The 115,343-nt window shown below is 39.5% G+C and carries 100 protein-coding genes and 7 tRNA genes (2 of these 107 cut by a window edge); 93 read left to right on the top strand and 14 right to left on the bottom strand.

What is annotated here, in order from left to right; translation table 11 throughout:
• Nucleotides 1–121: the 5' end (the start) of a late competence protein ComER gene (gene comER / locus NON16_RS00840; protein WP_257346107.1), read on the bottom strand. Its footprint begins 707 nt before the window's first position; the window shows 121 of its 828 coding nt (coding positions 1–121); the start codon lies at nucleotides 119–121; the stop codon falls past the left edge of the window.
• A gap of 294 nt (nucleotides 122–415) precedes the next feature.
• Here comER and NON16_RS00835 point away from each other — a divergent pair, with 294 nt between their 5' ends.
• From NON16_RS00835 to NON16_RS00825, 3 genes are read left to right on the top strand one after another with little or no spacing between them, the layout of a single operon-like run.
• Nucleotides 416–1,057, top strand: a complete 642-nt coding sequence (locus tag NON16_RS00835) for a helix-hairpin-helix domain-containing protein (RefSeq protein WP_257346104.1) — start codon at nucleotides 416–418, stop codon at nucleotides 1,055–1,057.
• A 59-nt stretch (nucleotides 1,058–1,116) separates the two neighbouring features.
• Nucleotides 1,117–1,587: a ComE operon protein 2 gene (locus NON16_RS00830; protein WP_257346102.1), complete on the top strand. Its 471-nt coding sequence runs from the start codon at nucleotides 1,117–1,119 to the stop codon at nucleotides 1,585–1,587.
• A complete protein-coding gene (locus tag NON16_RS00825; protein ID WP_257346099.1) occupies nucleotides 1,584–3,890 on the top strand; it encodes a DNA internalization-related competence protein ComEC/Rec2 in 2,307 nt (768 codons plus the stop codon). The genes NON16_RS00830 and NON16_RS00825 overlap by 4 nt, the downstream gene beginning before the upstream one ends.
• A gap of 384 nt (nucleotides 3,891–4,274) precedes the next feature.
• Here NON16_RS00825 and NON16_RS00820 read toward each other — a convergent pair whose 3' ends face one another.
• A complete protein-coding gene (locus tag NON16_RS00820; RefSeq protein ID WP_257346096.1) occupies nucleotides 4,275–4,409 on the bottom strand; it encodes a YqzM family protein in 135 nt (44 codons plus the stop codon).
• Nucleotides 4,410–4,789: 380 nt separating this feature from the next.
• Between NON16_RS00820 and holA the strand changes: the two genes are divergently transcribed.
• Nucleotides 4,790–5,824: a DNA polymerase III subunit delta gene (gene holA / locus NON16_RS00815; protein WP_257346093.1), complete on the top strand. Its 1,035-nt coding sequence runs from the start codon at nucleotides 4,790–4,792 to the stop codon at nucleotides 5,822–5,824.
• 443 nt (nucleotides 5,825–6,267) lie between these two features.
• Here holA and rpsT read toward each other — a convergent pair whose 3' ends face one another.
• A complete protein-coding gene (rpsT, locus tag NON16_RS00810; RefSeq protein WP_257346090.1) occupies nucleotides 6,268–6,534 on the bottom strand; it encodes a 30S ribosomal protein S20 in 267 nt (88 codons plus the stop codon).
• Nucleotides 6,535–6,705: 171 nt separating this feature from the next.
• On the opposite strand from rpsT, the gene gpr reads away from it, so the two are divergent.
• The 12 genes from gpr to deoC all read left to right on the top strand — a co-directional run bounded on the left by gpr (nucleotide 6,706) and on the right by deoC (nucleotide 20,508).
• On the top strand, nucleotides 6,706–7,815 hold the full coding sequence (gpr, locus tag NON16_RS00805) for a GPR endopeptidase (RefSeq protein ID WP_257346629.1): 1,110 nt from the start codon (nucleotides 6,706–6,708) through the stop codon (nucleotides 7,813–7,815).
• A gap of 96 nt (nucleotides 7,816–7,911) precedes the next feature.
• On the top strand, nucleotides 7,912–8,265 hold the full coding sequence (locus tag NON16_RS00800) for a DUF3679 domain-containing protein (protein ID WP_257346087.1): 354 nt from the start codon (nucleotides 7,912–7,914) through the stop codon (nucleotides 8,263–8,265).
• Between the two features lie 300 nt (nucleotides 8,266–8,565).
• A complete protein-coding gene (lepA, locus tag NON16_RS00795) occupies nucleotides 8,566–10,392 on the top strand; it encodes a translation elongation factor 4 (protein WP_257346084.1) in 1,827 nt (608 codons plus the stop codon).
• Between the two features lie 97 nt (nucleotides 10,393–10,489).
• Nucleotides 10,490–11,632: a radical SAM family heme chaperone HemW gene (hemW, locus tag NON16_RS00790; protein ID WP_257346081.1), complete on the top strand. Its 1,143-nt coding sequence runs from the start codon at nucleotides 10,490–10,492 to the stop codon at nucleotides 11,630–11,632.
• Nucleotides 11,633–11,721: 89 nt separating this feature from the next.
• Complete coding sequence (hrcA, locus tag NON16_RS00785) at nucleotides 11,722–12,756, top strand: heat-inducible transcriptional repressor HrcA (RefSeq protein ID WP_257346078.1); 1,035 nt, start codon at nucleotides 11,722–11,724, stop codon at nucleotides 12,754–12,756.
• A gap of 79 nt (nucleotides 12,757–12,835) precedes the next feature.
• Nucleotides 12,836–13,411 (top strand): nucleotide exchange factor GrpE, encoded by a 576-nt coding sequence (gene grpE, locus NON16_RS00780; protein ID WP_257346075.1) that lies wholly within the window; start codon nucleotides 12,836–12,838, stop codon nucleotides 13,409–13,411.
• A gap of 31 nt (nucleotides 13,412–13,442) precedes the next feature.
• Entirely contained in the window at nucleotides 13,443–15,281 is a 1,839-nt protein-coding gene (dnaK, locus tag NON16_RS00775) for a molecular chaperone DnaK (RefSeq protein WP_257346072.1), read from the top strand.
• A gap of 283 nt (nucleotides 15,282–15,564) precedes the next feature.
• The gene (gene dnaJ, locus NON16_RS00770) at nucleotides 15,565–16,677 is read left to right on the top strand and encodes a molecular chaperone DnaJ (protein ID WP_257346069.1); all 1,113 of its coding nucleotides are present in this window, start codon (nucleotides 15,565–15,567) and stop codon (nucleotides 16,675–16,677) included.
• A 22-nt stretch (nucleotides 16,678–16,699) separates the two neighbouring features.
• A complete protein-coding gene (prmA, locus tag NON16_RS00765; RefSeq protein ID WP_257346066.1) occupies nucleotides 16,700–17,665 on the top strand; it encodes a 50S ribosomal protein L11 methyltransferase in 966 nt (321 codons plus the stop codon).
• Between the two features lie 3 nt (nucleotides 17,666–17,668).
• Complete coding sequence (locus NON16_RS00760) at nucleotides 17,669–18,424, top strand: 16S rRNA (uracil(1498)-N(3))-methyltransferase (protein ID WP_257346063.1); 756 nt, start codon at nucleotides 17,669–17,671, stop codon at nucleotides 18,422–18,424.
• An 8-nt stretch (nucleotides 18,425–18,432) separates the two neighbouring features.
• Entirely contained in the window at nucleotides 18,433–19,779 is a 1,347-nt protein-coding gene (mtaB, locus tag NON16_RS00755) for a tRNA (N(6)-L-threonylcarbamoyladenosine(37)-C(2))-methylthiotransferase MtaB (protein ID WP_257346060.1), read from the top strand.
• 60 nt (nucleotides 19,780–19,839) lie between these two features.
• Nucleotides 19,840–20,508 (top strand): deoxyribose-phosphate aldolase, encoded by a 669-nt coding sequence (gene deoC / locus NON16_RS00750; protein WP_257346056.1) that lies wholly within the window; start codon nucleotides 19,840–19,842, stop codon nucleotides 20,506–20,508.
• A 30-nt stretch (nucleotides 20,509–20,538) separates the two neighbouring features.
• On the opposite strand, the gene NON16_RS00745 is transcribed toward deoC, so the two are convergent.
• Nucleotides 20,539–21,468 (bottom strand): Na/Pi symporter, encoded by a 930-nt coding sequence (locus NON16_RS00745; protein WP_257346053.1) that lies wholly within the window; start codon nucleotides 21,466–21,468, stop codon nucleotides 20,539–20,541.
• Between the two features lie 176 nt (nucleotides 21,469–21,644).
• Here NON16_RS00745 and rpsU point away from each other — a divergent pair, with 176 nt between their 5' ends.
• From rpsU to NON16_RS00610, 27 genes are all read left to right on the top strand, one after another.
• On the top strand, nucleotides 21,645–21,821 hold the full coding sequence (gene rpsU / locus NON16_RS00740) for a 30S ribosomal protein S21 (protein WP_257346050.1): 177 nt from the start codon (nucleotides 21,645–21,647) through the stop codon (nucleotides 21,819–21,821).
• 16 nt (nucleotides 21,822–21,837) lie between these two features.
• Nucleotides 21,838–22,281 (top strand): GatB/YqeY domain-containing protein, encoded by a 444-nt coding sequence (locus NON16_RS00735; protein WP_257346049.1) that lies wholly within the window; start codon nucleotides 21,838–21,840, stop codon nucleotides 22,279–22,281.
• Between the two features lie 154 nt (nucleotides 22,282–22,435).
• Entirely contained in the window at nucleotides 22,436–23,767 is a 1,332-nt protein-coding gene (locus NON16_RS00730) for an NfeD family protein (RefSeq protein WP_372508719.1), read from the top strand.
• A 21-nt stretch (nucleotides 23,768–23,788) separates the two neighbouring features.
• Entirely contained in the window at nucleotides 23,789–24,799 is a 1,011-nt protein-coding gene (gene floA, locus NON16_RS00725) for a flotillin-like protein FloA (protein ID WP_257346044.1), read from the top strand.
• Nucleotides 24,799–25,236, top strand: coding sequence for a hypothetical protein (locus tag NON16_RS00720; protein WP_257346043.1), 438 nt, complete (start codon nucleotides 24,799–24,801; stop codon nucleotides 25,234–25,236). The genes floA and NON16_RS00720 overlap by 1 nt, the downstream gene beginning before the upstream one ends.
• A gap of 118 nt (nucleotides 25,237–25,354) precedes the next feature.
• Nucleotides 25,355–25,639, top strand: a complete 285-nt coding sequence (gene yqfC, locus NON16_RS00715) for a sporulation protein YqfC (RefSeq protein WP_257346041.1) — start codon at nucleotides 25,355–25,357, stop codon at nucleotides 25,637–25,639.
• Between the two features lie 41 nt (nucleotides 25,640–25,680).
• Nucleotides 25,681–26,868 (top strand): sporulation protein YqfD, encoded by a 1,188-nt coding sequence (gene yqfD, locus NON16_RS00710; RefSeq protein WP_257346039.1) that lies wholly within the window; start codon nucleotides 25,681–25,683, stop codon nucleotides 26,866–26,868.
• Nucleotides 26,869–26,874: 6 nt separating this feature from the next.
• Nucleotides 26,875–27,840: a PhoH family protein gene (locus NON16_RS00705; RefSeq protein ID WP_372508712.1), complete on the top strand. Its 966-nt coding sequence runs from the start codon at nucleotides 26,875–26,877 to the stop codon at nucleotides 27,838–27,840.
• Nucleotides 27,841–28,001: 161 nt separating this feature from the next.
• Nucleotides 28,002–30,167, top strand: coding sequence for an HD family phosphohydrolase (locus tag NON16_RS00700; RefSeq protein ID WP_257346037.1), 2,166 nt, complete (start codon nucleotides 28,002–28,004; stop codon nucleotides 30,165–30,167).
• A complete protein-coding gene (ybeY, locus tag NON16_RS00695) occupies nucleotides 30,164–30,637 on the top strand; it encodes an rRNA maturation RNase YbeY (protein WP_257346625.1) in 474 nt (157 codons plus the stop codon). The genes NON16_RS00700 and ybeY overlap by 4 nt, the downstream gene beginning before the upstream one ends.
• The gene (locus NON16_RS00690) at nucleotides 30,634–31,005 is read left to right on the top strand and encodes a diacylglycerol kinase family protein (RefSeq protein WP_257346035.1); all 372 of its coding nucleotides are present in this window, start codon (nucleotides 30,634–30,636) and stop codon (nucleotides 31,003–31,005) included. The genes ybeY and NON16_RS00690 overlap by 4 nt, the downstream gene beginning before the upstream one ends.
• A gap of 1 nt (nucleotide 31,006) precedes the next feature.
• The gene (locus NON16_RS00685; RefSeq protein WP_257346034.1) at nucleotides 31,007–31,405 is read left to right on the top strand and encodes a cytidine deaminase; all 399 of its coding nucleotides are present in this window, start codon (nucleotides 31,007–31,009) and stop codon (nucleotides 31,403–31,405) included.
• Nucleotides 31,398–32,306, top strand: a complete 909-nt coding sequence (gene era / locus NON16_RS00680; protein WP_257346032.1) for a GTPase Era — start codon at nucleotides 31,398–31,400, stop codon at nucleotides 32,304–32,306. The genes NON16_RS00685 and era overlap by 8 nt, the downstream gene beginning before the upstream one ends.
• Nucleotides 32,307–32,443: 137 nt before the next feature.
• On the top strand, nucleotides 32,444–32,593 hold the full coding sequence (locus NON16_RS00675) for a YqzL family protein (RefSeq protein ID WP_257346030.1): 150 nt from the start codon (nucleotides 32,444–32,446) through the stop codon (nucleotides 32,591–32,593).
• 33 nt (nucleotides 32,594–32,626) lie between these two features.
• Nucleotides 32,627–33,370, top strand: coding sequence for a DNA repair protein RecO (gene recO / locus NON16_RS00670; RefSeq protein WP_257346028.1), 744 nt, complete (start codon nucleotides 32,627–32,629; stop codon nucleotides 33,368–33,370).
• A 331-nt stretch (nucleotides 33,371–33,701) separates the two neighbouring features.
• Complete coding sequence (gene glyQ / locus NON16_RS00665; RefSeq protein ID WP_257346026.1) at nucleotides 33,702–34,592, top strand: glycine--tRNA ligase subunit alpha; 891 nt, start codon at nucleotides 33,702–33,704, stop codon at nucleotides 34,590–34,592.
• Nucleotides 34,585–36,666 (top strand): glycine--tRNA ligase subunit beta, encoded by a 2,082-nt coding sequence (glyS, locus tag NON16_RS00660; protein ID WP_257346024.1) that lies wholly within the window; start codon nucleotides 34,585–34,587, stop codon nucleotides 36,664–36,666. The genes glyQ and glyS overlap by 8 nt, the downstream gene beginning before the upstream one ends.
• A 314-nt stretch (nucleotides 36,667–36,980) precedes the next feature.
• Nucleotides 36,981–37,628 carry a transcriptional regulator CcpN gene (gene ccpN / locus NON16_RS00655; protein ID WP_308216562.1) on the top strand — a complete coding sequence of 216 codons (648 nt, stop codon included), beginning with the start codon at nucleotides 36,981–36,983 and terminating at the stop codon, nucleotides 37,626–37,628.
• A gap of 71 nt (nucleotides 37,629–37,699) precedes the next feature.
• Complete coding sequence (locus tag NON16_RS00650) at nucleotides 37,700–38,521, top strand: pyruvate, water dikinase regulatory protein (protein ID WP_257346020.1); 822 nt, start codon at nucleotides 37,700–37,702, stop codon at nucleotides 38,519–38,521.
• Nucleotides 38,522–38,941: 420 nt separating this feature from the next.
• On the top strand, nucleotides 38,942–39,403 hold the full coding sequence (locus tag NON16_RS00645; protein ID WP_257346018.1) for a YaiI/YqxD family protein: 462 nt from the start codon (nucleotides 38,942–38,944) through the stop codon (nucleotides 39,401–39,403).
• 57 nt (nucleotides 39,404–39,460) lie between these two features.
• Nucleotides 39,461–41,272 (top strand): DNA primase, encoded by a 1,812-nt coding sequence (gene dnaG, locus NON16_RS00640; protein ID WP_257346016.1) that lies wholly within the window; start codon nucleotides 39,461–39,463, stop codon nucleotides 41,270–41,272.
• Nucleotides 41,273–41,307: 35 nt separating this feature from the next.
• Nucleotides 41,308–42,426 (top strand): RNA polymerase sigma factor RpoD, encoded by a 1,119-nt coding sequence (gene rpoD, locus NON16_RS00635; protein ID WP_257346014.1) that lies wholly within the window; start codon nucleotides 41,308–41,310, stop codon nucleotides 42,424–42,426.
• A 521-nt stretch (nucleotides 42,427–42,947) separates the two neighbouring features.
• A complete protein-coding gene (locus NON16_RS00630) occupies nucleotides 42,948–44,087 on the top strand; it encodes an acyl-CoA dehydrogenase (RefSeq protein ID WP_257346012.1) in 1,140 nt (379 codons plus the stop codon).
• Nucleotides 44,088–44,290: 203 nt separating this feature from the next.
• Complete coding sequence (locus NON16_RS00625) at nucleotides 44,291–45,925, top strand: AMP-binding protein (protein WP_257346010.1); 1,635 nt, start codon at nucleotides 44,291–44,293, stop codon at nucleotides 45,923–45,925.
• 193 nt (nucleotides 45,926–46,118) lie between these two features.
• The gene (gene cccA / locus NON16_RS00620) at nucleotides 46,119–46,493 is read left to right on the top strand and encodes a cytochrome c550 (protein ID WP_257346008.1); all 375 of its coding nucleotides are present in this window, start codon (nucleotides 46,119–46,121) and stop codon (nucleotides 46,491–46,493) included.
• A 79-nt stretch (nucleotides 46,494–46,572) separates the two neighbouring features.
• On the top strand, nucleotides 46,573–47,280 hold the full coding sequence (locus NON16_RS00615) for a tRNA (adenine(22)-N(1))-methyltransferase (protein WP_257346007.1): 708 nt from the start codon (nucleotides 46,573–46,575) through the stop codon (nucleotides 47,278–47,280).
• 13 nt (nucleotides 47,281–47,293) lie between these two features.
• A complete protein-coding gene (locus NON16_RS00610; protein WP_257346005.1) occupies nucleotides 47,294–48,418 on the top strand; it encodes a Nif3-like dinuclear metal center hexameric protein in 1,125 nt (374 codons plus the stop codon).
• A 332-nt stretch (nucleotides 48,419–48,750) separates the two neighbouring features.
• Here NON16_RS00610 and NON16_RS00605 read toward each other — a convergent pair whose 3' ends face one another.
• The gene (locus tag NON16_RS00605; protein WP_257346004.1) at nucleotides 48,751–49,698 is read right to left on the bottom strand and encodes a 4-hydroxy-3-methylbut-2-enyl diphosphate reductase; all 948 of its coding nucleotides are present in this window, start codon (nucleotides 49,696–49,698) and stop codon (nucleotides 48,751–48,753) included.
• Between the two features lie 81 nt (nucleotides 49,699–49,779).
• A complete protein-coding gene (gene vrrA / locus NON16_RS00600; RefSeq protein WP_257346003.1) occupies nucleotides 49,780–50,265 on the bottom strand; it encodes a VrrA/YqfQ family protein in 486 nt (161 codons plus the stop codon).
• A 270-nt stretch (nucleotides 50,266–50,535) separates the two neighbouring features.
• On the opposite strand from vrrA, the gene NON16_RS00595 reads away from it, so the two are divergent.
• Both NON16_RS00595 and NON16_RS00590 read left to right on the top strand, forming a co-directional pair.
• Nucleotides 50,536–51,822 (top strand): DEAD/DEAH box helicase, encoded by a 1,287-nt coding sequence (locus NON16_RS00595; RefSeq protein ID WP_257346001.1) that lies wholly within the window; start codon nucleotides 50,536–50,538, stop codon nucleotides 51,820–51,822.
• Nucleotides 51,823–51,841: 19 nt separating this feature from the next.
• Entirely contained in the window at nucleotides 51,842–52,735 is an 894-nt protein-coding gene (locus tag NON16_RS00590) for a deoxyribonuclease IV (RefSeq protein ID WP_257346000.1), read from the top strand.
• Nucleotides 52,736–52,832: 97 nt separating this feature from the next.
• Here the strand turns inward: NON16_RS00590 and NON16_RS00585 are convergent, their stop codons facing one another.
• Entirely contained in the window at nucleotides 52,833–53,093 is a 261-nt protein-coding gene (locus NON16_RS00585; protein ID WP_257345998.1) for a DUF2624 family protein, read from the bottom strand.
• 365 nt (nucleotides 53,094–53,458) lie between these two features.
• On the opposite strand from NON16_RS00585, the gene NON16_RS00580 reads away from it, so the two are divergent.
• Nucleotides 53,459–54,874: a two-component system sensor histidine kinase NtrB gene (locus tag NON16_RS00580; RefSeq protein ID WP_257345996.1), complete on the top strand. Its 1,416-nt coding sequence runs from the start codon at nucleotides 53,459–53,461 to the stop codon at nucleotides 54,872–54,874.
• Nucleotides 54,875–55,204: 330 nt separating this feature from the next.
• Here NON16_RS00580 and NON16_RS00575 read toward each other — a convergent pair whose 3' ends face one another.
• Nucleotides 55,205–56,479: an NCS2 family permease gene (locus NON16_RS00575; RefSeq protein ID WP_257345993.1), complete on the bottom strand. Its 1,275-nt coding sequence runs from the start codon at nucleotides 56,477–56,479 to the stop codon at nucleotides 55,205–55,207.
• A gap of 201 nt (nucleotides 56,480–56,680) precedes the next feature.
• On the opposite strand from NON16_RS00575, the gene NON16_RS00570 reads away from it, so the two are divergent.
• The 5 genes from NON16_RS00570 (at nucleotide 56,681) to NON16_RS00550 (ending at nucleotide 59,595) form a co-directional block, all read left to right on the top strand.
• The gene (locus NON16_RS00570) at nucleotides 56,681–57,436 is read left to right on the top strand and encodes a metal ABC transporter ATP-binding protein (protein ID WP_257345990.1); all 756 of its coding nucleotides are present in this window, start codon (nucleotides 56,681–56,683) and stop codon (nucleotides 57,434–57,436) included.
• A gap of 18 nt (nucleotides 57,437–57,454) precedes the next feature.
• Entirely contained in the window at nucleotides 57,455–58,321 is an 867-nt protein-coding gene (locus NON16_RS00565) for a metal ABC transporter permease (protein ID WP_257345987.1), read from the top strand.
• On the top strand, nucleotides 58,318–58,722 hold the full coding sequence (locus tag NON16_RS00560) for a Fur family transcriptional regulator (RefSeq protein WP_257345985.1): 405 nt from the start codon (nucleotides 58,318–58,320) through the stop codon (nucleotides 58,720–58,722). Before NON16_RS00565 ends, NON16_RS00560 begins: the two co-directional genes overlap by 4 nt.
• 92 nt (nucleotides 58,723–58,814) lie before the next feature.
• Nucleotides 58,815–59,027, top strand: coding sequence for a DUF1540 domain-containing protein (locus NON16_RS00555; RefSeq protein ID WP_257345983.1), 213 nt, complete (start codon nucleotides 58,815–58,817; stop codon nucleotides 59,025–59,027).
• 265 nt (nucleotides 59,028–59,292) lie between these two features.
• Nucleotides 59,293–59,595, top strand: coding sequence for a DUF4190 domain-containing protein (locus NON16_RS00550; protein ID WP_372508718.1), 303 nt, complete (start codon nucleotides 59,293–59,295; stop codon nucleotides 59,593–59,595).
• Between the two features lie 44 nt (nucleotides 59,596–59,639).
• Here the strand turns inward: NON16_RS00550 and ispG are convergent, their stop codons facing one another.
• Together ispG and NON16_RS00540 are read right to left on the bottom strand one after the other, a co-directional pair.
• Nucleotides 59,640–60,752, bottom strand: a complete 1,113-nt coding sequence (gene ispG / locus NON16_RS00545; RefSeq protein ID WP_257345976.1) for a flavodoxin-dependent (E)-4-hydroxy-3-methylbut-2-enyl-diphosphate synthase — start codon at nucleotides 60,750–60,752, stop codon at nucleotides 59,640–59,642.
• Nucleotides 60,753–60,844: 92 nt separating this feature from the next.
• On the bottom strand, nucleotides 60,845–61,171 hold the full coding sequence (locus NON16_RS00540) for a hypothetical protein (RefSeq protein WP_257345973.1): 327 nt from the start codon (nucleotides 61,169–61,171) through the stop codon (nucleotides 60,845–60,847).
• Nucleotides 61,172–61,370: 199 nt separating this feature from the next.
• On the opposite strand from NON16_RS00540, the gene NON16_RS00535 reads away from it, so the two are divergent.
• Nucleotides 61,371–62,237, top strand: a complete 867-nt coding sequence (locus tag NON16_RS00535; RefSeq protein ID WP_257345970.1) for a DUF1002 domain-containing protein — start codon at nucleotides 61,371–61,373, stop codon at nucleotides 62,235–62,237.
• 426 nt (nucleotides 62,238–62,663) lie between these two features.
• On the opposite strand, the gene NON16_RS00530 is transcribed toward NON16_RS00535, so the two are convergent.
• Entirely contained in the window at nucleotides 62,664–63,443 is a 780-nt protein-coding gene (locus tag NON16_RS00530) for a DUF1189 domain-containing protein (RefSeq protein WP_257345967.1), read from the bottom strand.
• Nucleotides 63,444–63,641: 198 nt separating this feature from the next.
• Between NON16_RS00530 and NON16_RS00525 the strand changes: the two genes are divergently transcribed.
• The 10 genes from NON16_RS00525 to NON16_RS00480 all read left to right on the top strand — a co-directional run bounded on the left by NON16_RS00525 (nucleotide 63,642) and on the right by NON16_RS00480 (nucleotide 68,273).
• Nucleotides 63,642–65,273, top strand: coding sequence for a Na/Pi cotransporter family protein (locus tag NON16_RS00525; protein ID WP_257345964.1), 1,632 nt, complete (start codon nucleotides 63,642–63,644; stop codon nucleotides 65,271–65,273).
• Nucleotides 65,274–65,756 carry a DUF456 domain-containing protein gene (locus NON16_RS00520; protein WP_257345961.1) on the top strand — a complete coding sequence of 161 codons (483 nt, stop codon included), beginning with the start codon at nucleotides 65,274–65,276 and terminating at the stop codon, nucleotides 65,754–65,756. It begins immediately after the preceding gene.
• A 178-nt stretch (nucleotides 65,757–65,934) separates the two neighbouring features.
• Nucleotides 65,935–66,009: transfer RNA gene (locus NON16_RS00515), tRNA-Asn, on the top strand.
• 6 nt (nucleotides 66,010–66,015) lie between these two features.
• Nucleotides 66,016–66,092: transfer RNA gene (locus NON16_RS00510), tRNA-Met, on the top strand.
• 16 nt (nucleotides 66,093–66,108) lie between these two features.
• Nucleotides 66,109–66,184: transfer RNA gene (locus tag NON16_RS00505), tRNA-His, on the top strand.
• Nucleotides 66,185–66,209: 25 nt separating this feature from the next.
• Nucleotides 66,210–66,286: transfer RNA gene (locus tag NON16_RS00500), tRNA-Ile, on the top strand.
• Nucleotides 66,287–66,293: 7 nt separating this feature from the next.
• A tRNA-Ser gene (locus NON16_RS00495) sits at nucleotides 66,294–66,386 on the top strand.
• Between the two features lie 369 nt (nucleotides 66,387–66,755).
• A tRNA-Met gene (locus NON16_RS00490) sits at nucleotides 66,756–66,832 on the top strand.
• 276 nt (nucleotides 66,833–67,108) lie between these two features.
• Nucleotides 67,109–67,184, top strand: a tRNA-Phe gene (locus NON16_RS00485).
• Between the two features lie 477 nt (nucleotides 67,185–67,661).
• Nucleotides 67,662–68,273, top strand: a complete 612-nt coding sequence (locus tag NON16_RS00480; protein WP_257345958.1) for a superoxide dismutase — start codon at nucleotides 67,662–67,664, stop codon at nucleotides 68,271–68,273.
• Here the strand turns inward: NON16_RS00480 and NON16_RS00475 are convergent.
• Nucleotides 68,255–68,641 (bottom strand): hypothetical protein, encoded by a 387-nt coding sequence (locus NON16_RS00475; protein ID WP_257345955.1) that lies wholly within the window; start codon nucleotides 68,639–68,641, stop codon nucleotides 68,255–68,257. The genes NON16_RS00480 and NON16_RS00475 overlap by 19 nt on opposite strands.
• Nucleotides 68,642–68,774: 133 nt before the next feature.
• Here NON16_RS00475 and NON16_RS00470 point away from each other — a divergent pair, with 133 nt between their 5' ends.
• The 28 genes from NON16_RS00470 (at nucleotide 68,775) to phoU (ending at nucleotide 109,596) form a co-directional block, all read left to right on the top strand.
• Complete coding sequence (locus NON16_RS00470) at nucleotides 68,775–70,040, top strand: MFS transporter (RefSeq protein WP_257345952.1); 1,266 nt, start codon at nucleotides 68,775–68,777, stop codon at nucleotides 70,038–70,040.
• A gap of 105 nt (nucleotides 70,041–70,145) precedes the next feature.
• Complete coding sequence (locus NON16_RS00465) at nucleotides 70,146–72,185, top strand: peptidoglycan D,D-transpeptidase FtsI family protein (protein WP_257345950.1); 2,040 nt, start codon at nucleotides 70,146–70,148, stop codon at nucleotides 72,183–72,185.
• 299 nt (nucleotides 72,186–72,484) lie between these two features.
• Entirely contained in the window at nucleotides 72,485–73,315 is an 831-nt protein-coding gene (kduI, locus tag NON16_RS00460) for a 5-dehydro-4-deoxy-D-glucuronate isomerase (RefSeq protein WP_257345947.1), read from the top strand.
• 13 nt (nucleotides 73,316–73,328) lie between these two features.
• Nucleotides 73,329–74,090 (top strand): 2-dehydro-3-deoxy-D-gluconate 5-dehydrogenase KduD, encoded by a 762-nt coding sequence (gene kduD / locus NON16_RS00455; RefSeq protein WP_257345943.1) that lies wholly within the window; start codon nucleotides 73,329–73,331, stop codon nucleotides 74,088–74,090.
• Between the two features lie 343 nt (nucleotides 74,091–74,433).
• Nucleotides 74,434–77,547 (top strand): glycosyl hydrolase family 95 catalytic domain-containing protein, encoded by a 3,114-nt coding sequence (locus tag NON16_RS00450; RefSeq protein WP_257345940.1) that lies wholly within the window; start codon nucleotides 74,434–74,436, stop codon nucleotides 77,545–77,547.
• 315 nt (nucleotides 77,548–77,862) lie between these two features.
• Entirely contained in the window at nucleotides 77,863–80,205 is a 2,343-nt protein-coding gene (locus NON16_RS00445) for a helix-turn-helix domain-containing protein (RefSeq protein ID WP_257345937.1), read from the top strand.
• A gap of 277 nt (nucleotides 80,206–80,482) precedes the next feature.
• A complete protein-coding gene (locus tag NON16_RS00440) occupies nucleotides 80,483–82,069 on the top strand; it encodes an extracellular solute-binding protein (RefSeq protein ID WP_257345933.1) in 1,587 nt (528 codons plus the stop codon).
• 101 nt (nucleotides 82,070–82,170) lie between these two features.
• A complete protein-coding gene (locus NON16_RS00435) occupies nucleotides 82,171–83,142 on the top strand; it encodes an ABC transporter permease (RefSeq protein ID WP_257345930.1) in 972 nt (323 codons plus the stop codon).
• 13 nt (nucleotides 83,143–83,155) lie between these two features.
• Nucleotides 83,156–84,037: a carbohydrate ABC transporter permease gene (locus NON16_RS00430; RefSeq protein WP_257345928.1), complete on the top strand. Its 882-nt coding sequence runs from the start codon at nucleotides 83,156–83,158 to the stop codon at nucleotides 84,035–84,037.
• A gap of 40 nt (nucleotides 84,038–84,077) precedes the next feature.
• Nucleotides 84,078–85,304, top strand: coding sequence for a glycoside hydrolase family 88 protein (locus NON16_RS00425; protein ID WP_257345926.1), 1,227 nt, complete (start codon nucleotides 84,078–84,080; stop codon nucleotides 85,302–85,304).
• A gap of 158 nt (nucleotides 85,305–85,462) precedes the next feature.
• Complete coding sequence (locus tag NON16_RS00420; protein ID WP_257345923.1) at nucleotides 85,463–88,636, top strand: polysaccharide lyase family 8 super-sandwich domain-containing protein; 3,174 nt, start codon at nucleotides 85,463–85,465, stop codon at nucleotides 88,634–88,636.
• A gap of 227 nt (nucleotides 88,637–88,863) precedes the next feature.
• On the top strand, nucleotides 88,864–93,654 hold the full coding sequence (locus NON16_RS00415; RefSeq protein ID WP_257345921.1) for a M60 family metallopeptidase: 4,791 nt from the start codon (nucleotides 88,864–88,866) through the stop codon (nucleotides 93,652–93,654).
• A 70-nt stretch (nucleotides 93,655–93,724) separates the two neighbouring features.
• Complete coding sequence (locus NON16_RS00410) at nucleotides 93,725–96,145, top strand: polysaccharide lyase 8 family protein (protein ID WP_257345918.1); 2,421 nt, start codon at nucleotides 93,725–93,727, stop codon at nucleotides 96,143–96,145.
• A 114-nt stretch (nucleotides 96,146–96,259) separates the two neighbouring features.
• Nucleotides 96,260–97,411 (top strand): DUF2264 domain-containing protein, encoded by a 1,152-nt coding sequence (locus tag NON16_RS00405; RefSeq protein ID WP_257345916.1) that lies wholly within the window; start codon nucleotides 96,260–96,262, stop codon nucleotides 97,409–97,411.
• Between the two features lie 174 nt (nucleotides 97,412–97,585).
• Nucleotides 97,586–98,677 carry a Gfo/Idh/MocA family protein gene (locus NON16_RS00400; RefSeq protein ID WP_257345914.1) on the top strand — a complete coding sequence of 364 codons (1,092 nt, stop codon included), beginning with the start codon at nucleotides 97,586–97,588 and terminating at the stop codon, nucleotides 98,675–98,677.
• A 188-nt stretch (nucleotides 98,678–98,865) separates the two neighbouring features.
• Nucleotides 98,866–99,795, top strand: a complete 930-nt coding sequence (locus NON16_RS00395) for an AraC family transcriptional regulator (RefSeq protein WP_257345911.1) — start codon at nucleotides 98,866–98,868, stop codon at nucleotides 99,793–99,795.
• Nucleotides 99,796–99,927: 132 nt separating this feature from the next.
• Entirely contained in the window at nucleotides 99,928–100,686 is a 759-nt protein-coding gene (locus NON16_RS00390; RefSeq protein WP_257345909.1) for a sugar phosphate isomerase/epimerase family protein, read from the top strand.
• A 62-nt stretch (nucleotides 100,687–100,748) separates the two neighbouring features.
• Nucleotides 100,749–101,249 carry a hypothetical protein gene (locus NON16_RS00385; protein WP_257345904.1) on the top strand — a complete coding sequence of 167 codons (501 nt, stop codon included), beginning with the start codon at nucleotides 100,749–100,751 and terminating at the stop codon, nucleotides 101,247–101,249.
• Nucleotides 101,207–101,995 carry a hypothetical protein gene (locus NON16_RS00380; RefSeq protein WP_257345902.1) on the top strand — a complete coding sequence of 263 codons (789 nt, stop codon included), beginning with the start codon at nucleotides 101,207–101,209 and terminating at the stop codon, nucleotides 101,993–101,995. The genes NON16_RS00385 and NON16_RS00380 overlap by 43 nt, the downstream gene beginning before the upstream one ends.
• Before the next feature lie 3 nt (nucleotides 101,996–101,998).
• Entirely contained in the window at nucleotides 101,999–102,091 is a 93-nt protein-coding gene (locus NON16_RS00375) for a mannonate dehydratase (RefSeq protein ID WP_372508717.1), read from the top strand.
• Nucleotides 102,092–102,154: 63 nt separating this feature from the next.
• Nucleotides 102,155–102,985, top strand: a complete 831-nt coding sequence (locus NON16_RS00370) for a sugar phosphate isomerase/epimerase family protein (protein WP_257345900.1) — start codon at nucleotides 102,155–102,157, stop codon at nucleotides 102,983–102,985.
• A gap of 179 nt (nucleotides 102,986–103,164) precedes the next feature.
• Entirely contained in the window at nucleotides 103,165–103,794 is a 630-nt protein-coding gene (locus NON16_RS00365) for a type 2 periplasmic-binding domain-containing protein (RefSeq protein ID WP_257345898.1), read from the top strand.
• A gap of 148 nt (nucleotides 103,795–103,942) precedes the next feature.
• Entirely contained in the window at nucleotides 103,943–104,698 is a 756-nt protein-coding gene (locus NON16_RS00360) for a DeoR/GlpR family DNA-binding transcription regulator (RefSeq protein ID WP_257345894.1), read from the top strand.
• Nucleotides 104,699–105,164: 466 nt separating this feature from the next.
• Complete coding sequence (locus tag NON16_RS00355; protein WP_257345891.1) at nucleotides 105,165–106,130, top strand: PstS family phosphate ABC transporter substrate-binding protein; 966 nt, start codon at nucleotides 105,165–105,167, stop codon at nucleotides 106,128–106,130.
• Between the two features lie 107 nt (nucleotides 106,131–106,237).
• Nucleotides 106,238–107,185 (top strand): phosphate ABC transporter permease subunit PstC, encoded by a 948-nt coding sequence (gene pstC, locus NON16_RS00350; RefSeq protein WP_257345888.1) that lies wholly within the window; start codon nucleotides 106,238–106,240, stop codon nucleotides 107,183–107,185.
• A 1-nt stretch (nucleotide 107,186) separates the two neighbouring features.
• Nucleotides 107,187–108,065 (top strand): phosphate ABC transporter permease PstA, encoded by an 879-nt coding sequence (gene pstA, locus NON16_RS00345; protein ID WP_257345886.1) that lies wholly within the window; start codon nucleotides 107,187–107,189, stop codon nucleotides 108,063–108,065.
• Nucleotides 108,066–108,092: 27 nt separating this feature from the next.
• On the top strand, nucleotides 108,093–108,917 hold the full coding sequence (gene pstB / locus NON16_RS00340) for a phosphate ABC transporter ATP-binding protein PstB (RefSeq protein ID WP_257345883.1): 825 nt from the start codon (nucleotides 108,093–108,095) through the stop codon (nucleotides 108,915–108,917).
• A gap of 19 nt (nucleotides 108,918–108,936) precedes the next feature.
• Entirely contained in the window at nucleotides 108,937–109,596 is a 660-nt protein-coding gene (phoU, locus tag NON16_RS00335; protein ID WP_257345880.1) for a phosphate signaling complex protein PhoU, read from the top strand.
• Between the two features lie 380 nt (nucleotides 109,597–109,976).
• Here the strand turns inward: phoU and NON16_RS00330 are convergent, their stop codons facing one another.
• Both NON16_RS00330 and NON16_RS00325 read right to left on the bottom strand, forming a co-directional pair.
• Nucleotides 109,977–110,480 carry a hypothetical protein gene (locus NON16_RS00330; protein ID WP_257345877.1) on the bottom strand — a complete coding sequence of 168 codons (504 nt, stop codon included), beginning with the start codon at nucleotides 110,478–110,480 and terminating at the stop codon, nucleotides 109,977–109,979.
• A gap of 12 nt (nucleotides 110,481–110,492) precedes the next feature.
• Complete coding sequence (locus NON16_RS00325) at nucleotides 110,493–110,696, bottom strand: hypothetical protein (RefSeq protein ID WP_257345874.1); 204 nt, start codon at nucleotides 110,694–110,696, stop codon at nucleotides 110,493–110,495.
• Nucleotides 110,697–111,026: 330 nt separating this feature from the next.
• Between NON16_RS00325 and NON16_RS00320 the strand changes: the two genes are divergently transcribed.
• The 3 genes in view from NON16_RS00320 to NON16_RS00310 are tightly spaced (at most 11 nt apart) and all read left to right on the top strand, a layout consistent with a single transcriptional unit that may run on beyond the window.
• The gene (locus tag NON16_RS00320) at nucleotides 111,027–111,668 is read left to right on the top strand and encodes a DUF4912 domain-containing protein (protein ID WP_257345872.1); all 642 of its coding nucleotides are present in this window, start codon (nucleotides 111,027–111,029) and stop codon (nucleotides 111,666–111,668) included.
• A gap of 11 nt (nucleotides 111,669–111,679) precedes the next feature.
• Nucleotides 111,680–114,478, top strand: coding sequence for a 1,4-alpha-glucan branching protein domain-containing protein (locus NON16_RS00315; RefSeq protein WP_257345870.1), 2,799 nt, complete (start codon nucleotides 111,680–111,682; stop codon nucleotides 114,476–114,478).
• On the top strand, nucleotides 114,479–115,343 hold the beginning of the coding sequence (locus NON16_RS00310) for a sugar phosphate nucleotidyltransferase (protein ID WP_257345868.1). It continues 1,544 nt past the right edge of the window; the window shows 865 of its 2,409 coding nt (coding positions 1–865); it begins with the start codon at nucleotides 114,479–114,481; the stop codon falls past the right edge of the window.

Below are 115,343 nucleotides of genomic sequence, written 5' to 3'. Positions count from 1 at the left end.
TAGCTTTTTGAGATGTACGATTGATGATCATCATATCGGACGGTCTAACAGCTAATGATTCTATAAAAGCGGAGATTAAAATTGAACCCATATTTCCTGTTCCGATTATACCAATCTTCAATTGTGCTCCCTCCCTTTGACCGTCTTCTATCTTCAAATGTATGAGGTGGTTGTGACAATTATGTATAAAAAGATGTGGGGCAAACATTATAAGTGCGTGTTCAAAAAGGAGGACAAAAAGAGCCGAGAAGTTCGAGGCGTGAAAATCTCGAGGACCAGAACGTATGCTATTAATACGTGAGGACCGGAGAGATCGAACAACGAAGAAATTCGACAGCTATTTTTACCGGACTTTTTGAACAACCTCTATAATGCACTATTCGTTCAGAAAACATCGAACAACCTATAAAAGGAGGTGATTCAAATTTATTGGGAGTCATTAACGAAAAAGGAACGTGTAATGGCTGTGATCATCATTGTATTTTTAATTCTAACGTTGTTTTTCGGTTATACGTATTTTTCAGAAAAGAGTCGTTCTGACATTGCTTTCCCTGAAAGTGAAGTAGGTAATGAACCTGTTATGCAATCAAATAAACCGAAAACGAATGCAAAAGATACCAATAAAACTCAGGAAAAAAAGGTATTAATGATTGATGTCAAAGGAGCGGTTAAGTCTCCTGGTGTGTATCAGATTTCAGGTGGAAAGCGTGTAAACGACATCATTCTGATGGCTGGTGGACTAACAAGTGATGCAGATTCAAACGGTCTTAACCTCGCTCAATTACTCGAGGATGAGATGGTCGTTTATGTTCCAAAAATCGGGGAACAGGCAGTGAAACTAGGAGAGGAATCAGAAGAAGGGAAAGTGAATGTAAATAAGGCAGAAGCGAGTGAGCTTGAAACAATTACCGGTATCGGTCCATCCAAGGCGGAAGCCATCATTCGTTATCGAGAGGAAAATGGTCCGTTTCAGGCCATAGAGGACTTAACAAATGTACCTGGAATAGGGGAAAAGTCGATTGAGCAAATGAAAGAGCAGATTACAATCTCGAATTAGCATTGACGGGTTGAAGATAGAATCGATAAACTAGGAGGAAGAGGGAAGGAGCTAGTGTTATGGAACGGATATCATGGAACCAATATTTTATGGCACAAAGCACACTGCTAGCTATGCGTAGTACGTGCGAACGGTTGAAGGTAGGAGCTACAATAGTAAGAGAAAAACGAATCATTGCTGGAGGTTATAATGGATCTATATCCGGTGGTGTTCATTGCCATGATGAAGGTTGTTACGTAATCGATGGTCATTGTGTACGGACCGTACATGCGGAGATGAATGCATTGTTGCAGTGTTCGAAATTTGGTGTTGCTACTAAGGATTCAGAAATGTACGTTACCCATTTCCCGTGTTTACAGTGCTGTAAGGCTATCATTCAAAGCGGAATAAAGAAAGTGTACTATGCTCAGGATTATAAGAATCACCCGTATGCATTGGAGTTGTTTGACCAGGCTGGGGTTCAGACTGAGTTAGTATTGCTCGAGGATCGCTATGATTTAACCTCAAAGCACACGAATGATACGAGATGAATCAGATACATATCTTTGTAATTACTGCCATCATTGCGATTACCATGACGAGTGATCGCTGGTGGCTTTTTTTATTCCTCCTCGTATTTCTCCTTTTTTGTAGAAAACAAATGACTATTCCTCTCATGGTGTGTATAGGTTTAACGTATATATTCTTTACGTTTTATTACCCTTATTATAAAGAATTGCATTCGACGTCTCTTTCCCCGCAATCAACCAAGCAAATCGGTTCGATTTCGTCCCTTCCAGTTATTGATGGTGATCGTTTGTCGTTTCGATTCACTTTATCATCAGATGAACAAATCCAATTCAACTATAAAATTCCAAATCAACGTGACCAAGAAGCGTTTAAGAAATTATCCTTAGGGATGGTTTGTAACGTTTCTGGTGTTCTAGAGCAACCGATTCCTGCAAGAAATTTTTACAGCTTCGATTATCAATCGTATCTCCGTTCGTATTATGGTATTCACTGGGTAATACGCCCTAGCAAGTTTACCATTGATCAATGCCAATACCGAGCCAACTTCTTAAACGAGATGCATCGATATCGAAAAAAACAAATGGAGCGGATAAAGAGAGACTTCCCTGAAGAAATTTCTGGAATGATGAACGCCTTGCTTTTCGGTGACCGTGGCGGGATTGAGGAGGAATTGATCGATCAGTATCAGTCGTTAGGCCTCATCCACCTTTTAGCTGTATCAGGTCTCCATGTTGGTACAATCCTCGGTTTGCTTTTTTTTCTTTTAATTCGAATAGGGGTAACCAGAGATCTTGCTTTATGGATATTGCTCAGTATTATTCCATTCTTTATCATTATGACAGGAGCTACTCCATCAGTTCTGCGCTCAGGGTTTATGGCAGCGCTCGTTTGTTTGGTTTCTCTCTCCCGTTACAAAATCTCTCCAATCAACCAGTTGAGTCTTGTTTGCCTCATTCTACTATTGATAAAACCGACTTATATCTTTCATCTCGGATTCCAACTCTCTTTTTTAATTACTGCATCGTTACTTTTATCAAGTAAGATTATAACCAATTATAAAGGTATGGGTGGGCAGTTATGTGCAGCATCTATTATTTCACAGATTATCTCCATTCCCATTATCATTTGGCATTTTCATGAGTTTTCATTATGGTCGCTTCCACTTAACATGGTGATGATCCCCCTTGTCACAATCATCGTTCTTCCAATGGTTTTCCTTACATTTATCCTGTACATTTCCATTCCAGGCCCTGTTTGGGTGATTTTTAGTAATATATTGGAGATATGTTTTTCCATCATTCATTTTGTGATGAATATCGCGGACTCCTTACCCTTTGGACTGTTGACGTTCGGTCGTCCAACCACAACAATGCTTTTTCTCCTTATTATAAGTTTACTTTTTTTCTTAATTCGTTGGGAAAGGTCACGGACTAGCCATTATATGGTTACTCCTTCCCTAATCATATTGATTATTTTGTTGTTAATTTGGGTGCAACCGTACTTAAATAAGAATGCTTATATTACCATGCTTGACGTTGGTCAGGGAGATGCTATTATTATTGAGCTTCCCTATCGAAAAGCGGTTTATGTAATTGATACAGGCGGTATTTTGGAGTTCAAAAAGGAGGAGTGGAGAAAACGTAAAAACTCTTATAACACAGGGAAGGATGTTGTTATCCCTTATTTAAAAGCAAGAGGAATACGTAAAATTAATGCATTGATTTTAACGCATGGGGATAAGGACCATGTTGGAGGTACTTTAAATGTCATCGATGGAATTCCTGTGGAATCTGTATATTACGGAAAGTCTAATAATTATGATGATGAAGAAATAGAGCTCCTTCATCAAATACAGAAAAGGAGGGTGCCGATACACTATGTGCACCAAGGAATGGAATGGAAATTAGATCACCACTCCTTCCATATTCTTGGACCAGCTAATAATAGCACTTCGAAAAACAATCGCTCCATCATACTTTATTTTAAATTGTATGAGAAAAGCTTTCTGTTCATGGGAGATATTGAAAGAGAAGGTGAAGACGCGATGGTTAAACAGTTTGGGAATTTAAATGTAGATGTTTTGAAAGTAGGTCACCATGGCAGTGAAACTTCCAGCTCGCAGGCTTTCTTGGATCATGTTCAACCTGAAATCGGATTGATATCTGTTGGTGTTAACAACCGGTATCAACATCCCTCAACTAAGGTCATTGATCGTCTAAAGCAAAATGGGGTAACCATCTACCGGACGGATATAAGTGGGTCAATAAGAATGGAACTGACCCCCTCAACAACAGTTGTTGAATCAATGCTTGAATCTAAATGATTATGGTAATATTACATACAGAAAAAAGCTAGCTCCAATATGAGCCAGCTTCTACTAAACCTGTATGTACCAGCTGATTGTCCATCAGGGTGTTGTTTGCTTTATAGAGGTTGTTCAAAAAGTCTGGGAAAAATAGCTGTCGAATTTCTTCGTTGCTCGATCTCTCCGGACTTGCACACGGATGTGCTGACTTCGACGTTTTCACAGGACGTGAAGTAGTTAGTCGAAGTTCCATATGTACCTGCGTCTACAAGTTTATCTTCGTAGAAAGCTTCCTCGGTACAACTCGTAGTATTTATGCAAGTATTGCTCGTCGTTCTGGTCCTCGAGATTTTCGCGCCTCGAACTTCTCGGCTCTTTTTGTCCTCCTATTTGAACATGCACTTATAGTGCAACAAACTTGATGATTACACCGGTAAAGAAAATAACAGTAAAGAACAAAAACGAATAAAGAAAACCAAGTCCTGAGTCTACAACGTCATTGGTTTTTGTTTGGACATCTTTTTCAAAATCATTCATTGCCGCAACCCTCCTGTTTCATATCAAGTATAAGGGAAACCATTCGAAAAATCCACAGTTGTATTTTTAACAATATCGTGAAACTTATTCTTAAGAAAATAAGCAAAATATTGGTGGAATTCCCTTATTAATTGCCCATATTACTAAGAGTTGACACCTATAGTTTTGTACTGCATAGGATAACATAACAATAAGCTTACGGGGAAGAGTATATCGTTAACAAATAAGTATCCCGGGCCTTAGTTGTTAACGTTTATATAAATGGGGATGTCTCACAGAGAGTTATACACTCTTTGTTTATGAGGCATCCTCTTTATTTTCGTTTTAATGCTTGGCAATTTTGTCAGGAATGATTAGGATGATAAGAGAGGTGATCAAAATTGTCGATTAAAGAATTAGCTCAACATTTAAAAAATCAATCGTATTCATCCCTTTATTTATTATATGGAAAAGAAAAATACATATTGAACTATACTCGAAATATGATATTAAATTCTGCTCTAGAAGAGGGGACAGCTGATTTCAATCGCTCAACTTATGATATGGAGGAACTTCCAATTGAAACGGCTATTGAAGATGCTGAAACATTACCTTTTATGGGAGAATATCGAATTGTAGTCATCGAAAATCCTTATTTTCTAACTGGTGCAAAATCAAAATCCAAAGTGGAACATAGTCTTAGCCGTTTAGAATCCTATCTGAAAAACCCTTCAACTCAATCCATTATCATATTTGATGCACCATATGAAAAATTAGATGAACGGAAAAAAGTTGTGAAACTTCTTAAAAAGCAAGCTTATGTAGTACATGCAGAGAAAATTAATGAAAAAATGCTGAAGGATTGGATTCAACATGCTGCTCAGCAAGAAAATGTTCAAATCTCCAACGACGCAATCGAACGATTAATCCAGTTACAAGGTGAAGAATTGGGTCTGTTAATTAATGAAGTCAAAAAAATGGCTGTATATGTCGGAGAAGGCGGACAGATTGAAACATTAACTGTTGATGAACTGATTTCCCGATCTCTTGAAAGTAATGTTTTTACGTTGGTGGAACATGTGGTTCATCGAAGAATAGATCAAGCAATACGGATTGTATATGATCTGTTGAAACAAAATGAGGAACCAATTAAATTGATGGCCCTATTAGCAAGACAATTTCGAATCATTTTACAAACGAAACAGCTAACTGCTCAAGGATTTACAGAGAAAAAAATGGCATCTGCTTTATCCTTACATCCCTATGCAGTTAAGGTTGCGTCAAGACAGTCGAAGGCATTTTCTGAGTCTGAACTCAAAAACCTTTTGATCCAGTCCGCAGATGCTGATTTTAAAATGAAGACAGGACAGATCGATAAAAAGTTAGCACTGGAGCTTTTTATAACGGATCTTGGAAACGAAAAACAGAGTATGTAAAACAACGAAATATAAAGAAAACTTGGCTAGCGCCAAGCGTTAGCGCTGGCGATCGCCTTAGTTGCACTTATACTATAGAAAGTATTTTTATACTTTCTTAACGTATAAAGAAAACTTGGCTAGCGCCAAGCGTTAGCGCTGGCGATCGCCTTAGTTGCACTTATACTATAGAAAGTATTTTTATACTTTCTTTACGTATAAAGAAAACTTGGCTAGCGCCAAGCGTTAGCGCTGGCGATCGCCTTAGTTGCACTTATACTATAGAAAGTATTTTTATACTTTCTTAACGTATAAAGAAAACTTGGCTAGCGCCAAGCGTTAGCGGTGGCGATCGCCTTAGTTGCGCTTATACTATAGAAAGTATTTTTATACTTTCTCAACGTAGAACAATAAAAAACGACCTCATTGAAGGTCGTTTGTTCGTGTTTAAAATAAGTAAGTTATTATGCACTTACGCTGTTTAATTGTTTTGCAAGACGAGATTTTTGTCTTGAAGCGGCATTTTTGTGAAGGATTCCTTTACCTGCTGCTTTATCAAGCTTTTTGGTTGCAACCAAGAATGCTTCTTTTGCACCTTCAGTGTCATTGTTCGCCACCTTTGTTTCAAAGTTCTTGATGGCTGTACGCATTGAAGATTTAATTGAAACATTGTGAGTGCGACGCTTATCATTTGTTTTCACACGTTTAATAGCAGATTTAATGTTTGCCATTCCGTTCACCTCCCTTGAATGCAACCGAAATTGCGAAAAAATACAACACAAAGTATTCTATCAAACCCCCCGTATAAATGCAATCTCTTTGTTAAAGAATGAAAGAAAAGAATGAAATAAATGAAACAAGGCCAATCTAGGGAAAAAGGCAAAAATCAATTAGGGTGGTGCGTGAAATTGGAAAAAGACTTAGAGATGTTTAATGTGAGAACGGACCTAGCCATTGAAGCCCATGAAATGATCACAAAGGAGCAAGAGGAAAAGTCAAAGCAAACGATTGATGGTGTGATCATAAAAGAGCGAGAGTTAGATGGAATAAAATTAAGTCGAGTTGAGATAGAAGAAGAAGGTGCGAAAACGACAGGAAAAAAGCCTGGAATCTATTTGACAATGGAAATGCAAGGAATCCGTCAAAAGGATTCTGCTTTGCAGGAGCGTGTTCAGGAGGTTTTTGCAAGGGAATTTCATGGTTTTTTAGAAGAACTAAACATTTCAAAAGACGCTAGCTGCCTCGTTGTCGGACTTGGAAACTGGAATGTAACTCCGGATGCACTCGGGCCAAGCTCAATAGAAAATTTACTAGTTACCAAGCACTTATTTGACCTAGCACCGGAAAATGTTCAGGATGGATTTCGCCCTGTTAGTGCGTTGGCACCAGGGGTAATGGGGGTTACGGGGATAGAAACGAGTGAAATCATTCATGGTGTGATTGAGAAGACAAAGCCTGACTTTGTAATCGCCATTGATTCTCTCGCATCCAGGGCGATTGAACGCGTCAATTCTACGATTCAGTTTTCGGATACAGGAATACACCCTGGATCAGGTGTAGGGAACAAGCGAAAGGAATTAAGTAAGAGTTCATTAGGGATTCCTGTCATTGCTATAGGCGTTCCAACTGTTGTCGATGCTGTCACAATTACGAGTGATACGATTGATTACATCTTAAAGCACTTCGGCCGTGAAATGCGGGAAGGGGACAAGCCTTCCAAGTCATTGACACCTGCAGGCATGACGTTTGGAGAGAAACGGAAACTTAGTGATGAGGACTTACCTGACGAAGAAAACAGACAAGCATTTCTTGGAATGATCGGTACATTGGAAGAAGAACAAAAGCGACAATTAATTAAAGAGGTTCTCGCGCCACTCGGACATAATCTCATTGTCACTCCAAAGGAAGTAGACGTGTTTATTGAGGATATGGCTAATGTGATAGCTGGAGGTCTAAATACAGCACTACACGGACAGGTCGATCAGAAGAACAGCCATTCTTACACACATTAAGTTCTATTTAACTGTGAACAAACATAAGCTTGTACACATAATCGTAACACTAGTATTAGATTATTTTTTGCAGCTTCTGTTATAGGAGGAAACGGTATGATTCGATTTATTATGAAAAGCTTTGTCCTTGTTTCTGTTCTATTGTTTGGCATATTACTTGGAATGCAACAAGTGTCTGTACAGATGGACAAGATGAAGGGAACGGAATCGAATGGTGCACTTGAATGGAAGGTGGAAGAAAACGGTAAAGTAGAAGCGGATGTCTTGGGCCAAGAAATAACGAGTCATGACCTTAAGGAAAAGCAGGAAAAATTAGAGGAGATCGAAGCATATAATGTTTTCTCTAGTCTCGGTGCCAAGGTCTCTGCATTAATTAGTGAATTGTTAACCGTTACTTTGACAACGATCAGTACGATCATAAATAAATTGTTCTACTTCTTTTTCGGATAAGGCGCTTAGCATATTCAAATTCTAGAGTACGACTATATAATTGTCTTTTCCCCCATGTAAATGAGAACGTCCCAAAAGGTTGCCTAAATAGAGGTCTGGCTCAATTAAAAGCCTGAGTGAAGAAGAATATTCCACTCAGGCCTTTTTATGTACAAAGGTAAGAAAGCTTAACTTTTTTGCATAGATGCAATGTCTACGGAGCCAAGTGATTTGCGCTAGATTGGAGAAACGATTGAATAAAGACAAGGCTATTGCTATAATCAATGCTAGCTTAGTTGTACGACTTTAGGAGTGAAGACAATGGATAAAAAAGATAGATTAGACCGTCAATCGAGAATCCGAAACTTTTCAATTATTGCACATATTGACCATGGGAAATCTACATTGGCCGATCGGATCCTTGAAAAAACGAGCGCGCTAACTCATCGTGAAATGAAAGAACAAATGTTGGATGCAATGGATTTAGAGCGTGAACGTGGAATTACAATTAAATTAAATGCAGTCCAATTAACTTATCAAGCTAAAGATGGACAAGAATATATATTTCATTTGATCGATACACCTGGGCATGTCGATTTTACATATGAGGTATCGAGAAGTCTTGCCGCATGTGAAGGTGCCCTTTTGATTGTTGATGCGGCCCAGGGGATTGAAGCACAAACCTTAGCAAATGTGTACCTTGCTCTTGAAAATGATCTTGAAATTCTTCCTGTAATCAATAAGATCGATTTACCAAGTGCTGAACCTGAACGAGTCCGTAAAGAAGTAGAAGATGTAATTGGGCTGGATGCATCCGAAGCTGTCCTCGCCTCCGCAAAAAGTGGCATTGGAATTGAAGAAATTCTCGAGCAAATCGTTGAAAAAGTACCACCTCCGCAAGGAGATCCGGAAGCTCCATTAAAGGCATTAATTTTTGATTCACTTTATGATCCATATCGTGGTGTAGTCGCCTATATACGAGTTACTGAGGGGACAGTGAAAGTCGGGCAAAACATTAAAATGATGGCAACCGGTAAAGAGTTTGAAGTAAATGAACTAGGTGTTTTTACACCAAAACCAGTCATGAAGGACGAATTAACGGTTGGAGATGTTGGCTTCTTGACCGCTTCGATTAAAAATGTGGGGGATACCCGCGTCGGGGATACGGTAACATCGGCAAAAGGTGGAGCGACGGAACCGCTACCAGGATATCGTCGTATGAACCCGATGGTATATTGTGGACTCTATCCAGTTGATTCAGCGAAGTATAATGATCTTCGTGAAGCTTTAGAGAGACTAGAATTAAACGACTCTTCTCTGCAGTATGAACCGGAAACTTCACAGGCACTTGGATTCGGATTTCGTTGTGGGTTCCTTGGTCTTCTTCACATGGAGATTATCCAAGAACGTATCGAACGAGAATTCGCAATAGATTTAATTACAACGGCACCAAGTGTCATTTATCATGTGTATTTAACGAAGGGTGATCATCTTGTTGTTGACAACCCTTCGAATATGCCGGACCCACAATTGATTGACTATGTTGAAGAACCTTACGTGAAGGCATCGATCATGACACCTAACGACTATGTTGGGGCGGTTATGGAAATTTGCCAGAAAAAGCGTGGTAATTTTATAACGATGGAATATTTAGATGATATTCGGGTCAATGTCATTTATGAAATCCCGCTTTCCGAAATTGTTTATGACTTCTTCGACCAATTGAAGTCGAGTACAAAGGGATATGCATCCTTGGATTATGAGTTAATTGGCTATAGGCAGTCTAAGCTTGTTAAAATGGACATTCTTCTTAACGCTGAAAAAATCGATGCACTTTCTGTTATTGTCCATCGTGATTTTGCCCATGATCGAGGAAAAGCGGTCGTAGAAAAATTGAAAGAATTAATCCCGCGTCATCAGTTCGAAATACCAATTCAAGCAGCGATTGGAACGAAGTTTGTAGCCAGATCCAACATTAAAGCGTTGCGGAAGAACGTACTTGCAAAATGTTACGGTGGAGATATCTCTCGTAAAAGAAAGCTCTTAGAGAAACAGAAAGAAGGGAAAAAGCGCATGAAGACAGTAGGAAATGTTGAGGTTCCTCAAGAGGCCTTCATGTCTGTATTGCGTATGGATTCCGACGATTAATGATTATTGGACTGTTATTTTGAGGGGTTGACTCATTTTAGGGTCAACCTCTTCCAGTTTGAAGTAGACAGAGTTTAAAGAGAAAGTTGTGGTAAACATGGCAAAGGCGGTTTATATTCATATCCCCTTTTGTGAACAGATCTGTCATTATTGTGACTTCAATAAATTTTTAATAGAGGGTCAGCCTGTTGATGATTATTTAAATGCAATGGAAAACGAAACTAAGCGACTAATCAAAGAACATCCGTTTGAAAATATTACATCTATCTATATTGGAGGTGGCACACCGACCGCATTAAATGAGAAGCAATTGGAAAGAATGCTTCATATTGTCCAACAATCTTTTCAACCAGATCTTTCTAAGGTCGAGTATACAGTGGAAGCCAACCCAGCCGTTACCGATCGGGGCAAACTTGGGATACTTAAGAAGGCAGGAGTCAATCGTTTAAGTATTGGTGTTCAAGCTTTCCAAGACGATCTGCTCAAAGCATTAAATCGAACCCATCGAAGTGCGGATGTAATTAAAATGATTGAAACTGCTCAACAATATGGACTTGAAGATCTTTCAATCGATTTGATGTTTGGTCTTCCGGGGCAAACCCTTGAGATGTTTCAAGATTCGGTGCAAAAGGCGCTTCATTTAAATGTCCCGCATATTTCTGCTTATTCCCTTCAAATTGAGAAACAAACGGTTTTTTTTAATAGACAACGTTCTGGGAAGCTTCCATTGCCAGGTGAAGACTTAGAAGCGGATATGTTCGAGTATCTTATTAAAAGCATGAAATTGAACGGTTATACACAATATGAGGTAAGTAACTTTGGTCGTGAAGGGTATGAAAGTAAGCATAACCTCGTGTATTGGAACAATGATGAATATTATGGGATCGGGGCTGGAGCCCACGGGTATCTTTCTCAAAATCGCTATCAGAATGTCAAGCCTCTCCCTCACTATATTCGCAAGATCAAAAACGGGGAGCTGCCACTACGAGAACAAACGCATTTAACAAAGGACGAACGTATGGAAGAAGAGGTTTTTCTTGGACTGAGGAAAATGGAAGGTGTAAGTAAAGAAACGTTTTATCGAAAATTTTCTATTGAACTAGAAGATGTATTCTCAGAGCAAATCCGTAAATTGGTTCAGCGAGAATTAATCATAAGCACCTCTGAATCAATCCGATTAACTGAACGCGGTACATTTCTTGGAAATGAGGTTTTCCAAGAATTTATTGGGCTAGATTAAAACATTGACAAATTGATTTCGGTTTTGGTAATTTATAAAGTAGAATTAGCACTCAATCATCTCGAGTGCTAACAAGGAGGTGAGGCCAGATGTTAACGAATCGCCAGCTACTAATTCTCCAAATCCTTATTGATGAGTATATAAGGAATGCAGAGCCACTTGGTTCCAGAAGTATCTCAAAAAGACAGGATATAACATTTAGTTCTGCCACGATACGTAACGAACTCGCTGACCTTGAAGATATGGGTTTTATTGAAAAAACACATATATCATCTGGGAGAATTCCTTCTGAGAAAGGATACCGTTTTTACGTTGATCATTTGCTGGCTCCTGTAAATGTAACCAATTCAGATTTGCAGCAAATCCATTCACTTTTTCATGATAAGATGTCTGAGCTCGAGTTGTTAATTGAGCATTCAGCAAAAATGCTGTCTGAAATCACAAAATATACGTCGATCATCCTCGGACCAGAAGTGTACGAAACGAAATTAAAACATCTGCAGATTGTTCCTATTTCCATAGGAACAGCGGTTATCATTTTAATTACGGATACAGGTCATGTTGAAAAGTATACAGTTGATTTACCTATAGACATGGATGCTTCTGATCTCGAGCGAACCGTTAATATTCTAAATGACCGCTTGCAAGGCGTTCCATTCTCACAACTAAAAAGTAAGTTGGTTGAAGAGGTTGAAGGCTTGCTGCTCACTCATTTAAATAATTATGAAAAAATTCTTGATTTCTTAGTACAGTTGTTTCAAACTGAAAAATCGGATAAAGTCTATTATGGTGGAAAGACCAACATTCTGAACCAACCAGAGTTTCAAGATGTTGAAAAGGTGAAGGCGCTATACAACGCAATTGAACAGTACGATCTTGTGCAACAGCTCCTCCATCAGGATGACTCGACTGGTATTAAGGTCAAAATTGGAGCTGAAAACCTGCTAAAAGAAATGAAAAGCTGTAGTTTAATTACAGCGAGCTATTCAATTGGTGGACAGCACATGGGGACACTAGCAATACTTGGTCCAACTCGGATGGAATATCCCAGGGTTATCGGATTGCTCGATCTTCTCTCAAAAGACTTAACGAGAGTTCTTACAGATCGGTATTATTCAAAATAATAGTGGAAATACCTGTATAAGAGCAACCGAAATAATAGCTAATTATACATTTTTCTATTTGAACAGGGAGGTGAAACAAATGGAAGAGAAAAAGGAACAAACCGAAACGATGGATATAAATACAGAAGGTCAAGAGGATGAACAACAACCTGAGGAAGAAGTAACGGACACAGTAGAGCAGGATGAAACTACCTTAGAGGATACTCATATCCAAAGCTTAGAACAGGAAATTGAGGAAACAAAAAACCGTTTACTTCGTACTCAAGCTGATTATGATAATTTTCGACGCCGTACTCGTGAAGAACGTGAGGCAGCAGCCAAATATCGTGCTCAAGGATTAGTTGAAGAACTTCTTCCTGTTCTTGATAACTTTGAACGTGCATTATCTGCACAGACAAATGATGAACAATCTAAGTCGTTGGTTCAAGGATTGCAGATGGTTTATAACCAATTGGTTGAAGCTCTTCGTAAAGAAGGAGCAGAAGAAATCAAGGCGGAAAAGGAACTATTTGATCCACATCTTCATCAGGCTGTCATGCAGGTCCAAAGTGATGATCACGATGATAATGTGGTCGTTGAAGTGCTACAAAAGGGCTATCAATTAAAAGATCGCGTAATTCGACCAGCTATGGTTAAAGTCAACGCAAAACAATAGCGTTACATATTTTATAGGAGGTTATATTGTAATGAGTAAAGTTATCGGAATCGATCTAGGTACAACAAATTCTTGTATCGCAGTTATGGAGGGTGGGGAAGCAACAGTAATTCCGAACCCAGAAGGGAATCGTACAACTCCATCTGTTGTAGCGTTTAAAGAAGGCGAGCGTCTAGTTGGTGAGGTTGCAAAGCGTCAGGCAATTACAAATCCAAATACGATTATCTCTATAAAGCGCCATATCGGTACAGACTACAAAGTTGAAGCAGAGGGAAAAGAATTTACACCACAAGAAATTTCTGCGATTATTCTTCAGAAGTTAAAGTCTGATGCAGAAGCATATTTAGGGGAAAAAGTAACAAAAGCAGTCATCACTGTACCAGCGTATTTCAATGATTCTCAACGTCAAGCAACAAAGGATGCGGGTAAAATTGCAGGGCTAGAGGTTGAACGTATCATTAATGAACCTACTGCAGCAGCACTTGCATACGGCCTTGAAAAATCGGAAGATCAAACCATCCTTGTTTATGACCTTGGTGGTGGAACATTTGACGTTTCTTTATTAGAACTTGGAGATGGGTTTTTCGAAGTAAAAGCAACATCTGGTGACAACGCACTTGGTGGAGATGACTTCGACGAAAAGATTATTGATTTCCTTATTAGTGAGTTTAAAAAGGAAAATGGAATTGACCTTTCCCAGGATAAAATGGCACTTCAACGTTTGAAGGATGCGGCTGAAAAGGCGAAAAAAGACCTTTCTGGTGTGACTCAAACGCAAATCTCGTTGCCGTTTATTACTGCAGATTCTGCTGGACCTAAGCACCTTGAAGTAAACTTAACGCGGGCTAAATTCGATGAAATCACATCAGGCCTAGTAGAACGTACAATGGGGCCAACACGTCAAGCTCTTAAAGATGCTGGTCTGACACCATCTGATGTTGATAAAGTCGTTCTTGTCGGGGGATCTACTCGTATCCCTGCGGTTCAAGAGGCAATCAAAAAGATTACCGGAAAGGATCCACACAAAGGGGTTAACCCTGATGAAGTGGTTGCACTTGGTGCAGCTGTTCAAGCGGGTGTGTTAACTGGGGATGTGAAAGACGTAGTCCTACTTGATGTTACTCCATTATCACTTGGTATTGAAACAATGGGTGGTGTATCTACGAAGTTAATCGACCGTAATACAACAATTCCTACAAGTAAGTCGCAAACCTTCTCAACAGCTGCAGATAACCAACCTTCTGTCGATATTCATGTTCTACAGGGTGAGCGTGAAATGGCTGCAGATAACAAAACATTGGGACGCTTCCAATTAAATGACATCCCGGCAGCACCACGTGGAGTACCGCAAATCGAGGTTAGCTTCGATATTGATGCGAACGGTATCGTGAACGTAAAAGCAAAAGATCTTGGAACAAACAAAGAACAATCTATCACGATCACTTCTTCTTCAGGATTATCTGATGATGAAATCGAAAAAATGGTGAAGGATGCAGAAGAAAATGCGGACGCAGACAAAAAACGCCGTGAGGAAGTAGATCTTCGTAACGAAGCAGATCAACTCGTATTTACTACAGAGAAAACGTTAAAAGACCTTGAAGGAAATGTGGATGAAGCGGACGTAACTAAAGCCAATGAAGCAAAGGATAAGGTGAAAACAGCGTTAGAAGGCGATGATCTTGAAGCAATCAGAACTTCTAAGGATGAGCTTCAAACGATTGTTCAAGAGCTTTCTACGAAATTATATGAGCAAGCAGCACAACAAGCTCAAGCTGCACAAGACCAACAAGGTGGAACAGATAACAAAGCAGACGATGATGTTGTAGATGCTGAGTATGAGGAAGTTGACGACGAGAATAAACAAAAGTAAGTGCTCTAAATAAAAGAAAAGTCAAAGTCAGTTTTCTTGACTTTGACTTTCTTTTTGCAAATAGAAAGTATAACTTTTTGATGCATAGATGTAATGTCTAGCTCCAGCACCCAGCCACTTGGATCACTTCAGACCTCCTGCGGCGGCGACAGCCTCCTCGTCGGTCTTCCAGTGACCTTCGTGGCTAGACAGGGCGCTTGCGCTTTTCTTAGTATATAGTTGCAGAATCTTCGAAAATAGTGATATGATAATCGTTATGTAAAAGGAACCGGGAGTGAGTGTATTGAGTAAGCGAGACTATTACGAAGTCTTAGGGGTGGAGCAAAACACTTCGACTGATGAGATGAAAAAAGCTTATCGGAAGCTCGCGAGAAAGTATCATCCGGATGTAAACAAAGAACCGGATGCAGAGCAAAAATTTAAAGAAGTTAAGGAAGCTTATGATGTTCTTAGTGACCCGCAGAAGAAAGCCCATTACGATCAGTTCGGGCACACGGATCCGAACCAAGGATTCGGAGGTGGCGGTGGAGACTTTGGCGGTGGATTTGGAGATATATTTGATATGTTCTTTGGCGGCGGCGGTCGACGTAATCCGAACGCTCCGAGACAAGGCGCAGATCTTCAATATACGATGACTCTAACGTTTGAAGAAGCTGTGTTTGGAAAAGAAACCGATATTCATATTCCGAAAGAAGAGGAATGTGATACATGTTTTGGATCGGGCGCTAAGCCAGGAACAAAACCAGAAACATGCTCTCATTGCGGAGGAAGCGGCCAGCTAAATGTGGAGCAAAATACACCATTTGGTCGTGTTGTAAACCGTCGTGTATGCCATCACTGTAATGGTACAGGCAAGTTTATTAAAGAAAAATGTTCAACTTGTAGTGGAAAAGGTAAAGTACGTAAAGAAAAGAAAATTCATATAAAAATGCCTGCTGGTATTGATCACGGACAACAAATACGAGTTACTGGAAAAGGCGAACCTGGTGAAAATGGTGGACCTGCAGGTGATTTATATGTGGTTGCTCGGGTTTCACCACACGAATTTTACAATAGAGACGGGGACGATATCTTTGTAGACATGCCATTAACCTTTACACAGGTTACACTAGGCGACGAGATTGAAATACCTACTCTCCATGGTAAAGTTAAGCTGAAAATTCCTGCTGGTACACAGTCAGGAACAAGCTTCCGATTACGAGGTAAGGGCGTTCCTAATGTTCGTGGACATGGTCAAGGGGATCAGCATGTTAAAGTGAAAGTTATCACGCCTAAAAACCTTGACGAGCGACAACGTACATTGCTGCGTGAATTTGCAGAACTAAGCGGAGAGTCAGTTGATGAACAACATGATAATTTGTTTAGCAAGGTGAGAAGGGCATTTAAGGGCGAATAAGGAAAGGAAGTTGGTAGATCTTATGAAATGGTCAGAAATTAGTATTCATACTACTCAAGAAGCGGTTGAACCGATTTCAAATATCCTTCATGAGTCTGGTGCGAGCGGTGTTGTAATCGAAGACCCCCATGATCTTGTAAAAGAGAGGGATACTTCTTTCGGTGAGATCTACCAGCTTAATCCTGATGATTATCCGACAGAAGGAGTCATTGTCAAGGCATACTTATCCGTAACCAGTTTTCTTGGTGAAACAGTAGACGAAATTAAAGAAGCAATTAACGGCCTGCTCCTTTATGATATCGATCTTGGCCACAACAAGATTACCATAAGTGAAGTGAATGAAGAGGAGTGGGCAACTGCTTGGAAAAAGTATTATAAGCCTGTAAAAATATCAGAACGGGTTACAATCATCCCTACTTGGGAGGAGTATGATACAGTCAGTACGGATGAAATCATCGTTGAACTGGATCCCGGAATGGCGTTTGGGACAGGAACACACCCAACAACTGTAATGTGTATCCAAGCTCTAGAGAAAACGATTCGGCCTGGAGCTCATGTTGTAGACGTTGGTACAGGTTCAGGTGTACTGAGTATTGCTGCAGCAAAGCTCGGCGCTGAACATGTTGAGGCAATGGATCTTGATGAAGTTGCGGTAAATAGTGCTCGATTAAATAGTAAGTTAAATAAAGAGCAAGATCGAATTTCTGTTCGCCAAAATAATTTACTTGATCATATAAAAGGTCCGTATGATGTGATTGTGGCTAACATACTTGCTGAAATTATACTGAGATTTGATCAAGATGCATTCAATGTCTTAAAGCCAAACGGGAAGTTTATCACATCCGGTATAATTCGTGGGAAAAAGGATGAGGTTAAACAATCGCTTATTAAAAGTGGGTTCATTATCGAAGAAACGCTCCTTATGGAAGATTGGGTTGCGTTTATCGCTTCTAAGCCACAGCAGAACCCCTTGCAGACAGGGGAATAATAAATGCAACGATATTTTGTTTCCACCGAACAAATGACTGAATCAAGGGTTGAGATTGTAGGCGAAGATGTAAAGCACATAGCAAAGGTTATGAGAATGTCCCTTGGAGATCATATAGTATGTAGTGACAATGATCATCGAGTTGCCTTATGTCGGATCAATGAAATTACGGATTCTAGTGTTGTACTATCTATTGAGAAATGGATTGAAGAACACAATGAATTGCCTATTCCTGTAACGATTGCACAGGGCTTACCGAAGCACGATAAGTTAGAAATGATTGTTCAAAAAGGAACGGAGTTAGGCGCCAATCAATTTATTCCTTACCAGGCATCTAGATCCATTGTAAAGTGGGATCAAAAAAAAGCGAAAAAGAAAACAGAACGGCTGCAAAAAATTATTAAAGAAGCAGCTGAGCAATCACACCGGAGTCTTATGCCTGAATGTAGAGAACCCGTTTCCTTTGAAGACCTTCTATCGATTGGTGAATCTTACACAATCAAAATTGTCGCGTTTGAAGAAGAAGCAAAAGCCAATGAAACAACAAGGCTTGCAAACCTGCTTATAAACGCCGATAGTTCCCGAGATCGCATTCTAGTCATTATCGGGCCAGAGGGTGGACTCACTGATGAGGAAGTCAAAGCTCTGCAATTAGCAGGATTCGTTACGTGCGGATTGGGGCCACGTATTTTAAGAACGGAAACAGCTGGAATTTACGTGCTGTCCGCTATATCATATCAATTTGAATTATTGAGGTGACCTTTATTATGCCTTCAGTAGCATTTCACACATTGGGTTGTAAAGTTAATCACTATGAAACAGAAGCAATCTGGCAGTTGTTTCAAAGTGAAGGTTATGAACGGACTGATTATGAAAAACGTGCCGATGTATATGTAATTAATACATGTACGGTAACAAACACTGGAGATAAGAAGAGTCGACAGGTTATTCGTCGTGCGATTCGGAAAAATCCAGATGCCGTCATTTGTGTTACTGGTTGCTATGCGCAAACATCACCTGCAGAAATTATGGCGATTCCTGGAGTTGATGTGGTGGTTGGCACGCAGGATCGGGTGAAAATGCTTGATTATATCGAACAGTACAAGCAAGAGCGTCAACCGATCAACGGCGTAGGAAATATCATGAAAGCACGTGTTTACGAAGAGTTAGATGTCCCTGCATTTACAGACAGAACCCGCGCCTCTCTTAAGATTCAAGAAGGATGCAACAATTTCTGTACATTTTGCATTATTCCATGGGCTAGAGGGTTGCTCCGCTCTAGAAAACCTGAGCACGTTATCGAACAAGCACAACAACTTGTAAATGCGGGCTATCAGGAAATCGTGCTTACTGGAATCCATACGGCTGGTTACGGTGAAGATATGAAAGACTATAACTTTGCTCAGTTGCTTTCTGATCTTGATAAAAAGGTGAAGGGGCTTAAACGCTTGCGGATCTCCTCAATAGAAGCTAGTCAAGTTACTGATGAAGTCATTGAAGTCCTTAATCGTTCAGATAAGGTTGTACGCCATCTTCATATTCCGTTGCAATCGGGTTCAAATTCAGTCCTTAAGCGAATGAGAAGAAAGTATAGCATGGAAATGTTCTCGGATAGGATCAACCGTTTGAAAGAAGCACTTCCTGGCCTGGCAATTACATCTGATGTTATTGTTGGCTTCCCAGGAGAAACGGAAGAAGAATTCATGGAAACCTATAACTTTATTAAAGATCACCAGTTTTCAGAGCTTCATGTTTTCCCTTTTAGTAAACGTACTGGTACTCCTGCTGCGAAAATGGAAGAGCAAGTTCCTGAAGACATTAAAAATAAGCGGGTTCATCGCTTAATCGAGCTTTCGAACCAGCTTGCTAAAGAATATGCTTCCCAATTCGAAGGCGAAGTTCTTGAAATTATCCCTGAAGAAGCTGACAAGGAATCAAGTGACAGTGGAATGTACATTGGTTATACGGATAATTATTTAAAGGTACGAATTCCAGCAACTGAAGAGATGATTGGTAAGCTCATTCGTGTAAAGGTTATAAAAGCAGGTTACCCTGTAAACGATGGACAATTCGTACGTGTGTTGGAAGCAGATCAAACAACGGCTACTGCTTAAAAACTAAAATCAATATTTTTCAGCAATAATTAGTAGAATTACAGAGGAGATGGCATAAATATGTCGAAAATTGCAAAATTGATAGACCACACTGCTTTAAAACCGGAAACGACGAAAGAAGATATTGTTAAGCTTTGTGAAGAAGCCAGAGAATATGTTTTCGCTTCTGTCTGTGTGAATCCTACCTGGGTCGAAACTTCATACGATATACTGAAAGATACAGAAGTAAAAGTATGTACAGTTATTGGTTTCCCATTAGGGGCTTCTACTCCTGAAACAAAAGCATTTGAAACAAAAGACGCCATTGAGAAAGGCGCCACTGAGGTAGATATGGTCATTAACATTAGTGCTCTTAAAAGCAAAGATTACGAGCTTGTTGAAAAAGATATTCGCGCAGTTGTTGAAGCTGCAAGCGGCCAAGCCTTAACAAAAGTGATCATTGAAACATGTCTCTTAACTGACGACGAGAAGAAACAGGCATGTGAGCTAGCGGTAAAGGCTGGAGCAGATTTTGTTAAAACATCTACTGGCTTTTCAACAGGTGGAGCTACAGTTGAAGATGTTGCCTTGATGCGTAAGGTTGTAGGTCCGGAAATTGGAGTTAAAGCGAGTGGTGCTGTACGTGATCGTGAAACCGTTGATGCAATGGTTGAAGCAGGTGCAACACGAATTGGTGCCAGCTCCGGTATTGCTATTGTAAATGGTGAGACTTCCCAATCTGATTATTAATCAAACTCTTCATTTGAGACTAAACCAAGTTCATACTCTTTGTCCGTGAAACTTAGCTATAAATGTTGACAAGATTCCTGCGAAGGGCAATAACAATAGTGATGATATTACATTAAACAGTACACTGGCGTGTGCAATTTGTACATCTGGCAAGTGTGTTAATATGGATATGATTTCGCTAAACAGGCTCAGAAATGGGATGAATAAGCAAACCCCTATCAAGTTAATCCAAACATGAGCCATTGCGACGAACTTTGCCTCTCTCGTAGTTCCGATCGATGCTATTAGAGCTGTAATGCAGGTGCCTATATTTGCTCCAAGCAGGATCGAAATACCAGATGGGAGAGATAAGATATTTTCATTCATTAATGACATGATGATTGCTGTTGTAGCTGTACTTGATTGAATTAATGCAGTCATTGCTGTACCTAGTCCGATTCCATACAGTATGTGTTGATTTGTCATTAGAAGAAATTCTTTAACCCAGTGTAAGCTTGTAACAGGTTGTGCGAGGCTTTCAAAGCCATTCATTGAAACAAACATACAACCTAACCCAAACAAAGCGCATCCCACACAAAAAAGTGTTTTTTTCCTGACAATGATACAAATCGCACCTAAAATGAGAAAGGGTACAATGATCTGCTGTAAATCAAATGTAATTATTTCTGTGGTAATGGTTGTACCAATATTAGTCCCTAAGATGATTCCAATCGATTGTCGAAAAGTCATTAAACCTGCTGCAACTAATCCAACTAGGATGACCATGACTGTAGAGCTGCTCTGTACGACTGATGTAATCAGGATGCCGATTAGAAAGCCTTTCCATGTCTTGTCAGTATAGCGAAGAAGCAGTCGTTTAAAGGTATGTTGGGAAGCTGTATTTAACCCTAAACGTAAAACCGTCATTCCAAATAGAAAAATCATTAAATAGACAGCAAACAGTGAAACGATATGAGTCATAACAAAAGATCACCACCTTATCTCATTTTATGGACAAGATGAGTAGAGCATGACCAAAATAAAATATGGATAATTTCTAAATAAAGTTGACGAAAAAAAAGGGCATATATTATAATGTCTAGAGATATGGTTTTCGCTCCTTTTCTTTTTGAAGGAGCTTGGAGGGAGGGAAATAAATGTCTATTAGAACAAATGTTCGAAAGAACGAATCTATAGAAGATGCACTTCGTCGCTTTAAGCGTAACGTTTCTAAGGAAGGAACGATGGCTGAGGTACGTAAGCGTAAGCATTACGAAAAGCCTAGTGTAAAGCGTAAGAAGAAGTCTGAAGCAGCTCGTAAGCGTAAGTTCTAAGAGAGGGTGTTCTAAAGTGAGTCTTCTTGACCGTTTGAATCAAGATATGAAACAAGCAATGAGGAACAAAGAAAAGCAAAAATTAACGGTCATTCGCATGGTGAAGGCCTCTCTTCAAAACGAGTCGATTAAGCTTGGACACGAATTAAACCAAGAAGAGGAATTAACAGTTCTTTCACGTGAAGTTAAACAGCGTAAAGATTCCCTCCAGGAATTCGAAAAAGCCGGTCGTGATGACTTAGTCCAAAACCAACGTCAAGAGATTGACATACTAAATGAGTATCTCCCAGAACAATTATCGGATGAAGAAGTTGAACAAATTGTCAAAGAAACAGTGGAGCAAGTTGGAGCAACTTCTAAACAAGATATGGGGAAAGTGATGGGAGCCATCATGCCGAAAGTAAAAGGAAAAGCGGATGGCGGTCTCGTGAACCGATTGGTACAAAAGCACTTATCGTAATACATTAAATAAGGTTGACTCTATAGAGTCAACCTTATTTTTTATGGTACCTCGGTAAGAATGAAGATTTATCATCCAGAACTCACAAAAAAGATGAAACCAAATGAATGTTACAAACGTAGATAAGAATGGTATGAAAGGGGGGATTTTACGAATGGGTCATAGGGTTAACAAAATAAGATTATTTTTGTATGTAAGCGTTTTTATATTACCTGCTTTTCTTCTGCAGTTTCAACCTTCCCACGCTGATAATGCTAAACCAGTTGTTTACGTTGCACCAGTACACGACGCAGTAGAAAGAGGTTTAGAGTCGTTTTTAAAACGTGCTGTCAAAACAGCAGAAGATAATAATGCGGATTATCTCATCCTTGAATTAGATACACCAGGAGGAAGGGTAGATGCAGCCTGGAATATAGCAGAGATTTTACGGGATTCAGATGTGCCTGTCATCGCATATGTGACAAAGCAAGCCCTATCAGCGGGAGCTTATATCGCTTTAAATGCAGATCAAATTGTTATGCAGCCCTCCACTACGATGGGTTCAGCAGCAGTAATTGATTCTGAAGGAAATGCAGCAGATAAGAAGGCACAATCCGCATGGCTTGCCGAAATGGAAGCAGCAGCGAACTTAAATAATCGCGATCCAATATATGCAAAGGCAATGGCGGATGAAGACATCGTACTTAAGGAGCTAGGGTTGGAAAAAGGTGAACTACTCACATTGACGGCTAAACAAGCGGTCGAGGTGGGATACGCCGAATCGATTGCTGCGGATCGAGAGGAATTACTCGACTATTTGGAAGTGTCTGACGCACAGGTTGAAGATATCGAGGTTAGTTTTGCAGAAAAAGTTGCTCGTTTTGTAACTCACCCAGTCGTTGTACCAATTCTATTATCAATTGGTAGTATCGGGCTAGTTCTGGAACTATTTACACCCGGTTTTGGAATCCCTGGGTTTTTAGGTCTCAGTTCTTTGTTGTTATTCTTTTTTGGCCACATGATTGCAGGTCTTGCCGGTTGGGAATCATTAATTTTGTTTATTGTGGGGGTTATGATGGTCATCGCTGAAATCTTTGTTCCTGGTGGTATACTTGGCATTGGAGGCATTATTTCCATGATCACAGGTATTATTTTAGCAGGTGGTTCGATTAGTAATATCTTATTGTCTATTTTGATAGCATTGGTAGCTACGATTATTGTTTCGGTTATATTTTTAAAATATTACGGATATCGTGGTCCATTGCGAAAGGTTATATTGTTTGATTCAACATCAAAAGATCTCGGCTATATTTCAAATGAAACAAGATCAGAGTTAGTTGGTTCAATTGGCAGGACACATACACCGTTACGTCCATCCGGAACTGCAATTTTCGAGGATGAGCGTTATGATGTTGTAACAGAAGGCGGATACATTGCTGCAAATAAACCGATAAAAATTATTAAAACAGAAGGTTCTCGTATTGTTGTAAGAGAAATAATAGAATAGAAAATGAAGGGGGAATTTTTTATGGATCCTGGTTTGTTATCAATGATCATTATTATTGTTGCAGCGGTTATAGCGCTTATTGTTCTATTTACGTTTGTTCCCGTTGCGTTGTGGATTTCAGCATTAGCTGCTGGTGTTAAAGTAAGTATCTTTACGTTAGTTGGAATGCGTTTAAGACGAGTCATTCCATCACGTGTAGTTAACCCACTGATTAAAGCAGTCAAGGCAGGTCTTGATTTAAGTATTAATCAGTTGGAAAGTCATTATCTAGCCGGTGGTAACGTCGACAGGGTTGTAAATGCACTGATTGCCGCACACCGTGCAAACATCGAATTAAGCTTCGAACGTTGTGCAGCAATTGACCTTGCTGGACGTGACGTACTTGAAGCGGTTCAAATGAGCGTAAACCCGAAGGTAATTGAAACTCCATTTATCGCAGGTGTGGCGATGGATGGAATTGAGGTTAAAGCAAAGGCGCGTATAACTGTACGTGCAAACATTGAACGTCTTGTTGGTGGAGCAGGAGAAGAAACTGTAATAGCTCGTGTTGGTGAAGGTATCGTATCGACGATTGGTTCATCGAATAACCATAAAAAAGTATTAGAAAACCCAGATATGATTTCACAAACAGTGTTAACAAAAGGATTAGATGCTGGTACAGCTTTTGAAATCCTGTCCATTGATATTGCAGATGTTGATATCGGTAAGAACATCGGTGCCGAACTGCAAACTGAACAAGCAGAGGCAGACAAGAAAATTGCACAGGCGAAAGCAGAAGAACGTCGTGCGATGGCTGTTGCACAAGAGCAAGAAATGAAGGCTAAAGTTGAAGAGATGAGAGCGAAAGTAGTTGAATCGGAAGCAGAAGTGCCGTTGGCGATGGCGGAAGCGCTTCGTTCAGGAAATATCGGAGTAATGGATTATATGAATTATCATAATATAAAGGCCGATACAGATATGAGAGGCTCAATTGGAAAAGCGACAGATCCAAAAGATGAAGATGATTCTTCTGGTGGAGGAGGCACTTACTAGTGCTTGAAGCAATTTTTGACTTGGTGTTTAGTAATCTCTTTTTTGTGATTTTAATACTTGGAGGGTTGTTCTCATTTTTTAAACGACAATTCGAAAAATATAACGATAAGCAGAATCCACAAAATTCCCGCCCTAAAAGGACCGTTCAGCATGAACCAGCAACTGTTTCTGAACCGGAGGAAACGTTTGATCGTAATGACCCAAAAATGAAGATGGGTCGGGAAATGCAGCACGTATATGAGCAAACACGTTCTAAACTGGATCCGGAGAAGAAGAGGGAGCAAAACCGTAAGCCTGTTATCAAAAAGGCTCAAAAGCCCCGTGGGAGGCTGGTCCCTTCCGCAAATCATGTTGCAGAAGGGGTCGTTTGGTCTGAAATACTCGGGCCTCCTCGAGCGAAAAGACCTTATGCGCCTAAAAATCGTCGCGGTATATAGTAAACAACATATGAATCAAAAGAAGAAGGCCCGAAACAATGGGTCTTCTTTTTTTGTATGTTAAAGGTGATAGTTTTGGGGTTTTGTTCATAAAAATGAGATGAGAGGGGGTTCAACCATGGCGAGATTGAAACACACACTAAAAAGATGGATGACTCGTTCGTTGGAACTACCTGCGGATGTCGTCATGGACCTGCCGAGAATCACGATGATCGGTCATTTGCATATATACATCGAAAACCATAGAGGCTTATTAAAGTTTTCCAACACTGAATTGCGCCTAACACTCGAACAAGGTGAATTGCTTATTAAGGGTGAGAATTTTGTTTTGAAAACCATACTCCCAGAAGAAATTTTACTTGAGGGTAAGATTATGGATGTTCGTTACATAGATATTGAATAAGAGATCGTGACGCACGTATAAACGCGCTTAGGAGGAGGCACATGAAGAAAAATTGGACAAAGTATCTTTATGGTACGGTTATCATTAAAGTTGAAGGAGAGCATGCTGAAGCCTTTTTGAATCATTGTCTAACAAATGGCATCTTATTATGGGATATTACAAGAAAACAAGATAATGAACTAGAATTAAACATGTTTTTGAAGGATGCCCTGCGTATTAAACCTTATTTAAGGAAAAGTGGATGCACATTTAAAGTACAAGAGAAGAAAGGTATCCCATTTTTACTTAAGCGAATGGTTAAACGAAGTGGCTTCGTTCTTGGGCTTGGTATATTTCTCATCATTATCACTCTGTTATCCAATATGGTGTGGAATATAGAGATTAGTGGGGCGGAGCCGAAGACAGAACACCGTTTACGTACTATTATCAATGAACTGGGAATTGAAAAAGGAAAGTTATTATTTACATTACCAAATGTTCGGTCTGTTCAGCATCTTGTTACCGAAAAAATGGACGAGGTTACTTGGGTAGGGGTTACACTAGAAGGTACGACTTTTCATTTTCGTGTAGTTGAAAAAAAGCTACCGGAAAAGGTCGAATCGGTAGGTCCACAAAATCTTGTTGCAGATAAAAAAGCGGTTATAACAAAGATGTTTATTGAAAAGGGACTACCGAAAGTCGAAGTTAATCAAACAGTTCAAAAGGGAGAACTATTAGTTTCAGGAACTATAGGAAAAGATAAAAATACTCGAATCGTAGCTGCAAAAGGTAAAGTGTTCGGTGAAGTGTGGTATCAAACTGACGTAACAGTCCCATTACGTTCAAACTATAACACATATACAGGAGAACGTACGACAAAGCATTATGTATCTCTTTTTGGACTGAAAGTACCAGTTTGGGGATTTGGGAATATCGATTATAGCAATTATGAGCTTATGCTGGATAAGAAGCCATTCCGTTTTATTAAATGGGAGACGCCTTTTTCCTATATCCAAAAGGATTTTTTGGAAGCGGAACAAATAACAAAAAGTTACACAAAGAAAGAAGCGCTTGCAATAGCCAAGGAAATGGCAAGGGAAGACCTTGGAAATACGTTGGATGATGAGGCTACGATAAAAAGTGGAAAAATTTTGCGCCATACAGTAGACAATGGTAAAGTTAACGTATCCATTTATTTTAAAGTGATCGAAAACATCGCGAAAGAACAACCAATTATTGGAGGAGATTGAGCCATATTGTCTGAACGTTTGAACCTCAAAAAACTACAAATTGATAATCCATCAGAAGGAATGGCATTATTTGGTCCCAATGATGCCCACTTAAAAACGATTGAACAAGCGCTTGACGTGGAGATTGTAACACGTGGGGGTGGAGTGGCGGTCTCTGGCAATGATGCAACTGCACAACTAGTAGAGGATGTACTAAATTCCCTTTTGATTCTAGTGAAGAAGGGTGCTCAGCTTACTGCAAGAGATGTCATCTATGCCATACAGCTTGCACAGCAAGGACTCCTTGATGAACTGGATCAATTATATGAGGAAGAAATTACAACAAACGTAAAAGGGAAGCCCATCCGAGCTAAAACACTTGGTCAGCGCTACTATATTAATGCAATCAAAAAGAACGATCTTGTTTTTGGGATTGGACCTGCTGGAACCGGAAAAACGTATTTAGCTGTCGTAATGGCGGTTAAGGCATTGAAAGAAGGTAAAATAAAACGGATCATTCTCACGAGGCCTGCAGTAGAGGCTGGAGAAAGTCTTGGATTTTTACCAGGTGACCTTAAAGAAAAGGTAGATCCCTATTTACGGCCTCTTTATGATGCGCTCCATGATTTGTTAGGGGCTGAGCATACCGAAAGACTTATTGATCGAGGGACGATCGAAATTGCTCCGCTCGCATATATGCGTGGGCGGACACTCGACGAAGCGTTTGTTTTGCTGGATGAAGCCCAAAATACGACTCCTGAACAAATGAAAATGTTTCTAACCCGTCTCGGATTCGGTTCAAAAATGATTATTACCGGAGACGTAACACAGGTTGATCTACCAAAAGGCAAAGAGTCAGGTCTTCGCATGGTACAAAAGCTACTCGATAATATCCAAGGAATACGACTTGTCTATATGCAACAATCTGATGTTGTGCGTCACCCACTCGTACAAAAAATAATAAATGCCTATGAAAACCAACAAAATAAGTGAACACAGACAAAGGAATTGACTAAATTAATGGTCATTCCTTTTTGTATGTTTTCAAAGGAAAACTATGGATGTTATTTTTCTTTTTCCTGTCGTGGATGTCCCTTTTCTTGTAAATACGTGCTAAAATAAGGAACAAGGATTGACTTGAGAGGATGGATGGAATGTCCCTTCAATATCTGCAAATGTTAAAGAAAAAGTGGAACGAGATAGAGAACAGCAAGATCAGCCGTTTTTTATTATATTTGGCCCTTGCTATTGTTATGATATCGATGATGCTAAGCAATGTTATTCCAAATAAGTTGGATGTAAAGTTGTATACATTTGCTGAGGAAGATATCCAATCCCCGATAGAAATCGTGAACGAGAAAGAGACACTAAGAAAAAAGGACAAAGCAGCAGAAGCAATTGAGGACCAATATCGATTTAATGAGAACAAAGTCTTGAACCAAATCATAACGGTTGAGGATTTATTTGCTACCATTGAAGAGCTTCAGACTGTAAAGGAACCGAAAACAGAAGAGAAAAAAGATAAAGCTGAATCTCCTAAAACGATAGAAGAAAAAATAGACCATTTCCGTAATACAGTCCCTGATACAATTGAAAGTGAAGTAACCGATGATTCAATCCATACTCTTATAGTCGCATCACCGTCAGAACGGTCTTTTGCTCTTGAGGTTGCCACCTCTGCAATAAAGACAGTGATGAACCAACATATTACGGTTAGTCAGATCGAAGAAAAGAAGAAAGAGGTTGAACCTTTAATTGCCTCTTCTAACCTGCCCTCTCGTATTAAAACGGCTCTAATCGACCTGTCAAGCAGTGCGATTACTTCGAACTACATATTTGATGCCGAAGCGACCAAAAAGCTTCAAGAGGAAGCAATGAATAATGTGGAACCCGTCTTTATCAGGGAAGGTCAAATCCTTGTAAAAAAAGGACAGTTTATTAATAAAGATGTCCTGTACCAATTAGAAGTGGTAGGTCTATTGGATGACAACTTTTCTCCATATCCCTATTTTGGTCTCGGCACACTTGTTGTTCTGATGTCAGCCTTCATGATCTATTTTCTCAAGGATCTTAAAGGAAAAGAAGAACAAGAAAATACCGGGTTAATTATCTATGTATTATTGTTTTCCCTGACCCTTGTTTTATTGAAAGTTACAAGCTTATTAAGTGGTTATTATCCGGGCATTACGTTTATAGTCCCAGTTGCCCTTGGGACGATGATGATTAAAATGCTGATTAATGAGCAGATTGCAATTGTTTCAAGTATCGTTTTTGCAATTTGTGGCAGCTTGCTATTTAATGAAAGTACGACAAGCCCTTTTAATTTTACTTTTGGTACTTACATTCTATTCAGTTCATTAGCTGGAATTGTATTTCTAGGGAAGCGGAACGTGAAAGGAAAAATTTTGAAAACGGGCATTTGGGTAGCTCTCATAAATGCTTCGGTTGTTTTTGTTATCCTTGCTCTCAGTAATGGACAATACAACCTTTGGAATGTAAGCTCTCAAGTAGCCTTTGCATTATTATCTGGTTTCATTTCAGCTGTATTATCGCTTGGGCTGTTGCCGTTCTTCGAGGCTGGATTCGGTATATTGACGTCGATGAAATTAATCGAGCTATCGAACCCAAATCATCCTTTATTGAGAAAATTATTAATGGAGACGCCAGGTACTTATCATCATAGTGTAGTCGTAGCGAACTTATCTGAAGCAGCTTGTGAAGCTGTTGGTGCAAATGGTTTGTTGGCCCGTGTTGGCTCTTACTATCATGATCTCGGGAAGACAAAACGACCGCACTTTTTTATAGAAAATCAAATGAATATAGAGAATCCACATGATAAAATTTCACCGCAATTAAGCAAAACGATTATTATCGCTCATCCGTATGATGGAGCGGAAATGCTCAAAGAATATCATATACCGAAAGAAATTATTGGAATTGCAGAACAACATCATGGGACCACGTTATTAAAATATTTTTATCATCGGGCTATGAAGCAATCCGACAAAAGCATAGCGGAATCGGATTTTCGTTACCCAGGGCCTAAAGCACAGAGTCGTGAATCTGCGATTGTAGGAATAGCAGATGCTGTTGAAGCGGCAGTCCGTTCGATGTCCAAGCCTACTCCTATTAAGATTGAGACACTTGTTCGAAAAATTATTGCTGATCGGCTTGATGATGGACAGTTTAATGAATGTTCAATTACACTAATGGAACTCGAAACTGTGACCAAAACAATTTGTGAAACGTTGCAGGGTATGTTCCACTCAAGAATTGAATACCCAGAAGAAATTCAAAAAAAGAAAGTGAGTCAGGCATAATGTTAACAATTGATTTATTTGATGAAACCGACCAATTAAAAACTGAGATCCTAGAAGACCTTCAAGCTCTTCTACAGCATGCTGCAATTGAAGAGAATGTGCAAAATGAAGCCGAATTATCCGTTACCTTTGTAAATGATGAAAAAATCCAACAAATAAATGCTGATTACCGTGGAATCGATAAGCCTACCGATGTCATTTCATTTGCACTTGAAGATGAAGTTAAAGGTGAGGCGCGCATCGTAAATGCACCTACACCATTAATGTTAGGGGATATTATTATTTCAATAGACAAGGCGAAAGAACAAGCTGAAGAATATGATCACTCGTATATGAGAGAACTTGGTTTCCTTGTTATTCATGGATTTCTTCACCTTCTAGGGTATGATCATATACATGAGCAACAGGAGAAAGAAATGTTCATCAGGCAAGAAGCAATCTTGGAATCGTATGGATTGACCCGATCATGATTAATAAAGTCGCTAATAGCTTTCGGTATGCTTTTCAAGGTATCAAAGAAGGTTGGCGAAATGAATTGAATTTCAGAATTCATTGTATATGCGCAGTGGGGACGATCATACTGGCGTACCTTTTCCAATTTGGAATTGTTAAATGGATGGTACTCCTTATTACAATCGGGGTTGTTATTAGTCTAGAACTAATAAATTCTGCGGTGGAAAGAACGGTTGATCTAGTAACAAAGGAATATCATCCAATAGCTAAGCAGGCAAAGGATCTTGCTGCAGCCTCTGTCTTTATTTTCAGTCTTGTTGCTGTTATAATAGGAATCCTGCTATTTGCGGAACCTATTTTTGAAATCGTTATCAGAGGTGAATAACTTGAATAAAGAAAAACTAATAAAAGAAGCGCTAGAAGCACGAAATTTTGCATATACCCCATATTCAAAATTTCAAGTAGGTGCGGCTTTGTTAACAGAGGATGATAAAGTTTATCGTGGTGCAAATATTGAAAATGCAGCATACAGCCTATGTAACTGTGCTGAACGAACGGCTTTATTTAAAGCATACTCTGAAGGTGATAAAGCCTATAAAGCCCTTGCTGTTGTTGCAGACACAAAGCGACCAGTACCGCCGTGCGGAGCTTGCCGTCAAGTAATATCTGAGCTTTGTCCGCCTTCAATGCCTGTTATTCTTACAAATTTAAATGGAGATGTATATGAGCTAACAGTTGCTGAACTCTTACCAGGTGCATTTTCTCCGGAGGACTTAAATGAATAAAGAAGGATTTAAATCAGGTTTTGTTTCAATAATTGGCCGTCCTAATGTAGGGAAGTCTACGCTACTAAACCAAGTGCTTGGTCAGAAAATTGCCATTATGAGTGACAAGCCCCAAACGACCCGAAATAAAATCCAAGGGGTTTATACAAACGAGGATAGTCAGATCGTTTTTATCGATACACCGGGTATTCATAAGCCTAAGCATAAACTTGGCGACTATATGACAAAGATTGCTCAAAATACGTTGAATGAAGTTGACCTTATTTTATTTTTGATCAATGCAGAGGAAGGGTATGGTCGCGGAGATCAGTTTATCATCGATCGACTCGAAAAGACAGACCAGCCGATTTTTCTTGTAATTAATAAAATTGACAAGGTGCATCCTGATGATTTGCTGCCACTTATTGCTCAATATCGGGAAAAGCTTAACTTTGCAGAAATCATTCCAATTTCTGCCTTAAACGGTAACAATGTGACGACCCTGATGGAGCAAATTACCAGATACTTAGAAGAAGGACCTCAATATTATCCTGAGGATCAAGTCACCGATCATCCTGAACGATTTATCGTCGCTGAGCTAATCCGTGAGAAAGTATTGCACTTAACGAGGGAGGAAGTCCCTCACTCTGTTGCGGTTGTAATTGACCAAATGGTTCCCCAAGAAAGTGGAAACTTAGTAGACATAACGGCTACAATCATTGTCGAACGACCTTCACAAAAGGGGATTATCATAGGGAAACAAGGTAAGATGCTGAAAGAAGTTGGCTCACGAGCAAGAGTGGATATGGAACATTTACTCGGTTCCAAAGTGTACCTTGAATTATGGGTCAAGGTACAGAAGGATTGGAGAAATCGTCCGTTTAATTTGAGGGATTATGGTTTCAATGAAGAAGATTATTAAACGTAATTTGCTTTAGCCGAATATCATAATCGTGAATCAAAATAATTGTCAAAAATTCCATAACATTAAATGAGCAAACAAAGCCAAGCTAATTAAATAAGGATTGCTTAATTTTCTTCGAAAGGTGGAGATTTTCCATGAGGGACTTTACCTGGAAATTGTTTTGTGTAACAGGAAACATTGATACCTATTTACTTTTAAGAGAGCTTGATGATGAACATGTGGTGTCGAACGACCTGGTGGAAGGCGATGAAGGGAATAGCGATTTTGTAGATACTGAGCTTTGATTTGCATCCCACATGAAACCGGTGGTGATGGAGTTGTTGATTAAAACTGAGGCGATCGTAATCCGGACTATTGATTACGGTGAATCAAACAAAGTGTTAACTGTCTATACAAAGGATTTTGGAAAAATGGGTATAATGGCAAGAGGGGCGAAAAAGACGAAAAGTCGCCTCTCTTCTGTTTCTCAATTATTTACTCATGCTCAGTTTCTTATCCAAAAAGGCCGTGGTCTTGGGAGCTTAAGTCAAGGTGAGATCATCAATACATACCGAGCAATTAAACAGGATCTATTTAAAACGGCATATGCAGCCTATATTGTTGAGCTGTTAGATAAATCAACGGAGGAAAGCAAACCTTCGGCTGCTCTCTTTGATTTCTTGAACCTAGCATTAACTTATTTGGATGAGGGGATCGATGCAGATGTCTTATTAGCGATTTTTGAAATGAAGATGTTTCGAATTGCGGGTGTAGGTCCTACTGTTGATCGATGTGTAAATTGTGCGCGGAAAGAAGGGGCCTTTTCCTTCTCGATTGCAGAGGGTGGCTTCTTGTGTGAGCAATGTCGCCAAATTGATCCTAATGCCCTCGCGATTTCTCCCCAAACGGCAAGACTGCTCTATCTTTTTTATCATATGGACCTTACAAGGCTTGGAAGTGTTTCAGTAAAAGAGGAAACAAAAAAGACAATAAAATTAATTTTATCGACATATATGGATGAGTACACAGGTATTCGTTTGAAGTCAAAACGGTTTCTTGATCAACTGGATTCATTAGAATAACCACACATCATTATTAGCGAATTGATTTGACAAAACATCTGAAAAGAATTATGATACTGTCAATAAAAAAATTGTGAAGAAGGAAAAGAGTACTTGCATTCTCATAATGTAGCGACTTTGGGACAGTGGAAGCCAGAGTATGGTGGGCAAGGAAAGGCATTCCTTATCAAACTTCAGTATTAAAGTGGGAATGGGTTTAAAAGGATTTGATCCTTTTATAACGGAAAATTCCAAATAGGGTGGAACCGCGGGTAAACTCTCGTCCCTATGTCGTTCTTAGGCATAGAGACGAGAGTTTTTTTGAATTCAAAGAAAAGTTGGAGGTGCAACGATGAATTTACAAGAAATGATTTTAACTTTACAACGCTATTGGGCTGAACATGGTTGCTTTGTTATGCAGGCATATGATGTCGAAAAAGGAGCAGGAACAATGAACCCGATGACCTTCCTAAGAAGTATCGGTCCTGAGCCATGGAGTGCCGCTTATGTTGAACCATCGAGAAGGCCTGTGGATGGGCGTTATGGTGAAAATCCGAATCGACTTTTTCAGCATCATCAGTTTCAGGTAGTGATAAAGCCTTCGCCTGATAACATTCAGGAGCTCTATTTAAATAGCCTGAAAGAAATCGGTATTGACCCATTGGAGCATGATATCCGCTTTGTGGAGGATAACTGGGAGGCACCAACGCTCGCAGCATCAGGTCTTGGATGGGAAGTGTGGCTCGATGGTATGGAAATCACTCAATTCACTTATTTTCAACAAGTAGGAGGCCTTGAGGCTAAACCAGTTACATCAGAGATTACATACGGTATCGAGCGACTCGCTTCGTATATTCAGGACAAAGAAAATGTTTTTGATTTGGAATGGCATTCTGGCTATACCTATCACGATCTTTACTATCAATCAGAATTTGAACATTCCAAGTATACATTTGAAGTGTCCGATGTAGAAATGCTCTTTTCATTATTTAATACGTATGAGAAAGAAGCAAAACGTGCACTTGAAGAAAACCTTGTGTTTCCAGGATATGATTATGTGCTTAAATGCTCACATACGTTTAATCAACTAGATGCAAAAGGCGCTATTTCAGTTACAGAGAGAACGGGGTACATTGGTAGAGTTCGGAATTTAGCAAGAAAATGTGCCAAAGCCTATTATGAACAACGTGAACAGTTAGGATTTCCGATGTTGAAAGAAAAGGAGGTAAATGTAGATGAATAAGCGTGATCTCATTTTAGAAATTGGTGTAGAAGAAATGCCTGCAAGGTTTGTAACGGACGCGATGTACCAGCTTGCTGACAAGGTTGCAGCGTGGCTTACAGAGAATCGTATTGCCTTTACTGAAGTGGAGCACTACTCTACGCCACGCAGGTTAGCTGTAAAAGTTAAGGAAGTAGCTGAGACTCAGGATGATATGGAGGAAGAATTAAGGGGCCCAGCAAAAAAAATTGCGATGGATGAAAAGGGAAACTGGTCGAAAGCAGCGCAAGGGTTTGCAAAAGGTCAAGGTGTTCTCGCTGATGACCTATATTTTAAAGAAGTAAAGAAGACAGAGTATGTATTTGCAAATCGCTTTACTACTGGGAAACCAACTATTGAATTGCTCCCAGAACTGAATCGGGTTATACAAACGTTACACTTTCCAAAAAACATGCGCTGGGGTGATATGGATTTTAAATTTGTTCGACCGATAAAATGGATCCTTTTTTTATACGGCTCCGAGGTGCCAGAACTAGAAATAGCTGGTGTGCACGCTGGTCGAAACACAACCGGTCATCGATTTCTAGGTGAAGAGATTGAGATTTCTACCTCTTCTGACTATCCCGAGGATCTACTTGGTCAATTCGTTATCGTTCATGCAGAAGAACGAAAAGAGGCGATACGGAACCAATTAAATAGTATTCAAGAGGAAGAGAATTGGCTGATTCCTATTGATGAAGATTTGCTTGAGGAAGTTAACAATCTCGTTGAATATCCCACTGCACTTTTTGGGAAGTTTGATGAAGAATTTTTAAATTTACCTTCAGAAGTATTAATCATTTCAATGAAAGAGCATCAAAGGTACTTTCCGGTTCGTGATAAAGAAGGGAAACTTCTTCCTTATTTTGTGACCGTACGCAATGGGGATCACAACCAACTTCAGAACGTTGCAAAAGGGAATGAAAAAGTATTACGTGCACGTTTAAAGGATGCACAATTCTTCTATGAGGAGGATCGCAACAAGTCTATTGACAGCTGTATGAACCGTCTTGAATCCATTGTATTCCATGAAGAACTTGGTACGATTGCAAACAAGGTAAGCAGAATCCAAAAACATGCGGAACGCACAAGTGAACTTCTTCGTTTAGATACTGACACGAGGAAGACGATTCAACGAGCTGCATCGATTTGTAAGTTTGATCTTGTTACACAGATGGTTTATGAATTCCCCGAGCTCCAAGGGGTGATGGGTGAGAAATATGCCAAGCATTTTGGAGAGGAAGACCTAGTTGCCGCGGCAATCAACGAACATTATCAGCCCCGTTTTGCTTCGGATAATTTACCTGGGACAGTTATTGGTTCTGTATTGAGTGTGGCGGATAAACTGGATACGATCGTTGGTTGTTTTGGGATAGGAATCGTTCCTACTGGCTCCACAGACCCTTATGCTCTTAGAAGACAAGCTGCAGGCGTTCTGCAAATCCTACGCCAAAAGGGTTGGCCTGTTCAATTAGAGGACCTCTTGAGTGTGGTTCTTGATCAATATGAAGAGGCAAACCTTTTAAAGAACGAACGTGAGAATGTATATAAGCAGTTGATTGAATTTTTTAATACACGGTTAAAAACAGTTATGCAGGATATGAACGTTAGATATGATGTTATAGATGCAGTCCTGAAAAGCTCGATTGGGAGAGTTGATCTTTTATTGGCACGAGCAGAAATTCTTGTAAATGAGTTGAAAAATGATTCATTTAAAGAAGCAAATGAATCATTGAGTCGAGTTTTAAATATTTCGAAGAACCTGAACGAACATTCGTCAAACGTTATTCCTGAACGATTTGAGAATGAGGAAGAAAGAAATCTCCATGAACATTATCTTGCATATAAAAAAGTGAATGATCATTTAGATTCTCCTGAGAACGTTCGACATGTGTTTAATAAGCTAAAAGAGTTACCCCAAGCCATTGATCGCTACTTTGACAATACGATGGTGAATACTGATGACGAGGAACTACGTGAAAATCGACAGGCACAAATGGCTTTATTGTCAAAAGAAATCTGTTCATTTGCTGATTTTAACCAGCTTGTTTTTTAATCAAGAGAGTAGACAAGGAGGAGAGCGTCAGGGCGCTTGCGCTTTTCTTATGAGGTAAGAAAGTATAAAATTTTGATGCAGAGAGGCAATGTCTAGCTCCAGCGCCCAGCCACTCGGATCACTTCAGTCCCCTTCCGGCGGCAACAGCCTCCTCAGTGGCCTTCCAGTGACCTTCGTGGCTACCCGGGGCGCTTGCGCTTTTCTTATGACGTGCTAATTTTGTTTTGTGTTATCTTTAATGCGGATACTTCCTTTAGATCAACAATATAGGTTATAATGAATCCAAAAGAGTATAACATATACAAGGCAGTAAGGTGGTGTTACCAATCGAACTCAATAAGCGTCAAGAGAGAATCGTTGAGATCGTCAAAGACCATGGGCCAATTACGGGAGAACATATAGCGGACCAGCTTAATTTAACACGTGCGACTCTTAGGCCTGACCTCGCCATTTTAACAATGTCAGGTTATCTAGATGCACGCCCTAGAGTTGGTTACTTTTATACAGGAAAAACAAGTGCGCAAGTATTAACAGAAAAAATTCGGCAGATACAAGTAAAGGATTACTTTTCCCTTCCTGTAGTCGTTCAGGAATCGGCAACTGTTTATGATGCAATCTGCACGATGTTTTTAGAAGATGTAGGCACATTATTTGTTGTTAATAAACAAACGAAACTTGTGGGTGTGCTCTCTAGAAAGGACCTACTTAGGGCAAGTATGGGCAATCAGGAGCTTAATACAATCCCTGTCAATATTATTATGACACGGATGCCGAATATAACGGTCTGTCAGAAAGAAGACTATTTAACGGACGTTGCAGCGAAGTTGATCGATAAACAAATTGATGCTGTTCCTGTAGTAAAGGACACAAATGGGGAAAGTGCATATGAAGTGATCGGACGTATTACTAAGACCAATATAACGAAAGCGTTGGTTGATATTTCTGGCGATGCAATTATTTAATAGAATATGGGAACATTCTAAACAACTTTATTGAAAAAATTTTAACAATTTCTCAGGATAAGGAGGACGCTATGGTAGATTTGGGAAAAAGACCTATTGTCTATGTTGTGTCCGATTCGGTCGGTGAAACAGCAGAACTAGTTGTAAAGGCTGCGGCAAGCCAATTTAATACCACAACAATCGAACTTCGCAGGGTCCCTTACGTAGAAGATTGTGGAACTGTTAAAGAAGTGATTGCCCTTGCGAAAGATAACCACGCAATTATAGGATTTACATTAGTAGTACCTGAAATAAAAGACTTTTTGATTGAAGAGGCAGCAAAAGAAGGTGTTCCTGCCGTTGATATAGTTGGACCAATGATTGAAAGAATGACGCAACATTTCAATAAAGGACCACGTAATGAACCAGGACTCGTTCATAAGCTGGATGAGGATTATTTCAAGAAGGTTGAAGCAATTGAGTTTGCGGTAAAATATGATGATGGAAGAGACCCGAGAGGAATACTGAAAGCAGACATCGTATTGGTAGGTGTTTCACGTACATCTAAGACTCCTTTATCGCAATACCTTGCTCTAAAACGCCTAAAGGTCGCAAATGTTCCAATTGTTCCTGAGGTAGAGCCCCCAGAAGAACTCTTTAAGATCTCGATGTCAAAATGTTATGGACTTCGAATACGTCCAGAAAAGTTAAATGATATTCGAAGAGAACGGTTAAAGGCACTTGGTTTGGATGACCATGCAAATTATGCGAATATGAACAGGATTAAAGAAGAATTGAGCTATTTTGATCAAGTAGCTGAAAGATTAGGGTGTAAAGTGATAGATGTATCAAATAAGGCCGTAGAAGAAACGGCCAATTATATTTTAAATATCCACAAAAATAGACAACGATAAATAATAAAGAAAACTTGGCTAGCGCCAAGCCTCAGCGCAGGTGATCGCCGTAGTTGCGCTTATACTATAGAAAGTATTTTTATACTTTCTTAACGTGCAAGTAAATAGGGCTGATCCTAAAAATAAAGGATCAGCCCGCTTTTTATGGAAGAAAAAGAACGTCTAGTATTGGAAAAAACTGAACAATGCATATTTGTCGAAAAGTGTGAGTAAATCATTTACAATAGTCAAACAGAGAAAAGTGCGCTATAATAATCAATTGTGTGCTTTTATACCATAATACATGGTATAAATTATAGTCAAGTTATTAAACTTGACAAATTGGTTATACTAGGTAAAACAGAATTCGACAATATTCTGAAATATAAAACATTGATTTCAAGGCAGGAATCTGTGAGAGGATGTAGAAATACTTTTATCATGAAGAATACTCGAAATGTGTTGGTTGATGCTGACGCTTGTCCAAACCAAATTAAGAAGGCTATCCTTGAAATCTCGAAAACCAATGAGTACAAGGTTTTTTTTATTGCTTCTTACAGTCATGCGACCGATCGTTACGAAGAAATAGAATGGATCCTCGTTGATTCAGAGCCTGAAGCTGTTGATTTATATATTGTTAATCACACTTCAGCAGGTAATGTGGTTATTACTCAGGATCATGCTTTAGCGAGTTTATTGGTATCCAAAGGTGTTTATGCAATCTCTCCAAGAGGTAAACAGTACTTGGAAGATGAAATGCCTTCGATGCTACAATCCCGGCATTTTGCAAAAATGCAGCGGAAAGCAGGGAAAAGAACCAAGGGACCTTCACGATTTACTGAAGATGATGTGAAAAGTTTCAGTAAGGAGTTTGAGAGGATCCTATCACAATCTGTTGAATAACCATTCCATAATTTTGAGGTATGAAACAGGGGAAGAACAGTAAAGAATGGTGATAAAATGGGAATGCGTATTCCTGAAGAAAAGATTGATCAAATCCAAAAGTCCAACGATATTATTGAGATCATTGGAGAATATGTCCAGCTGAAAAAGCAAGGACGTAACCATTTTGGTCTCTGTCCTTTTCACAGTGAAAAAACACCGTCGTTTTCAGTATCAGCTGATAAACAGATTTTTCGATGTTTTGGTTGTGGAAAAGGCGGGAATGTTATTTCTTTTCTGATGGAGGTTGAAGGATTTACCTTTATTGAAGCGATCAAAAACCTCGCTGATCGAAGCGGAGTTGAACTACCGGAACAGGTAGCCTTGCATCACGATGATGAGAAGTCAAAAGAAAAAGAAACAATGCGTGAAGGTCACCAGCTATTAGCCAGACTTTATCACCATTGTTTAATGAATACAGAATATGGTGAGAAGGCGAAGCAATACTTGTATGATCGTGGTTTTGATGATGAAATGATTAATCATTATCAGATCGGCTACGCCCCTGATTCTTGGGAATTTGGCAGCTCCTTTTTAAATAAACGGCAATATTCCTTGCAACAAATGCATGAGGCTGGATTACTTTCAAGACGAGATTTTGACGGGAAGTTTTTTGACCGATTTCGAGATCGCATCATGTTTCCGATTTGGGATTCCCAAGGAAAAACAATTGCGTTTGGTGGTCGGATACTTGGTGAAGGTGAGCCGAAGTACTTAAATAGCCCAGAGACGAAAATTTTTAATAAAGGGCGGACCCTTTATTCGTATCATTTAGCTCGTCCCGCGATGCGAAAAGAAGATAAAGTGATTTTATTTGAGGGATATGTGGATGTCATCGCTGCGTGGAAAGCTGGAGTGCGCAATGCAGTTGCAACACTGGGGACTTCTTTAACAGAGGAACAGTCAAGACTTTTGAGTCGTAATGTGAATACCGTCATCATTTGCTACGATTCGGATAATGCAGGTGTAAATGCAGCATTTCGAGCAACTGAATTGCTAGAGAAAGCAGAGTGCATCGTCAAAATTGCCCAAATGCCGAATGATATGGACCCTGATGACTACATTCAAAAGTATGGAGTGAAACGCTTCACTTCAGATGTATTAGGGGCAAGCCTAACGGTAATGGGTTTCAAAATGCAGTACATGCGGAGAGGAAAAAACCTTCATGATGAAGGAGAACGCATGCAGTATATCGAAGAAATACTACAAGAAATTGCAAAACTTTCAAAAGCAGTCGAGCGTGATCATTACTTACGCCAGCTCGCTGATGAATTTAATCTCTCGCTAGACGCAGTAAAGCAACAACAGTATCAAGCGTACCTTCAAGTTAGAAGGAAAAAGGATAAGGATGATCGAAAAAGGGAAAATAACCGTAAGCCCAACATTGGTCCATCCAATCGTCTTTTACCGGCATTTCATAATTCTGAACGAATATTGTTAGCACATATGCTTAAAGATGTACACATTGCCGAGAAAGTGGAAGAACTACTTGGGGGAGCATTTAATATCGAGGAGTATAGTGCAATTGCGGCATACTTATATGCGTTTTATGCAGATGGATTTGAACCTGATATAAGTATATTCCTTGAACGAGTTGGTGATCAACGGTTAAAGAAAGTGATTACGGAACTCGCAATGTTAACAATAAACGAGGATATTTCAGATCAGGAGCTTTCTGATTATGTGAATCAAATTCAGAAATATCCTAGGATGCTTGAGATACAAGAGAGAGAAAAAGATAAAAAACAGGCAGAAAGAGAAAAAGATGTCGTTTTAGCAGCACAAATAGCAATGGAAATCGTTGAATTAAAGAAAGCATTAAAAAGTTAGATAACCGGAAGTAGAGTATGGAAGGAGGGGATCGCATGGCTGAGAAACCAACTCGCCCAGAGGCGGAAGGTGAATTAACCATCGATCAAGTAAAGGAACAATTAGTAGAACTCGGAAAAAAGCGGGGGGTCCTAACGTATAGTGAGGTTACAACCAAACTTGCACAATTTGAGCAGGACTCAGCGCAAATGGACGAATTCTATGAGTATTTGGGTGATCAGGGAGTTGAGATTGTGGACGAGGATGGAGATGACCCAAATATTCAAGCTGCTAGCAAGACCGAAGAAGAGTTCGACTTGAACGATTTAAGTGTACCTCCTGGAGTCAAAATCAATGACCCTGTCAGGATGTATTTGAAAGAAATTGGTCGTGTAGATCTTTTATCTGCGAAAGATGAAATCGATCTTGCCCTTAAAATTGAGCAAGGTGACGAAGAAGCAAAACGCCGACTCGCTGAAGCGAACTTACGTCTTGTTGTAAGTATTGCAAAACGATATGTAGGACGCGGTATGCTCTTTCTTGACTTGATTCAAGAAGGAAACATGGGTCTTATTAAAGCAGTTGAAAAGTTTGATTATCGAAAAGGATTCAAATTTAGTACGTATGCCACCTGGTGGATTCGACAGGCAATTACGCGTGCAATTGCTGACCAGGCAAGAACAATCCGGATCCCGGTTCACATGGTTGAAACCATTAATAAGCTAATTCGTGTTCAACGACAACTTCTTCAAGATATTGGACGTGAACCAACTCCTGAAGAAATTGGGAAAGAAATGGATCTATCGCCTGAAAAAGTCCGTGAAATCCTTAAAATTGCACAAGAACCCGTATCGCTTGAAACACCAATCGGTGAAGAAGATGACTCACATCTCGGTGATTTTATTGAAGACCAAGATGCTTTAGCACCTTCTGATGCCGCTGCATATGAATTGCTTAAAGAACAACTTGAAGATGTTCTCGATACTCTTACCGACCGGGAGGAGAATGTTCTTCGCCTCCGTTTTGGTCTTGATGATGGTCGTACGAGAACTCTTGAAGAAGTCGGAAAAGTTTTCGGCGTTACCCGTGAGCGTATTCGACAAATTGAAGCAAAGGCTTTACGAAAACTTAGACATCCAAGTCGTAGTAAACGACTCAAAGACTTTTTAGAGTAAAAAGAAAAGAACTTTTTCGCGTGGGTCACAAGCTGACTCACGCTTTTCTATTGTCTAGCTTTAGCGCCTAGGTGCGCAGATCGTCGCTTCAATTCTTCCACAAACACAAAATGCGTGTTATGCTACAGAATCTCCAGCGCTTGTCGCACCTGTGCAAGGCGCTTCCGCTTTTCTATTGTCTAGCTCCAGTGCCTAGGTGCTCGAGGTCGCTTCGATTCTTCCACAAACACAAAAAGCGTGTTATGCTTCAGAATCTCCAGCGCTTGTCGCACCTAACAAGGCACCTCCGCTTTTCTATTTTCCATCAATTAGGAGTTGTTGTTTCTTGTTCTTTATTTTACTGATTTTTTAATTCATTTGCAAATCCGATTCGGAACTTTTTTACCCTTAAAAATCATTATATTTTCAGTTTATAGTATTTTCGGAACCTTTTTAACTGTTGAAAAATTCCTAGATTTATACGTATAATGAGTGTAAGCGTATACAAATATACAAAAAAGATAGGCAGGAGTGGAAGAAACTTGAACTATGATTTAACCGATGAACAGAAAATGATTTTTAAAATGATAAGAGAATTTGCCGAGGAAGAAGTAGCACCAGGTGCAGAACAACGAGACAGGGATAAGAAATTTCCTGTAGAGGTATTTAAAAAACTAGGGGATCTCGGAATGATGGGACTTCCATTTTCAGAAGAATACGGTGGCGGTGGAGCTGATACAGTCAGCTTTGCGATTGTAGTCGAAGAGCTTAGTCGAGCGTGTGGATCGACAGGTATTACGTATTCGGCTCACATATCATTAGGTGGGGCACCAATAAACATGTTCGGGACTGAGGAACAGAAACAGAAGTATCTCGTGCCGATTTGCTCAGGTGAATCATTAGGTGCTTTTGGCCTAACGGAACCAAACGCGGGATCGGATGCAGGTGGGACTGAAACGACTGCAGTAAAAGATGGAAACGAGTGGGTAATAAATGGTAGCAAGTGCTTTATAACGAATTCAAGCTATGCGAAGCACTTAGCATTAACAGCAGTAACAGACCGAAATGATGCAGAAAAAGAAATTACGGCATTTATTGCTCATACAGAGGATCCTGGTTTTCAAATTATCGATAATTATGAAAAAATGGGACTTCATGCTTCAAACACAACGGAATTAGTTCTTGAAGATGTCCGTGTTCCAGATGAAAATATGCTAGGTAAAAAAGGCTATGGATTCAGACAGTTTTTAATAACGTTGGATGGAGGAAGAATTGGTATTGGAGCAATGGGTGTTGGTATAGCCCAAGCTGCATATGAAAAGGCTCTAGCGTATGCAAACGAACGAAAGCAGTTCGGTCGCTCACTATCCAAATTCCAGGCTATTCAATTTAAGCTTGCAGATATGGCGATGAAAATTGAACTAGCTCGTACGATGGTTTATAAAGCAGCGTGGTTAAAGGATCAAGGGAGAAAATTCTCTAAAGAGGCATCAATGGCAAAATTATACGCTTCCGAGATCTGTATGGAAGTGTGTGACCAGGCTGTTCAAATTCATGGTGGTTATGGATATATGCGCGACTACCAAGTAGAACGTTACTTCAGGGATGGAAAACTCCTAGAGATAGGCGAGGGCACATCAGAAGTTCAACGTATGGTTATTGCACGAGAAATCGGCTGTTAAATAGTTTGACAAAGTGGTTGGCTCACTCAGCTGGCTCTAGCGTTGTTCTTCTAAAAGGAACTGGATTGTAGCTTATGATTCCGTTCTTAGTAGCTGGGGTCCTTTTGATGCAGAGTCAACCTAATTTATTTTTTCATATCATATATTTACGTGTGCTAACTTGAAGATTGGATCTGATTTATAACATTTGGAGGTGCGATAGAATGTATTTATCTGAAACGATTGGACAACTTTTAAAAGATAAAGTAAATCGATTTCCGAACCGTGAAGCAGTTGTATATAGCAAAGAAGAAATACGACATACATATAAAGAATTCTACGAACTTACCGGTAAGGTTGCTAAGGGCTTAATGGCGCTTGGTATCAAAAAGGGTGAACATATTGCAGTATGGTCGACGAATAGGTTTGAATGGTTGTTGTTACAATTTGGGTCGGCTCGTATGGGAGCAGTACTTGTTACTGTAAACACAAACTATCAACAGAGTGAATTAGACTATTTATTGAAGCAATCAGACACGACAACATTGTTTATGATGGATCAATTCCGTACTACATCTTATGTCGATATTGTTAAGTCACTTTTAGGTAATACATATGATTCAAGCGGAAAGGTAGAAACAGAAAAATTACCATATCTTCGTCAACTGATTTTTATGGAAACCGAGACACCTGATGGGCTCCTCGGTTGGCAAGCCTTTATTGAACTTTCCACAAAGGTTTCGGATGAGGAATTGGCACAACGTGAGGACGAGCTGCACCATGATGATGTAATTAACATGCAATACACAAGTGGAACGACTGGGTTTCCAAAAGGAGTCATGCTAACCCATTATAATATTGTGAATAATGGATTTCAGGTTGCCAGTGCAATGAACCTTACTGAGGAAGATCGATTATGTATTCCTGTACCATTCTTCCATTGCTTCGGTTGTGTACTTGGTGTATTAGCTTGTGTATCTGTCGGGGCCACCATGGTACCCATTGATCAATTCGATCCTGACCTAGTATTGTGGACGGTAGAACGGGAAAAGTGTACAGGATTGCATGGAGTTCCAACGATGTTTATTGCAGAATTGAATCTTGATTCGTTTGATGATTATAATTTGTCTACGTTACGAACTGGAATCATGGCTGGTTCGCCGTGTCCAATTGAGGTGATGAAAAAAGTCATCAACCTAATGGGTATGGACGAAATTACGATTGCGTATGGACAAACAGAATCATCACCGGTCATAACACAAACAAGAAAGAATGACCCGATCGAACGGAGGGTTGAAACAGTTGGTAAGAGACATCCTGTAGCAGAAGTAAAAATCGTCGACCCCGTAACAAGTGAAGGAGTTCCGACTGGGATTCAGGGTGAACTTTGTACTAGAGGGTACCTCGTTATGAAGGGCTATTATAAAATGCCAGAAGCTACTTCCAACGCGATTGATTCAGAGGGATGGCTGCATACAGGTGATTTAGCGGTACTTGATGTGGAAGGTTACATAAAGATAACGGGGCGTTTAAAGGATATGATCATTCGAGGTGGAGAGAATGTCTACCCTAGAGAAATTGAAGAATTTCTCTATACACACCCTGACATTGTGGATGTACAGGTAATCGGTATCCCTGATGAAAAGTATGGTGAGAAGGTCGCTGCCTGTGTTCAGGTGAAGGAGAATGAATGTGTCTCTGTAGAAGCGATCAAGTCCTATTGTCAGGGGAAAATCTCCAAACATAAGATTCCTGAGCACATTTTTATTGTTAAAGAATATCCGATGACCGCATCTGGAAAAATTCAAAAGTTTAAACTTATAGAACAAGCACAAAAGTGGGCGAGTGAGTCCATCTAACCCGTAACAAATTTTAGACCATGCTGCGAAAGTGGGCGGTGAATCGTGTCTAAATCATGACAATCCTCCATACGATTCTTTTAGGACTTTCCTTCTTGTGCATTTTCAAGTAAAATAGTAAATGGCTTGTTTACTATTACATAGGTAGGTAACACTAACAACAGAAACTACGGCATCACAAGGAGGATAAGATATGAAAAGAAATCCATTAATCCCATTTGCTATTATAGCTGTATTCGGAATTGCAATTATGGTTGTCGTATCAGCAGTAGGCGTTAACAACGCAAAAGAAAAAGCAGCAGGCGGTAATGAAACTGAGATGGCTCCAGAAGAAATTGTCAGCCAAACTTGCGCTGCTTGTCATGGGCAAAACCTTGAAGGTGGAGTTGGACCATCTTTACAAAACGTAAAACTAAGTGCTGATGAAATTGCTACAATCATTCAAGAGGGTAGAGGACAGATGCCTCCCCAAGGTTTAAGTGCTGAGGAAGCGCAAAAGGTTGCTGAATATATTGCTGGCGGTGCCAAAAAAGGCGGCGGCAAAGAAAAAGAAGAGAAAGCTGAATAACAAAATGAAAGTTTTCTGTTTATCCAGACAGGAAACTTTTTTCTTTACACGTTAAGAAAGTATAAAAATAGGTGATTATATGACAATATTACTATCAGAACGATTAAGAAAAGTAACAGAATACATACCCATAGGGGCAACAATTGCAGATATCGGATCTGATCATGCTTATCTCCCCTGTTACTGTGTACAACATGGCATTATCATTAAAGCGATAGCAGGTGAAATCAATGATGGTCCATATCGTTCTGCTTTTAATCAAGTGAAACGCTTAGGCCTTGAACAGTTTATTGAAGTACGCTTAGGTGACGGTTTGGAAGTAATCGAACCTGGAGAGGCTTCTGCCGTTGTGATCGCAGGAATGGGTGGGCAATTAATTAGTACCATCCTAGAGCAGGGAAAAGAAAACCTACAAGGTGTGCAGCGTCTTGTATTACAGCCGAATGTGGGTGCTCGATTTATCCGAAATTGGCTTCAAGAAAATAATTGGAAGCTTTGTAATGAAGCGATTCTTGAAGAAGATGATAAAATTTATGAAATTCTAGTCGCCCAACCATCCGATGAGGTCATAAAGATGACAAGAGAGGAACTGTTACTCGGACCGTTTTTAATGAATGAAAACAATTCAACGTTCCAAAAGAAATGGAAAAGGGAATCAGTGAATTGGGAAAGAGTTCTAGACCAACTCAATCGTGCATGCCAATCTGAAGAAATTGAAGAAAAGAAAAAGGAATTACGATTTAAACTAAGTGCCGTACAATCAGTGGTCAACAATCATTCAGGATAAGGGAGGGTTTCTAATGGGCAAAACATACGCACACGCACAAGAAGTTATTGGACAAATCGATCAATTAGCTCCGAAGTGGTTGGCGATGGAAGGCGATCCGATCGGGTTGCAGGTGGGTTCATTACAAAAGTCGATTAAGAAAGTAATGGTGACCCTTGATGTGATCGAGCCTGTTATTGATGAAGCGATAGAGAAAGAGATCGATTTGATCATCGCTCATCATCCTTTGATTTATAAGCCTTTAAAACGAATTAACCCCGACACGTCACATGGAAGGACGATCCAAAAGCTATTAAAGCATGAAATAACCCTTTACACGGCCCACACAAACCTTGACGTAGCAACAGGCGGTGTAAATGATTTGCTTGCAGACGTAATTGGCATTGTAAATACGAACGTTCTTGTGGAGACAGCAAAGGACCCATTGAAAAAAATAGTTGTATTCGTACCAAAATCACATGCTGAACAGGTTCGGGAAGCACTTGGAGAGGCTGGTGCAGGATACATCGGTAATTATAGCCATTGTACGTTTAATACACCAGGTACAGGGATGTTTATGCCTCATGAAGGTACGAATCCTCACATTGGCCGAAAAGACATATTAGAACAGGTTGATGAAGTGAAGATCGAATCCATTTACCCAACTAGTATCGAGAAAGATGTATTAAATGCAATGAAAAAGGCACATCCATATGAGGAAGTGGCGCATGACATTTTCATCCTCGATAATCCGGGGAAGTCTCTTGGGATTGGGAGAATTGGAGAGCTAAAAGATGAAATGACATTAAAAGCTTTAGCTGAACACTTAAAAGAAGTTTTGGACGTTGAAGGATTAAGATATGTAGGAAATCCTGCTCAATTGGTGAAGAAAGTAGCCGTCTCGGGTGGAGAAGGGAACGACTTTATCAGCCAAGCTAAATTTAAAGGTGCAGATGTCTTTATTTCAGGAGATATTAAATATCACTACGCACATGATGCAATGCTCGAAGGACCGGCAATTATTGATCCGGGACACAATGTTGAGAAAGTGATGAAGAAAGGTGTAGCAGCTTATATCAAGAATTGGCTGCAACATAAGAAGTATCAAACGGAAGTAGTCGAATCTGACACCGAGACGGACCCATTTCGGTTTTTGTAACACGTTAAGAAAGTATAAAAATACTTTCTATTGTATAAGCACAACTAAGGCTCAGCCGGCGCCAAAGGCTTGGCTTTACCAAGTTTTCTTTACACGTTAAGAAAGTATAAAAGTTTGCGGCATGGACGTAATGTCCAGCTCCAGCGCCCAACCACTCGGATCACTTCAGTCCCCCTGCGGCGGCAACAGCCTCCTCGGTGGCCTTCCAGTGACCTTCGTGGCTTACCCAGGGCGCTTGTGCTTTTCTTAGAAAAATACAAGCGATGGAGATCACTGGCGCTTAATGAAAGAAGAAGGATAACGATTGCAGTTATCCTTCTTTTCGATTTGGGTTATCTTTTTGCAACTTTAACCTTTGGAAGAATCTTATTTGATTTAACCTTCCGTTCTCTATTCCATGTCGTCTCGTCAGCCGGATCGTATTGATCTAAGAAGAGAACAACCTCCTTGGTAATGGGTGTTGGAGTAGAAGCACCTGCTGTTACCGCAACAGTATCAATATCCTTTAACCATTCGAGGTCAATTTCTGAGACGTCAGCAATCCGGTAAGCTAAGGTATCTGCAATTTCTTTTGAGACCTGAGCGAGCCGATTTGAATTGTTACTTCTTGGATCACCGACTACCAATAGAAGGTCGGCTTCCTTCGCTTGTTCAGAAACGGCTTCCTGTCGAACCTGTGTGGCCATGCAAATTTCCTCATGTACTTCAGCTTGCGGATATTTTTCCTGAATTTTTTTAATAAGATGAAGCACGTCCCATTGACTCATAGTTGTTTGATTTGTAATTAAAATATTATTGGATTGAATGTCTAATTGCTTTACATCTGATTCGTTTTCAACAAGGTGAACAATATCAGGCGCAATTCCAATTGCCCCTTCTGGTTCTGGATGTCCTTTCTTACCAATGTAGGCAACATGATAGCCTTCTTCTTTCTTTTCTCGAATCAAATCATGAGTGATCGTCACATCTGGGCATGTTGCATCGATTGTTGTTAGGCCTTTTTCCCGTGCTACCCGACGAACTTCCGGCGAGACACCGTGAGCCGTGAAAATGACAGTTCCATTATTCACTTGCTTCAAGATTTCCAAACGATTCGGACCATCTAATGTAATAATTCCTTCATCTTCGAAAGCATCTGTAACATGTTTATTGTGAACGATCATCCCTAGGATATAGATCGGTCTTGGTAACTCTGGGTTACTTGCAGCTTGCCTTGCGATAACCATTGCATCCACTACACCATAGCAATAGCCTCTTGGCGAAATTTTAATTACCTTCATTTAAAAAGGTCCCCCTTTTATAAAGTGAGCTCATGGCTTTATTATAAAGGAGGACTATACTGATGACAAATCAACAACTGTCTATACATAAAGTTTAGGAATGGACTGTCTATGATCGGTAGTGATCGATTGTACATCTTCTACCTTTTTGAATTGTACTTCTTCTACTTTTTTGACCGGTTTTTTAGGAGCTGGTTTAGCTTTCTGGACTGGCGTCTTGCTGGTTTTTTTCGTTTTTTTAACAGTCTTTTCAGGTTCTTTCGTATCTTCATCAGAAGAATAGTTTTGATATTCTTTTAACAATTGTAACATCGAAGGTAAATTCTTTACCATTGGTCCGTATTGTTGAACTAATGGCTTCACAGTATCAGCCATCTTCATTACTTTTTGAACGTTTTCAACCATTCCGAGCAGATTGACACTTCCGCCGGAACTAGGTGTAAAGAGTCGAGCCAATAATCCCATAGGTTTTGGACCAAACCCACCACCATATGGTGGCATCGGTCCGGGTCCAAATGATGAAAATGGTCCCATTTGTCCAAATGGACCTGGTGGCATGCGGTACATAGCTTGTTGCTCCTTTCCATCGAGCTTCCTATAAAATGACGATAAAATGGTTATTCTGATAATCAAGATATGCTGAAATTAGGGGTTGGTGTCCATTTGCTTTAAGATTGGGTATTCCCCTAAAATGCTAGTGTTCAGAAAATGTAACCACTCCTGTAATCCTTAGAACTGAATATTAATTGGCTTATTTTAATGGTTTCCTCTATAATACGTAAGAGGCTAAACTTACATTTAAAATGAGTACGAATTGACAAACGAAGGTGAGAAATGATGGAAAATAATATATTTGAACAAAGGTTTAATTTAAAGCCATTCCTATTTCAATCGATAAGAGAACAACGTTTTGAACGTCCAACCGATATTCAAGAACGCTTGATTCCAAGCATATTAAAAGGCCAAGATGTTATCGGTCAATCGCAAACAGGTTCTGGTAAGACTTTTGCCTTTCTTTTGCCGATCCTGCAGCGAATCGATCCAACGCAAAAAAAAGTCCAAGCGGTAATAACAGCGCCAACTCGTGAATTGGCGCGTCAAGTATATGATGAAGCAATGAAACTGCTTGAGTTCCAGGACAAGGAACAATCGATACAAGTAAAAACAGTGGTAGGTGGAACTGATCGTAAACGAATGGTCGATCAATTAAAACATGTACCACATTTGATTATCGGAACACCTGGAAGGATCAAGGATGTCGTTGTCGAAGAAGGTATTTCGATCTTTCATGCAACGATGCTAGTTGTTGATGAAGCGGATCAAATGCTAGACATGGGTTTTATCGAAGACGTAGATCAGGTAGCATCAAGAATGGCTCACGAACTCCAAATGATGGTTTTCTCAGCAACGGTTCCTTCAAACCTTGAACCTTTTCTAAAAAAGTATATGAATAATCCTAAGCATGTTCATGTTCAACCAGAAGATGCGACACCTATAGAAATCGAACATTATGCAATTCCTATTCGGAACAAGGACCGTATTCAGCTTACAATCGAAGTTGCGAAGAGTTTTAACCCTTATTTGGCGATAATCTTTACCAATACCAAAAAGGACGCAGATGAGGTTGCAGACGCTTTGGAAAGTGCCGGGTTGAATGTAGATCGTTTACATGGCGATTTGCCTCCTAGAACAAGAAAACATGTCATGAAACGAGTAAATAATGCAGAGTGTCAGTACTTGGTTGCAACGGATCTTGCTGCGCGAGGTATCGATGTTAAGGGTGTCAGTCATGTCATACACTATCAAATTCCTACTGATTTGGATTATTACATTCATCGATCTGGCAGGACTGGAAGAGCAGGTATGACTGGAATTGCAGCGGTGTTGTATGAACGGGAAGATCTTGATAAACTGGAAAGGCTCAAAAAAAAGGGGATTTCTTTTGAGCATCGTGAATTGAAGAATGGTGAGTGGACTGAAGTTAAACTTCAAAAAGCTCGAATCAAACGAACAACAAAGGAAAAAGATAGCGTTTCTATTCCTAAACCTAAAAAGGTAAAGCCAGGTTATAAAAAGAAGTATCAGGAACAGCAAAAGCGCTTCAATAGACATAAGAGAAAATAGACGTATGAGGGGGAAGCAAGTGATGAAAATAGGTTCACATGTATCGATGAGTGGAAAAAAGATGTTACTAGGAGCAAGTGAAGAGGCTGCTTCGTATGGAGCCAGTACATTTATGGTCTACACTGGTGCTCCCCAAAATACAAGGCGAAAGGCAATTGAAGAACTGAATATTGAAAACGGCCAGACTCACATGAAAGAGAATGGGATTAACGATATTGTTGTTCATGCCCCTTATATTATCAACATTGGAAATACGACCAAGCCACAAACATTCCAACTAGGTGTTGATTTTCTTCGCTCTGAAATCGAACGTACAAATGCACTTGGGGGAAAACAGATTGTCCTTCATCCTGGAGCTCACGTTGGAGCAGGCACTGAAGCTGGAATTCAGAAAATTATTGAAGGCCTTAATGAAGTGATTATGAAAGATCAAAATGTACAAATCGCCTTAGAAACAATGGCTGGTAAAGGATCTGAGTGCGGGAGATCCTTTGAAGAGCTTGCTGCAATTATTGACGGTGTGACACATAATGAAAGGCTTTCAATCTGTTTTGATACGTGCCATACGCACGATGCAGGCTATGATATTGTAAATAATTTTGATGGTGTGCTTGAAGAGTTCGATAAGATTATCGGTATTGACAGGCTTAAAGTTCTTCACATTAATGATAGTAAGAACGAGCGTGGTGCTGGTAAAGACCGTCATGAGAACATTGGATTTGGAAAAATTGGGTTTGAAGCTCTGAACTACATTGTTCATCATCCTCAATTAGCAGAAATACCTAAAATTCTTGAAACGCCGTACGTTGGAGAAGATAAGAAGAATAAAAAACCACCTTATCGCCATGAAATCGAGATGCTTTCAAAGAAAACATTTGATGAAGATTTACTCGGAAAAATTGTACAAGTATAAAATGTAGGCAAGAGAAATAAGGATTGTATCAGAAAGGGACAACTCCCCTGGAAGATTCAATCCTTTTGTTATGGATATTAAACATTTGTTATATATGTTACGAACGGAGAATTGATAGAATCATTTTTTTGACGGTTTGTGCCACTTGTGGTCCAACAACCGTTTCAATTTGGCGAATTAGCCTTTCTCTTTGTTGAATATCAGCGACATCGATCTTTTCTTGTTGCAAGATTCGAATCACTTGTTTTGCCTGACTTGTCGTGATTTGGATATTATACTGTGATGCCATTGCAATGAGTTCCTCAGCTGACAGGTTGTTGAGCTTGTGATTGATCATTTGATGTAGAAAAGGATTCATAGTCGTTCCCTCCTCTTGCATAATGTATGTAGAAGCTCTTTTTCTGTGCTTGGATTTACACGTTAAGAAAGTATAAAATTCGGATGAATAGATACAATGTCTAGCTCCAGCGCCCAACCCCTTGATCACTTCAGTCCTCCTGTGGCGGCGACAGCCTCCTCGTTGGCCTTCCAGTGACCATCGGGGCTACCCAGGGCGCTTCCGCTTTTCTTATATTCAACGAATTTTATAGGAAAGTGTCAAATAAAATTTAGAGTCTGACGATTTATGTCTAGGAATTTATTAACGGTTTCACTAGGTATTGGAAAGTTTATTTAGTATAATAAAAAATAAGAGTTACCAAACTTTAGAAGTGGGGGCGTGCTATGCTAGATTGTCGGTCTGACACCACTTATGCAGCCTTACAAAAAATCACTCATGAACTTATGGATGAGTTATACCTACTGGTAAGGGCCAATGGGATAATTGTTGATGCGAATGATAATGCCAAATCCATTATTTTAAATGAAAATGACGTAAATTTTTACGACCTTTTCTATAAAGAAGACCAGCAAAATGCCTATGAATTTATCAGGATAGTAACAGAGGATGAGTGCTCTGATGTAACCTTGACTCACTATGTTCGGGACAAACGAATTTCAGTCAGGTATAAAGGTGCTCTCCTCCAAGATGAAGTGGTTCTTCTAGGTACAGTAATAGAAACAACGCCAGTGATAAAGAATGGTATCACGGAAATGGACTATCAATCACTCTACGAAAAAGAGTGTGACTTTCGAAAGTTTATGTTCCGTGAACTCGAAATAGGAATTCTAACGGTGGATGCTGATAATGTAATTGACTGCTGTAATGAACGTATGAAAATGTTCTTAGAAATAGATTCAACTGAACAATTGATCGGTAAGAGTTTATTACAGTTGGAGAACGACCATTCTTTGTTGATACATATGAAACAGATGACACGAGAAATAAGAAACACAAAAATAGTGAATGAGCGTTTTTATTATGGGGATGACTCCTTGTATCAAGTAAAAGGTATGTTTTTTGAAATGGATAAAAGTGTTCGATTCGTACTTTATGATCGCTCTCACCAACAAAGGTTTGAAAATTTATTAATGTACAAAAAGCAAATGGAATCTGTATCGCATCTAGCAGCAGGGGTTGCACATGAACTGAGAAACCCATTGTCTGTTATTCAGGGTTTCATTCAGCTTTCAACCGTTTCGAATGACTTTAGTAAATACTATGATACGGTGATTTCAGAGCTTTCAAGAATGAACGAGATTATAGAAGACTTCTTATCCGTATCACGCAAGAAAATTCATAAGCAACAGCAACGTCCAGATTTAATCATCCGTTCACTCGTTCATATTATACAATCAGAATGCCTTTTGCATAATTTGGTTTTTAAATATTACTTTGATGAGTCTTCACAACATGCAATGGTCAACGAATCCATGATCAAACAGGTTGTTCTCAATTTATTGCGGAACTCCATCGAGGCATATGGAGAAAAGAAGGAACATCGATATATTCGTTTATCCGGGAAAAAGCGGAACGGCTATTACGAGGTTAGCTTTATTGACCATGGACCTGGGATGTCCGAAGAGGTACTTGAACAGCTCGGAAAGCCTTTCTTCACAACGAAGGATAGAGGAACAGGCATTGGTATACCTTTATGTAAGAAGATCATTGAAGAACATGGAGGAACATTTTCAATTATCAGCGAACCTGGAAAAGGCACGAAAGTTCGATTCCGCTTGCCGTTAATTAACGGAGAATAAACCTTCTAAATATGAAAAGGGCTGACCTATGAGAGTAATGATTAACACTTCTCTCAAGGCAGCCCTTTTTCAAAGACGATGTGATGTCTAGCTCTAGCGCCCAGGTGTTCGAGGTCGCTTCAATTCTTCCACAAACACCAAAAGCGTGTTGTGTTACAGAATCTCCAGCGCTGGTCACACCTGAACAGGGCGCTTCCGCTTTTCCATGATGTCTAGCTCCAGCGCCCAGGTGTTCGAGGTCGCTTCGATTCTTCCACAAACACAAAGGGCGTGTTGTGTTACAGAATCTCCAGCGCTGGTCACACCTGAACAGGTCGCTTCCGCTTTTCTCTATATATAAAAGTGAAATACAAAGTTTAAAATAAATAGTGAAGCCATTACATACATCGTTCTAGGAATTTGTTTGAATTGGCCAACAGCTATTTTGATAATCGGATAAACGATAAATCCGAATGCTAGCCCATCAACGATACTATAGGTTAATGGGATTAGAGCGATAATTAAGAATGCCGGGAAGCTTTCCGTAAAATCCTCTAGTGGAATGTGTTGAATCGACTGCATCATTACACCACCGATTATGATCAGGATTGGTGCGATGGCAGCATCAGGAATCCCGACAAGTAGAGGGATTGCGAAAAGTGATACTAGAAATAACAAACCACATGTAATGGCGGTAATACCAGTTCGTCCACCTTCAGCAATTCCAGAGGCACTTTCGGCTGTAGAGATTGAAGGACTCGTCCCAAATAGACCTGAAATCACACTGGAAAAGGCACTTGCTTGAAAAGATCGATCAAACTTTTTCCGATCAGGTAACATACCGTGCAGTAAGCCCATGTTTTCAACAATCAAAATTAGAGCTAAAGAAAACGAGGCAATCCAGAAATCTGCTGTTATCCAACCAGTTAAATCCGCATTCAACCATATAAATGCAGAACCATTTACTGCTTCAGGACTTTTAGGTGTAAGCCCAAGGACAAATGATGTTAACGATATGAGCAGGACTGAAATTACAAATCCACCTTTAATCTTCTTAACGAAAAAGGTAAGGCAAAGTACAAAGCCGGCTAGTGTTAAAAGTGTTGTAGGCTCGCTTAAATCACCAAGCTTGACGAAGGTATCAGGGCTTTTCTCTACAATTCCGCCTTTTTGCAAGCCGATAAATGCGAGAAATAATCCAATACCAACAGTGATCCCATGCTTTAAAGACTCGGGAATTGAGCGTGATAAGATTGACTTAATTGGTGTCAATGCGGCAATACAGAATAGTAAGCCAGCCATAACAACCGCACCTAAGCCTTCCTGCCAGGTTAATCCCATCCCATCTACAATTGTATACGTAAAGAAAGCATTGACTCCCATACCAGGGGAAAGGATAATTGGCGCATTGGCATAAAGACCAATGAACAAACACGATAATACAGTTACCAGAATGGTTGCAATAAGTGCACCGTAATAGGGAATGCCCGCATCAGCAAGAATTAAAGGATTGACAACAATAATGTAGCTAATCGTGAAAAACGACGTAATACCAGCAAGCAACTCTTTCTGAAGAGTTGTCTTATGTTCAGGTAAACGAAACCACGATTCAATCCGCTTTTTCATATGTTTCCTCTCTTATAAACCTTAACCCTCTCCCACCCATGGCTTAAACATCCACCACGATTGTTTATTATAGACTATTTTGTAAGAGTTTCAAGTCTACATGGTATATCTGTAGTCAATATACTTTACAAAATGTACAGATTCGGTATACTTGATACAGTAAATCGGAACCATTCTTAATATTAGAAAAGAGGGGACAGGATGAACACACCCATTGTATCGGTTAAAGACGTATCCTTTCGATATAATGATCGGAAGGTACTTGAACATATTAACTTCGATGTTCCAGAAGGCTCTTTCTTGGCTCTTCTCGGACCGAATGGCTCTGGAAAATCTACTTTAATAAAATTGACTTTAGGTTTACTGCCTATGCAAGATGGAGAAATTAACTTGTTTGGTCACGCCCGCAAGAATTTTAAACAATGGAGTAAAGTTGGATATATTTCACAAAAAGCAAATAGCTTTAATAGCGGTTTTCCTGCCACTGTTTTTGAGGTTGTTTCTATGGGGCTATTTGGAAAGGTAGGTATGTTCCGGTTTTTGAAACGACATCATAAGGAACGAGTGCATGAAGCTATTGAAACCGTTGGGTTAAAGGCATATACACACCACAATATTGGAGAACTGTCGGGGGGACAGCAGCAACGCGCTTTCATTGCAAGATCTCTTGTCAGTGACCCAGAACTTCTTATTTTAGATGAACCTACAGTAGGTGTGGATGCTTCATCAGTACAGGACTTTTACGAACTTTTGAAACGGTTAAAAGTTGAAAATGGAATCACATTAATTCTTGTTACTCATGATGTAGGACCTGTTACCAACCTAGTGACGCATGTTGCTTGCCTTAACAAACAGCTTCATTTTCACGGTTATACAACGGATTATCAGCGATTAGATAATGATAACCTATCTTCCTTCTATGGACACGCTGTTCATATGGTTGACCATCAGCATTAAAGACTAGGAGTGCACGTTATGATTCAGGATTTTATTCAATATGATTTTATAAGAAATGCTGCGATTGTAGGTATTATGATTGGGTTTTTAGCTCCTTTACTTGGTGTTTTTATTGTTGTGAGAAGGCAGGCGTTAATCGCTGATGCACTTTCTCATATTACATTAGCTGGGATCGCAGCAAGTTTATTGCTGAGCAAACAATTTATTATGTTCAAAACACTTAACCCCGTATATATCGGAATGGCTTTTTCAGTAACGGGATCGATTTTAATTGAAAAGCTCCGAATAGAATATAAGCATTTTCAGGAATTAGCGATCCCAATCATTTTATCGATTGGAATTGGACTGAGTGTCGTTTTCATTTCACTGGCGAATGGATTTAATACGGATTTGTTTAACTACTTGTTCGGTAGCATAATTGCGGTTGGCGTTTCCGATGTCTGGATGGTATTTATCGTTCTTATCGTTGTAGTTATCGCGATTTTCCTTTTTTATAAAGAACTTTTTCTGCTATCATTCGACGAGGAGCAAGCCCATGTCTCAGGTATTCGCTCCAGATTTATCCATTTTTTATTTATGATTTTAGTGGCTCTTGTGATTGCAGCTTCCATGCGGATTGTCGGAATTCTACTCGTTTCTGCGCTAATCACATTACCAGTTGCTGCAAGTATTCGTATCGCCACTGGCTTTAAGCAAGCGATCCTTTATTCAATTGGATTTGGGGAAATGTCAGTCATCGGTGGTTTAATCGTGTCGTATTATTTTGACCTTGCACCAGGCGGGACAATTGTTTTAATTGCAGCATTAATCCTAGTTTCCGTCATCATTTGGAAAAAGAATCGTTACATTTTTCGCAATGGAAAGCACAAGGAGGGAAATGTATGAATATCAGTGATGCACTATCGATATTGAAAGACAACGGATTCAAATATACAAATAAACGTGAGATGTTGTTAACTCTTTTTGCTAACGAGCGAAGATATCTATCAGCTAAAACTGTTCTCGAACACATGAAGTCATCTTATCCAGGCTTAAGTTTCGACACGATTTACCGTAACCTTTCTGTTTTTACGGAATTAGGAATATTGGAAGATACGGAATTAGACGGAGAGAAGCATTTTAGGTTTACATGTTCTACAGTTGGTCATCACCATCATGTCATTTGTTTAGATTGTGGAAAGACGCGTTCAATTCAATCATGTCCAATGTCAGAAGTAGAAGTAGGAAACTTTGCTATAACGGACCATAAATTCGAGATATATGGATATTGCAACGAATGTCAATAGGCCTGCTATAACTTAGTGAACAATTTCCAGTATCATGGGATTGTAATGAAAGGGTGATTTTGAGGCATTCTATCCGTAAGGAGGAGAATGCTATGCCAACTGTTAAATGTAACGTATCAAACTGTACGTATTGGGCTGAAGGGAATAATTGTCATGCGGACGCCATTCTTGTTGAAATCGATGGACATGCCAATGAGGAATACAATATGTCATCTGATGGAGACTTGTTAGGAGAGGCATCTCATAAAGATAAGGCTGAAGACGTGGCTCAAACCTGTTGTCATACTTTTCGACCAAAGCATTAAGTTTTGAAGAGGATGGATCTGTCACAAAAACGGAAATACACAACTTCCAACAATTACAGTTTATTGTGGAGGTTGTCGAATCCCTTGTGAGTCAGACCTTCCTCTTTTATTTATGACATTTAACAATGTTTGTCATTATAAAGCGGGGGAAGCAACGGATAATAAGAAGGCTCCTCCATTTTTTAATGAAAGAGAGGGATTTCCAGTGGATAATAATCGATTTAATCGTGAAAACGGAGAACATCGAGAAAATGAGAGCGATTTTATGGAAGAAACTGCAGCAGAAGTTGTCCCTCTTCCTGAGCAAGAACGTGTTATGGATAAACGGAATGATCGTATGGAGACGAGCACTGAGGATGCAAATACAACAGAGGGTAGAGGAATTGGTATCTTTGCCATTGCTTTATCTATTGTATCCTTATTCTTTCTCCCAGTTTTATTGGGCGCAGCAGGGATCATTGTTGGTTTCTTTGCGCGAAGAAGAGGAGCAACTAGCCTAGGGAGCTGGGCAATCGGACTTGGGATTGCATCAATCGTAATCAGCCTGATTTTTGCACCATTCTTTTAGAGAAAACAGGGGCAGCTGAATGCTGCCCCTGTTTTTAATTCAGATCATTTATTAACAGTTTCTGCTTCTTTGGCTTTCTTTTCATGGTATTCTTTTGCAAGCTTATCTACTTCTTTTTTCAACTCATCTACCATCGTTTCTTCTGGGATCTTACGGATAATTTCACCATGGCGGAATAACAATCCTTCCCCCCGAGCACCGGCTATACCGATATCTGCTTCACGAGCTTCTCCAGGTCCGTTAACCGCACACCCGAGTACAGCAACTTTAAGGGGCGCTTTGATTTTTGAAATATATTCTTCTACTTCATTTGCAATCGAAATGAGATCTATTTCAATTCGGCCACACGTTGGACAAGAAATCAATGTCGCAGCATTCGACGCAAGGCCAAATGTCTTAAGAAGTTCTCTTGCTACCTTGACCTCTTCAACAGGGTCTGCACTTAAAGAAATACGGACCGTGTTACCGATTCCTTTGTTAAGAATGACCCCAAGACCGGCGGCACTCTTTACCGTTCCTGCAAATAGAGTTCCTGACTCAGTTATACCTAAGTGTAATGGATAATCAAAAGCTTTGGATGCTTTTTCATAAGCCTCAATTGCTAAATGTACATCTGACGCTTTCATCGAAACAATAATATCATGGAAATCTAGGTCTTCTAAAATTTTGATATGACTTAGAGCGCTCTCGACCATCCCGTCGGCTGTTGGGTATCCATATTTCTCTAAAAATTTCTTTTCAAGTGATCCAGCGTTTACCCCTATACGAATCGGAATCCCCTTTTCTTTAGCAGCTTTTACCACGGCTTCGACTTTTTCTTTCCGTCCGATATTGCCTGGGTTAATTCGGATCTTGTCCGCTCCGCCTTCAATCGCTTTTAAAGCAAGCTTATAATCAAAGTGGATATCAACGACAAGTGGAATGTTGATTTGTTTTTTTATTTCTGAAATCGCTTCTGCATCTCTCATATCTGGACATGCTACACGGACGATTTGACAGCCTGCTTCTTCAAGTCTGTGAATTTCGTTTACAGTTGCTTCAACATTATGTGTCTTTGTTGTGGTCATACTCTGAACTACAACTTCATTGTTACCACCAATGGTTAAATTTCCAACCTTAATTGGACGTGTTTTTGTACGGTGAGTAACTTCACTCATATATTATCGCTCCCCTTTAAGGACGTTTCCTTCGATGTGTATCGACTTCATTTTAGCAATTAGAGGATGGATTTGGCAAGGAAAGGATGCCTTTACCGATAAAGAGGAAAACGATACGACTCATTTGCCTGTATGGCATGTGCTGAAATGCTGTTATTCAATGCTTCAAAATCCTCGACAGCCTTGTTTATTGAAACAGGCATATTGCCAGTATGGATCCGTTCTAAAATCGTTAGAACAGTCTCACCAGGCTGAACGGTGACCGTTTTATATGGATTGAGGGATTTATTCCTTGCTTCTGCTACTGGAGTCTCAATAGCCTTAATGGTTGTTGCTGTCGGAAGTGTACCTACCTTCAAATCGAAGTAGATGCTATATACTAATAGAAATAGTAGCGTTCCAATTATTAATTTCTTCATAATTTCACATCCCATTTATATGGCCTACTACATATATATGCTTGTCCACTCCATTTATGCGGAAAGATTAAGTATGTTCAATCTACGGATAATCTAGTAAAATAAGGAAAGCACGTACAAAAAATCAACAAGCAAACGTATGGTATAGTGCACGTTCGAAAAGGCATAAGCCATTCTTTTACAAAGGGGAATTAATAACATGCGACTTAAAAAATGGATGATTGCAACGATTTTGGCTTTTTGTATGATACCTGCAGTAGCCCTTGCAGATGCTGCTCCTGGCGATGTGATTGTAACCTTGGGGCAAGATCTTTCTGAAGAACAAAAGCAACAATTACTCGAGGAGATGGATGTACCTAAAGACGTTCAAGCAATTACTGTGACCAATGAGGAAGAGCATCAATATCTCGGTGATTATATATCCAAAGCCCAAATTGGTACTCGGGCAATATCTTCAACAAAGATCACAATTGCTGAAGAGGGTGCCGGATTAAATGTAAAGACGAATAATATTAATTGGATCACAGAAGAAATGTATGCGAATGCATTAACAACAGCCGGGGTGAGGGATGCAGACGTCTATGTAACCGCTCCGTTCGAAGTTTCAGGAACAGCAGGGCTGACAGGAATACTAAAAGCGTATGAAGTAACAACAGATATTGAAATCCCGGAAGAAAAAAAGCAAGTAGCGAATGAGGAAATGGTAAAAACGGTTAAATTAGGGGACCGGGTTGGAGCTGACAAAGCTACAGAGCTAATGACTAAGATAAAGTCTGAGCTTGCTGATAATCCGGTAGAAACAGAAGCAGACCTTCGTGCACTTATTAAACGGGTTGCAGAAGAAGTAGGAATCACATTAACTGAGGAAGAATTGAATGGACTTGTGTCTTTATTTAATAAGATGAAGGACTTGAATATCGATTGGGATCAGGTCCAATCCGATCTTCAAAATGTTCGGAATAACTTAAGTGAGTTTTTAAATAAAGAAGAGACGCAAGGTTTTATCCAAAGTATTTTAGATTTCTTTATTGCAATTATCGAAGCAATCAAAAATTTATTTAAATAAGTTTTGAAAATAGGGCAGCACTCTACAACATGCAAAGAAACCGATCCATATTATCAACGGATCGGTTTCTTCTAATAGTGCGTGTTCAAAAAGGAGGATAAAAAGAGCCGAGAAGTTCGAGGCGCGAAAAGTCTCGAGGACCGGAACGACGAGCGGTACTTGCATAAACACTACGAGTTGTACCGAGGAAGCTTACATCCAAGAATGCGCTTGTAGACGCAGGTACATATGGAACTTCGACTAACTACTTCACGTCCTGTGAAAACGTCGAAGTCAGCACGTCCGTGTGCAAGTCCGAAGAGACCGAGCACAAGAATATTCTACGGAAGCGAAGCCTCGCACGCCGGAAAAGCGTACTCCTTTTCCAAGGAACGAAGAAATTCGACAGCTATTTTTACCGGACTTTTTGAACAACCTCTAATACATTTATTCTGTTACCTTCTTTTTCGGTAAGGGTACTTTTTGAACAACCAATGTCAGCATAACTGTGGCTACAAACCAGTAGATCCAGAACTGACCAGTTACGACAATTGTTAGTGCGTCCATGATCGCAAAGAAAATCGTCGGTAAGGTTGCAGCATAAGCGGAAAGGATCCAAAGCTGTCTGTATGAAAGGTTTCGTTTCGTGATACTCTTAATTACTAACCCAATTAGTGCGAGTACACTAACACCAATAAACTTTAGAGCTGTTGCAAAAATGTAGGCTAGTATAATTGCAAAGGCAATAATAAAAGGCAAGAAAGCCTTTAACTTATCAAGAAAGCCCATGACATCCGATTTTGTTAAATTTAGATCCTTGAACATACTATATTTTAACTCATCGACTGTTCCACCGGATTTTATAATGACACGATCGTCTAAAAATGCAACTGTTTCGCCATATTGTTCTAGGTCGTCACGTGTGACTGCACCAGTTGTATCAAAGATAAAGGTTTGTAAGGAATTTTCACGGATAATCGGCTCTTCAATTGGTGATGTCAATTCCCCATTCGCTAATTGAAAGTCTGGAAGTCCTTCGTTAACAGCCTGATCAAACTGATTCACCCCATTCGAGATCAGTAAAGCTATATTTATACCGATGAATATATAGGCTATTAACATCATTACAAATATGTATCCAATGGTCTTGCCGATCTTTTGGAATCGAAACATCGCCATTAACTTAGGCGAATATAAGCTAACTGCAAACTGTTTAAAAATGTTCATATAATCCCCCTCTTCTAAAGCCATTGTATCTTTGTCACTAGATACGGACAAGTTAAATTACGATGAACACGGTAAAAAGTTACTTACTTAAATAAAAAAGTATTAAATTATCGTATATCCCTTTACAAACAATTTATAAATAGTTAATAATTAATGGGGCAAATTCTGTCGAAAATAATGCGTGGGAGTTGAAAATTCTTGGATCTCAACATTCAGCAAATGATATTTGAGTTTCTCGGTGGTCTCGGTATTTTCTTATTTGGGATCAAGTACATGGGTGACGGACTCCAAAATGCTGCAGGCGATCGTCTGAGAGATATTTTGGACCGGTTTACATCCAATCCGTTTATGGGTGTACTTGCCGGGATGATTGTTACTATTTTAATCCAGTCAAGTTCAGGTACGACTGTGTTGACTGTAGGGCTTGTAAACGCTGGATTTATGACACTCCGTCAGGCCATTGGGGTTGTAATGGGAGCGAACATTGGTACAACGGTTACAGCTTTCATTATCGGAATCGATCTAGGTGCGTATTCATTACCAATCGTGGCAGCTGGAACACTGTTAATCTTTTTCTTTAGTTCTAAGAAAGTTAAAAACATCGGACAAATTATTTTTGGATTTGGTGCATTATTTTATGGTATGGAACTAATGGGTGACGGAATGAGACCTTTACGAACACTTGAGGCATTTCGTGATCTTACAGCATCAATGAGTGACAATCCAATTCTCGGTGTAGTCGTTGGTACGTTATTTACGGTAATTGTTCAAAGCTCAAGTGCTACAATCGGTATCCTTCAGGAATTATATGCACAGGGAACCATCCAATTGGATGCTGCTCTCCCAGTTTTATTCGGTGATAATATTGGAACAACGATTACAGCCGTACTAGCTTCAATTGGAGCAAGTATTGCTGCTAGAAGAACTGCTCTGACACACGTGATCTTTAACTTGATTGGAACGACAATCTTCTTAATACTTCTCGTTCCATTTACACACTTTGTAGAATTTTTAACATCCACGCTAAATTTAGATCCGAAGATGCAAATTGCGTATGCACACGGAACGTTTAACATTACAAATACACTTATACAATTCTGGTTTATCGGATTCTTAGCATTCCTTGTGACAAAAATTATTCCAGGAGAAGACAGTACAATCGACCACAAGGCAAAACATCTTGATCCAATCTTCCTTGAACGGTCTCCTGCAGTCGCTATAGGACAAGCTAAACTCGAAGTATTGCGTATGGCAGATTTTGCAAAGCAAGGACTAACAGAGGCATTTAAATATCTCGAAACGAAAGATAAGCGTAATGCTGAAAAGTCTTATCAGTACGAAGAAGCCATCAACAACTTGGATCAGCGTATAACGGAATATTTAGTGAAACTTTCATCTTATACTCTGACGAATCATGATTCTGAGCAACACTCCATATTAATGGATGCTGTGCGTGATATTGAGCGTATTGGCGATCATATGGAAAATATCATTGAACTAATCGAGTATCAATTAACACATAAAGTTGTTATCTCAGATAAAGCCTTTAAAGATCTAGAAGAAATGTTCCAGTTAACGATGTCTACGATTAATGAAGCATTTTTGGCGATGGAACATGATGATAAAGAGAAGGCACAAAAGGTTGTAGAAATGGAAGACGCCATCGATAAAATGGAACGTACACTTCGTAAGCAGCACATTCGTCGCTTAAATGAAGGGAAATGCAGTGGAGCTTCAGGGATCGTATTCGTTGATATTCTAAGTAACCTTGAACGTATCGGCGACCATGCAGTGAATATTGCTGAATATGTATTAGGAGAAGAAGAATAAATGGAACTTATTACATGGCTGGTAGTCGGATTATTATTTTTATTGTCCTTTATAGGGCTTATATATCCGGTTTTACCGGCTTCTCTTTTTTTAGTCGGTGGATTTCTTGTCTATGGATGGTTAGAAAGCTTTGAAGATCTCACAATTCTGTTCTGGATTATACAGGGGATACTTGTTCTATTACTTTATGCAACGGACTATGCAAGTAATTATTTTGGAGTAAGTAAACGCGGTGGTAGTAAATATGCAATATGGGGGAGCACAATCGGACTGATTGTAGGTCCTTTTGTCATACCGATAATTGGTATTCTTATTGGCCCATTTATTGGCGCAGTACTTGGTGAAGCGATTCATCAAAAGGGGAACCTGAAACAATCCATTAGGGTGGGAATAGGCTCACTGCTAGGTTTTATTGGTGGGACAGCCGTTAAATTTATCATTCAGGTTGGAATGATTATTTATTTCTTCATTCAAGTGCTATAGTAGGTAGAATTGTCTTTTGGATATGTTTAAAAATTAGTATTGCATACGGGGGCATAACATGATATATTAGTTCTTGTCCCTGTTTTGCACTATACATAAATTTATCAATAAAGGTATTGACATGGATGATTAGAAATGGTATTCTAATACTTGTCGTTAAAAAAGTTTTTAAGACTATTCCACAGTAGCTCAGTGGTAGAGCTATCGGCTGTTAACCGATCGGTCGCAGGTTCGAGTCCTGCCTGTGGAGCCATATTATGGCGGTGTAGCTCAGCTGGCTAGAGCGTACGGTTCATACCCGTGAGGTCGGGGGTTCGATCCCCTCCGCCGCTACCATACAAATTTCACAATGGCGATTGTGGCGAAGTGGTTAACGCACCGGATTGTGGTTCCGGCATTCGTGGGTTCGATTCCCATCAGTCGCCCCATAGATTCATAAATACTTAATATATTGGACCCTTAGCTCAGTTGGTCAGAGCAGTCGGCTCATAACCGATTGGTCGTAGGTTCGAGTCCTACAGGGTCCACCAGATATACGGAGGTATACCCAAGTCTGGCTGAAGGGAGCGGTCTTGAAAACCGCCAGGGGCGTAACAGCCTGCGGGGGTTCGAATCCCTCTACCTCCTCCATTTTTTATATCATAATGAGTGAAATATCAACACAGCTTACGAAGTAAAATCACATTTAAACTTTATATCGACGCGGGGTGGAGCACGTAGGAATAAGCTACGTAGCATTAACATCAGCGAACCGATCGAGAAACAGCTTGAATTTACTTTCTGAGATCGGGTTGAGGATACCTGCATGAGTCAGTCAAAATTACGGAGCAAAATCATCATCCATAAACTTTATATCGTCGCGGGGTGGAGCAAGGAGCAATTCTCCAATGAATCCACGACGACTTGTCCCGACGCAGCATTCAACGTCAGCATATGCTAGTAGAGGAAGGGACAGTCAGGACTACGGAGCAAAATCATCATCCATAAACTTTATATCGTCGCGGGGTGGAGCAGTCTGGTAGCTCGTCGGGCTCATAACCCGAAGGTCATAGGTTCAAATCCTATCCCCGCAACCAATTTAAAACTTACGACGTCGAATTTACATCTTAGTTAGTTTTAGGTAGTAGTACCTTTAGGTGCAACCAAATTATGTTCATTGTCGATAAGACCTAAGGCTCAATAAACATCAGGAGTAACCACTAGGGTTAAACCAATTACATACGGCTCGATAGCTCAGTCACGAGCGGTTCATCGTTGAATAATCAGCGAGTTGTCCCGACACAACCAACATCGGTAGCATAAACAAGTAGAGAAAGGGACAGGGAACCGACGAACATGACTAAACTTCATATGGCTCGATAGCTCAGTCGGTAGAGCAGAGGACTGAAAATCCTCGTGTCGGCGGTTCGATTCCGTCTCGAGCCACCACTTTATTTAACTTCTTCTAAAAAAGAAGTTTTTTTGTTTTTTTACGTTAAGAAAGTATAAAAATACTTTCTATAGTATAAGTGCAACTAAGGCGATCGCCAGCGCTAAGGCTTGGCGTTAGCCAAGTTTTCTTTAACGGGTCAAAATGTAATCAAAACTTCTTTAAATTGCTTATAAACTCTCATAACTGGTATTTTGGAGGAATAGATACCTTATCAAAATAATTTAGGTTCAATATTTCAACAACGGGGGAAGATATCGGCCACGAAATGAGATAATTCGGTCACGGAACACGATATTTCGGCCACGCATAGTAAAAAAGTCCCGCAAACGCAATATTTTAACCTTCAAACATTCTATCTAAGGCACGTAGTGTTTAAAAATTGAATCCTGAGGGTAAATTTGATATTGTTAGAAATGGAGACACCGACAATGGTGTTCAAAACAGATTACATATTATATAAGGAGGAGATTCACTTGGCTAAATACGAATTACCTGCATTACCTTACGAAGTAAATGCACTAGAACCACACATTGATGCAAAAACAATGGAAATCCATCACGGGAAGCACCATAACACATATGTTACAAAATTGAATGCAGCACTCGAGGGACACAATGATCTACAAGACAATGACGTAGAAGCACTTGTTGCCAAACTTGATGCAGTTCCTGAAAACATTCGTACAGCAGTACGTAACAACGGTGGAGGGCACGCTAACCACACATTCTTCTGGAACATCTTGAGTCCGAATGGTGGCGGAGAGCCTACAGGTGAATTGGCAGATGCGATTAATTCTAAATTTGGAAGCTTTGACAAATTTAAAGAAGAATTTGCAAATGCAGCTGCAACACGTTTTGGATCTGGTTGGGCTTGGCTTGTCGTAAACAATGGTGAGCTTGAAGTAACAAGTACTCCAAACCAAGACACTCCTTTAATGGATGGAAAGACTCCAGTTCTTGGTCTTGATGTTTGGGAGCACGCTTATTACCTGAACTACCAAAACCGCCGTCCAGATTACATCTCAGCGTTCTGGAACGTTGTAAACTGGGATGCTGTTACAAAGCATTACAATAACGCTAAGTAATTTAGTTTAGGCTGACACCTCGAATGGGAATTCTTTCTCATCGAGGTGTTTATTTTTTTTACGTATGGATAAAAATTAGACAAGTGCAATAAACGAATGGTGTTTCCGTTTGATAATAATTTTGCTAAACAAAAGTCCAAAACAACGTTTCCTTCATCAATATCTTCATTTGATATAAGAACGGTATCTCCTTCTTGATAAAAAAGTTCAATTTTATTGCTCCCAACCACCATTTCAATCCACCGCTCCTCAAAAAAGTTATTTACGATACATAACATCCCCTTTTTTTCAAACACCTCCTTCATGTATAGCGTAAGCTCATTCCAGTTGTGTTTGTTCCTATCATGTTGTACTAAAAATTGATACATGCTCTATCTCGCCTCCTTAGTACCATCCTTTCCTAAACCCAAATGAACAAATCAAAATTTAAACAAACAATGATTTTCGAATAACGAAATTGGTTTATGGAAAACTAGGGTTGAATAAAGGGGAGACGATAATATGAAAGCACTTCAGAAAATGATGGGTAATATGGAGTTAACGAAAGACCTTTTGATGTTATTAATCATCGGCGGTCTTTATTCACTTAGTATTGCTTTATCAAATACATTTGTTAACGTATTTCTCTGGAAACAATCTGGTCAATTTATCGATATTGCGATTTATAACTTATCAATTGTCATTTTTCAGCCTCTTACTTTTGTTCTAGCCGGACGGTTAGCTAAACGAATCGATCGAGTAATTGTGTTGAGACTCGGAGTGATCAGCTTATCGATCTTTTACTTAACCGTCCTTTTACTGGGCGATCAAGCAGAGCAGTTTTTAATCCTGCTGGGGGCTTTACTTGGTGTCGGTATGGGTTTCTATTGGTTAGCTTTTAATGTATTAACTTTTGAAATCACAGAACCGGATACACGTGACTTTTTTAATGGATTTCTTGGTTTACTGGCATCATTCGGTGGAATGGTAGGTCCATTTTTAGCAGGTTGGATTATCACTCGTATGGATCAGTTAATTGGGTATAAAACGATTTTTGCTATTTCTTTGACACTTTTTTTTGCAGCTGTTTTGATTAGTTTTATGTTAAGTCGACGAACGGCAAAAGGAATCTTTTCGTTCTCAAAAGTATTTGAAGAACGTAAGCGGAATCACAGTTGGAATCGAATCTTATACGCTCATTTTTTTCAAGGATTACGTGAGGGAACCTTTATATTTGTCATTGTTGTTTGGGTGTTTATTACAACGAACAGTGAACTCGCACTAGGTACCTTTGGGCTTGTAAATTCAGCAGTATCCTTTGTAGCTTATTATGTAGCTACCCGATACATTAAGGCTGCTAATCGTAAAAAAGCGATCTTTGTCGGAGGAATCATTCTTTATGCTTCCCTTGCCCTGATTCTGTTTGATCTAACATTTGCAAAGCTAATGACGTATGGAGTTATTATATCCATTGCGTATCCAATTCTTCTTGTACCTTATATTTCATTGACTTATGATATTATAGGTAGAAGTTGGAATGCGAAGGAAATGAGGATTGAATACATCGTTGTTAGAGAGGTCTTTCTAAATATCGGAAGAATTACATCCATTGTTTTGTTCATCTTGACGATTACGATTTTTAACGGAGCAGAGAGTATACCGTACTTACTTCCAATCGTCGGAATTGGTCACTTTTTAATTTACTTCTGTATTCGTTCGATTCACCTTCCACCCTTATCTGATAATAAAGTTGTACTATCGAACGAAAATGGTTCAAACAACAACTAAGTTTTTCTTTTTTTTAAGACGAAATTACGTTACAATAACATTCGTGATTGCTCATAATCAGGCACCTATTTAGGGGTGTCTATTTACATAAGTAGGAGAGGAAATATGGAAATACAAAAGAAAAAGAAAAGCCATGTTCATTTTCGCCTAAATATTCTCTTCCTTGCAGTGTTTTTGCTGTTTTCTGCCTTGATTTTAAGATTAGGGGTTGTGCAAATCGTTCATGGTAGCTCTTTTAAAGCAGAAGCAGAGCGAACAGAAAATATTACAGCGAAGTTAGATGCACCGCGAGGGAAAATGTATGATCGTTATGGAAGAGTAGTTGTGGATAATGAACCGGTATTTTCTGTTACTTATACTCGATCGAACCAAGCCGAACCGGAAGAAATTTATGAAACAGCTGAAAAGCTTTCCAAATATATTGAAAAAGACACGGAGAGCTTAACAAAGAGAGATAAAAAAGATTTCTATTTAACATTTAAGGCGGATGCTGAAAAAGTATATCGTCAATTGCTCACTGAAAAAGAGCGTGAAAAGCTTGATGATTCAGACGAATATAATCTTGTTATCGACCGCCTCAACGCTGATAAAATAGCGCTTACGAAAGAAGAACAAGAAATAGCGGCAATATGGCGTAAAATGATCAGTGGGTATGCGATGACGCCACAGCGTATAAAAATGGGAGCGACACCAAAGGAAATTGCGGTAATTAGTGAACACCTAGAAGAATTTAACGGGGCAGTTGACATTAAACCTGATACAACCCGAACATATCCATACGGTGACACATTAAAATCGATCTTTGGTCAAGTAGGGCAAATTCCAAAAGACCTCGTGAAAGGTTATGTTCTGGAAGGAAGAGATCGGAATGACCTCGTCGGAACTAGCTTCCTTGAGGAGCAATATGAATCTATTCTCCGTGGGACAAAGACGAAAATTCAATATACAACCGATAAAGCAGGTAATCCTATAGACAAACCGATTAAAACGGAGGGCGAAAGAGGGCTAGATGTCATTCTAACTGTTGATATGGAACTTCAACAGAAAGTGGGAGAGATCGTTGAAAAGCGAATCTTAGAAGCAAGACAAATTCCCGCCAACAATCAACTGAAAAGTGCTTACGTCGTAATGATGAATCCACAAAATGGCGAAATTTATTCGATGGTCGGTAAGAAATTAGAGGACGGAGAGTTTCGAAATGTCCCATTTGGAAACGTCTATAATCAGTATCCAATGGGGTCAACTGTTAAAGCAGCAACAGTCCTAACTGGTTATCAAACAGGTGTAATTAAACCTGGAACGGTTCTTTATGATACGCCGTTAAAGCTCCCAGGAACAGATGTTAAGAAATCATATAAGAATATGGGATATGTAAACGACCTTGAAGCACTGCAAATGTCTTCAAACGTATACATGTTCCGAATCGCAATGAGAATTGGCGGATATGATTTTAATGAAAAGGAAGGCTTCCACAATCCAGCAGAATCTTACCGAACAATGCGGTATTACTTTAATCAATTTGGCCTTGGTGTTCCAACGGGTATTGATCTCCCTTATGAGGATGATGGGTATAACGGAGGGGTCCAGGCACTTGGAAACTTGATGGATATGGGAATCGGTCAGTTTGACACGTATACCCCGATGCAAATGGCTCAATATATTTCGACGGTCGCAAATGATGGTTATCGTATGCAGCCACATCTGTTGAATGGTGTACGTAAACCAAAAGCAGGATCAGACCAATTAGGAGAAATTGTATCCGAGTTTGAACCAAATGTATTAAATCGCATTGATATGAAACAAGATTGGATCGAACGCGTCCAAAAAGGACTTTGGATGGTTATGAATACGAAAGAAGGAACTGCTTATGATGCGTTTAAAGATGTCGAAGGGTATGTTGCTGCTGGAAAAACAGGAACGGCAGAATATAAGGATTCCTATAACTTAACCCTTGTTGGCTATGCTCCTTATGACAAACCCGAGGTGGCATTTGCAGTTGTTGTACCTTTTGCAGAAGAAGGCAGTATTAATAACTTGATTGGTCGAGACATTTTAGATGCCTATTTTGAATTAAAAGAAAAAGGGCATACAAAGGATTTGCTTGAGAATAAATCGTCAAAAGAAGATCTTAAAAACCAAGAATAAATAGAACTCGTGAAAACTGACTCAGGAAAGCTCTTGGCTTTCGAGTCAGTTTTTTTGTATTCCCTTTAAGTTCTATCAGCAGGAACGGGATAAACAGATATATTATTTTCGAAAATTTAAAATTATCTTGAAAGATGTGCCTGTATTTGCTATTATCTATTAATAAACCAAAACGGATATAAACGAACATAAACGGAAATTACGACAATTAAAAAGAAGATAACAAAGACATACTTTTGTAAATTGTGACGTCTAGAAATCTATTAAACAAGTAATCAACTATATAAGGAGGGATTTTGATGGAAAATAGATATGCTGAAAATCCAAACGAAGTAAAACAGTTTACGACGGAAAAATTGCGAGAGCGATTTTTGGTGGAGAATTTGTTTGTTAAAGATGAACTGAATATGGTATACACACATGAGGATCGAATTGTCATCGGTGGCGCAGTACCCGTAAAAAATGAACTTGTTTTGGAAGCGAAGGACATGTTAAAAACAGATTATTTTCTTGAACGACGTGAAATCGGTATCATTAATGTCGGCGGACCAGGAATCGTGAAAGTAGAGGGTGAAATCTATACATTATACAAAAGAGATTGTCTCTATATTGGACTTGGAAAAAGAGAAGTGTCATTCAAAAGTGAAGCTTCCAGTTCACCAGCCCGATTTTACCTTGTCTCAACACTAGCTCATAAAGAATACGAAACTCGCAAAATTGCCATTGAAGATGCAGTACCGGACCATCTCGGTTCCATTCAACAATCAAATGAACGTACCATTTACAAATACATTCATGCGGATGGAATCCAAAGCTGTCAATTGATGTTAGGAATAACGTTACTTGAACCGAACAACATGTGGAATACAATGCCTGCACATATTCACGACAGACGCAGTGAAATTTATTTCTATTTTGATATGCCAGAAGAAGGACGTGTGTTCCATTTCATGGGTGAACCGAAAGAGACAAGACATCTCCTTGTTAAAAATGAACAAGTCGCCATTTCTCCAGCGTGGTCGATTCATTCCGGAGTCGGAACAAGCAACTATACGTTTATTTGGGCAATGGCAGGGGAAAATTATACATTTGCCGATATGGACTTTATCGATATGAAGGATTTAAAGTAGAGGGGACCTTTTGATGAGCTTCTTACAATCGATGTTTTCATTATCAGGAAAAACAGCACTTGTCACGGGTGCGTCGACAGGTATCGGCCAGTCCATTGCGGTTGGATACGCTAGAGCTGGCGCAGAGGTTATTTTGCTAGGACATCGTGATAACTTACAAGAAACAGCCGATATCATTGAACAAGCCGACGGTGTTTCCCATCAAGTAATCATTGATTTGTCCCAAATTGATTCAATCAAAGAGAAATATGATGCTCTTCTATCAGATTACCAAATTGATATATTAGTGAATAATGCCGGTATTATCAGGCGTCAACAAGCTGTTGATTATTCACAGCACGATTGGAACGATGTGATTAATACGAATTTAAATGCTGTGTTTGTATTGACACAGGAAGTTTCCAAAAATATGTTAAAACGTAAACAAGGTAAAGTTATTAACATTGCTTCATTATTATCTTTTCAGGGAGGAGTTTTTGTTCCGGCTTATACGGCGAGCAAGCATGCCGTTTCTGGACTGACAAAGGCGTTTGCTAATGAATGGGCATCGGCAGGAGTTCAAGTGAACGCAATCGCTCCCGGTTACATTGCGACCAATAATACGCAGGCCATCCGTGAGGATACAGAACGAAACGAATCAATTTTATCCCGTATACCAACAGGACGTTGGGGACAACCGGATGACTTAGTCGGTGCGGCAATCTTTCTAGCATCGGCATCCGATTATGTAAATGGTCATACATTAGTCGTTGATGGTGGTTGGCTTGCAAGATAACAAAATAAGACGAGAGTAAGCCTTGTACATTGTACGGGCTTACATTTATAAGTAAGTAAATATTCAAACAAGGAGAACGCTAAAGGAAATGGATGGATGTGGAAATCCGAACGTTTATTATTACAGGCGAAAATCTGCTGGCCAGCAATATGACTACGCACGATTTGAACGCTTAGACTAAACAATTTAGAGGGATTGGCTAAATGCAGGCGCAGGCGCCGTTGGAATTGGCAGCGATTTAACGACGGAAGCAAAGCGGACAGGTGATTATTCGGCCGTTAGAACAAAGGCTGAAGAATATAGGGGAATCCTGCAATTCTATTATTCAAATGGGGGGATATCCATGCATGTAGTGAAATACGACAATGCAGAAAGCAGCTGGAACGAGGCTTTGCCTTTAGGTAATGGGAGTTTTGGCGGTATGGTATTCTTTGAGGACAATAAGCTAACCATTGCCATGAATCATTATGAGGTTTACTATAAAAAGCTTCATCTTTACAGCAAGAAGTATCAAAACAGTGAAGGGCGTGATTTTCATAAAGTATTTGGACTTACGTTCGATGAAATGAAACAAAGGGCAAAAGATATGTACCGAGATCCCGATCAAGGTCCTTTTTTTCTTTACACTGACGCATTATGGAATAGCGTTCTTTATAGAAGGTACGGGAAACCATCAGGAGGAGCTTCCCATTATCCTACCGGAGAAATACAAATCATACCGTGCGATGATCTGGCTGAACCAGACCACTATTCGCTTCAGCTTGATGTCGAGAAAGCATGTGTAGATTTACGGGTTGCGAAAGAAAGCGACAAGCTCGGCGTGCGTACGATCTTCACCCAAAACGAGGATTATCTTGTGACCGAAATCAAACAGACGAATTCAGAACTAGTGAAATCTGTAACGATGACCGTCCCATCTAGGAAGTATGGAGGTATGACAGTACAAGTTCATAAGCTTAACGATACAACCTTTTATTATACAGGCTCCTTCTATCCGGACGGCGAAGACAAGGAACAAAACGGTCCGTTTACATTCCTAGTGATGATGAGGATGATCGGGGCTAAGGGAAGCGTAGACTTATCCGCCTCAGGCATGAACATCAAGATTTGCGATGCGGAGGAAACAGTCACCCTCGTTACAACAGTCGTTACAGAGGAGGAAACCAAGGAGTTGTTCGAGACCGCCATCCGAAGATTGGACCTAGCTGTCTCCCGTTTGAATGATATGTATGACCATCATCAGAAGCACTGGGTAAACTTTTGGAAGAGATCTTCTATCACATTGCCTGATAAAGTGGTCGAAGATTTATGGTACGTCAATTTATACGCGATTGCCTGCAGCAGTGGGAAAGGCGGGAGAATGTACCAGCAGGCTTGTGGGCTGAACGGTTTGTGGGATATTAAGCAACCGACCAAGTGGGGTAGTATGTGGTATTGGGACGTTAACATTCAGGCAGCTTTCTGGCCACTTTACACAGCCAATCACCTTGAGATTGCCGAAGCGTTTAATGATGCTTTATTATCTTACACCAGTCTTGCTGAAAAAATGGCGAAGCAGTTTCATGGACTGGAAGGCTATTCAGGGGATTATCCGCATTCTTTGTATTTAAGCACTTGGCCCTGGTGTGCGCAGTTTTTATGGCATTATTATCAATACAGCATGGACCGTAAATTTTTGAAAGAAAAAGCCTACCCATTGTTTAAGCAGATTCTCCGATTTTTTGTAGGATATCTGCAATACGATTCAAAAAAGGAACAATACGTCGTATTCCCCGATATTTCACCGGAACAGGGTCCTGTGACACGGAACTCGACTATTACGCTTTCTGCGGTCAAATATTTACTAAATATTTCAATCGAAGCGAATGTTTTGCTCGGAGAAGAGGAAGCCGATCGAAAAAAATGGAGCGAACTGCTGGCCAAATTGGCTCCTTATCCGACTGCTGTTTCCCAAAAATACGGGGAAATTATCAAAGATTCGGAATGGGCACCTGAGGACCTCCATTTAAGGCATCCATCGCTGCTTATGCCGATTTATCCCATTGGTGAAATCAACAAAGATAGCGAGGAATGCTTGAGGAAAAGCGCGGAGAACACGCTTCGCTATGTTCAGGAGAATACGGAAATTGGAGTGTTTCAATTCGGGTGGCTCTCATGCGCAGCTTCAAGGCTCGGCAAAGGGAACACAGCATTGAGGCTTCTTTACGAACAAGGAATCGATTTGCTGTTAAGGACAAATGGGTTATTTGCCGAGGAAACGGAACGCTGGATCAACTATTGCAATATTACGAATGAGCCGTTGTACTATCCGCATATGATGGAAGCTTCAGGTGAAATGGTCGCTTCTGTAAACGAGATGCTGCTGCAAAGCTATAACGGTGTTATCGAAGTATTCCCATCGGTCCCATCGGGAGAGCCCGAGAAAGAACTTACGGTCGGCCTGTACGACCACGATATCGAGAAAAACGTGCGAACGTACGATAAGTGGGACGATTGCGAATTTCATGGTCTCCTGGCAGTAGGAGCATTCGAAGTTAGCGCCGTCATGAAAAACGGACGAACAACGTGGGTGAAAATAAAAAGCTTGGCTGGTCATAGAATCGTCATTAAGAACCCATTTGGATCCGACGAGATATTATCTGTAACCCGATTTGACGGGACGTCTTGGGAAAAGATAGAGCATCACCGGGAAGGCGAAAAAATATCCTTCATAACGGAAAAAAATACAGAATATGCGATTTTCCCACAAACAGATTCATTAAACGGTTTGTCCTTAGTGTCCAAAAATGTGAGCAGTGCATCCAACCAAGGGGTTTATCCACGAGTCCATGAAGCGCATACGTACCGAAGAGTTTTCTTGGGGAAAAATAAGGATACGCATCATATGAAGATGTTGGATCATTTTACATTCGATTATTACTCCGGCAATTACAGAGAATCAAGAACAACCGTTTATCGATTGGACTTTGGAACGGGTAAAGAGCTGCTATCCAAAGATTATTCCAAAGCAATTCCAAGACAGCTTCATATGGGAGGAGGAATCGGTCAAGATTTTCGGAAAATATCGTCAGAAACGGTATTTACTCCGTTTACGGGACTCGGCTGGGAGAGTGTAGACCATTTAATCGCAGTGGATCGTGGGACGCCTGATGAGCTTCGAAGAGACTTTATTTGCGGAACTATCGAAAAGACATTTTTGCTTGAGCTGCCGAAAGGAAGATACGATATGTTATTTGTGTCCGGAGACAACGATGCCCCATCTTATACGGAGATCGAGATTGAAGGACAAAACGTATGGAAACCGGAAAGTGTTTTGAAGGCGGGAGAGTTTGTTACAGACATCTTGCCTGTCACGCAAAGAAAAGACGGTTACGTGAAAATCCATTTTCGCACCAAAGAAGGCCAGTTGTGGAAAATAAATCTGCTAATCTTGAATAAAAACTATACCTACCTATAGGGGAGGGTGTCAATTGGAACCGGTGCGGAAAAGACTTTGTTTCTGCACCGGTTTTTTCCGCAGACTCTAAGAATTATCGTTCTAAGCTTATAATGAGTGTTCAAACAGCCATAGCCTACAAGCCACCACGAGCTACGAAATCCAAGACTAAATGCTCTTATAGTTAAGGATTAATAGGTCCATTTCCTGTATGCTTTATGATAATAGTCTCGCAGGACAACTTAGAATTTCGTCGAAATATAAGAAAATACATTGATATTAAAAATAAAATGGTAGAAAGAAGGGTTTCATATTTTTTAATACGGGGGTGTTTGCGTGTTCAGAAAGTATAATCGTAAAAGTGTATTTGTTACATTACTATTGTCTTTTTTAATCGTTCTATTATTTCCGGTGGCTGTTGAGGGATTACTCTATAAAAGGTTGGAGTCGATTATTGAGGATAATGCTAATCGCTCGAATTTGGCAATGTTAAATCAGGCAAGTGAAGTAATGGACAATCAGCTTCATGAAGTAACCCAATTGTCGGCGCAAATATCGTTTAATCCAAAGCTGCAGCTTCTTTTAGGCCAACATTATTCAGCAAATCAACAAAGCATTTATAAGTACTTCAACTTTATGAATGATTTAAAAAGATATCGAATCTCAAATGACTTTATCCAAGATTATTATGTTTATTTCGCGGACAAAGATATGATTATTTCCTCGACAGCAAAAACAGACTCCAAAACGTTTTATCGTTATTTTTACAGTTATAAACATATAAACTATGAAGAGTGGAAAAGAAGATTCATAGATGTTAACAAAGTAAAATCATATATTCCTTCCTCAAAAGTCTTTAATGGGATGTCCGCTAATCCGGAACGTATGATTACATATATTCAACCTCTGCCGTACGGAGAAACAAAGAATCCCGAAGGCTATCTGGCCATATTGATCAAAGAACAGCAAATTAAAGATTTGCTGCAAAGTCTTGAATGGGCGAACCGTGGTGATATTTATGTTTTAGACCAACACAACCAAAAGATTATGAGTACTGCGGAAAACGAGGTTTCTTTAAAGGATATTGATTCACATCTCGTAGGCAGCGTTGGCCGGTTTGAACGCAAAATCGGAGATCAAGATATGACAGTGTCTTACAGTATTTCGAAGGAATCTGGATGGAAATACATTTCTATTGTTCCTAAGTCGGTTTTAATGCAGAAAGTAAATACGGTCAAAGCGTGGGCGGTTTCATTATTTATTTTTTGTTTGTCAGGTGGGTTGATTGCATCTTACTTTTTAGCTTATCGTCATTACGTTCCAGTCAGAGACCTTGTCGACTCCATTATCAAAAACAAGAATAAAAAGAACGATCAATCGTTTAATGAATACCATCTCATTAAGGAAACACTTTTGGACACATGGGATGCTGAAAACCAACTAAGAGATGACTTAACTGAACAAACACCAAAAATTAAGGCGAATTTTTTGTCCCGCATAATCAATGGGTTTGTCGATCAATCAACTTCTAATCCTGAGTCGTTAAAGTTTATGGGTATAACATTTGCTTCCGACCATTTTGCAGTTCTTGTAGTAGATGTGGATGATTGCAGTCAGTTTGCAAAAGACGCTTCAGAAAAACAGTGGGCGATTATTAGATTTATTATAGCGAACGTGAGTGAAGAACTTTCAAATGAACATCATTCCGGTTATGTTATTGAGCTTGACAGAAACCGCTTGGCTTTATTAATTAACTTCAATAATGAGCGAATGAATAAATTAACAGCAGATTTAATTACAATAACCAATACGTTGAAAAAAATAATCGAAGAACGATTTAGTATTTTTATTACAATAGGCATTGGAGACATTTGCGAAGGTATTGAAAATGTAGTAATAGGATACAGAGAAGCTGTACAAGCTCTCGAATATCGAATGATCAAAGGTCAAAGCAAGATCACACACTATCATGAGATTCGAGAAGCAGAACATCATTATTACTATCCAATTGAAATGGAATTACAGTTAATGAATTTCATCAAAACGGCAGACTTTGAAAATGCTGACAAAATTTTAGACAATGTTTTTAAAGTGAATTTTGAATCTCGCAGTATCTCTCTTCAACACGGTAAATGTCTCTTTTTTAATATTATGAGCACGCTTATCAAAATTTTAAATGACATTAACATTAACTATGACAATATCTTTGCAGAAACAACAGATCCTGTTAAGCAATTGGCGGAATGTCAAACGGCTGAACAAATGCATCTAAGAATTAAAGAGATTTATAAATCGTTATGCATTCATATAGAGGCGAATCGGACCGGTCATTCTGCTCGACTAATGAAAACGATTACTGATTATATTGATCAATATTATTCTGACAGTATGTTAAGTTTGACTTCTATAGCTGAGCAATTGAACATTACACCGCAATATCTTTCATCCTTTTTTAAAAAACAAAAAGGGGAGAATATTACAGATTACATTGCAAAAGTAAGATTAGACTTTGCAAAAAGTTTGCTTGAGGAAAGCCAGCTGACTGTTTCAGAAATTTCAAAACGCATTGGTTACGCGAATGACGTTGGTTTAATTCGTTTGTTTAAGAAGTACGAAGGAATTACTCCGGGGAAATATAGAACAAAACTTGAAGAGGATAACAAAACGGTTAATTTGTAAAAAAAATCCCGATATATCGGGATTTTTTTAGTTGGAAAATTAAAAATTGAAAGTCAATGTTAAATGCTGATAGTCTGAGATTTTAAATATTGATAGCGGATCATTAGGTTGTACCATTCACTTTGGTATGGTGTTGTGTCAACATAAATGCATAGGACAAACGAATCCTAACGATTGATTTTCTATTTGGATTTAAAAAGGGGGATAGAAAGTTTTAAGAACATTCATGATTGGGGAATCCAGTGAGGTTAAACAAAAAATTAGGGAGGTCTAAAAGATGTGGAATAGGACAACTAAAAAATCTGCCATTTTGATGTCCGTTTTATTATTGTTAATTATAACCGCTGTTACAGGATGTAAAAGTTCGAATGAAGTGGACAAGAAAAAGGAATCAGACGGTTCTCTTACTATAAGTTATTTTGTCCCGAATTACAGACCTGACTCTTTAAAAAATTACAACGAAATGGCCGCGTATAAAAAATTAGAGGAAATCACTGGAGTCCATGTTGACTTCAAACATCCTGCTACCGGACAAGAAGACCAACAATTTAACTTAATGATGGCTTCCGGCGAGTATCCTGATGTCATCGAACGTATATGGACGTCAGTACCAGGTGGTCCACAAAAGTATATAAAAGAAAAAAAGATTGTTAAATTAAACGATTATATTGACAAGTATGCACCTAATTTAAAGAAGGTGTTAGAGGAACACCCGTATTGGAAAAAATTGATTACAACGGATGACGGCAGTATTTATTCCTTTCCTTTCTTAAGAGAAGACGAAGTCAATATGACGTTCTACGGGCCTGTTCTCCGAAAAGATTGGCTTGAAAAGCTTGGGCTCGAAATGCCAGAAACGATTGACGATTGGCATACCGTATTGAAAGCTTTTAAAGAGAAAGATCCGAACGGAAACGGTAAAGCAGATGAAATTCCTTTATTAATTCATAAAGACGCAATCACTTCCAATGCTTTTGTAGGAGCATGGGGAATTACGAATGGTTTTTATCAAGTTGATGGAAAAGTAAAATACGGTCCAATCCAAACGGAGTATAAAGAATTTTTAACCTTGTTTAACGATTGGTATAAAGAGGGACTGATTGATAAAGATTACATTGCAACAGACGACAAGCTTATAGATGCCAAGGTCACCAACAATCAACTTGGGTCATTTATGGGTTATACAGGAAGCAGTATTATGCGTTATATGCAGTTAATGGCTGATAAAAACCCGGATTTTTCACTTACGGGTGCCCAATATCCTGTCCATAATGAAGGAGAAGTTCCCTTCTTTAACCTTGGAGAAACTCCTTATAACGGTGTTGGTGCGGCGATTACGACATCGAATGAAAATATTGTGGAAACCGTTAAATGGCTTGATTATAAGTATAGCAAAGAAGGACATATGCTTTTTAACTTCGGTATTGAAGGAGAAAGCTATGAGATGGTAGATGGTTATCCAACATATAAAGAAATAATTACAAAAAATCCAGAAGGCTTATCAATGTCAGTTGCTTTAGCAAAATATGTTCCGGTTGGCTGGAGCGGACCGGTCATTCAAGCAAAAGAGTATGCAGAACAATATACAAGCATGCCTGAACAGAAAGAAGCGGTTGAAAACTGGAAAAAAGGTTCTAATGAAAGAGTAATACCGCCTGTAACACCTACGCAGGAAGAAAGCTCTGAATATGCATCAATTATGAACGATATAGGTACGTACAAATCCGAGATGATCAACAAATTTATCATGGGTGAGGAGCCGTTATCAAATTTTGACGAGTTCGTGAAAACGATAGAATCAATGGGCATTGAGAGAGCTATCGAAATTAAACAAGCAGCCTTAGAAAGATTCAACAAACGATAAATTTATTAATTACGTGTGTGGAGAAAACCATTTTCTCCACACACAAAATCTTTATTGACTTATTTTTTAACGAACTATTACCTGAAATGAGGTTTTAGAACATGGAAACGGTACGAACGGAAACAAGAGGTGCAACAAAATCGAAACCAACCAGTGTTAAAGAGAGCTACTGGAGGCGGCTTGCAAAAGATCTCAAACGTAATAAAAACATTTACATTATGGTTCTACCTGTCGTTATATATTACCTTGTTTTTCACTACGGCCCGATGTATGGGTTACAAATCGCTTTTAAGAATTTCAATACATCCGAAGGAATATGGGCTAGTGAATGGATTGGTTTCGATCATTTTGTCGAATTTTTTAACAGCTTTTATTTTTGGCGTTTAATAAAAAATACGTTTTTAATTAACTTTTATGAGCTGATTTTTGCTTTTCCGGCGCCTATTATTTTAGCTTTGTTATTAAATGAAATACGAAAAATGTGGTTTAAACGTGCTGTGCAGACGATCAGTTATTTACCGCACTTTATTTCGGTCGTTGTCGTTGTAGGGATGTTAGTTGATTTTACGGCTAGAGACGGTCTGATCAATGAACTCCTTGTTGGTTTTGGATTGGAACCGATTTCGTTTTTACAGGAAGCTGACTGGTTTCGTGCAGTTTATATAGGTTCCGGGATATGGCAAGGGATTGGGTGGGGATCGATCATTTATCTCGCTGCGATGTCCAACATTAATCCAGCACTTTATGAAGCAGCTAGAATCGATGGTGCCGGTCGTTTGAAACAAGCCTTACATATAACGATTCCGGGGATTGCGCCGATTATCATCATCCTATTTATTTTGCAAATGGGCTCCATGCTGAGCGTCGGATTTGAAAAAATTATTTTGATGTATAATCCGATCACATATGAAACAGCCGATGTAATATCCACTTATGTGTATCGAAAAGGTATTTTGGAAGCAAGCTTTAGTTTCAGTGCCGCGGTTGGTTTATTTAACGCCGTCATTAACTTTTCTTTGTTAATTTTAGCTAACCGAATAAGCAGGCGAACCAGTGAAACTAGTTTATGGTAAGGAGAGGATTACTATGAAAATGAAACAAAGCTTGGGAGAAAGAACATTTGATTTTGTCAATACATTGTTAATGCTAATATTAATTCTCGCCACCTTATACCCGTTCTTGTATGTGTTGTTTGCTTCCGTTAGTGATCCGGGACTTTTGGCGAAAAACCGGGGAATTCTTTTGGCACCGCTTGATTTTAGCCTTAAAGCCTATGAGTTAGTTTTTAATAATGCCATGATCATGATCGGATACGCTAACACACTATTCTATGTAGTTGTCGGAACAGCGATTAACATTTTTCTTACGAGTTTAGGCGCGTATGCGTTGTCGCGCCGGAATGTCATGTTAAAAAAGCCGATTATGATGATGATTGTCTTCACCATGTTCTTTAGTGGCGGTCTAATTCCAACCTATTTATTAATTGGTGACTTAGGGATGATGGATACGAGATGGGCACTCATTATCCCAAATGCGATGAGTGTGTGGAATTTAATCATTATGAGAACAGCCTTCCAAGGAATACCTGAAAGTCTGGAAGAATCTGCAAGGATGGACGGGGCAAACGACTTTACGATTTTATTTAGAATTATTCTACCGCTCTCCTTGCCGGTATTAGCAGTAATGGTGTTATTTTACGCAGTAGGCCACTGGAATTCTTATTTCAGTGCAATGATTTATTTACGTGACAGGGATTTATTCCCATTACAGCTCGTCTTGCGTGAAATTCTCATTACAAATAGCACTGACAACTTCATAACAGGAGTAGGCGGCGGTGACAGGTATCCGGTCGGGGAGACGGTTAAGTATGCGACTATTATTGTAGCGACACTGCCTATTCTTCTCTTATATCCTTTTTTGCAAAAGTATTTTGTTAAAGGGGTCATGATAGGATCGATTAAAGAATAGTTAAAATCTATTAACATTACACATTTGGAGGAGAAAACCTATGTCAAATAAAGTAGACAACATTGCTAATGAAGGAAATCAATTAGGCGTGTTTAAAACCCCTTTCGATTCAAACCGTGCGATTTTTGAGGATGCCATTAAAGAAGCACTAAAAAAAATCGACATGAAATTAGATAAATATACGGATCAATTTCCAGATGATCATACGGAAAATAAAATTTATCTTCCTAGAAAGGCTTATAGAGATGACTTAAAGCCCGGAGCTAATGTCGGCTGGACAACAGGGTTCTGGACCGGGATGCTATGGCTCGCTTATGAAGTGACGGGCGATGAAAAGTACCGGAAAGTTGCAGAAGTTCACGTAGACAGTTTTGGAGAACGAATGGAGAAGAAAATCGGCATCGATACGCATGACTTAGGATTTCTGTATACTCTTTCATGCGTTTCAGCTTATAAATTAACAGGGAGTGAAAAAGCAAAAGAAATAGCTTTAAAGGCAGCTGATCATTTAATGACTCGTTATTTTGAAAAAGCAGGTATTATTCAAGCATGGGGGAATTTGAACGATCCTAACCAAAGAGGAAGAATTATCATCGACTGTTTGATGAATTTGCCTCTATTATACTGGGCAACAGAAGTTACCGGAGACGAGAAGTATAAGGATGCCGCACACAACCATGCGCTTAAAACGTTAGCCCATATCGTAAGAGAAGATGCCACCACACATCATACGTTCTATTTTGACACAGAGACTGGAGAGCCCAGGTTTGGAAAAACGCATCAAGGATATAGTGACGAATCATGTTGGGCAAGAGGCCAAGCGTGGGGTGTGTACGGCTTTCCACTTAGTTATAAATTTACTAAGGATGGAAAAATACTAGATGGAAGTTTAAAAGTAACAAACTATTTCCTTAACCAAAGCCCTGAAGATCTCGTGGCTTATTGGGATTTATCCTTCTCAGATGGCAGTGGAGAGGTAAGAGACAGTTCGGCTTCCTCGATTGCTGTATGCGGACTGTTTGAATTAGCAAAATCAGTACAGAACGATGAAACGAATAAGTATTATGAGAATGCTGCTTTAAAAATTTTACAATCCCTCTATGAAAATTACTCTTCAAAGAATGAAGAACAAGCTGAAGGTCTACTGCTAGAAGGTGTTTACAATAGAAATACGAATTCTGGAGTACATGAAGCGAATTTATGGGGTGACTATTTTTACTTTGAAGCACTTGTAAGAGCGACTAGAGATTGGAAGCTGTATTGGTAAAAATATATATCGACTAACAAAGAAGAAGTCCATAGCCATGCATAAACCAGACTATGGACTTTTAGTCTGTGTTAGTAAACCTTTAAAAACTTGCATGCTTACAAAATAAAAAGATTGAATTTTCAATAATAATTTAACCGTTAATAAGGAGGTTGTTCATGATTCGAAAAAAGAGATTTAAATTAATATCTGTGTTTTTAACCGCTTTGTTAATTGTACCGATGATGACTGTTTATCTTGAAGACGCTTATGCTGCTGAAGAAACTGACGAATTTGACAACATGCGTGAAAAGTGGAAGGACTATTTAACCGGAGGATCCGGATTTGACAGTGATGATCCTGATATTTCAGCCTATATTGAAAATCTAGTCTTAAAAGTGAAGAACGAAGAGGGCACCGGTCATTGGGATACGATGAACATAGAAGACAATCGAGCCTATTTATGGAATGACTTGGATAGCACATCTGATCCTAGCGCCATTTCAGGAAGTTATAATCGATTGAAAGACATGGCTCTAGCTTATTCGATTAAAGGATCTGAATTATATCAAGCCGAATCGTTAAAACAGGACATCATCAATGGTTTGGATTGGTTGTACTTAAATCGCTACAATGAAAAAAAATCGCAGTATGGGAACTGGTGGCATTGGGAAATTGGGACTCCCATGGCATTTAAGGATCTTTTGGTGTTAATGTATGACGATTTAACCTCAACTCAAATTGCGAATTACATCAAAGCGATTGACCGTTTCGTCCCGGATCCTGTTCACCGGGTAAGGTTTCCGGGTGTGATTGAAACAGGCGCCAATCGAATGGATAAAGCGTTAATCGTCAGCATTCGGGGAATTGTCGGTAAAGATAGTGACAAGATTGCTGAGGCTCGGGATGCGTTAAGCCAAGTGTTCAACTATGTGACCGACGGAGACGGTTTTTACAAGGATGGCTCTTTTGTTCAGCATAACTATATTGCGTATACCGGAAGCTATGGCATTGTATTGATGGATCATCTCGTTGACGTGCTGTATTTATTGGCTGGATCTTCATGGGAGGTTACAGACACGAATTTAAAAAATGTATACCAATGGGTTTTTGATTCCTATGAGCCCCTTATCTATAAAGGAGCCATGATGGACATGGTGAGAGGAAGAGCGATTTCAAGGCAAAACTCTTCCGATCATTCAGCAGGCAGATCGTTGATCATACCAATTTTACAACTGTCGGAAGCGGCGCCACCTGATGTAGAGCTGAGAATCAAAAGAATGGTTAAATATTGGGTTCAGTCAGATACGACGTTTGAAAACTTTGTTTCAGGGCTGAACATTAGCGATATGATTTCAGTCAAATCTCTTATAAATGACTCAATGGTTTCTCCTCGTGGCGAATTGATTAAACATCAAGTGTTTGCGAGCATGGATCGAATCGTTCACCGGCGACCGGGCTTTGGTTTCGGTATTAGTATGTCTTCCAACCGAATCGCAAATTTTGAATACATTAATCAAGAGAACAAAAAGGGATGGTATACAGGCTATGGTATGACTTATCTGTACAACAATGATTTGGAGCAATTCAGCGAGGGTTATTGGCCGACAGTTGATATGTTCCGTCTTCCAGGTACGACTACGGATGGATCACAAGGAACGTTGAAAAACGATTATTACTATCGTAGTCCTAAAACATGGGTTGGGGGAGCATCTATTGACGGGATGTATGGTGCTGCTGGTATGGAATTCGATATAGAAAAGAGCACTTTAACAGGCAAAAAATCGTGGTTTTCCTTTGATGATGAAATTGTGGCTTTAGGTGCAGGGATTACGGGCAGTGATAATCGAAAAGTAGAGACGATCGTCGAGAATCGTAAATTAAATGAAAACGGAAATAATGTTTTTACGGTTAATGGAGAAACGAAATCGAGCCAGCTTGGGTGGTCTGAAAAGATGGAAAGCGTGAAGTGGGCACACCTGGAAGGCAACGTTCCGAAATCAAACATCGGTTATTACTTCCCGGAACAATCAACTGTATTTGGTATGCGTGAAGAGCGGTTAGGTTCCTGGAAAGATATCAATGTAGGTGGTTCTACAAATCTAATTACAAAAAATTTCTTAAGCTTGGCATTCAATCACGGAATTAACCCGACAAATTCATCTTATTCGTACGTCTTACTGCCGAATAAAGATGTGAGTGGAATGGAGCACTACAATGATAAGCCGGATATCGAAATTTTAAGCAATACGAGTACTATACACGCTGTGAAGGAAAAGAAGCTTGGTTTAACTGCCGCTAACTTTTGGGAAAGAGGCACGGTAGACTTTATTCGGTCCTATCAACCTGCTTCGGTAATGATTAAAGAAGAAGGAGACGAACTGACAATCGCTGTGTCTGATCCAACTCAAAAGCAGGATAAGATCACAATTGAATTAGGCAAAAAAGCGCGCTCTGTAATCAGTAAAGATGATAGCGTTACAGTCTCGCGTATGGTCCCTTATACGAAAGTAGAAATCGACGTATCCGGGTCACTAGGGAAAACCCATACCGTTAAATTGAACTATAATCTGAAGGCAACAGCAAAACTGCCTCCTACGAGCCACATCAATGTTGATGTCGACAAAGCGTTGTTCCGGGGTGACGAAGTATCTGTAGCGGTTACGGTGACAAACGACGGTGAACGAGTACAGCCAGAGGGAAAGATTGCTTTGGACGTTTCGGACGGCTGGACAGTAGAGCCAGATAGCTTAAAAGTGCCAGCGCTACATCCGAACGAGTCTCACACGTTGAATACAAAAATCGCTATTCCCGAGTACTCCGAGTACGGTAAATATGAGATCAACGCAACCTTAAAAGCGGGAAACACAACCCGAACCGGTTCAAAAGAAGTACAAGTGGTACGTCGATTTTTAAAGCTAGTCGCAGTCTCGGAAAATCTTGAGGGAATTGTTATCGAAGGTGAAGACTTTTCGGAACAGGGAGGCGGCTCCGTTAATATTGCTGACAAACAAGGGGCATCTGAAGGAAAAGCCATTAACATGTGGGATGATTCAGGACATTGGCTCGAATGGAAAGTTAATGTACCAGAGTCAGGCAATTACAAGGCTATCGTACGCTATAGTACTGATTCAGACACATCAAAACGTGATTTCGCAATTGACGGTGGAAAAGAAGTGAATTTTCACTTTCCTTCTACGAACGGTTGGAGCAGTTGGAGTGATATGATGTTTGCTGACCTTGAAGATCGACCACTCACATTTGAATTAAAAGCTGGGGAACATGAGATTCATATGAATAATTTGTCTTCTCCGTTAAACGTCGACTACATTAAGCTTGTCAAAGTAAATTAGTAATCGTCCGTGGAACGCCGATTTTTCGTGCGTTTCACGGATTTCTAGGAATCATTTTATAGGTTTGCCTCATAAAAGGAGGTGGTACTATTCGGTTTGATGTTATCGATAACTATAATGAAACATGGTCAGTCGGTCAAATGCATGAGAGTTTAGTAATCTATCATTCTACTTCTTAGACCTCATACACCTTTGTAAATTAGTTTATTAAGGAGAGGATTAGAAAGATGTCGTTCAAGATTTTATTTAGAGCATTTCTTATCTTTTCACTGTTATGTTCTACTTCAATGACAGCAGGTTTTGATAACGGCACGTTAGCAAAATCCGAAAAATCTGCTTCAAAAACGGACGTTGTAACAAAGAAAGAACCGAAATTAACGTCTCCGAAGGTTTTAAAAGAGGATTTAAGCATTTTTTATCGTGACCTGCAAGGTATTCCTGTATATTCTGGCAGCGGAGGGATCGGAGCGATTGGAGAAAAAGCTTTCCCGGTTGTTGCACCTGAGGCAAATCCTTCAATTGCGGCGGCACGTTACGGGAAGGGTCGTATTGTGGCAGCAGGTAGTGATCAATACTTTGACCTTTCCCGTCCACATGAGGATGAGGAAGGAATAGTTACCCGAAACATTCTGTTATGGCTTACGGATGAAGCCCATACGAATAAAGGTAAAGGAAACGACCGTACCAATCGTTATGAGGATGCCTTGAAAGGAAAAGGGAAAAAAATACGTTTGGTTACGACCTCACACAGTTTTACAGTAGACCCGTCTCTTCCAATTGAAGTAGTAAAAGTGGATAGCTGGGCCTCTGCTAAATTAAATCCACAAAAGTATGCGGTTGCCTATGTGGATGCCTCAATGAAAGACAAGGATCTTAAAAATCTGGATAAGTATGTAAGAAAAGGCGGAGCGGTTATAGTTGCTGAGAAGGGCCGCGATTTAGTAAGCATTACCCGCCACACACCCCTTGATGAAAGACTACGCATCGGTAATTATAGGGGTTCAAGACTCAGTCAGAATTTTGCAGTCCAAAAGCTTCTTAACAGAGCTGGATTAACTTTACTGAACTCAGGTGTGTCCACTAACAATAACCCGCCAGAATTCACGTATGAAGATGCATATAACAGTCATTTTCTCAATCGAATTCAGCAGGCCAAGGCATTAGAAGAAGGAACATTATCGATCGATGATATAGAAATTGGTCTTCCTAATGCTGATGCGAACAAAAAGCAAAAGCTGCTTGCGGATGTCATCATTGAAACGTTGGAAACCTTATCCTCTGAATCCCAGCTTTACGCATGGGCAGAGAGTAAAGCGGAAAAACTAGAGCCGGCAATTTTTCCAATTAACCGATCAGAAAAGCCTTATACCAATGCTTTGTATGATTTTCAGTTTAGTCATTTTACTTTAGACCCAAATAATACAAAATCACCTTATGCTGATGATTTCCCTGGTAAAGTTTCTGAAGATGCTGAAATCGTCAACAACAAAGAGGTAGAAGTGAATTTTGATTTTCTGGATACGATGTATACTCGGGCGCTGCCGAATAAGAATTGGGTAAGTACCGGATTATATGCTCCTCCGGGAAGTGTTGTAGAGGTGGACGTTCCTGAGGGCACTGAAAATTTAACGGTGCAGATTGGTTCTCATGATGATGATCTAAGAGGGCTTAGTCAATGGAAACGAGTTCCGCTTCTCGTTGATCACAAGAAACTAACTCCCGGTAAGAATCGGGTTAACAGCCCATATGGCGGAATGATTTACTTAATACCGATGAAACCGAAAGAGGATACGAAAGTCACCGTGAAAATTAACGGCGCTGTTCAAGCTCCTTATTATGTATTAGGTGAAACGACTCAGGAAGAATGGGATAAGATGAGAAACGCCCCGACTGCTCCATTTGCTGAACTAAAGTCGGATAATATCGTTCTGACTGTTCCTTCTGAAACGATAACAGATTTAGAAGATCCGAAAGAACTGATGGAAACCTGGGACGAGATCGTAGAAAGCTATGACGAATTAGTTGGCGTTTCTCCAGAAAAAGAGATGCCGAACACGGCAGATGAACTGCCTCATTATTATGTTGCCGATAGACAAATAAAGGGTGGAGCATTGCATGCAGGGTATCCGATTATGCTGACAGTCGATCGAGCGGAAAGATTGCTGAATGTCGATTATGTACGGACGAAAGCCTGGGGATTCTGGCATGAACTTGGCCATGAATACCAACAAAGTCCATGGCTATGGGGAGATGTTTGGGAAGTTACGGTTAACATCTACTCTCTCTATATTCAAGAGAAATTTGGAAATCCATCCGAATTGCTCACAGAAAAAGATGGTAAAGACTATTATGACCGTGCATTTGAATTTTTAAACAGTAATAATCTGGAGAAAGAATACAATGATATAGGAAACTATGAAAGGCTTGTTATGTTCAAACAACTTCAGCTTGCGTACAGCTGGGATTTCTATACGGATGTACACACCTACTATCGAGAAATGCCCGATGATCAATTACCGCAATCGACCCAAGAACAAATCGATACGTTTGTAGTAACGGCATCGAAGCTCTCAGGAGAAAACCTTCTTGAATTTTTCGAGAAATGGGCGGTAGGATATTCGGATAAGGCAAGAGAAAAAGTAGAAGCAATGAACTTACCACAGCCAGACGAGGAAGTTTGGAAACTTAGAGAACAAACTGAAACGGAGCTAACACCGGAAGAAGTTTTAAAGGAGGATTTCGAAGTTTTTTACCGTGATCTTGAAGGGATCCCTTCCTATTCTTCAACACATGCCGGCGGGGTAAGTGCAATCAAAGGAAACGCTTTTGTTGTAGCCACTAATCCAAATACTTCTCCTCTAATTGCTGCCTCACGCTATGATAAAGGAAGAGTTGTGGCAGCCGGGATGTCAGAATATCTAGACTTTTCTGGAACGGAAAATATTAAAAGCACGCTCACCCGTAATGTTTTGACTTGGTTAACGGAACAACACCAAGGGGAAGGACAACCGGTTAGTTACGAGGAAGCGCTTAATGGAGAAGGGAAAATTAAGTTAATTACGAACTGGGATATTGGGGTAAGCGACGAATTGCCAATAGAAGTGAAAAAGGTAGACAATTTTCTGTCAGAAGATATGAATCCGAATCTCTATCAAGTAGCGTACGTGAATAACTTCAATATGCCATTAAGTGATGAAGAAGTAGAAGCACTATTAAACTATATAAAAGATGGCGGTGCGGTTCTTTTCGCTATGAAAGGATGGGTAATGGATGGGTATCCAAAGGATTGGATGAAAGAAAAAATACCTAATGCTCGGCTTTATGATTACGGAATTCAAAAGCTTTTGAACGAAGTAGGGATTAGTTTGATGAACAACATCGCAGCAACTAAAAATGAAATGTTGCCGCCACTGTCTTATGACAAAGCAAACAACTATCACATATTAAGGTTGATTGATCAAGCAAAAGCTGTTGAAAATGGAACATTACTGGTTGATGAAATTGACATCGGTTATCCGGATGCGGATGACGAAAAGAAAAAAGAGATCATTGCAACGATAGTAAGCGGTACGATTGGAAGTTTGACTTCATCCAGTCCGCTTCTTGAACAAATTCGGGGAGATGCACAAGACTTGGAAGTAACATGGCCGTTTGAAAAAGGTAAGTTCCCTTACTCAAGTGCACTCTTGTCTTATCAGGTTAATCAAGTATCACTTGATCCTAACCAAACGAAATCACCATTTGCAGATGTATTTCCTGGGGTAGTTCCAGCAGATACCCCTATTGTGGATAATAAAGAAATCGTTGTCGATTTTGATTATGACGATTTAAGTCATTTGCGAATGTTGTATCCGCCTGGCAACTGGCACAGTACAGGATTATACGCACCGGCAGGAAGTGTCGTTACAATTGAGGTCCCTGAAGGAACCGAAAATCTTGATGTTCAAATAGGGGCTCATACCGATAATCTATCAGGAAAAACGACTTGGGAAAGGGTACCTGTCGTTGCGCTTCGAAAGGAATTGCAACCAGGGACGAATAAAATTGTAAGTCCATACGGTGGCTTAATTTACTTAATCCCGACAAAGTCTAAAGCCGACACAGAAGCAACTGTTTCAATTAGTGGAGCGGTTAATGCACCATACTTCGTTCTTGGTGAAACAACAAATGAAGAATGGAATAACACGATCAAAAATTATCAAGCTCCATGGGCAGAATTACAAGGAGAGCATGTCATCTTAACGTTACCGACCGATGTCATTAAGAATGTCGATAATCCGGAAGAATTGATGACAAAATGGGATCAAATGATTGGAAAATATAATGAACTTGTTGGAGTCGGTCCAAACAAACCGTTACCACATCGAAGCCCTGACCGCCCGCATCGTTATGTATTCGATATCCAAATTAGCAACGGATTAATGCATGCCGGATACCCGATTATGGCTCCGATCCAACGTTTTGCCGAAGAGGCAGTGGATCTATCAAAAGGTCAATTAGGAAGCTGGGGCTTCTGGCATGAAATGGGACACGAATACCAGCAAACACCTTGGACATGGGGAGATATTACTGAAGTATCGGTTAATATACATTCTTTACACGTGCAAGAATATTTTGGATTAAAATCGAACTTACTGACTAAGGATGACGAAGGAAAAGACTATTATGACAAGGCATTCGAGTATCTAAACAGTACCGATCCTAATAAAAAGTTTACTAGCATCGGATTGATGGAACGGTTAGTTCTTTTCGGACAACTGAAGCTAGCATACGGATGGGATTTCTACACCAATCTTAACACTGCTTATCGTGAACTGCCTCAAGATCAAATGCCAAAATCCGATCAAGAAGAAATGGATTTACTCGTTTTGATGGCTTCAAAACTCAGCGGTGAAAATTTATTAAGCTTCTTTGAGAAATGGGAATGGCATATCACGGAAGACACAAGAACAAAAATTGAATCGATGAACCTACCAAAACCGGAAACTCCAGTTTGGACGCTAAGGGAAAAAGAATAATAAAAATAGTTTTGCTAATCAGTTGCTCCCCGTTGCAAACGGGGAGCACTATTAAAAAAAGGAGATTGCTATGATTCAGAAAAAGAACAGCTTCATTTGTTATCTGTTAATAGCTTTTTTAATTACACTTTTTTTTACATCTTTTTCTCCAGACGATGTTTACGCAGCAGGCGAAGCCGATGAATTTGAGGTGATGCGAGAAAAGTGGAAGGGTTATTTAACCGGAGGAACCAGGTATGATGCCGGTGATCCCGATATTTCCTCTTATATTGAAAAAATCGAATCAAAGGTAACCAACGAAGAAGGTACGGGCGTATGGGATACGATAGATCATTCTCAAAATAGAACCTATTTATGGAGCGATTTGACAAGTACAACGAATTCAAGTGATATTTCCGTTAACTATTATCGTTTGAGAGACATGGCTTACGCCTATGCAATGGAAGGATCCAATTTATACCGAAATGAAGAGTTAAGAGCTGATATCATTAGCGGATTGGATTGGATGTATGAGAACCGTTACAACGAAAAGAAGTCACAGTACGGAAACTGGTGGAACTGGGAAATCGGAGCTCCGATGGCACTGAAGGATCTATTAGTGTTAATGTATGACGATTTAACTCCAACTCAAATCGACAATTATATAAAGGCTATTGATCGTTTTGTACCGGATCCTGTTCATCGGGTAAGGTTTCCAGGGGTGATTGAAACAGGTGCGAACCGAATTGATAAAGCATTAATCGTCAGCGTACGGGGAATTGTTGGGAAAGATAGTGATAAAATTGCTGAAGCACGCGATGCGTTAAGTCAAGTATTCAAGTATGTCACCGATGGAGACGGTTTTTACCAGGACGGGTCATTTGTTCAACATGGATATGTTCCTTATAACGGAAGTTACGGCATTGTGTTGATAGATCATCTCGTTGATGTGTTATATATATTGGCTGGATCTTCATGGGAGGCTACAGATCCAAATTTGAATAATGTGTACCAATGGGTGTTTGACTCCTATGAACCTCTTATTTATAAAGGCGGGATGATGGACATGGTAAGAGGAAGAGCGATTTCAAGGGAAGGTTCTCAAGACCATTCTGCGGGAAGGTCTGCCATCATACCGATTTTACAGTTGTCTGAAGCGGCACCGACTGATGTGGCGAAGAAAATTAAAAGCATGGTTAAGTATTGGATTCACGCAGATACCACATTTGAGAATTATGTGTCTGGGCTAAACATTAATGAAATGATACTTATAAAGAATTTAATACGAGATTCCGAAATTACTCCTCGCGGCGAGCTCGTCAAACACCAAGTCTTTGCAGCTATGGATCGGGTCGTCCACCGGCGTGCTGGATTCGCTTTCGGTATCAGCATGTCTTCGAAAAGAATCTCAAGCTTTGAGATGGGAACTGGCAGTGGCGCCGAGAATACAAAGGGATGGCATACTGGATACGGGATGACCTATTTGTACAACGATGATCTCACCCAATTCAGTGATGATTTTTGGCCAACCGTTGACATGTTCCGTCTTCCGGGAACGACCACAGACGGTTCAAAAGGAAGAACCATAGAATCGTGGCGTCCGTATTTCAGCTCTAACTCATGGGTTGGTGGATCAGCCATAGATGGTCTTTACGGTGCAGCGGGTATGGAATTTGATTTAGAGAACAGCACGTTGACCGGAAAAAAATCGTGGTTCTCATTCGATGATGAGATCATTGCATTAGGCACAGGCATTACGAGCAGCGATGATCGGAAAGCGGAAACGATTGTTGAAAATCGTAAATTAAATGACAGCGGAGATAATGAGTTAATCGTCAATGGGGAAACGAAATCAAGTCAGCTTGGCTGGTCTGAAAAGATGGGAAATGTGAATTGGGCTCATTTGGAAGGGGACGTTTCAAATTCAAGCATCGGTTACTACTTCCCTGAAACTTCGACTGTTTCTGGAATGCGTGAAGCGAGAACCGGTGCATGGCGGGACATTAATCATGCCGGGGATCCGAGTCCGGTTACAAAAAACTATTTGAGCTTAGCAATTGACCACGGTGTCAATCCAACGAATGCAACTTATTCGTACGTGTTGCTGCCAAATAAAGATGCGATTGAAACAGAGCACTACAATGATAAGCCGGATATTGAAATTTTAAGCAATACGAGTACTATACACGCTGTGAAGGAAAAGAAGCTTGGTTTAACTGCCGCTAACTTTTGGGAAAGAGGCACGGTAGACTTTATTCGGTCCTATCAACCTGCTTCGTTAATGATTAAAGAAGAAGGAGACGAATTGACAATTGCTGTGTCCGATCCGACGCAATCACAAGACAAAATCACGATTGAATTAGGTAAAATCGCACGATCCGTAATCAGTAAAGATGACACCGTGACAGTCTCACGTAAGGCTCCTTATACGAAAGTAGAAATCGACGTTTCCGATTCAATCGGGAGAACCCATACCGTTAAATTGAACTATAATCCGAAAGCTAATAATTAAAAGAATTCATATCAAGGCAAAAAACAATCCTTATTCAATAGGAGCTAAAGGATAATAGCTGAATGCGTAGTTTTCAAGGTTGAATGATTACAAATAATAAGGAGGGAGTCATTAATGGAAGATGAAAAAACAAAAACGACTGTAGATCGCACTTATTGGCTGAATACGATGTGTAAGATTGCCAAGCCGGTACTTCAAAATTTAGCCAATCAACAGCTAAAACAAAACATGCCTGTAGAAACAAGCGGTCGGGATCGGGAACAGTACACTTATTTGGAAGCTTTCGGAAGACTAATAAGCGGTTTGGCTCCTTGGCTTGAAACAGGATCTGATCATGGTTCTGAAGGAGAATTGAGAAAGAAATATATAGATTTATCTCGACGGGCGATGGATGCGGCTACCGATCCCGATTCTCCTGATTACATGAATTTTTCAGAAGGTTATCAACCAATAGTGGACGCTGCCTTCCTTAGTCATGCCATTGTTCGGGCTCCTCAGGAAATATATTTTAAATTGGAACCGAACGTGCAGCAAAATCTAGTTCAAGCATTAAAGTCAACTCGCACGCGTAAACCGTTTTTTAATAACTGGCTATTATTTTCAGCAATGATTGAGACCGCTTTGTTCAAAATGGGAGAAGAGTGGGATCCAATGAGGGTTGATTTTGCGCTTAAACAGCACGACCAATGGTATTTAGGAGATGGATTGTATGGGGATGGGTCGGAATTTCATATGGATTACTACAATAGCTTTGTGATTCAACCGATGCTTGTCGATATTGTAGAAACCTTGGAAAATCAATCTCATGATTGGAAACTGATAAAAGATCGGATCATCAAGCGTGCTAAAAGGTATGCAGTGATCCAGGAGAGAAGTATTTCACCGGAAGGCTCTTTTCCAGTAGTTGGCAGATCATTAACTTACCGATTTGGAGCTTTTCAACATATAGCACAAATGACACTTCAACACAAACTGGACGAAACTTTGCATCCTGCCCAAGTCCGTTGTGCGTTAACGGCTGTTATTAAGCGGATGATTGGAATATCAGGTACCTTTGATGAAAACGGATGGCTTCGTATCGGGTTCATTGGACACCAACCGGAGCTCGGAGAAGGCTATATTTCAACCGGCAGCTTGTATCTAAGTGCAGCTGTATTTTTACCGCTTGGATTACCTGCGAACGATCCTTTTTGGCAAGGTGAAGCAGACTGGACGAGTAAAAGAGCATGGGCTGGCGAGCAAGTACCAATTGACAGTGCACTTTAAGATCAAATAGCAATCTAAGTAAAAACTCACCCAAAACAGAACAATTCGAATAAAGCTTTGGGGAAAAATGCCTTCTATAATTTTAATTGTGAATAAAAGCGCTTTCTATAATATGAACAAATAACGAGTAGATCATAACGGTCCATCAACAAATTCACATTAGGAGGAATTCAAGTGGGAAAAGAATTTAGATTTGGAATCGTTGGGTGTGGTGTAATTAGCGGAACACATGCTGAAGAAATTAAAAAAATTGAAAATGCGAGATTAGTAGCTGTTGCTGACTCACAAGTGGAAAATGCAAAAAGGTTCGGAGGGGAATACGGGGTTGACTGGTACGCTGACTACCATAAAATGTTGAGCAGGGAGGATATTGATGTTGTTAATATATTAACACCTAGCGGCATGCACGCTGACATGGCCGTTACCGCAGCAAAGTATGGAAAGCATGTCATTGTTGAAAAACCGATGGATGTTACATTGGAGAAAGCACATGAAATGATTAAAGCATGTCGTGATGCGGGAGTAAAGCTTTCGATTATTTCGCAGCACCGTTTTGACCCTGATGTTGTAAAGGTAAAGCAAGAAATAGAATCTGGAAAATTAGGAAAGACAGTACTTGGAATGGCTGCGGTTAACTGGTACCGCTCGCAAGAATATTATGATAGCGGAGAATGGCGCGGAACATGGGCATTGGACGGCGGTGGAGCATTAATGAACCAATCCATTCATTATATTGATTTACTCCAGTATATGATGGGGCCCGTCGAAAGCATTTACGCCCATGCAGATACATTAGCACATGAGCGAATTGAGGTAGAAGACGTTGCCGTAGCGACTGTAAAATTTAAAAACGGTGCCTTAGGGACGATTGTTGGGACGACGAGCGCCTATCCTGGACTGCATACTCGTTTGGAAGTGTTTGGTACAAATGGTACAGCCGTTATTGAAACTGATAAGCTTAAGCACTTCTATTTACGTCAGCAAGGTAATCAAGAATCGTTTTATGGTGGAGGAAAGGTCGAAAATTCAGCCAATAAGAAATATGCTTCTGAAGGTGAAACGGGCGCATCTAATCCCTCTTCCATTCATGGCTCATCACACCAATTACAATTAGAAGACATGATCCAGGCGATACAAGACGATCGTGAACCAGTAGTTAACGGTGAAGAAGGTTTGAAACCACTTGAAATCATATTGGCAATTTATCAGTCGGCTCAAACCGGTAAATCGGTACAGCTTCCTTTAAAAGTTAAAGTTGAACAATAAGAAAAAACAGTCAGAAAATTCAGAGACTTCCATACAAAAACATGATAAAATAATGGAAAGAACCACATACCTAAATAAGTAAATAGGTACGTGGTTTTTTCAATTGCGAGTTGGGAAGAAGAACTGCATACCCCTATGGATTGGTGTACACAATTTTCCTTATAGAATTTATCCGGGATGTGTTAAGAATGAATATTCGGATTAGTGCAACATATCGTAGAAAAGATGAAAAGTGGTCGCAATCTGATTTTTATTACCATTCGCATGAAAGATTTGAAATTTACCATTTTCATAGTGGGAATTGCAAGTATTTAATTGGCGATCGTATTTACGAGCTGCTGCCGGGTGACGTTATTATTATGAATGGCTTAACATTGCACAGGCCAAATCCACTGCCACCCGAGCCTTATGAGCGAAGTGTCATTGAATTTTCACCAGAGTGGATCAGACCGATCATACATACGCTTCAAATGCCTGAATTACTGATTCCGTTTTACAAGCTAAATAATTGTTTGTTTCGCGATATCGATCAAATAACATTGAACAAAATCGAAAATTTAATTGAAAGGATTAGTATAAACGTCACTAGTACACGAAAAGAAAAAGACAACACAGGAAAACGATTAAAAGAAGGGGGAACGGCTACCTATCTAATCCAGCTCCTTTTTCAAATATATGATTTGAGCCAATCTCAGCTTCAGAAAGTCCCAAGATATGAATCGGAGAAAGACCTCCATGTTGAACGTGTCGTAACATGGATTGATCACCATTTTCATCAAAACATTACATTAGATCATATCGCTGAAAACTTAAATATTAGTAAGTATTACATGTCCAGAATCTTTAAAGAAGTAACCGGTTTTACGATTATGCAGTATCTGATGAATCGACGAATGAACCGTGCAAAATATTTGTTGGAAATGTATCCGAAAAAAACGATATTAGAAGTAGCACTTGATTCCGGTTTTGAAAACTCCTCCCATTTCAGCCGTTTTTTTCGTAAAAATATGAAGATGACGCCAACACAATTTCGGAAGGAAAACAGTAACGCAATCTCGGTCAATTCTCAAGAAAAATATAGCAATCTGTTACAAGCAACTAACCCTTTCTTATTTTAAACTGAATAATAAGAAAGGGTTTTTTCACGCTTTACAGCAGTGGGGGCCAATACCCCATCGATTTAATGTATTAACGGAGAACTGATCCCACCGCTTTAAAAAGATAAACTAAATTGTAAGGAGTGAACGGTAATGAGAGAAAAGTTTGCAGCCCAACTATATACGGTGCGAGATGAATTAAAAAAGGATCTTCCGTTTGTATTTAGAGAATTAAAGAAAATGGGGTGGGCAGGAGTGCAGCTATCCGGCTTGCCACAAGGATATAATCCGCAAGAGATAGCCTCTTTACTAAAGGAAACCGGGCTTGGCACAGCAGGAATGCATATTTCGTTAGAACAGTTGGAGAACGATTTGGAAAGTGTTCTCGAGGAAGCGACCCTTTATAATACGAAAGATATTGTTTGTCCGTATCTTCCCGGCGGGTTCCAAAATCCTGAAGGGTATCTATCCGTCCGCAATAAATTAAATGAAATTGCCGATAAAGCGAAAGGCTTTCGTATTAGTTATCATAATCATGCATTTGAGTTCGATACAGAGGTTAATGGTAAATCGGCCTTAGAATATTTACTTGAACCAACCGTGGAAAACCAACTTTTGGCGGAAATTGATGTTTTTTGGGTAAAGAAGGGAGGAGAAGATCCACTTTCATTTATTCAACCTTATGCAAACAGAATGCCGATCATACATTTAAAAGATATGACAGGAGACGAAAAACAGACGTTTGCTGAGGTAGGTGCGGGAATCATCGATTTTGAACCGATCTTGAAATGGTGTGAACAATCCGGTGTGGAATGGTACTCCGTGGAACAAGACGTTTGCCCTGGAAACCCGATGGACAGCTTACAAATTAGTTTAAATAACCTAAATAAGCTTGCAGCCCAACTAGTTTAAATAATAGCCACTACTCTTTTGGATAGGAAGACTTACAAATATTTCGTGAAAGGGGAAAAAACATGTTGATTGCTGAGAAAAGTATACATTCGGTTGTAAAAGAAATAGTTGATTCGACACCGATCACCGATGTACATACACACTTGTTCGCCCCTCATTTTAACGAATTAATGCTTGCAGGTATTGATGAGCTGTTAACGTATCATTATTTAATCGCTGAAGTAATGCGTGAATGTGATATTTCATATGATTATTTTTGGCGTTTATCGAAAAGAGAGCAGGCTGACTTGATTTGGAAAACTCTTTTTGTGAAAAACACACCATACAGTGAAGCTTGCCGCGGTGTCGTTACGACATTGAAAAAGCTCGGCGTTGATTTGAAAAAAAAAGATTTGCAACGTTACCGAGAGCAGCTTAACATTTCCGATTCTTCTGGTTATGTTGATTTTATTTTCCAAAAAGCGGGCGTTGAGAGTGTCGTCATGACAAATGATCCGTTCGATTCAGTGGAACGTGAATTATGGGAAAGCTACAACCAAGATTCAAGGTTTCTGCGGCGTTAAGAATCGATCCGCTATTAAATGATTATTCATCAACCTATTTAAAACTCCAACAATGGGGATATGATGTAGACGAAACATTAAATGATAAAAGCTTGTTAGAAATTCAGCGGTTTATCTCCGAGTGGATCGATAAAATGAAAGCGTTATATGTTGCTGTTTCTCTACCAAATTCTTTCGTCTTTCCGGATGAGTCGGTTCGCTCTCAGCTCATCTCAAAAGCGATTGTTCCGGTGTGTAAAGAGAAAAATATCCCTTTCTCAATGATGATAGGTGTAAAGCGAGGCGTTAATCCGGCTTTAAAAAGCGCAGGCGACGGAATTGGCAAAGCTAATATCGACTCGGTGGAAAAGATTTGCAAGATGTATCCGCAAAATAAATTTTTAGTCACAATGCTTTCAAGGGAAAATCAGCATGAGCTCACCGTTAATGCAAGAAAATTCAGAAATTTAATGGTTTTTGGCTGCTGGTGGTTTTTAAATAATCCTAGTCTCATAGAAGAAATAACGAAAATGAGATTTGAACTCCTTGGTTTAAGCGTGATTCCACAACATTCAGATGCAAGAATACTAGACCAGCTCGTCTATAAGTGGGACCATTCACGTGAAATCATAACAAACGTTTTAACGAAAAAATATGAAGATCTTATAAAAGCGGACTGGGATATTCATAGAGTAGATATTGAGCGCGACATCTCAAAGTTATTCGGTGGAAACTTTTGGATATTTTTAAAGAAGGAGTTGCAATAATGGCTGAGTTATTCGACTTTATCTTATTTTTTGAAAGTTCCTTACGCTGAAGAGTGTGGTGTTAAGTTGGCGATACACCCTCATGAACCGCCTTGATCTATTTTCGGATTACCGATGTCTAAATTGCAATGCACTTTTATACAGTAGGAGGCGATTATCTTGGTTATTTTGACTGGATTTGCGGATGAAATTTCTCCGGAATTATACGAACAACTAGATGTGCTTGAATCAGAAGAAATAAAGAATATAGAATTTCGAGGTGTCTGGGGAAAGAATGTGCTTGATTTAACAGATGAAGAATTAGAGCAAGTGAAAGAAGAGCTTGATCAACGAGGATTTCGTTTGTCCTCTATTGGATCGCCTATTGGGAAAGTTGGAATCAATGACGATTTTGACGAGCATCTCGTAAAGTTTCAACGTGCTATTCATGTGGCAAAAATGTTTGATACGGAGTATATTCGAATCTTTTCATTCTTTATTCCTGAAGGAGACGATCCTTCAAAGCATCGTGATGAAGTAATGAAGAGAATGAAAACATTATCGAGCATTGCAGAGAAAAAGGACGTGATTCTTCTTCATGAGAATGAGAAAGAAATATACGGTGATACGGCAGAACGTTGTTTAGATATATTTGAAACATGTCACTCTCCTAATCTCCGTTGTGCATTCGATCCTGCAAACTTTGTTCAGTGTGGTGTTATACCATTTACTAATGCTTATCCTCTCTTGGATAAACATATTGAATATATCCACATAAAAGACGCTTTGATGGAAAACGGAAAAGTGGTACCAGCCGGAGAAGGTGACGGACAAGTTCTGGATTTACTTCAAGCCTTACAGCAAAAAGGATATTCGGGATTTTTGTCTCTTGAGCCACATCTATCTGCTGCAGAAACATTTTCAGGATTTAGCGGGCCTAAATTGTTTAAAGTCGCTTCACAATCTTTGAAGCATCTATTAGAGAAAATCGATGAAAGAGCTACCTTATAGACCAAAAAGGTGAATCGTAAGTGCTGATAGTACAACTTACGATTCGCCTTTGTAGCTAGATTTGTTATATGATAGAATGGAATATAAAGAATACAGAATTTTCTACATATAGCATTTGATAGAAAAATAAAAGTAATATTTAACTATACAAAACGTTTATGAAAACACAAGGTGATGACATGACAACAAAACAACTATTTAATCAACTCGACAACATTTGGTATCATTATAAGCCTCATATTTTAGTAGGGATATTTATTGTGGTCGCTTTAATCCCTCTTGTTTTTTCATCCAACGATCAAAGGGAATCGGCACTAGATGTAGCCATTATGGGAAATGTAGTAGATGAGCAGAAACAACAAAACCTTCAAAGTAAGGCTACTTCTGCAATTTTGGAGAATGATTCAGATTCAGAGGTTAAGCTGAATTTTTGGCCTGTTACAGGCAATCTTTCAGCGCCTCAGAATCATACGTTGAATCAAAAACTGCTGACTCAGATCGCAACAAAAGATATAGATATATTGATCATGAACATGGAAGATTTTCTGTATTACGCTCAACAGGGAACTTTTTTAAGGCTGGATAACCATAATAAATTATCGAAATTATTACAGAATAAGAATGTTCGTCCTGTGAGCTTGAAGAGTGCTGATGAAGGAGAAGAACATATATTAGGTGTTGAAATAAACGGCAATTCTTTGTTTGAAGATGCGGGTTTTGTAACTGAAAATAAAGTGCTAGGAATTGTATCAAACGCAGAACATAAAGAAACAACAAGTCAATTTGTAAAATGGCTTATCAATTCATAATCTCCCTTATGATTCGTCAAGTTAACAGGAACTGGAACCAGTGTCATTCGTGAATTTATGACTCAAGGAGTTTATCCTTATTTACCCCCATTCCTAAATAGTGTATTCTAACCATACATGAACCATATGGACGGTAGGTGGGTTTGATATGCTTTCAGTCGAAAGACAAGAAAAAATTCTTCAATATGTAAAAGAAGATAAAACGGTGAAAGTCTCAGATTTAAGTGAACTATTTTGTGTAACCGAAAAAACGATAAGGAAAGATTTGATTTTTTTAGAAGGAAAAGGGTACTTGAAACGCATTCATGGGGGAGCTGTGCTTCCACAGCATGGGGGAATTTATCCTATTGCAGAAAGGCAATCAAAACATATTACGGAAAAACAGTCGATTGCCCAAAAAGCACTGACTTCCATTGAAATAGAAGATACAGTATTTCTAGATGGGGGGAGTACAATATTAGAGCTTGCAAAAATATTGGGTGAATTTCCTGTGACGGTGATTACGAATGATATTAATATAGCTAATGCTCTAAGTAAAAAGGAATTGGTTCATTTAGTCGTTCTTGGAGGAACACGTATTGCCGATACCTCATCATTATACGGTGCACTAGTAAGCGAGGCACTTGATCAAATTCGTGTAAACAGGTTGTTCTTAGGAAGCACAGGTATTGAACCGAATTATGGATTAACGGTATTTCATCATTTGCATGCACAATTTAAGCGATCGATCATAAAAACCGCGAGCAAGGTGACGCTTTTGGTTGATCATACGAAATTTGGACAGTCAGCGTTAGTGAAGTTTGCTAATCTATCGGAAATAGATGAAATCATAGTTGATAAAGGATTAAATGAACACTTCCAAAAAGAAATCAAGCGGCACAACGTTAACATCATATTGGTTTAAGCAGATTGCTTCCTCAATATATATATACTTGTCGAGGATTCGTGTACTCAAAAAAACTGGGTTCACACCAAAACCATGGCGAGTAAACTTCAAAGTTACCTACATATATATGAAAAAAGGCGGTTTAAATCCGACCTTTTTTCTTTTTGATTCATCCACTATTTTCGCTGTTCTGTACTCAAACTATTCAGCTTTCCCAATAAACCAAAATTAACCTCTATTTTTTGTGGACTCACCAAAAAATACTAATAGGTATTCTGACGGCGTCAGAATAAGCCTGATAAGATCAACTTAATCAAGTTATTCATTTTTTTAATCATCTTTACAAAACCTTAACATTTCATTTATACAGGCTTAATACCTAGGAGATAAGATGTTCAATGTAAGGGCAAGCGCCTAGGTTTGATAGAGAAACCATACGACTCTCTATTTAAATCGAAATTAAACGATACAGGGGGATTTCACAATGAAAGCTTTTAAGAAAAGTGCACTATTGATGATGTTGACAACACTGTTAATTGTTGCAACAGCATGTGGCAACGGTGACGGAAGTGGAAGTGCTGCTGAAGGTGGTAGTGAAGGTAAAGGCGGAAGCGTTAAGATTGATGGTTCATCCACTGTGTTTCCGATCATGGAAGCTGTATCTGAAGAATTTAAAAGTGAGCACCCTGACGTGAAGGTTCCAGTAGGGGTTTCTGGAACAGGCGGTGGATTTGAACAATTCACTAAAGGTGAAACGGATCTAAGCAATGCGAGTCGACCGATTAAAGAAGAAGAAAAGAAACTTGCTGAAGAAAATGGAATTGAATATACAGAATTAACGCTTGCATTTGATGGTCTTTCCGTGGTTGTAAATAAAGAAAATGACTTCGTAGACCAATTAACTGTAGAAGAACTGACTAAAATGTGGAAAAAGGGTAGCAAAGTAAAGACATGGGCAGATGTGCGTGAAGGATGGCCTGAAGAAGAAATTAAGTTCTTTAGCCCTGGAACAGACTCTGGTACATTCGACTACTTCAACGAAGTTATCCTTGAAGAAAAAGGTATCCGTAAAGATGCACAGCTCTCTGAAAACGACAACATTCTCGTTAAAGGGGTAACAGGCTCGCAAAACGGAATCGGGTTCTTCGGTTATGCTTACTATCTTGAAAACAAAGATAACTTAACTGTCGTTCCGATTGTGAACGAAGCAGGAGAAGCAGTGAAACCGACTGGAGAAACAATTCAGTCTGGAAAATACAATCCACTTTCTCGCCCATTGTTTACCTATGTAAATAATAAATCTCTTAAAGAAAACGAAGCTGTATATAACTATGTAATGTATACGCTTGAAAATGCTGGAAAACTTGCGGAAGAAGTAGGATATGTTGCACTTCCTCAAGAACAATACGATAAGCAGATCGAAAAGATCAAAGAAATTGCTGGAAAATAATACAGAAAAATAGATAACCTAAATGCAAGAATGGGATGGGTGAGGATCATAAAAATGATAACCTCGCCTTATCCCGTTTTGGTGTGGTGTTAGGGAGGTTGCCAATTTTGGTTGAAAATAGAAAACATTCGGTATCAGTTAATGAATTAATAAAACAAAACAAAAGTAAACGATCTGGAAAGATTATAGAAAAGCTGATTCCATTTTTACTTTTATTATGTGGAATTATTTCAATCCTGACGACTGTAGGAATTGTCTTTACCTTAATCATAGAGACTTTTACATTTTTTAATCAGGTACCAATCATCGAGTTTATAACAAGTAAGGAATGGCTGCCATTTTACTCTGGGGAAGATGCTAGTTATGGAATATGGCCGCTTGTTGCAGGAACACTACTGATCGCATTCATTGCAATGATTGTTGCTGTTCCAATTGGAATTGCATCTGCGATTTATTTAAGTGAGTATGCGTCGGACAGAATTCGGAAACTTATAAAACCAGTACTTGAAGTATTAGCGGGAATCCCAACGATCGTATACGGTTTCTTCGCACTTACGTTTGTGACCCCCCTGTTACGAACTTTTATAGATGGTTTGTCAATATATAATGCTTTAAGTGCCGGTATTGTTGTTGGAATCATGATCATTCCTATGATCGCATCGCTTTCTGAAGATGCGATGAGTTCTGTGCCAAATTCAATTCGTGAAGGAGCCTATGCTCTTGGTGCAACCCGTTTTGAAGTAGCTGTGAAAGTCGTTCTTCCAGCAGCGACCTCTGGTATCGTTGCATCAATCGTATTAGGAATCTCACGTGCAATTGGAGAAACAATGATCGTATCTGTTGCTGCCGGATCTTCTCCTAAAGCAACTCTTGACCCAACAGAGTCCATCCAGACGATGACAGCTTATATTGTTCAAGTTAGTCTTGGTGATGCTGGATACGGAAGTACGATCTATTACAGTATTTATGCTGTTGGAATGACTTTATTTATCTTTACTTTAATTATGAATCTCATAGCACAGTATGTGTCTCGTCACTTTAGGGAGGAATACTAATATGAACCTAGTTAACAAAGAACAAGTTAAAAAGAAAATGGCATCTAGACTATTCACAAACCGTATCCTCCAAGGGCTCTTATTACTTGCTACACTTTTCGGGTTGATTGTGCTTGGGGTATTGATCTACAGAATGACAACACAAGGAATCGGTTATTTAAGTCTTGATTTCTTTACAAATTTTGCATCAAGGTTTCCTGAACAGGCAGGTATTAAGGCAGCAATTGTCGGTACCCTTTGGCTGATGGCAGTTACAATCCCTGTATCACTCATACTTGGAGTTGGGACAGCCTTGTACCTCGAAGAATATGCGCCGAAGAATCGGTTTACACGTATAATACAAGTTAATATTGCGAACCTCGCAGGCGTTCCTTCTATTGTATTTGGATTATTAGGGTTGACGATTTTTGTTCGTTTAGCCGAAATGGGTCAGAGTGTACTAGCTGGAGGTTATACATTGAGCTTGCTCATCCTACCTGTAATCGTAGTAGCATCACAGGAAGCGTTACGATCTGTTCCTAAGGAAATGCGTGATGCATCCTATGCAATGGGTGCTACAAAATGGCAAACGATTCAACGTGTTGTGTTGCCTGCCTCTATCCCTGGAATTTTGACAGGGTCCATCCTTGCTTTTTCAAGGGCAATTGGGGAGACAGCACCATTGATCGTAATTGGTGCACTTACGTACGTTGCATTTTTACCGGAGAACTTGTATTCAGGGTTCACAGCAATGCCGATTCAAATTTATAACTGGGCAACAAGACCACAGATTGAATTTCAAGAGCTTGCTGCTGCAGGGATTATAATACTATTGTTAATGCTAATCATTTTGAACTCGATTGCAGTGTTGATTCGGAATAAATTCCAAAAGCGTTACTAATTTATTAGTAAAGGAGAGCTAACTATAATGAATATGACTGTAAAAGATCGTCCGAAAAAGAAACAAACAGAAACAAAGAAGACGCCTATTGTGAATGTAGAAAATGTATATAAGGTAAACCAGTTGAATTTATGGTACGGCGAGGATCATGCATTAAAGGATATTAATTTAGACATTCCCGAAAAGCAAGTTACTGCCATTATTGGACCGTCTGGGTGTGGAAAGTCAACGTTTATCAAAACATTGAACAGAATGGTGGAAACAGTTCCTTCTGTTAAGGTTTCTGGAGGAATTCAATACCGTAATCAAAATATTTTCCAACCTTCCTATAAAGTAGAAGAATTACGAACTCAGGTGGGGATGGTTTTTCAAAAGCCAAATCCATTTCCAAAATCGATTTATGAGAATGTTGTTTATGGTCCTAAAATCCATGGAATTCGAGATAAGAAAACCCTAGATAAAATTGTAGAAAAAAGTCTTCGTGGCGCAGCCATTTGGGAAGAAGTGAAAGATCGACTTAATGAGAATGCCTATGGACTATCAGGTGGACAGCAACAACGTCTTTGTATTGCACGGTGTCTCGCTATCGAACCAGATGTTATTCTAATGGACGAGCCGACATCCGCTCTAGATCCTATCTCTACATTAAAAGTTGAAGAGCTTGTTCAAGAGCTGAAAAAGGATTACAGCATCATTATTGTCACTCATAATATGCAGCAGGCTGCTCGGATTTCAGATAAGACAGCGTTCTTTCTAACCGGAGAAGTCGTAGAGTTTTCGAACACGAATGAATTGTTTTCCAACCCTGCAGATAAAAGAACAGAGGATTATATAACAGGTCGTTTCGGATAAAAGGTGAGGAGAGGTTATAATGGTAGTACGCGAAAACTTTCAAACACAGCTAGATGAACTACGTGAATTGCTTATAGAACTTGGCAGATTAACGGGAAAAGCATTAGATGAAGCAATTGAGTCACTAAAAAATCAGGATTTGGAGCTGGCGCTTCGAATTATCGAGAATGATGTAAAGGTAAATCAGCTTGAGGAAGAAATAAATGATAAGGCAATTCTTCTTATTGCAAAGCAATCACCTGTAGCAAGTGATCTGCGTAGAGTTATTGTTGCAATAAAAATATCATCAGATGTAGAACGTATGGCTGATTTTGCAGTAAACATCGCAAAATCGGTCATTCGAATCGGTCCATCAAAATTAATTAAGCCGTTAGAGGAAATACCTAAACTAGCAGGAACTGCAAATCAAATGTTATCAGAGGCGATACAAGCTTATACAGACGAAGACGTAGCACTTGCTAAAAGTATGGCAGACAAAGATGATACAGTGGATGAAACTTATGGTCGTTTAATTCAGGAGTTACTTGGAATGATGAAGGAATATCCAGACGATACCAATCAAATCATCCAACTATGCTTTATTTGCAGATATATAGAACGTACCGCTGATCATGCAACTAATATCGCAGAAAGCATTGTTTATCTTGTAAAAGGTAAAAGATACGATCTAAATGAATAAGTAAATTGAATCAAAAAAGGTGACTCCTTACGAGTCACCTTTTTTGATCTCCAGCGCCCAACCCCTCGGATCACTTCAGTCCACTGCGGCGGCAGTTGCCTCCTCGTTGGCCTTCCAGTGACCTTCGGGGCTGAACCGGGCGCTTACGCTTTTCTTACACGTTAAGAAAGTATAAAATTTTGCTGCATAGATGTAATGTCCAGCTCCAACGCCCAGGTACGCAGATCGTCGCTTCGATTCTTCCACAAACACAAAAAGCGTGTTGTGCTGCAGAATCTCCAGCGCTTGCACCACAGGCATAAGGGCAACTAAGGTAATCGCCTTAGCGTTAACCAAGTTTTCTTTATCATACCTGAACCGGGCGCTTACGCTTTTCTTACTTATGCTGAAGTGATGACACTTGCAATTTCTGCAATGGTCATCTTGCTGTTCACTTCGTAGCTTCCAAAACGAACTTGAGATTCTAAGTTGTTTGAGCGAAGGTATTTGATTAGCGCATCACTGCTATTAATAATCTTCTTCGATTCAAGGTAATCACAAACCTGGCCCGTGCTTGTCCCTTTTGAAATGACTACTGTAGTTTTTATAACTTCTTCTTTTGGCTCCTCTGGTTTTTCTGGAGCATCTTCTTTTTTATCTTCAGCTGGTTTCTTTTCAGCTGTTTTTTGATTACTCTGGAATTGTTCCCATTGTTTCTGTTGTACGGCAACTAGATCTTTACTTTGAAGGTAGCTTTCAACTTGTTCATATGTAACAGTTTCTGCTGCATTTACAGCTGTTGCTTCTGAATCAACCTGTTCAGTACCTTGGTAATGTACAAATGCTAGGATTCCGGCTGCAATGATTAAACCTCCGCCAAAACCTCTCATCCCACTATTAAACATACGATGACCCCTTTATTTGATTTCTCTTCGATCCGTAATCATCAATTCTTCTTCAAGTACTTTAATCTTCTTGTTGATTTGATAGAGTTCCTTCATAAGCTGAATCGAGACATTTTCGATTTGAATTTCGAGGTTTTGCTTACGATTTTGCTTAAAGAATGATAGAACGATCAGTACAATCCCTGCTATGAGTAAAGAAATTATTGTAAGTTCCATAGTATAGCTCCTCCTTAAATAAACAGTTCTCTAACAGTTATATCATAGACTATTTGTAACGCATAGTTTTTTTCGTAAATCTACTCCAATATTCCTATTAAAATTCGACAATTTGCGCCGAATCCGATTTAAATAAATGTTTAAGTCGAAAGATATTGCAGTATCCGGGTTTTATTGTAAAGAAAACGGTTCCATAAATTTAATAATAGACGGTATCAAGCATCGGCGTTATATACCGCAAAGTTCTACAATTTACGTTTATTGTAGCCTGAAAAAACCGGTGATACGATTAGAAGTATAAATGAAACAACCAAATATAAGGAGGAAAATATGATTGATGAAATCGTACTTTTGAAAGATAAAGGTTACTCGGTGAAACAAATCGCTTTTGAAATGAATACATCCATTGGAAAGGTACAATACAGACTTAAAAAGTATAGACAATTACAAGGTGGTGACGCGGTAAAAGGCGGTGAAGAATTTGGTCAAGCACCTGAAATTCCTGTTCTATATAACAATGATCAACTAACAGTATTACCACAAAGTCCGCAGTGCGTGTATGCATTTTGGGAAATACATACAAATACTCAAAACCTAGTTACTCACCATCTCACAACTGAATGGTGCAACCTCATGAAACAATTAAAAATCTATGATGTAAGTGATCTGATTTTTGATGGACATCATGCACACCAAAATTTTGTGATATCGCTACCCGAAATGACAAATAACTGGTTTGTCCGTGATTTAGAACCGAACCGCACCTATGTGATTGATTTTGGTATTCAAACGTGTGATGGAAACTTTCTGACTGTTTTACGTTCTCTACCGATTGAGACACCACGCGAAAAAGTAGAAGGAAATTCAAGACATCATACTTCTGTACTAAATTGGCAATCTGGAAGTCAGAAGAATTCTGAGTGGTATGAGCATTTTTCGACTTATTCGTACTATCAATCATTGAAATCATGAGGAGGCTACCGATGAAAGGATATTTTGCATTCGTCTTACATGCTCATCTCCCTTATGTTCTCCATAAAGAATCTGGTGCATTAGAGGAGCGCTGGTTGTTTGAGGCAATTACTGAGAGCTATATTCCGCTTATCTGGGGATTGGAAGAACGAGCTTCCAACCACACCCAATATACGCTATCACTATCACCGCCATTACTCGAAATGCTAGCTGATGAGAGATTAATTGATCGCTATCTTCAGTATATTGATAATACGTTTGATCTCATTGAGAAGGAATCGAGTTACGTTTCCAGCCACGAGGAAAGTGAAGTTGTTTCATTTTATAAAAAACGTTACCAGAGAATTAAACAAACATTTTTAGAATGGAATGGAAATTTAATAGCAGCCTTTCGATTTTACGTTGAGAAAAATAAACTAGAATGCCTCACATCATCCGCAACACACGCCTTCTTACCGTATTTGCTAACTGAACAAGGAATACGTCTTCAGATTCAGTTCGGTATTCAATGCTTCGAACATCACTTTGGCTTCAAACCTGATGGGTTTTGGTTACCTGAATGTGCGTTTACGCCTGGTATTGATAAAGTTCTTTACGAGGAAGGTGTACGGTATACATTTGTCGATGAAGGAACGATTCGTGGATTAGATCCCACTCCAAAAAATTGTCACGTTCCAACTTTTTCCCCACACGGTATTGTTCTGTTTCCAAGACATAACGAGGTTTCCCGAAAAGTTTGGGATGCACAAACGGGTTATCCAGGGGATCCGAATTACCGGGAATTTTACCGGGATATTGGATACACACGCGAGTTTGAATACATTAAAGACCATATTCATCCAGAAGGAATTCGGGTCGATACAGGATTGAAGTATCACAAAATAACAGGTGAAACGGAAGAAAAAGAATCCTATGTTAGGAAAGTTGCTCTTGATCGTGTAGTAGAGCACAGCAATGATTTTGTACATTCGATCACTGGATCATTGAATGAGAATAGGGATAATGATGATGGCGCTCCCCCGCTTACACTTGCTTCATTTGACGCAGAACTATTCGGTCATTGGTGGTATGAAGGTCCAGAATGGATTTCCGCATTACTTGAGCGAGGAAAGAATCAGTTATCGTGGATTACCCCGAAGGAATATATTAAACGTCATTATCAATTGATAGAAACACATCATGCAAGCTTTTCTAGCTGGGGTAGAAATGGTTTCGGTGAGGTCTGGCTCAACGACAATAATGCATGGATCTACAGACATCTCCACGAAATGGAACGTCAGCTGATTAAACTTTGTGCAGTAGATCAACAACAAGCTCATTTGACGAAACAAGCGATAAAGCTACTAGCGAATGAATGGATGCTTGCAGCTAGTAGTGACTGGGCATTTATTATGGACCAACAAAGTTCAAGTGAGTATGCAATCCGAAGAATTAAAGATCACTTAGGCGTTTTTAATACACTTAAAACAGCAATTGAGAATAACAGCATCACTCCCCACTTACTTCAAAAGATTGGTTCAAGGTATCCATTTCTCGAATGTTGTGAAATGCCGAATATAACGTCTGAACACGATCAATATATCGCTTCACAACAAGTACCCCCGACCAATGATGGGGATGAAACCACGATTCTAATGCTTTCTTGGGAATTTCCTCCCAATGTTGTTGGAGGACTTGCGCGGCATGTATATGATTTGTCTAGAGCGATGGCTAAAGAAGGGCATTCCGTATACGTTATTACGAGTGCTGTAGATGGTAGTCCTGATTTTGAAGTGATCGAAGGTGTCCACGTTTATCGGGTGCGAGGTAAGCAACCATATCATGAGGATTTTTATCACTGGTCAGGAAGTTTGAATCTTGCTATTTCAGAACTAGCGTTGAAATTAGCAGAAAAGGTGAAATTCGATTGCATACATGCACATGATTGGATTGTCAGTGTTTCAGCAAAGGGGCTTCAACAACGTTTCAATCTTCCCCTTATTGCGACGATACACGCAACTGAGCATGGGAGGAATAATGGCATCCACACAGACCTTCAAGGAGTTATTCACCATAAAGAGTGGGAATTAATGTACGAAGCAAAGCATATTATTGTTTGCAGCACCTTCATGAAACATGAACTGAAAGCGATTTTTCAAGTTCCAGAAGAAAAGATCGCGGTTATACCAAATGGAGTAGACCCTTTATTATGTCGTACAGCTACGACTACGGGTAGTTGGAAGCATAAGTTTGGTAATGAGCAGGACTTTTATATATTTTCATTAGGCAGGATCGTTCCGGAAAAAGGATACGCTGTGATGATCGATACAGCTTCCTTATTAAAAGATCTTCATCCTTCCATTAAATTTATTATTGCAGGAAGAGGTCCGATGCTTGATACGTACAGGTCTTCTGTAAAAGAAAGAAACTTAGAAAATAACGTCTTTTTTATCGGTTACGTATCAGATGAGGAGCGAAATATGTATATGTCTAATTGTGATGCTGTTCTATTCCCAAGTCTTTATGAACCTTTTGGAATCGTCGCATTAGAGGGCATGGCTGCAAGAACACCAGTAATTGCTAGTGATACAGGCGGGCTGGACGATATTATTGATCATAATCAGAATGGATTAAAGGTGTATGCTGGTAACCCTGAAAGCATGCGCGATCAAATATTAGTACTTTATGAAAACGGAAACTTAAGCAAACATTTAGTTGAAAATGCCTGGTCCGAAGTAACAAGTAGATATAGTTGGGATCATATTGCAGTAAAGACAGCTAATGTGGTGAAACAATTTACGAGAAAACCGATTTTGACAGGAGGGGAATAAATGAAGGGTGTAATCATGGCAGGAGGTAAGGGAACTCGCTTACGTCCATTGACCTGCAATCTACCAAAACCAATGGTACCCATTCTTGAGAAACCAGTTATGGAATACGCTATTGAATTGTTAAAGCGGTACGGAGTTACCGAAATTGCAGTGACAGTCCATTATTTGCCCGATCAAATCAAGCAATACTTCGGAAATGGAAATCAATTTGGCGTTGAATTGCATTATTTTGAAGAAACGACCCCTCTCGGTACCGCTGGCAGTATTAAGAATGCAGAAGAGTTTCTTGATGAACCGTTTATCGTTATAAGTGGAGATGCGCTAACTGATTTCAATCTTCAGGCTGGTATTGATTTTCATAATCAAAAAAATGCCCTCGCTACTATTTTTATGAAACAAGTGGAAACTCCGTTAGAATACGGGGTAATCATGACGAATGAAAGCAATCGAATTGTGAGGTTTCTTGAAAAACCGAGCTGGAATGAAGTTTTCAGTGATACTGTAAATACAGGAATTTATATACTAGAGCCGGAGATCTTCCGTTATTTACAGAAGGATGTACCAACGGACTTCAGTAAAGACCTGTTCCCATTATTAATGAAAGAAAACGAAGGACTGTATGGCTTTCAATCTGAAGGATATTGGTCAGATATTGGTAGCTTAAATCAATATCGAAAGAGCCATGATGATTTCTTGGATGGATTAATTGACCTACCCATTACCGGTAAAGAAATTACTCCAGGAGTATATGTTGGTCAAAATGTTGTAATAGAAGAGCTTGCCACAGTAAAAGCTCCTGTGTATATTGGCTCGGGTACGATCGTTAGGAAACACGCTAAAATCCTCCCATACACCGTGATCGGAG

Source organism: Pseudalkalibacillus decolorationis, from assembly GCF_024609785.1.
In the GTDB taxonomy this organism is placed as follows: Bacteria; Bacillota; Bacilli; order Bacillales; family Fictibacillaceae; genus Pseudalkalibacillus; species Pseudalkalibacillus decolorationis.
This window is presented reverse-complemented; position numbering and strand designations above follow the sequence as displayed.

Excerpts from the sequence above, each read along its gene's own strand:
- NON16_RS00465 (WP_257345950.1), top strand. The coding sequence starts at position 70,146 with ATGGAAATACAAAAGAAAAAGAAAAGCCATGTTCATTTTCGCCTAAAT.
- NON16_RS00395 (WP_257345911.1), top strand. The coding sequence starts at position 98,866 with ATGAATATTCGGATTAGTGCAACATATCGTAGAAAAGATGAAAAGTGG.
- glyS (WP_257346024.1), top strand. The coding sequence starts at position 34,585 with ATGAATAAGCGTGATCTCATTTTAGAAATTGGTGTAGAAGAAATGCCT.
- era (WP_257346032.1), top strand. The coding sequence starts at position 31,398 with ATGAATAAAGAAGGATTTAAATCAGGTTTTGTTTCAATAATTGGCCGT.
- yqfD (WP_257346039.1), top strand. The coding sequence starts at position 25,681 with ATGAAGAAAAATTGGACAAAGTATCTTTATGGTACGGTTATCATTAAA.
- NON16_RS00535 (WP_257345970.1), top strand. The coding sequence starts at position 61,371 with ATGCGACTTAAAAAATGGATGATTGCAACGATTTTGGCTTTTTGTATG.
- NON16_RS00575 (WP_257345993.1), bottom strand. The coding sequence starts at position 56,479 with ATGAAAAAGCGGATTGAATCGTGGTTTCGTTTACCTGAACATAAGACA.
- grpE (WP_257346075.1), top strand. The coding sequence starts at position 12,836 with ATGGAAGAGAAAAAGGAACAAACCGAAACGATGGATATAAATACAGAA.
- NON16_RS00800 (WP_257346087.1), top strand. The coding sequence starts at position 7,912 with ATGATTCGATTTATTATGAAAAGCTTTGTCCTTGTTTCTGTTCTATTG.
- NON16_RS00475 (WP_257345955.1), bottom strand. The coding sequence starts at position 68,641 with ATGTATCAATTTTTAGTACAACATGATAGGAACAAACACAACTGGAAT.
- dnaG (WP_257346016.1), top strand. The coding sequence starts at position 39,461 with ATGGGAATGCGTATTCCTGAAGAAAAGATTGATCAAATCCAAAAGTCC.
- rpoD (WP_257346014.1), top strand. The coding sequence starts at position 41,308 with ATGGCTGAGAAACCAACTCGCCCAGAGGCGGAAGGTGAATTAACCATC.
- NON16_RS00430 (WP_257345928.1), top strand. The coding sequence starts at position 83,156 with ATGAAAATGAAACAAAGCTTGGGAGAAAGAACATTTGATTTTGTCAAT.
- NON16_RS00625 (WP_257346010.1), top strand. The coding sequence starts at position 44,291 with ATGTATTTATCTGAAACGATTGGACAACTTTTAAAAGATAAAGTAAAT.
- NON16_RS00520 (WP_257345961.1), top strand. The coding sequence starts at position 65,274 with ATGGAACTTATTACATGGCTGGTAGTCGGATTATTATTTTTATTGTCC.
- pstB (WP_257345883.1), top strand. The coding sequence starts at position 108,093 with ATGAATATGACTGTAAAAGATCGTCCGAAAAAGAAACAAACAGAAACA.
- NON16_RS00650 (WP_257346020.1), top strand. The coding sequence starts at position 37,700 with ATGGTAGATTTGGGAAAAAGACCTATTGTCTATGTTGTGTCCGATTCG.
- rpsT (WP_257346090.1), bottom strand. The coding sequence starts at position 6,534 with ATGGCAAACATTAAATCTGCTATTAAACGTGTGAAAACAAATGATAAG.
- NON16_RS00700 (WP_257346037.1), top strand. The coding sequence starts at position 28,002 with ATGTCCCTTCAATATCTGCAAATGTTAAAGAAAAAGTGGAACGAGATA.
- NON16_RS00565 (WP_257345987.1), top strand. The coding sequence starts at position 57,455 with ATGATTCAGGATTTTATTCAATATGATTTTATAAGAAATGCTGCGATT.
- NON16_RS00610 (WP_257346005.1), top strand. The coding sequence starts at position 47,294 with ATGGGCAAAACATACGCACACGCACAAGAAGTTATTGGACAAATCGAT.
- NON16_RS00820 (WP_257346096.1), bottom strand. The coding sequence starts at position 4,409 with ATGAATGATTTTGAAAAAGATGTCCAAACAAAAACCAATGACGTTGTA.
- NON16_RS00580 (WP_257345996.1), top strand. The coding sequence starts at position 53,459 with ATGCTAGATTGTCGGTCTGACACCACTTATGCAGCCTTACAAAAAATC.
- NON16_RS00380 (WP_257345902.1), top strand. The coding sequence starts at position 101,207 with ATGGGAAAGCTACAACCAAGATTCAAGGTTTCTGCGGCGTTAAGAATC.
- NON16_RS00425 (WP_257345926.1), top strand. The coding sequence starts at position 84,078 with ATGTCAAATAAAGTAGACAACATTGCTAATGAAGGAAATCAATTAGGC.
- NON16_RS00390 (WP_257345909.1), top strand. The coding sequence starts at position 99,928 with ATGAGAGAAAAGTTTGCAGCCCAACTATATACGGTGCGAGATGAATTA.
- vrrA (WP_257346003.1), bottom strand. The coding sequence starts at position 50,265 with ATGTACCGCATGCCACCAGGTCCATTTGGACAAATGGGACCATTTTCA.
- NON16_RS00570 (WP_257345990.1), top strand. The coding sequence starts at position 56,681 with ATGAACACACCCATTGTATCGGTTAAAGACGTATCCTTTCGATATAAT.
- NON16_RS00760 (WP_257346063.1), top strand. The coding sequence starts at position 17,669 with ATGCAACGATATTTTGTTTCCACCGAACAAATGACTGAATCAAGGGTT.
- NON16_RS00315 (WP_257345870.1), top strand. The coding sequence starts at position 111,680 with ATGAAAGGATATTTTGCATTCGTCTTACATGCTCATCTCCCTTATGTT.
- NON16_RS00825 (WP_257346099.1), top strand. The coding sequence starts at position 1,584 with ATGAATCAGATACATATCTTTGTAATTACTGCCATCATTGCGATTACC.
- pstA (WP_257345886.1), top strand. The coding sequence starts at position 107,187 with ATGAACCTAGTTAACAAAGAACAAGTTAAAAAGAAAATGGCATCTAGA.
- NON16_RS00615 (WP_257346007.1), top strand. The coding sequence starts at position 46,573 with ATGACAATATTACTATCAGAACGATTAAGAAAAGTAACAGAATACATA.
- NON16_RS00415 (WP_257345921.1), top strand. The coding sequence starts at position 88,864 with ATGTCGTTCAAGATTTTATTTAGAGCATTTCTTATCTTTTCACTGTTA.
- NON16_RS00405 (WP_257345916.1), top strand. The coding sequence starts at position 96,260 with ATGGAAGATGAAAAAACAAAAACGACTGTAGATCGCACTTATTGGCTG.
- rpsU (WP_257346050.1), top strand. The coding sequence starts at position 21,645 with ATGTCTATTAGAACAAATGTTCGAAAGAACGAATCTATAGAAGATGCA.
- cccA (WP_257346008.1), top strand. The coding sequence starts at position 46,119 with ATGAAAAGAAATCCATTAATCCCATTTGCTATTATAGCTGTATTCGGA.
- NON16_RS00435 (WP_257345930.1), top strand. The coding sequence starts at position 82,171 with ATGGAAACGGTACGAACGGAAACAAGAGGTGCAACAAAATCGAAACCA.
- NON16_RS00605 (WP_257346004.1), bottom strand. The coding sequence starts at position 49,698 with ATGAAGGTAATTAAAATTTCGCCAAGAGGCTATTGCTATGGTGTAGTG.
- ispG (WP_257345976.1), bottom strand. The coding sequence starts at position 60,752 with ATGAGTGAAGTTACTCACCGTACAAAAACACGTCCAATTAAGGTTGGA.
- glyQ (WP_257346026.1), top strand. The coding sequence starts at position 33,702 with ATGAATTTACAAGAAATGATTTTAACTTTACAACGCTATTGGGCTGAA.
- kduI (WP_257345947.1), top strand. The coding sequence starts at position 72,485 with ATGGAAAATAGATATGCTGAAAATCCAAACGAAGTAAAACAGTTTACG.
- dnaK (WP_257346072.1), top strand. The coding sequence starts at position 13,443 with ATGAGTAAAGTTATCGGAATCGATCTAGGTACAACAAATTCTTGTATC.
- NON16_RS00355 (WP_257345891.1), top strand. The coding sequence starts at position 105,165 with ATGAAAGCTTTTAAGAAAAGTGCACTATTGATGATGTTGACAACACTG.
- NON16_RS00325 (WP_257345874.1), bottom strand. The coding sequence starts at position 110,696 with ATGGAACTTACAATAATTTCTTTACTCATAGCAGGGATTGTACTGATC.
- NON16_RS00540 (WP_257345973.1), bottom strand. The coding sequence starts at position 61,171 with ATGAAGAAATTAATAATTGGAACGCTACTATTTCTATTAGTATATAGC.
- hrcA (WP_257346078.1), top strand. The coding sequence starts at position 11,722 with ATGTTAACGAATCGCCAGCTACTAATTCTCCAAATCCTTATTGATGAG.
- mtaB (WP_257346060.1), top strand. The coding sequence starts at position 18,433 with ATGCCTTCAGTAGCATTTCACACATTGGGTTGTAAAGTTAATCACTAT.
- NON16_RS00830 (WP_257346102.1), top strand. The coding sequence starts at position 1,117 with ATGGAACGGATATCATGGAACCAATATTTTATGGCACAAAGCACACTG.
- NON16_RS00385 (WP_257345904.1), top strand. The coding sequence starts at position 100,749 with ATGTTGATTGCTGAGAAAAGTATACATTCGGTTGTAAAAGAAATAGTT.
- NON16_RS00410 (WP_257345918.1), top strand. The coding sequence starts at position 93,725 with ATGATTCAGAAAAAGAACAGCTTCATTTGTTATCTGTTAATAGCTTTT.
- NON16_RS00320 (WP_257345872.1), top strand. The coding sequence starts at position 111,027 with ATGATTGATGAAATCGTACTTTTGAAAGATAAAGGTTACTCGGTGAAA.
- NON16_RS00440 (WP_257345933.1), top strand. The coding sequence starts at position 80,483 with ATGTGGAATAGGACAACTAAAAAATCTGCCATTTTGATGTCCGTTTTA.
- NON16_RS00595 (WP_257346001.1), top strand. The coding sequence starts at position 50,536 with ATGGAAAATAATATATTTGAACAAAGGTTTAATTTAAAGCCATTCCTA.
- NON16_RS00645 (WP_257346018.1), top strand. The coding sequence starts at position 38,942 with ATGAAGAATACTCGAAATGTGTTGGTTGATGCTGACGCTTGTCCAAAC.
- NON16_RS00550 (WP_372508718.1), top strand. The coding sequence starts at position 59,293 with ATGGAAGAAACTGCAGCAGAAGTTGTCCCTCTTCCTGAGCAAGAACGT.
- NON16_RS00470 (WP_257345952.1), top strand. The coding sequence starts at position 68,775 with ATGAAAGCACTTCAGAAAATGATGGGTAATATGGAGTTAACGAAAGAC.
- phoU (WP_257345880.1), top strand. The coding sequence starts at position 108,937 with ATGGTAGTACGCGAAAACTTTCAAACACAGCTAGATGAACTACGTGAA.
- NON16_RS00360 (WP_257345894.1), top strand. The coding sequence starts at position 103,943 with ATGCTTTCAGTCGAAAGACAAGAAAAAATTCTTCAATATGTAAAAGAA.
- NON16_RS00450 (WP_257345940.1), top strand. The coding sequence starts at position 74,434 with ATGCATGTAGTGAAATACGACAATGCAGAAAGCAGCTGGAACGAGGCT.
- yqfC (WP_257346041.1), top strand. The coding sequence starts at position 25,355 with ATGGCGAGATTGAAACACACACTAAAAAGATGGATGACTCGTTCGTTG.
- NON16_RS00675 (WP_257346030.1), top strand. The coding sequence starts at position 32,444 with ATGAGGGACTTTACCTGGAAATTGTTTTGTGTAACAGGAAACATTGAT.
- lepA (WP_257346084.1), top strand. The coding sequence starts at position 8,566 with ATGGATAAAAAAGATAGATTAGACCGTCAATCGAGAATCCGAAACTTT.
- NON16_RS00330 (WP_257345877.1), bottom strand. The coding sequence starts at position 110,480 with ATGTTTAATAGTGGGATGAGAGGTTTTGGCGGAGGTTTAATCATTGCA.
- prmA (WP_257346066.1), top strand. The coding sequence starts at position 16,700 with ATGAAATGGTCAGAAATTAGTATTCATACTACTCAAGAAGCGGTTGAA.
- floA (WP_257346044.1), top strand. The coding sequence starts at position 23,789 with ATGGATCCTGGTTTGTTATCAATGATCATTATTATTGTTGCAGCGGTT.
- NON16_RS00555 (WP_257345983.1), top strand. The coding sequence starts at position 58,815 with ATGCCAACTGTTAAATGTAACGTATCAAACTGTACGTATTGGGCTGAA.
- NON16_RS00585 (WP_257345998.1), bottom strand. The coding sequence starts at position 53,093 with ATGAATCCTTTTCTACATCAAATGATCAATCACAAGCTCAACAACCTG.
- hemW (WP_257346081.1), top strand. The coding sequence starts at position 10,490 with ATGGCAAAGGCGGTTTATATTCATATCCCCTTTTGTGAACAGATCTGT.
- NON16_RS00420 (WP_257345923.1), top strand. The coding sequence starts at position 85,463 with ATGATTCGAAAAAAGAGATTTAAATTAATATCTGTGTTTTTAACCGCT.
- kduD (WP_257345943.1), top strand. The coding sequence starts at position 73,329 with ATGAGCTTCTTACAATCGATGTTTTCATTATCAGGAAAAACAGCACTT.
- deoC (WP_257346056.1), top strand. The coding sequence starts at position 19,840 with ATGTCGAAAATTGCAAAATTGATAGACCACACTGCTTTAAAACCGGAA.
- NON16_RS00530 (WP_257345967.1), bottom strand. The coding sequence starts at position 63,443 with ATGAACATTTTTAAACAGTTTGCAGTTAGCTTATATTCGCCTAAGTTA.
- NON16_RS00745 (WP_257346053.1), bottom strand. The coding sequence starts at position 21,468 with ATGACTCATATCGTTTCACTGTTTGCTGTCTATTTAATGATTTTTCTA.
- NON16_RS00560 (WP_257345985.1), top strand. The coding sequence starts at position 58,318 with ATGAATATCAGTGATGCACTATCGATATTGAAAGACAACGGATTCAAA.
- NON16_RS00365 (WP_257345898.1), top strand. The coding sequence starts at position 103,165 with ATGACAACAAAACAACTATTTAATCAACTCGACAACATTTGGTATCAT.
- NON16_RS00690 (WP_257346035.1), top strand. The coding sequence starts at position 30,634 with ATGATTAATAAAGTCGCTAATAGCTTTCGGTATGCTTTTCAAGGTATC.
- NON16_RS00730 (WP_372508719.1), top strand. The coding sequence starts at position 22,436 with ATGGGTCATAGGGTTAACAAAATAAGATTATTTTTGTATGTAAGCGTT.